Origin of the sequence: Glutamicibacter protophormiae (genome assembly GCF_014647495.1) — a bacterium.
GTDB lineage: Bacteria > Actinomycetota > Actinomycetes > Actinomycetales > Micrococcaceae > Glutamicibacter > Glutamicibacter protophormiae.
Genome location: NZ_BMPH01000002.1, coordinates 285,892 through 397,933 on the forward strand (window position 1 = coordinate 285,892; position 112,042 = coordinate 397,933).

111 protein-coding genes and 1 riboswitch (2 of these 112 running past the window's edge) are annotated in these 112,042 nt (G+C 62.3%); of the genes, 60 read left to right on the top strand and 51 right to left on the bottom strand.

The genetic code is table 11. From position 1 onward, the window contains the following. Window positions 1–693: the final stretch of a long-chain-fatty-acid--CoA ligase gene (locus tag IEY43_RS03705; RefSeq protein WP_188947256.1), read on the top strand. 996 nt of this gene lie to the left of the window's left edge; the window shows 693 of its 1,689 coding nt (coding positions 997–1,689); its start codon lies beyond the left edge, outside the window; it ends in the stop codon at window positions 691–693. 88 nt (window positions 694–781) lie between these two features. On the opposite strand, the gene IEY43_RS03710 is transcribed toward IEY43_RS03705, so the two are convergent. The 7 genes from IEY43_RS03710 to IEY43_RS03740 form a co-directional block, all read right to left on the bottom strand. Beyond that, window positions 782–1,252, bottom strand: coding sequence for a hypothetical protein (locus IEY43_RS03710; protein WP_188947257.1), 471 nt, complete (start codon window positions 1,250–1,252; stop codon window positions 782–784). Then, entirely contained in the window at window positions 1,206–1,511 is a 306-nt protein-coding gene (locus IEY43_RS03715; RefSeq protein ID WP_188947258.1) for a hypothetical protein, read from the bottom strand. The genes IEY43_RS03710 and IEY43_RS03715 overlap by 47 nt, the downstream gene beginning before the upstream one ends. A gap of 105 nt (window positions 1,512–1,616) precedes the next feature. Continuing rightward, entirely contained in the window at window positions 1,617–3,245 is a 1,629-nt protein-coding gene (locus IEY43_RS03720) for a dipeptide ABC transporter ATP-binding protein (protein ID WP_188947259.1), read from the bottom strand. Further along, entirely contained in the window at window positions 3,242–4,039 is a 798-nt protein-coding gene (locus IEY43_RS03725) for an ABC transporter permease (RefSeq protein WP_188947260.1), read from the bottom strand. The genes IEY43_RS03720 and IEY43_RS03725 overlap by 4 nt, the downstream gene beginning before the upstream one ends. Further along, entirely contained in the window at window positions 4,036–4,968 is a 933-nt protein-coding gene (locus IEY43_RS03730) for an ABC transporter permease (RefSeq protein WP_188947261.1), read from the bottom strand. Before IEY43_RS03730 ends, IEY43_RS03725 begins: the two co-directional genes overlap by 4 nt. A 7-nt stretch (window positions 4,969–4,975) precedes the next feature. Then, the gene (locus IEY43_RS03735) at window positions 4,976–6,637 is read right to left on the bottom strand and encodes an ABC transporter substrate-binding protein (RefSeq protein ID WP_188947262.1); all 1,662 of its coding nucleotides are present in this window, start codon (window positions 6,635–6,637) and stop codon (window positions 4,976–4,978) included. 148 nt (window positions 6,638–6,785) lie between these two features. Next, a complete protein-coding gene (locus tag IEY43_RS03740; RefSeq protein WP_188947263.1) occupies window positions 6,786–7,394 on the bottom strand; it encodes an NAD(P)-dependent oxidoreductase in 609 nt (202 codons plus the stop codon). Between the two features lie 85 nt (window positions 7,395–7,479). On the opposite strand from IEY43_RS03740, the gene IEY43_RS03745 reads away from it, so the two are divergent. Next, window positions 7,480–7,863, top strand: a complete 384-nt coding sequence (locus IEY43_RS03745; protein ID WP_188947264.1) for a winged helix-turn-helix transcriptional regulator — start codon at window positions 7,480–7,482, stop codon at window positions 7,861–7,863. Between the two features lie 113 nt (window positions 7,864–7,976). On the opposite strand, the gene IEY43_RS03750 is transcribed toward IEY43_RS03745, so the two are convergent. Then, window positions 7,977–8,477, bottom strand: coding sequence for a hypothetical protein (locus IEY43_RS03750; protein WP_188947265.1), 501 nt, complete (start codon window positions 8,475–8,477; stop codon window positions 7,977–7,979). Beyond that, window positions 8,477–9,154 (bottom strand): hypothetical protein, encoded by a 678-nt coding sequence (locus IEY43_RS03755; protein ID WP_188947266.1) that lies wholly within the window; start codon window positions 9,152–9,154, stop codon window positions 8,477–8,479. The genes IEY43_RS03750 and IEY43_RS03755 overlap by 1 nt, the downstream gene beginning before the upstream one ends. Before the next feature lie 676 nt (window positions 9,155–9,830). On the opposite strand from IEY43_RS03755, the gene IEY43_RS03760 reads away from it, so the two are divergent. The 4 genes from IEY43_RS03760 to IEY43_RS03775 all read left to right on the top strand — a co-directional run bounded on the left by IEY43_RS03760 (window position 9,831) and on the right by IEY43_RS03775 (window position 12,857). After that, a complete protein-coding gene (locus IEY43_RS03760; RefSeq protein WP_188947267.1) occupies window positions 9,831–9,968 on the top strand; it encodes a hypothetical protein in 138 nt (45 codons plus the stop codon). A gap of 210 nt (window positions 9,969–10,178) precedes the next feature. Continuing rightward, on the top strand, window positions 10,179–10,340 hold the full coding sequence (locus IEY43_RS03765; protein WP_188947268.1) for a winged helix-turn-helix transcriptional regulator: 162 nt from the start codon (window positions 10,179–10,181) through the stop codon (window positions 10,338–10,340). 142 nt (window positions 10,341–10,482) lie between these two features. Then, window positions 10,483–11,523, top strand: coding sequence for an MBL fold metallo-hydrolase (locus tag IEY43_RS03770; protein WP_188947269.1), 1,041 nt, complete (start codon window positions 10,483–10,485; stop codon window positions 11,521–11,523). Continuing rightward, window positions 11,520–12,857: an MFS transporter gene (locus tag IEY43_RS03775; protein WP_188947270.1), complete on the top strand. Its 1,338-nt coding sequence runs from the start codon at window positions 11,520–11,522 to the stop codon at window positions 12,855–12,857. The genes IEY43_RS03770 and IEY43_RS03775 overlap by 4 nt, the downstream gene beginning before the upstream one ends. 27 nt (window positions 12,858–12,884) lie before the next feature. Here the strand turns inward: IEY43_RS03775 and IEY43_RS03780 are convergent, their stop codons facing one another. From IEY43_RS03780 to IEY43_RS03790, 3 genes are read right to left on the bottom strand one after another with little or no spacing between them, the layout of a single operon-like run. Then, a complete protein-coding gene (locus IEY43_RS03780) occupies window positions 12,885–13,814 on the bottom strand; it encodes a LysR substrate-binding domain-containing protein (protein ID WP_188947271.1) in 930 nt (309 codons plus the stop codon). Between the two features lies 1 nt (window position 13,815). Continuing rightward, on the bottom strand, window positions 13,816–14,145 hold the full coding sequence (locus IEY43_RS03785) for a DUF202 domain-containing protein (RefSeq protein WP_188947272.1): 330 nt from the start codon (window positions 14,143–14,145) through the stop codon (window positions 13,816–13,818). Window positions 14,146–14,149: 4 nt separating this feature from the next. Continuing rightward, entirely contained in the window at window positions 14,150–14,527 is a 378-nt protein-coding gene (locus IEY43_RS03790) for a YidH family protein (RefSeq protein ID WP_188947273.1), read from the bottom strand. A gap of 316 nt (window positions 14,528–14,843) precedes the next feature. Here IEY43_RS03790 and IEY43_RS03795 point away from each other — a divergent pair, with 316 nt between their 5' ends. Beyond that, on the top strand, window positions 14,844–15,980 hold the full coding sequence (locus tag IEY43_RS03795) for an acyl-CoA dehydrogenase family protein (RefSeq protein ID WP_188947274.1): 1,137 nt from the start codon (window positions 14,844–14,846) through the stop codon (window positions 15,978–15,980). A gap of 18 nt (window positions 15,981–15,998) precedes the next feature. On the opposite strand, the gene IEY43_RS03800 is transcribed toward IEY43_RS03795, so the two are convergent. After that, on the bottom strand, window positions 15,999–16,706 hold the full coding sequence (locus IEY43_RS03800; RefSeq protein WP_188947275.1) for an NUDIX hydrolase: 708 nt from the start codon (window positions 16,704–16,706) through the stop codon (window positions 15,999–16,001). A 198-nt stretch (window positions 16,707–16,904) separates the two neighbouring features. Here IEY43_RS03800 and IEY43_RS03805 point away from each other — a divergent pair, with 198 nt between their 5' ends. Beyond that, window positions 16,905–17,309, top strand: coding sequence for a VOC family protein (locus tag IEY43_RS03805; RefSeq protein ID WP_188947276.1), 405 nt, complete (start codon window positions 16,905–16,907; stop codon window positions 17,307–17,309). Between the two features lie 7 nt (window positions 17,310–17,316). On the opposite strand, the gene IEY43_RS03810 is transcribed toward IEY43_RS03805, so the two are convergent. Further along, complete coding sequence (locus IEY43_RS03810; RefSeq protein WP_188947277.1) at window positions 17,317–18,348, bottom strand: YeiH family protein; 1,032 nt, start codon at window positions 18,346–18,348, stop codon at window positions 17,317–17,319. A gap of 71 nt (window positions 18,349–18,419) precedes the next feature. Here IEY43_RS03810 and IEY43_RS03815 point away from each other — a divergent pair, with 71 nt between their 5' ends. Beyond that, window positions 18,420–19,343: a LysR substrate-binding domain-containing protein gene (locus IEY43_RS03815; RefSeq protein ID WP_188947278.1), complete on the top strand. Its 924-nt coding sequence runs from the start codon at window positions 18,420–18,422 to the stop codon at window positions 19,341–19,343. Window positions 19,344–19,582: 239 nt separating this feature from the next. Beyond that, window positions 19,583–20,965: an MFS transporter gene (locus IEY43_RS03820; protein ID WP_308425036.1), complete on the top strand. Its 1,383-nt coding sequence runs from the start codon at window positions 19,583–19,585 to the stop codon at window positions 20,963–20,965. A 97-nt stretch (window positions 20,966–21,062) separates the two neighbouring features. Here IEY43_RS03820 and IEY43_RS03825 read toward each other — a convergent pair whose 3' ends face one another. Then, a complete protein-coding gene (locus tag IEY43_RS03825) occupies window positions 21,063–21,995 on the bottom strand; it encodes a LysR family transcriptional regulator (RefSeq protein WP_188947280.1) in 933 nt (310 codons plus the stop codon). A gap of 146 nt (window positions 21,996–22,141) precedes the next feature. On the opposite strand from IEY43_RS03825, the gene mmsB reads away from it, so the two are divergent. Together mmsB and IEY43_RS03835 are read left to right on the top strand one after the other, a co-directional pair. Beyond that, a complete protein-coding gene (gene mmsB / locus IEY43_RS03830; protein WP_188947281.1) occupies window positions 22,142–23,071 on the top strand; it encodes a 3-hydroxyisobutyrate dehydrogenase in 930 nt (309 codons plus the stop codon). Continuing rightward, the gene (locus IEY43_RS03835) at window positions 23,058–23,816 is read left to right on the top strand and encodes a 3-hydroxybutyrate dehydrogenase (protein ID WP_188947282.1); all 759 of its coding nucleotides are present in this window, start codon (window positions 23,058–23,060) and stop codon (window positions 23,814–23,816) included. Before mmsB ends, IEY43_RS03835 begins: the two co-directional genes overlap by 14 nt. 86 nt (window positions 23,817–23,902) lie before the next feature. Here the strand turns inward: IEY43_RS03835 and IEY43_RS03840 are convergent, their stop codons facing one another. Then, window positions 23,903–25,222: an MFS transporter gene (locus IEY43_RS03840; protein WP_374189844.1), complete on the bottom strand. Its 1,320-nt coding sequence runs from the start codon at window positions 25,220–25,222 to the stop codon at window positions 23,903–23,905. 173 nt (window positions 25,223–25,395) lie between these two features. Between IEY43_RS03840 and IEY43_RS03845 the strand changes: the two genes are divergently transcribed. Genes IEY43_RS03845 through IEY43_RS03860 form a run of 4 tightly spaced genes read left to right on the top strand, consistent with a single transcriptional unit; the run spans window position 25,396 to window position 29,392 of the window. Further along, a complete protein-coding gene (locus tag IEY43_RS03845; RefSeq protein WP_188947284.1) occupies window positions 25,396–26,268 on the top strand; it encodes a shikimate dehydrogenase in 873 nt (290 codons plus the stop codon). Then, entirely contained in the window at window positions 26,268–28,118 is a 1,851-nt protein-coding gene (locus IEY43_RS03850) for a bifunctional sugar phosphate isomerase/epimerase/4-hydroxyphenylpyruvate dioxygenase family protein (RefSeq protein WP_188947285.1), read from the top strand. Before IEY43_RS03845 ends, IEY43_RS03850 begins: the two co-directional genes overlap by 1 nt. An 18-nt stretch (window positions 28,119–28,136) precedes the next feature. Beyond that, window positions 28,137–28,907: an IclR family transcriptional regulator domain-containing protein gene (locus tag IEY43_RS03855; RefSeq protein WP_188947286.1), complete on the top strand. Its 771-nt coding sequence runs from the start codon at window positions 28,137–28,139 to the stop codon at window positions 28,905–28,907. A gap of 41 nt (window positions 28,908–28,948) precedes the next feature. After that, window positions 28,949–29,392, top strand: a complete 444-nt coding sequence (locus IEY43_RS03860) for a hotdog fold thioesterase (protein ID WP_229777257.1) — start codon at window positions 28,949–28,951, stop codon at window positions 29,390–29,392. A 131-nt stretch (window positions 29,393–29,523) separates the two neighbouring features. Here the strand turns inward: IEY43_RS03860 and IEY43_RS03865 are convergent, their stop codons facing one another. From IEY43_RS03865 to IEY43_RS03875, 3 genes are all read right to left on the bottom strand, one after another. Further along, window positions 29,524–30,492 carry an intradiol ring-cleavage dioxygenase gene (locus tag IEY43_RS03865; protein WP_188947287.1) on the bottom strand — a complete coding sequence of 323 codons (969 nt, stop codon included), beginning with the start codon at window positions 30,490–30,492 and terminating at the stop codon, window positions 29,524–29,526. Between the two features lie 113 nt (window positions 30,493–30,605). Then, window positions 30,606–31,847 (bottom strand): aminotransferase-like domain-containing protein, encoded by a 1,242-nt coding sequence (locus tag IEY43_RS03870; protein WP_188947288.1) that lies wholly within the window; start codon window positions 31,845–31,847, stop codon window positions 30,606–30,608. Between the two features lie 155 nt (window positions 31,848–32,002). Then, window positions 32,003–32,401: a helix-turn-helix domain-containing protein gene (locus tag IEY43_RS03875; protein ID WP_188947289.1), complete on the bottom strand. Its 399-nt coding sequence runs from the start codon at window positions 32,399–32,401 to the stop codon at window positions 32,003–32,005. A 381-nt stretch (window positions 32,402–32,782) separates the two neighbouring features. Between IEY43_RS03875 and IEY43_RS03880 the strand changes: the two genes are divergently transcribed. The 3 genes from IEY43_RS03880 to IEY43_RS03890 all read left to right on the top strand — a co-directional run bounded on the left by IEY43_RS03880 (window position 32,783) and on the right by IEY43_RS03890 (window position 35,085). Continuing rightward, window positions 32,783–33,964 (top strand): NAD(P)-dependent malic enzyme, encoded by a 1,182-nt coding sequence (locus IEY43_RS03880; protein ID WP_188947290.1) that lies wholly within the window; start codon window positions 32,783–32,785, stop codon window positions 33,962–33,964. A gap of 231 nt (window positions 33,965–34,195) precedes the next feature. Then, a complete protein-coding gene (locus IEY43_RS03885; protein ID WP_188947291.1) occupies window positions 34,196–34,681 on the top strand; it encodes a hypothetical protein in 486 nt (161 codons plus the stop codon). Further along, entirely contained in the window at window positions 34,678–35,085 is a 408-nt protein-coding gene (locus IEY43_RS03890) for a DUF4262 domain-containing protein (RefSeq protein WP_188947292.1), read from the top strand. The genes IEY43_RS03885 and IEY43_RS03890 overlap by 4 nt, the downstream gene beginning before the upstream one ends. Before the next feature lie 155 nt (window positions 35,086–35,240). Here IEY43_RS03890 and IEY43_RS03895 read toward each other — a convergent pair whose 3' ends face one another. Together IEY43_RS03895 and IEY43_RS03900 are read right to left on the bottom strand one after the other, a co-directional pair. Beyond that, window positions 35,241–36,008 (bottom strand): 2-keto-4-pentenoate hydratase, encoded by a 768-nt coding sequence (locus IEY43_RS03895; protein ID WP_188947293.1) that lies wholly within the window; start codon window positions 36,006–36,008, stop codon window positions 35,241–35,243. Between the two features lie 307 nt (window positions 36,009–36,315). Continuing rightward, window positions 36,316–37,803 (bottom strand): amino acid permease, encoded by a 1,488-nt coding sequence (locus IEY43_RS03900; RefSeq protein WP_188947294.1) that lies wholly within the window; start codon window positions 37,801–37,803, stop codon window positions 36,316–36,318. Window positions 37,804–38,005: 202 nt separating this feature from the next. On the opposite strand from IEY43_RS03900, the gene IEY43_RS03905 reads away from it, so the two are divergent. Then, complete coding sequence (locus IEY43_RS03905) at window positions 38,006–38,851, top strand: HpcH/HpaI aldolase/citrate lyase family protein (protein ID WP_188947295.1); 846 nt, start codon at window positions 38,006–38,008, stop codon at window positions 38,849–38,851. A 166-nt stretch (window positions 38,852–39,017) separates the two neighbouring features. On the opposite strand, the gene IEY43_RS03910 is transcribed toward IEY43_RS03905, so the two are convergent. Then, on the bottom strand, window positions 39,018–40,526 hold the full coding sequence (locus IEY43_RS03910) for an alanine/glycine:cation symporter family protein (protein ID WP_188947296.1): 1,509 nt from the start codon (window positions 40,524–40,526) through the stop codon (window positions 39,018–39,020). A gap of 423 nt (window positions 40,527–40,949) precedes the next feature. Then, the gene (locus IEY43_RS03915; RefSeq protein ID WP_188947297.1) at window positions 40,950–41,810 is read right to left on the bottom strand and encodes a fumarylacetoacetate hydrolase family protein; all 861 of its coding nucleotides are present in this window, start codon (window positions 41,808–41,810) and stop codon (window positions 40,950–40,952) included. A 214-nt stretch (window positions 41,811–42,024) separates the two neighbouring features. On the opposite strand from IEY43_RS03915, the gene IEY43_RS03920 reads away from it, so the two are divergent. The 6 genes from IEY43_RS03920 to IEY43_RS03945 all read left to right on the top strand — a co-directional run bounded on the left by IEY43_RS03920 (window position 42,025) and on the right by IEY43_RS03945 (window position 46,677). Continuing rightward, a complete protein-coding gene (locus tag IEY43_RS03920) occupies window positions 42,025–42,666 on the top strand; it encodes an ABC transporter permease (RefSeq protein ID WP_188947298.1) in 642 nt (213 codons plus the stop codon). Next, a complete protein-coding gene (locus IEY43_RS03925; protein ID WP_188947299.1) occupies window positions 42,659–43,924 on the top strand; it encodes an ABC transporter ATP-binding protein in 1,266 nt (421 codons plus the stop codon). Before IEY43_RS03920 ends, IEY43_RS03925 begins: the two co-directional genes overlap by 8 nt. Then, window positions 43,921–44,649, top strand: a complete 729-nt coding sequence (locus IEY43_RS03930) for an ABC transporter permease (protein WP_188947300.1) — start codon at window positions 43,921–43,923, stop codon at window positions 44,647–44,649. Before IEY43_RS03925 ends, IEY43_RS03930 begins: the two co-directional genes overlap by 4 nt. Beyond that, window positions 44,646–45,623 (top strand): glycine betaine ABC transporter substrate-binding protein, encoded by a 978-nt coding sequence (locus IEY43_RS03935; protein WP_229777258.1) that lies wholly within the window; start codon window positions 44,646–44,648, stop codon window positions 45,621–45,623. Before IEY43_RS03930 ends, IEY43_RS03935 begins: the two co-directional genes overlap by 4 nt. A gap of 82 nt (window positions 45,624–45,705) precedes the next feature. After that, entirely contained in the window at window positions 45,706–46,077 is a 372-nt protein-coding gene (locus IEY43_RS03940) for a hypothetical protein (protein WP_188947301.1), read from the top strand. Between the two features lie 42 nt (window positions 46,078–46,119). After that, window positions 46,120–46,677 (top strand): YceI family protein, encoded by a 558-nt coding sequence (locus tag IEY43_RS03945; protein WP_229777259.1) that lies wholly within the window; start codon window positions 46,120–46,122, stop codon window positions 46,675–46,677. A 120-nt stretch (window positions 46,678–46,797) separates the two neighbouring features. Here IEY43_RS03945 and IEY43_RS03950 read toward each other — a convergent pair whose 3' ends face one another. From IEY43_RS03950 to IEY43_RS03970, 5 genes are all read right to left on the bottom strand, one after another. Beyond that, window positions 46,798–47,235: a DUF4190 domain-containing protein gene (locus IEY43_RS03950; protein ID WP_188947303.1), complete on the bottom strand. Its 438-nt coding sequence runs from the start codon at window positions 47,233–47,235 to the stop codon at window positions 46,798–46,800. 117 nt (window positions 47,236–47,352) lie between these two features. After that, window positions 47,353–48,522, bottom strand: a complete 1,170-nt coding sequence (locus IEY43_RS03955) for an MFS transporter (protein WP_229777260.1) — start codon at window positions 48,520–48,522, stop codon at window positions 47,353–47,355. A gap of 145 nt (window positions 48,523–48,667) precedes the next feature. Next, complete coding sequence (locus IEY43_RS03960; RefSeq protein WP_188947304.1) at window positions 48,668–49,300, bottom strand: LutC/YkgG family protein; 633 nt, start codon at window positions 49,298–49,300, stop codon at window positions 48,668–48,670. Further along, window positions 49,297–50,748, bottom strand: a complete 1,452-nt coding sequence (locus IEY43_RS03965; protein ID WP_229777273.1) for a LutB/LldF family L-lactate oxidation iron-sulfur protein — start codon at window positions 50,746–50,748, stop codon at window positions 49,297–49,299. The genes IEY43_RS03960 and IEY43_RS03965 overlap by 4 nt, the downstream gene beginning before the upstream one ends. Before the next feature lie 17 nt (window positions 50,749–50,765). After that, a complete protein-coding gene (locus tag IEY43_RS03970) occupies window positions 50,766–51,530 on the bottom strand; it encodes a (Fe-S)-binding protein (RefSeq protein WP_188947306.1) in 765 nt (254 codons plus the stop codon). Between the two features lie 146 nt (window positions 51,531–51,676). Here IEY43_RS03970 and IEY43_RS03975 point away from each other — a divergent pair, with 146 nt between their 5' ends. Next, window positions 51,677–53,353, top strand: coding sequence for an L-lactate permease (locus IEY43_RS03975; protein ID WP_188947307.1), 1,677 nt, complete (start codon window positions 51,677–51,679; stop codon window positions 53,351–53,353). Between the two features lie 28 nt (window positions 53,354–53,381). Next, window positions 53,382–54,089, top strand: a complete 708-nt coding sequence (locus IEY43_RS03980) for a FadR/GntR family transcriptional regulator (RefSeq protein ID WP_188947308.1) — start codon at window positions 53,382–53,384, stop codon at window positions 54,087–54,089. 174 nt (window positions 54,090–54,263) lie between these two features. On the opposite strand, the gene IEY43_RS03985 is transcribed toward IEY43_RS03980, so the two are convergent. The 6 genes from IEY43_RS03985 to IEY43_RS04010 all read right to left on the bottom strand — a co-directional run bounded on the left by IEY43_RS03985 (window position 54,264) and on the right by IEY43_RS04010 (window position 64,733). Beyond that, on the bottom strand, window positions 54,264–55,418 hold the full coding sequence (locus tag IEY43_RS03985; RefSeq protein WP_188947309.1) for a hypothetical protein: 1,155 nt from the start codon (window positions 55,416–55,418) through the stop codon (window positions 54,264–54,266). A 40-nt stretch (window positions 55,419–55,458) separates the two neighbouring features. Next, window positions 55,459–58,656: a type I restriction endonuclease subunit R gene (locus tag IEY43_RS03990; RefSeq protein ID WP_188947310.1), complete on the bottom strand. Its 3,198-nt coding sequence runs from the start codon at window positions 58,654–58,656 to the stop codon at window positions 55,459–55,461. 48 nt (window positions 58,657–58,704) lie between these two features. After that, complete coding sequence (locus IEY43_RS03995) at window positions 58,705–59,814, bottom strand: PDDEXK nuclease domain-containing protein (RefSeq protein WP_188947311.1); 1,110 nt, start codon at window positions 59,812–59,814, stop codon at window positions 58,705–58,707. A gap of 73 nt (window positions 59,815–59,887) precedes the next feature. After that, window positions 59,888–61,081 carry a restriction endonuclease subunit S gene (locus IEY43_RS04000; RefSeq protein WP_188947312.1) on the bottom strand — a complete coding sequence of 398 codons (1,194 nt, stop codon included), beginning with the start codon at window positions 61,079–61,081 and terminating at the stop codon, window positions 59,888–59,890. Further along, window positions 61,078–62,649: a class I SAM-dependent DNA methyltransferase gene (locus IEY43_RS04005; protein WP_188947385.1), complete on the bottom strand. Its 1,572-nt coding sequence runs from the start codon at window positions 62,647–62,649 to the stop codon at window positions 61,078–61,080. Before IEY43_RS04005 ends, IEY43_RS04000 begins: the two co-directional genes overlap by 4 nt. A gap of 44 nt (window positions 62,650–62,693) precedes the next feature. After that, complete coding sequence (locus tag IEY43_RS04010; protein ID WP_188947313.1) at window positions 62,694–64,733, bottom strand: hypothetical protein; 2,040 nt, start codon at window positions 64,731–64,733, stop codon at window positions 62,694–62,696. Between the two features lie 223 nt (window positions 64,734–64,956). Here IEY43_RS04010 and IEY43_RS04015 point away from each other — a divergent pair, with 223 nt between their 5' ends. From IEY43_RS04015 to IEY43_RS04035, 5 genes are all read left to right on the top strand, one after another. Next, complete coding sequence (locus tag IEY43_RS04015; protein ID WP_188947314.1) at window positions 64,957–65,436, top strand: hypothetical protein; 480 nt, start codon at window positions 64,957–64,959, stop codon at window positions 65,434–65,436. Next, the gene (locus tag IEY43_RS04020) at window positions 65,433–66,068 is read left to right on the top strand and encodes an Rv1352/Rv1906c domain-containing protein (RefSeq protein ID WP_188947315.1); all 636 of its coding nucleotides are present in this window, start codon (window positions 65,433–65,435) and stop codon (window positions 66,066–66,068) included. The genes IEY43_RS04015 and IEY43_RS04020 overlap by 4 nt, the downstream gene beginning before the upstream one ends. Before the next feature lie 51 nt (window positions 66,069–66,119). Continuing rightward, window positions 66,120–66,896: a TM2 domain-containing protein gene (locus IEY43_RS04025; protein WP_188947316.1), complete on the top strand. Its 777-nt coding sequence runs from the start codon at window positions 66,120–66,122 to the stop codon at window positions 66,894–66,896. Between the two features lie 402 nt (window positions 66,897–67,298). Next, window positions 67,299–68,969, top strand: coding sequence for an amidohydrolase (locus tag IEY43_RS04030; RefSeq protein ID WP_188947317.1), 1,671 nt, complete (start codon window positions 67,299–67,301; stop codon window positions 68,967–68,969). Window positions 68,970–69,081: 112 nt separating this feature from the next. Beyond that, on the top strand, window positions 69,082–70,257 hold the full coding sequence (locus IEY43_RS04035) for an MFS transporter (protein ID WP_188947318.1): 1,176 nt from the start codon (window positions 69,082–69,084) through the stop codon (window positions 70,255–70,257). A gap of 204 nt (window positions 70,258–70,461) precedes the next feature. Here the strand turns inward: IEY43_RS04035 and IEY43_RS04040 are convergent, their stop codons facing one another. Further along, window positions 70,462–71,013 carry an OsmC family protein gene (locus IEY43_RS04040; protein WP_188947319.1) on the bottom strand — a complete coding sequence of 184 codons (552 nt, stop codon included), beginning with the start codon at window positions 71,011–71,013 and terminating at the stop codon, window positions 70,462–70,464. A gap of 31 nt (window positions 71,014–71,044) precedes the next feature. Further along, window positions 71,045–71,166, bottom strand: a riboswitch (SAM riboswitch). A gap of 149 nt (window positions 71,167–71,315) precedes the next feature. On the opposite strand from IEY43_RS04040, the gene IEY43_RS04045 reads away from it, so the two are divergent. Continuing rightward, window positions 71,316–74,540, top strand: a complete 3,225-nt coding sequence (locus tag IEY43_RS04045; protein WP_188947320.1) for a DEAD/DEAH box helicase — start codon at window positions 71,316–71,318, stop codon at window positions 74,538–74,540. Window positions 74,541–74,631: 91 nt separating this feature from the next. Here the strand turns inward: IEY43_RS04045 and IEY43_RS04050 are convergent, their stop codons facing one another. After that, entirely contained in the window at window positions 74,632–75,075 is a 444-nt protein-coding gene (locus tag IEY43_RS04050) for a MarR family winged helix-turn-helix transcriptional regulator (protein WP_188947321.1), read from the bottom strand. Window positions 75,076–75,333: 258 nt separating this feature from the next. Here IEY43_RS04050 and IEY43_RS04055 point away from each other — a divergent pair, with 258 nt between their 5' ends. From IEY43_RS04055 to IEY43_RS04105, 11 genes are all read left to right on the top strand, one after another. After that, window positions 75,334–76,245, top strand: coding sequence for an N-acetylglucosamine kinase (locus IEY43_RS04055; RefSeq protein ID WP_188947322.1), 912 nt, complete (start codon window positions 75,334–75,336; stop codon window positions 76,243–76,245). Between the two features lie 98 nt (window positions 76,246–76,343). Continuing rightward, complete coding sequence (locus tag IEY43_RS04060; protein ID WP_188947323.1) at window positions 76,344–76,661, top strand: bifunctional 3-phenylpropionate/cinnamic acid dioxygenase ferredoxin subunit; 318 nt, start codon at window positions 76,344–76,346, stop codon at window positions 76,659–76,661. Continuing rightward, window positions 76,662–77,804 carry an NAD(P)/FAD-dependent oxidoreductase gene (locus tag IEY43_RS04065; RefSeq protein ID WP_188947324.1) on the top strand — a complete coding sequence of 381 codons (1,143 nt, stop codon included), beginning with the start codon at window positions 76,662–76,664 and terminating at the stop codon, window positions 77,802–77,804. It abuts the gene before it with no gap. Next, the gene (locus tag IEY43_RS04070; protein ID WP_188947325.1) at window positions 77,801–79,057 is read left to right on the top strand and encodes an MFS transporter; all 1,257 of its coding nucleotides are present in this window, start codon (window positions 77,801–77,803) and stop codon (window positions 79,055–79,057) included. The genes IEY43_RS04065 and IEY43_RS04070 overlap by 4 nt, the downstream gene beginning before the upstream one ends. A 2-nt stretch (window positions 79,058–79,059) precedes the next feature. Further along, entirely contained in the window at window positions 79,060–79,560 is a 501-nt protein-coding gene (locus tag IEY43_RS04075) for a DedA family protein (protein WP_188947326.1), read from the top strand. A 67-nt stretch (window positions 79,561–79,627) separates the two neighbouring features. Beyond that, entirely contained in the window at window positions 79,628–80,116 is a 489-nt protein-coding gene (locus IEY43_RS04080; RefSeq protein WP_188947327.1) for an Lrp/AsnC family transcriptional regulator, read from the top strand. 206 nt (window positions 80,117–80,322) lie between these two features. Further along, a complete protein-coding gene (locus tag IEY43_RS04085; protein ID WP_188947328.1) occupies window positions 80,323–80,556 on the top strand; it encodes a hypothetical protein in 234 nt (77 codons plus the stop codon). Between the two features lie 350 nt (window positions 80,557–80,906). Beyond that, window positions 80,907–82,208 carry a TrkH family potassium uptake protein gene (locus tag IEY43_RS04090; protein ID WP_229777274.1) on the top strand — a complete coding sequence of 434 codons (1,302 nt, stop codon included), beginning with the start codon at window positions 80,907–80,909 and terminating at the stop codon, window positions 82,206–82,208. Beyond that, complete coding sequence (locus IEY43_RS04095) at window positions 82,201–82,899, top strand: potassium channel family protein (protein ID WP_229777261.1); 699 nt, start codon at window positions 82,201–82,203, stop codon at window positions 82,897–82,899. Before IEY43_RS04090 ends, IEY43_RS04095 begins: the two co-directional genes overlap by 8 nt. Before the next feature lie 202 nt (window positions 82,900–83,101). After that, on the top strand, window positions 83,102–83,530 hold the full coding sequence (locus IEY43_RS04100; RefSeq protein WP_188947330.1) for a hypothetical protein: 429 nt from the start codon (window positions 83,102–83,104) through the stop codon (window positions 83,528–83,530). A gap of 169 nt (window positions 83,531–83,699) precedes the next feature. Further along, window positions 83,700–83,888: a hypothetical protein gene (locus IEY43_RS04105; RefSeq protein ID WP_188947331.1), complete on the top strand. Its 189-nt coding sequence runs from the start codon at window positions 83,700–83,702 to the stop codon at window positions 83,886–83,888. On the opposite strand, the gene IEY43_RS04110 is transcribed toward IEY43_RS04105, so the two are convergent. Further along, complete coding sequence (locus IEY43_RS04110) at window positions 83,885–84,124, bottom strand: LapA family protein (RefSeq protein ID WP_188947332.1); 240 nt, start codon at window positions 84,122–84,124, stop codon at window positions 83,885–83,887. The two genes, IEY43_RS04105 and IEY43_RS04110, sit on opposite strands and share 4 nt — an antisense overlap. Beyond that, window positions 84,124–84,774, bottom strand: a complete 651-nt coding sequence (locus IEY43_RS04115) for a TetR/AcrR family transcriptional regulator (protein WP_188947333.1) — start codon at window positions 84,772–84,774, stop codon at window positions 84,124–84,126. The genes IEY43_RS04110 and IEY43_RS04115 overlap by 1 nt, the downstream gene beginning before the upstream one ends. A 108-nt stretch (window positions 84,775–84,882) precedes the next feature. Here IEY43_RS04115 and IEY43_RS04120 point away from each other — a divergent pair, with 108 nt between their 5' ends. The 5 genes from IEY43_RS04120 (at window position 84,883) to IEY43_RS04140 (ending at window position 90,569) form a co-directional block, all read left to right on the top strand. Beyond that, the gene (locus IEY43_RS04120) at window positions 84,883–86,316 is read left to right on the top strand and encodes a flavin monoamine oxidase family protein (protein ID WP_188947334.1); all 1,434 of its coding nucleotides are present in this window, start codon (window positions 84,883–84,885) and stop codon (window positions 86,314–86,316) included. Between the two features lie 4 nt (window positions 86,317–86,320). Further along, on the top strand, window positions 86,321–87,193 hold the full coding sequence (locus IEY43_RS04125) for a universal stress protein (RefSeq protein ID WP_188947335.1): 873 nt from the start codon (window positions 86,321–86,323) through the stop codon (window positions 87,191–87,193). 156 nt (window positions 87,194–87,349) lie between these two features. After that, complete coding sequence (locus IEY43_RS04130; RefSeq protein ID WP_229777262.1) at window positions 87,350–88,864, top strand: APC family permease; 1,515 nt, start codon at window positions 87,350–87,352, stop codon at window positions 88,862–88,864. A 74-nt stretch (window positions 88,865–88,938) separates the two neighbouring features. Beyond that, a complete protein-coding gene (locus IEY43_RS04135; RefSeq protein ID WP_047120911.1) occupies window positions 88,939–89,346 on the top strand; it encodes an arsenate-mycothiol transferase ArsC in 408 nt (135 codons plus the stop codon). A gap of 62 nt (window positions 89,347–89,408) precedes the next feature. Next, complete coding sequence (locus IEY43_RS04140) at window positions 89,409–90,569, top strand: MFS transporter (protein WP_268240051.1); 1,161 nt, start codon at window positions 89,409–89,411, stop codon at window positions 90,567–90,569. A 41-nt stretch (window positions 90,570–90,610) separates the two neighbouring features. On the opposite strand, the gene IEY43_RS04145 is transcribed toward IEY43_RS04140, so the two are convergent. Further along, window positions 90,611–91,099: an Lrp/AsnC family transcriptional regulator gene (locus IEY43_RS04145; RefSeq protein ID WP_188947337.1), complete on the bottom strand. Its 489-nt coding sequence runs from the start codon at window positions 91,097–91,099 to the stop codon at window positions 90,611–90,613. A gap of 225 nt (window positions 91,100–91,324) precedes the next feature. On the opposite strand from IEY43_RS04145, the gene IEY43_RS04150 reads away from it, so the two are divergent. Next, entirely contained in the window at window positions 91,325–91,525 is a 201-nt protein-coding gene (locus IEY43_RS04150; RefSeq protein WP_053798763.1) for a helix-turn-helix domain-containing protein, read from the top strand. Window positions 91,526–91,572: 47 nt separating this feature from the next. Here the strand turns inward: IEY43_RS04150 and IEY43_RS04155 are convergent, their stop codons facing one another. Then, the gene (locus tag IEY43_RS04155) at window positions 91,573–92,361 is read right to left on the bottom strand and encodes a MerR family transcriptional regulator (protein ID WP_188947338.1); all 789 of its coding nucleotides are present in this window, start codon (window positions 92,359–92,361) and stop codon (window positions 91,573–91,575) included. 463 nt (window positions 92,362–92,824) lie between these two features. Here IEY43_RS04155 and IEY43_RS04160 point away from each other — a divergent pair, with 463 nt between their 5' ends. Next, window positions 92,825–93,655, top strand: a complete 831-nt coding sequence (locus IEY43_RS04160; RefSeq protein ID WP_188947339.1) for a hypothetical protein — start codon at window positions 92,825–92,827, stop codon at window positions 93,653–93,655. A gap of 58 nt (window positions 93,656–93,713) precedes the next feature. On the opposite strand, the gene mhpA is transcribed toward IEY43_RS04160, so the two are convergent. Together mhpA and IEY43_RS04170 are read right to left on the bottom strand one after the other, a co-directional pair. After that, the gene (mhpA, locus tag IEY43_RS04165; protein ID WP_188947340.1) at window positions 93,714–95,447 is read right to left on the bottom strand and encodes a bifunctional 3-(3-hydroxy-phenyl)propionate/3-hydroxycinnamic acid hydroxylase MhpA; all 1,734 of its coding nucleotides are present in this window, start codon (window positions 95,445–95,447) and stop codon (window positions 93,714–93,716) included. Window positions 95,448–95,588: 141 nt separating this feature from the next. Further along, window positions 95,589–96,287, bottom strand: coding sequence for a helix-turn-helix domain-containing protein (locus IEY43_RS04170; RefSeq protein ID WP_229777263.1), 699 nt, complete (start codon window positions 96,285–96,287; stop codon window positions 95,589–95,591). Between the two features lie 152 nt (window positions 96,288–96,439). Here IEY43_RS04170 and IEY43_RS04175 point away from each other — a divergent pair, with 152 nt between their 5' ends. Continuing rightward, entirely contained in the window at window positions 96,440–96,790 is a 351-nt protein-coding gene (locus IEY43_RS04175) for a cupin domain-containing protein (RefSeq protein WP_188947342.1), read from the top strand. A 97-nt stretch (window positions 96,791–96,887) separates the two neighbouring features. Here the strand turns inward: IEY43_RS04175 and dmpG are convergent, their stop codons facing one another. From dmpG to IEY43_RS04215, 8 genes are all read right to left on the bottom strand, one after another. Then, window positions 96,888–97,916: a 4-hydroxy-2-oxovalerate aldolase gene (gene dmpG / locus IEY43_RS04180; RefSeq protein ID WP_188947343.1), complete on the bottom strand. Its 1,029-nt coding sequence runs from the start codon at window positions 97,914–97,916 to the stop codon at window positions 96,888–96,890. A gap of 39 nt (window positions 97,917–97,955) precedes the next feature. Next, complete coding sequence (locus IEY43_RS04185; protein WP_188947344.1) at window positions 97,956–98,888, bottom strand: acetaldehyde dehydrogenase (acetylating); 933 nt, start codon at window positions 98,886–98,888, stop codon at window positions 97,956–97,958. 82 nt (window positions 98,889–98,970) lie between these two features. Beyond that, the gene (locus IEY43_RS04190) at window positions 98,971–99,813 is read right to left on the bottom strand and encodes a 2-keto-4-pentenoate hydratase (RefSeq protein WP_188947345.1); all 843 of its coding nucleotides are present in this window, start codon (window positions 99,811–99,813) and stop codon (window positions 98,971–98,973) included. Further along, window positions 99,813–100,751 (bottom strand): 3-carboxyethylcatechol 2,3-dioxygenase, encoded by a 939-nt coding sequence (locus IEY43_RS04195; RefSeq protein ID WP_188947346.1) that lies wholly within the window; start codon window positions 100,749–100,751, stop codon window positions 99,813–99,815. Before IEY43_RS04195 ends, IEY43_RS04190 begins: the two co-directional genes overlap by 1 nt. A 253-nt stretch (window positions 100,752–101,004) precedes the next feature. Continuing rightward, a complete protein-coding gene (locus IEY43_RS04200) occupies window positions 101,005–101,859 on the bottom strand; it encodes an alpha/beta fold hydrolase (RefSeq protein ID WP_188947347.1) in 855 nt (284 codons plus the stop codon). Window positions 101,860–101,995: 136 nt separating this feature from the next. Then, window positions 101,996–102,445: a PaaI family thioesterase gene (locus IEY43_RS04205; protein ID WP_188947348.1), complete on the bottom strand. Its 450-nt coding sequence runs from the start codon at window positions 102,443–102,445 to the stop codon at window positions 101,996–101,998. A 197-nt stretch (window positions 102,446–102,642) separates the two neighbouring features. Continuing rightward, window positions 102,643–103,941 carry an MFS transporter gene (locus IEY43_RS04210; RefSeq protein ID WP_229777264.1) on the bottom strand — a complete coding sequence of 433 codons (1,299 nt, stop codon included), beginning with the start codon at window positions 103,939–103,941 and terminating at the stop codon, window positions 102,643–102,645. Window positions 103,942–104,161: 220 nt separating this feature from the next. Further along, window positions 104,162–104,971 carry an SDR family NAD(P)-dependent oxidoreductase gene (locus IEY43_RS04215; protein WP_188947350.1) on the bottom strand — a complete coding sequence of 270 codons (810 nt, stop codon included), beginning with the start codon at window positions 104,969–104,971 and terminating at the stop codon, window positions 104,162–104,164. A gap of 212 nt (window positions 104,972–105,183) precedes the next feature. On the opposite strand from IEY43_RS04215, the gene IEY43_RS04220 reads away from it, so the two are divergent. Genes IEY43_RS04220 through IEY43_RS04250 form a run of 7 tightly spaced genes read left to right on the top strand, consistent with a single transcriptional unit; the run spans window position 105,184 to window position 111,599 of the window. Next, window positions 105,184–106,536 carry an aromatic ring-hydroxylating oxygenase subunit alpha gene (locus IEY43_RS04220; RefSeq protein WP_188947351.1) on the top strand — a complete coding sequence of 451 codons (1,353 nt, stop codon included), beginning with the start codon at window positions 105,184–105,186 and terminating at the stop codon, window positions 106,534–106,536. Next, on the top strand, window positions 106,533–106,883 hold the full coding sequence (locus IEY43_RS04225; protein ID WP_188947352.1) for a non-heme iron oxygenase ferredoxin subunit: 351 nt from the start codon (window positions 106,533–106,535) through the stop codon (window positions 106,881–106,883). Before IEY43_RS04220 ends, IEY43_RS04225 begins: the two co-directional genes overlap by 4 nt. Window positions 106,884–106,892: 9 nt before the next feature. Next, entirely contained in the window at window positions 106,893–108,107 is a 1,215-nt protein-coding gene (locus tag IEY43_RS04230; RefSeq protein ID WP_188947353.1) for an NAD(P)/FAD-dependent oxidoreductase, read from the top strand. A 12-nt stretch (window positions 108,108–108,119) separates the two neighbouring features. Next, on the top strand, window positions 108,120–108,656 hold the full coding sequence (locus IEY43_RS04235; RefSeq protein ID WP_188947354.1) for an aromatic-ring-hydroxylating dioxygenase subunit beta: 537 nt from the start codon (window positions 108,120–108,122) through the stop codon (window positions 108,654–108,656). Window positions 108,657–108,695: 39 nt separating this feature from the next. Continuing rightward, window positions 108,696–109,550 (top strand): 3-(cis-5,6-dihydroxycyclohexa-1,3-dien-1-yl)propanoate dehydrogenase, encoded by an 855-nt coding sequence (gene hcaB / locus IEY43_RS04240; RefSeq protein WP_188947355.1) that lies wholly within the window; start codon window positions 108,696–108,698, stop codon window positions 109,548–109,550. Continuing rightward, entirely contained in the window at window positions 109,547–111,121 is a 1,575-nt protein-coding gene (locus IEY43_RS04245) for an acyl-CoA synthetase (RefSeq protein ID WP_188947356.1), read from the top strand. Before hcaB ends, IEY43_RS04245 begins: the two co-directional genes overlap by 4 nt. Before the next feature lie 7 nt (window positions 111,122–111,128). Continuing rightward, the gene (locus tag IEY43_RS04250; protein WP_188947357.1) at window positions 111,129–111,599 is read left to right on the top strand and encodes a hypothetical protein; all 471 of its coding nucleotides are present in this window, start codon (window positions 111,129–111,131) and stop codon (window positions 111,597–111,599) included. Between the two features lie 115 nt (window positions 111,600–111,714). Here IEY43_RS04250 and IEY43_RS04255 read toward each other — a convergent pair whose 3' ends face one another. Then, window positions 111,715–112,042 carry the 3' portion of an IclR family transcriptional regulator gene (locus IEY43_RS04255; RefSeq protein ID WP_188947358.1) on the bottom strand. The gene runs 464 nt beyond the window's last position, so only the last 328 of its 792 coding nucleotides appear in the window; its start codon lies off the right edge, out of view; the stop codon is at window positions 111,715–111,717.

Sequence of the window (112,042 nt, forward strand, 5' to 3'; positions counted from 1 at the left end):
TCCGGCGCGATGAACCTCCCGGACCACGTGGTGGAGCTGTGGGAATCGATGTCCGGCGGCCTGCTGGTCGAGGGCTACGGAATGACCGAGTCCTCGCCGGTGGCCATGGGCAACCCGTTCCACCCAAGCCGTCATGCAGGCACCATCGGGGTGCCGTTCCCTTCCACCTTGATGAAGGTTGTCGACGTGGACGACCCGAGCCGTGAAGTGGCTCAGGGCGAGCCCGGCGAGCTGCTGATCAAGGGGCCGCAGGTCTTCCGGGGCTACTGGAACAATCCGGAGGAAACCGCGAAAACCCTGACCGCGGACGGCTGGCTGCACACCGGCGACGTGGTCGCCGTGGACGAGGCGGGCTTCGCCACAATGGTGGACCGCGCCAAGGAACTGATCATCACCGGCGGTTTCAACGTGTCGCCGACCGAGGTTGAAATCGCGCTGCGCCAGCATGCGGACGTCGCCGACGCCGCCGCCTTCGGAAAGCCGCTGGCCCGCGGTGGCGAGATGGTGGTTGCCGCCGTCCAGCTGGAAGAGGGCGCGGCCCTGGACGAGGACGCGCTGCGCGAGCACTGCCGTGAGCTGCTGGCCGCCTACAAGGTTCCCAAGCGCATCCTCGCCATCGACGAGATGCCACGCTCGATGCTGGGCAAGATCCTGCGCAAGCAGGTCAAGGACGGCCTGGTCGATTCCATCTGATGCAAGCCCATCGAGGGGATAGCCAGCAGCCGCAACCCGGCGGCCCTGCCGCGCTATCCCTCCAGCAACCGCAGGCTGGTTTGGCAGCTCAGCGCTTACGGATCTTGACCTTGAAGTATTCTTCGGCCCACTGCTCGCTCTCCAGCTGGCTGTCATCGCCATCCAGCCAGCTGTGGATCAGCTGGACCAGCCGTTGTGCCGATCTTACGGTGCACACGCGATGCAGGCCAGGTCGGGAGTAGTTCCACCACTCGAAGGTGAATTCCTGACCGGACTCCCAGTAGGTTTGCACGAATTCCGGGTGCTCCACTCCCGGCCGGGGCTTGGCAATGGTCAGGAACGGGGTTCGCAGGTGGGGCAATCGATTGATCCAATAGCCCAAGTGCTCGGCGGTGATGCTGTCCCAGCGGTATGAGGAAGAACTGATGTCCAACCCTCGATAGATCGTCGTTCCATCAGCGCTGGTGGAGGTGTGCATGGTTGTTTCGATCCGAGCGCTTGAGGCAGGGTATTCAGCAGATGAGGCTTTCCGGAGCAATGTGCGCAACGAATTCAGCATGTGGAATATGGCTCCTTGTCAGCTCGCTGAGCTGTTCTTCGATGTCGTCAATCCAATCTCGGTGGATTTCGGGGGTGTATCCGGGCTCGGAATGGGCATGCACGCTAAGCTGTGGCGCGGTGCCCTGCATCCAGACTCCCACATGGTCATCCAGGTCGGAACGCTGCACCAAATCGATCAGGCGTCTTGCGACCTCCAGCTGTTCCTGATCTGTGCGCAGGGCCGTGACGCAGAATTTGATTGCGATTGGATCGTTCATCGTTCGATCTCCTTTCCTGATTGGCCAAAGCCAAGCAGCTAGAACTCATGTCTCTCCTATGGCTCGCTCTACATGCCGCCGCGCAGGTGGGCGGCCGGAAACCCGCTAGCGAAGCCGCGGCATCGCCGAGAGCAGTGACTTGGTGTACTCATGCTGCGGGTCCCCGAAGATCTGCGCGGTATCTGCCTGCTCCACGATCCGCCCCCGGGTCATCACCGCGACTCGGTCGCTCATGTGTTCGATGACCGACAGGTCGTGGGAAATGAACAGGTAGCTGGTTCCCGTTTCCTGCTGGATGCGGTCCAGCAGGTCAAGCACCGTCGCCTGGATCGACACGTCCAAGGCGGACACCGGCTCGTCGAGCACCAGCACCGCGGGCTGGGGAGCCAACGCCCGGGCGATGGCCAGGCGCTGGCGCTGGCCTCCGGACAGCTCGCGCGGGTTGCGCGAGGCGAGTGCGGGATCAAGTTCCACCTGCTCCAGCAGCTGCGCCACCTCGTCGCGGTATCCGCCGGCCGCGCGCTTGGACTTGCCTTTGCTCAGCGCGTCGGCGAGCAGCTGGCCAGCCGTGTAGCGGGGGTCGAAGGAACCCAGCGGGTTCTGGTAGATCGCGCCCATGGCGCGGCGCAGTTCCCGGCGCTGGGACTCCTTGCGCGGGGCGAACTCCTGGCCCAGCAGCTGGACCTGCCCGGAGTCGGGTTTCTGCAGTCCCAGCACGATGCGTGCGGTGGTGGTTTTCCCGGACCCGGATTCTCCGACGAGACCCAGCGTGGTGCCGCTGGGCAGTTCGAAGGACACCGAGTCCACGGCCCGGCGGCCGCCGAAGGACATGGACAGATTCTGCGCGCGCAGTGCCGGCGCCGAGTCTGCGGCATCGGCCGCCACGGCCGTGGGCGCGGCAGGCGCCGGGGAAGCGGAAAGCGGGACAAAACGCGGGACGCCGGAGGGAACTGCCCGCAGCAGCGTGCGGGTGTACTCGTGCTGCGGATCTTCCAGCACGCCGGCGGCGGGCCCGTGCTCCACGATCTTCCCGCGGCGCATCACAGCGATCTCGTCGGCCAGGTTCGCGACCTGGGCCAGGTCGTGGCTGATCATCAGCACCGCGCGGCCCTGCTCCTTCAGCTGGCGCAGCTGCTGCAGCACCAGGGCGGTCAGCTTCGAATCCAGCGCGGTGGTCGCCTCGTCGGCGATGACCACCTGCGGGTCGCCGATCAGCGCCTGGGCGATCAACGCGCGCTGGCGCATGCCTCCGGACAGTTCGGTGGAGCGCTGCCGCGCCCGCAGTTCGGGATCCGGCAGGTGCACCCGCTTCAAGGCGTCGATGACCCGGGCGCGGCGCTCGGCACGGGAGTAGGAGCCGTGGACCTTCAACGCGTCGCCGATTTCCCGGCCCACCGGGCGCAGCGGGTCCAGCGCCATCAGCGCATCCTGCAGGATCATGGACACGGCATTGCCGCGGATGCCCTGCCACTGGCGGTCGCGCAGCGCCAGGCCGTCGCGGCCGCAGACCTGCAGCGTGTCAGCGGTGACGGTGCCGCCGGACAGTCCCAGCAGGCTGCGCGCGGTCACGGATTTGCCGGACCCTGATTCGCCGACCAGCGCCAGGGCGCGGCCCGGGGACAGGGTGAAGGAGACGTCCTGCACCGCGACGGTGCAGCCGAAGCTGACCGAGAGGTTGGAGACGGTGATCAGCGGTGCTCGCTCCTGCCCGGAGGACTGGGATTCGATGCTCATATGGTTCTGGCCTTTCCGCCCAGAGCCCGGCCGATCAGCGTGGCCCCGGCGGCCACGACCACGATGGCCAGGCCCGGGAACAGGCTCATCCACCAGGCCAAATGCAGGTAGGTGCGCCCGGCCGAAAGCATGGCGCCCCATTCGGGCGCAGGCGGGGGAGTGCCCAGGCCCAGGAAGGACAGCGCCGCGGCCCAGATGACCGCCTGTCCCACCCCCAGGGTGACCAGGGCGAGCAGCGGCTTGAGCGCGTTGGGCACCAGGTGGTTGCGGACTTTCAGCCAGGTGCCGCGGCCCAGCACGGTGGCCGCTTCCAGCATTTCGGAATTCTTCAGCGTGCGGATCTGGCTGCGCACCAGGCGCGCGTAGCCCGGCGCGGTGGACAGGCCCACCGCGATGATGGCAGGTCCCACGCCGGGTCCGGTGAACGCGATGATCAGCAGCGCGAGCAGCAGCGAGGGGATGGAATACAGTGCTTCGAGCACCCGCAGGATGATGCCGTCCAGCCAGCGCGGCGCCATGGCGGCCAGGGTGCCCAGCACGATGGCCAGCCCCATGCCCACCGCGGTGGCGGCCAGGCCGATGAACAGCGAATCGCCGGCACCGTGGATGACGCGGGTGTAGATGTCCCGCCCGGATTCATCGGTGCCGAATACGTGGCCGGCGCCCGGCGCCTGAAACGCCTGGGCGGGGTTGATGGCCAGCGGGTCGCCCGGGGTGATCAGCGCCGGAGCTAGGGCGGTCAGCGCCCAGAAGGCGATGAACAGCCACGCAAGGATCTTTGACAGCCGGCTCATGAGGCGGCTCCCGCCGGGTCGATGGCGCGCTGTACGGCGTCGGTCAGCGCCATGACCAGGATGTAGACCAGCGCGGAGAACAACGCCAGGCCGGTGACCATGGGGATGTCGCGGGCCAGCACCGCGGAGAGCAACGAGCGTCCCAGCCCGGGGCGGGCGAAGATCACCTCGACCACCACCGCGCCGGAGAGAAGGGAAGAGAACGCCCAGCCGGTCAGGTTCAGCGCCGGCAGCGAGGCATGCCGCAGGCCGTGGCGCCAGAAGACCGCCAGCCGGCTTTCGCCGCGGGCCCGGGCCGCCAGAGCGAACTGGCTGGACATGGCAGTGGCCAGCGAATCGCGCATGAGCTGGGTGAGGAAGCCGGCCAGCGGCAGCGCCAGGGTCAGCACCGGCAGCACCAGCCCGGCCGCGGTGCCGTTGTCCACCGCGGGCAGCCAGCCCAGGGCGGAGGAGAAGACCATGATCAGCACCGCGCCAAGCCAGAAGTGCGGGACGGCGGCAGCCACGATCTCCACCATGCCGCCCAGCCAGGCACCGAAGCGGTTGGCCCGCATGGCCAGCGCGGCGAAGAGCAGCGCCAGTGCCCAGGCAGCGGCCAGCGCCAGCAGGGCCAGGATGATGGTCTTGGGCAGCACCTCGGCCATCACGTCGGTCACCGGGCGCTTGAGCGCGTAGGAGGTGCCGAAGTCCAGCCGCGCCAGCTTGCCCAGGAACATCAGGTACTGCACGGCCGCCGGCTGGTCCAGACCGAATTCGGCGCGGGCGGCGGCCAGCGCCTGCGCCGAGGCCTGGGAGCCGGGCCCGCCCATGATGGCCTCGGCGGGGTCGCCGGGGATCAGCCGGATGCCGATGAAGATGGCGGTGGCCACCAGCCACAGAACCACCAGCGCCCCGCCGAGCTTCCGGGCGGCCCAGCCGAGTGTTCCCATGGGCGGGTTACTTGGCCAGGAACACGTCGGTGTAGATCGGGGAGGACACCGAGGTGGTGGCGCCCATGCCCTTGACCTGCGCACCGTACAGGAAGTGGTTCTGCTGGTCGTACAGCGGCAGCACGTAGTAGCCTTCCAGCACGATCTTCTGCGCCTGCGCGTAGAGCTGGGCGCGCTGCGCCTCGTCGTCGGTCTGCTCGGCCTCGGTCAGCAGCTTGTCCAGTGCCGGGTTCTTGACCTGGGCGTTGTTGGCGAAGTAGCCCGATGGCGCGGGAACCGTGGAATCGGAGTGGTAGAGGATGCGCAGCACGGACGGGCCGACCTTGGTGTACGGGGCGGAGACCAGGTCGTAGTCGTGCTCGGCCAGAGCGCCGTACCAGCTGGACAAGTCCAGCAGCTCGATCTTCACCTCGAAGCCCACAGCCTTCGCGGAGGCCTGGAACTGCTCGAACAGCGACTGCTCGGCCGGAACCGACTGGTTGGTGGACACCGGGAAGGTGACGGACAGGCGCTTGCCGTCCTTGGCGCGGTAGCCGTCCGCGTCGCGCTCGGTCCAGCCGGCCTGGTCCAGCAGGGAGTTGGCCTTGGCCGGATCGGCGGTGAACAGAGCTTCATCGGAGATCCCCAGCGGTTCCACGCTGGAGAGCAGCGAGTAGCTGCGCTTGGCGGTGTCGAAGAATAGCGAGGTGATGCCGGCATTGACGTCCACCGAGCGGATGAACGCCTCGCGCACCTTGGCGTCGTTGAACGGGGCCTTGGAACTGTTCAGTTCCAGGCGGTTGGAGGCTCCCGGGCGCGGGGCGTCCAGGTGGCCCAGGGTGCCGCCCTGCGCGGCGGAGGCGATGGTGTCCGGCTGGGCGTTGTCGATCACGTCGACCTCGCCGGAGGCCAGCGCCGCGTAGCGGGTGGCGGCTTCGGGGATGAAGCGCCAGGTGATGCCGTCCAGGTAGGCGGTGGGCTGCGTGCGGGAAGGATCGGCCACCGGCGGCACGTAGTTCTCGTTGCGCACCAGGTTCACCGCCTGCTGGTGTTCCCAGGACTGCACCTTGAACGGCCCGGTGCCTACCGGGGCGGCGCAGTTGGTGGCCTGGTCGCGCTCCAGCGCGGCGGGCGACTGGATGGCGGTCCACGGCATGGACAGCGATTCGAGCAGCGCGTTGTCCGGGGCGGAGAGCTTCAGCTCGGCGGTGCGCTCGTCGAGGACCTTGACCTGGTCCACCTTGCCCACGGCCAGGTAGCCGGTGGAGGAGGCGGTGTTCGGATCCTGCAGGTGCTCGATGTTGGCCTTGATGGCCTGCGCGGTCAGCTCGCTGCCGTCGGTGAAGGTGATGCCCTCGCGCAGGGTGATGGTACGGGTCAGCCCGTCCTCGGAAACCTCGGTGGATTCGGCCAGCCACGGGATGATCTTGCCTTCGGAGTCCTTGGTGAACAGGGACTCCAGGTACTGGCTGGCGACCAGGGCCTGCGGGTAGTTTCCGCCGACATGCGGATCCAGGCAGCTTGGCTCCGCGTCGCCGGAGGCGTAGACCAGGGTGCCGCCGGATACCGGGGTGGCGTCCTGCGCGGACCCGGTGCCCGAGGACGAAGAGCATCCGGCCAGGACGATGGACGCGATGCCGAAGGCCGCGGCGCTGGAGAGCAGGCGGCGGGCGCGCTGGTTTCTTTGCATGGGCTGAAACTTACCTCATTGGATGGATGGGAGATGACCATCTACCAGCCTAGCCACCCGGGCCTTGCGGCGACACTCTTGGTGCCGGGCGAAGCGGCCATTGCGAGCCAGTTCACACCCCGGGGCGGCGTGCGGGCGGAGCCGCGACCTACTTTTCGCTGGCCACGGTCATGCGGCGGTTCGCATGCACCGGGGTCTCGATCTCGTCCAGGATCGCCACGGCGAAATCCTGGGTGGAGACGAAGCCGCCGGCCGGCGAATCGGTGCCCAGCGTGTAGCTGCCGGTGCGGACGCCCGGGGCGATGACCGGGGCAGGGGCGGCGACGGTCCAGGTGATGCCGGAGACCGAGGTGAACATGTCGTACACCTCGCCGCAGGTGCGCGCCTCCGCCTTGTACTCTTCCGGGAAGCCCTCGGTGTCGAGCAGGCGCACGCCGTCGACCTCGGTTGCGCCGGCGCCGCCGACGACGAGCAGCCGGGCGTCGGTGAGGGTCTCGGTGATCTCCTCGAAGGCGTCCAGGTACTCCTGGTGGTCCCCGCCGGTGCGCGACGGCGGCACGGCGATGACGACCACGTCGTTGGCCTTGCCCAGCTGGCGGTAGGCGGCGATGTCGCCGAGGTCCGCGGCCACGGCGGCGGCCCCGTCCACCTCCTTGCCCGAGCGGGTGACTGCGGTGAGTTCGTGGCCGCGGGAAGCCGCCTCGGCGATGATCTGGCTGCCGACCATGCCGGTGGCTCCGTAGACTGCAATCTTCATGGAGGTCCATGCCTTTCGTTGAAGGTGAATTCAGCTCAATGGTATCTTTTGGATACTGGACACTACAACGAAACTAGGTTTCCCTATGGAAAGCGACCGGGATTTCAACGTGTTTGTGCAGGGCTGCCCCTCGCGTGAAATCATGCAGCGACTGGGCGACAAGTGGACCCCGCTGGTGCTGCTGGCGCTCGCCGGCGGGCCGCTACGTTTCTCCGCGTTACGTCAGCGCATCGGCGCGGTGACCCCCAAGGTGCTCACCAGCACGCTGCGCACCCTCGAGCGCGACGGCCTGCTGCTGCGCACCGTCACCGCCCAGGTCCCGGTGCGCGTGGACTACGAACTGAGCGAGGTGGGCCGCAGCCTGCTGGGTCCCCTGGAGGCCATCCGGCTCTGGTCCGAGGAGCACGTGCCCGGCGTGCTGCGCGCCCGCGGCGAGTTTGACCGCAGGTCAGAGCCAAGCGAAAGCTGACAGTGGCCAGAGACGCAGGTTATTTCTATACTTTTGAGAAGTGCGACGTGCAACAGGATTATTCCAATGAAAAATAGTAAAAAAGAATTGTAATTGCGTAAAATATTGTGTACTTAAATGTCATTTCTTTGAGGTGGATCGTTTAATTTACGTAAATCTCTTCTCTCTTTTAGGTATGAAATAAAATTCCTTGTCATGGCCTTGGCGCGCGCAAATTTTCCAAATCTTTCAACTGTGGAGTCAATTGTGACAATCCATTCCATGTTGCTAGTGTCTAGGTAGCGAATGCCCCAAATGTATTGTGACTTCTGAATCGAAGAAACTTTCAATTTATCGAAGGGGTAACTTGCTCCAGGGGCAACCTCATTTACACGCAGTTCAGTGCCAATTTTTCGCAGGTCTATGACCTCCACGTTTCTAATTGGTTCGGGCAAGTAGTTCGTGACCACGGCTTCATTATCTTTGCTGACTGAAAATAAAACACTATTTCCTGCGCGAATTATGGCCTTATGCCTGTTGTGGAAAAATTTATAAATCATTGTCGCGGAATTTGCTATAGATACGAAAAGGGCAATCCACGCAACTATGGAACCAGGATCTAAATCGGCGAACATTATCGAGTTTGACCGTATGCTAATGCGAGGGAAATTTTCGAAACATTTACGGAAGCGACAGTTTCTGAATCAAGTAAGATCAGCAAACCGTCAATAATATGAAAAGATCGATTCAGCCGTTTCTTGCGAGCCCTTCTCTTCTTGATTGTGTGGCATGCTTGGATGCTTTCGGCAATGGTGGAGCAGTAATATTTAATAGAATTGCCAGATAGCATGTTTTCATCAATGATTAGGTCACTTTTTGTTCGCCGGATCATCTTTCGAGAGTATCGAGGATACTTATGTGTTTGAATTTTCTTAATATTAAAAATCCCGACCAATCGATCTTGCTCTTCAAGCCAAGCAAGATAGCCCCCTCGACTGAAATCAAGGTATGCGAGAAATCGTTTTGCTGAGACGCGGGGTGGAATTCCAAAAGCCTGGCTGAACAAGTTTGTGAGATCTTCAGAGTGTTCCTCAATGTTGCTCGCTAAAAATGCAAAATATTTTTGCAATTCTTCTTCGTTTTTGAGCTCATTTCCAAGGGCAGATGAGACGGAACTTCCATGGCGAATTTGTTCGACCATGTTCCTTGCGTCACGAAGAGTAGCGAGACTGGACCTGATTGGTTCGGACGCATTGAGACCTTCATAACTCCTGTTGCTGTGGTCATCTTTTTCTTCTGCTAATTCCGTCATTTTGAGCTCAACTCCCTTAGAGGACAATAGGGTGTGATGATCGTTCTGCTTGTGCGTTTAGAACATGAAACACCAAAATCGTATTTTTGTCTATAAGCGTGATTGATGCTGAGGGCTCATTTGGTTGAGAACATTACGGCTCATTGCGAGCATGAGGAAGGTTGAGGCCTGAGGCATGTGTCGAACTTGAACTGAGATCACAAGGATGATGTATTGAATCATGCAGGGGCGCCGTTTTTTAGAAATGGAAATTTACTCTTGAGTTTTAGTGGCGCTTAAAGCGGTTTTTCGACTCTTTGCATGTTGGCATTGTGTATAACCAAGTATGCCAGACCACCGACTACCGACAGGTAACTGACCATCGCTTTGGAATGATTGTCGCTGGGGTCTATTCAGTGCGGGTGTGCAGGCTGCGGAGCGGAGTGCCTAGCGAGGGATAAGGTGATCGAATGCGGTTCAAGATCCGATTTGTGTCGGCCTTCGACGTCCAATTGATTAATTGTGCTTGGACTATGGCTTTGACCGTCGGACCGTCAAGGATGCTGAATTTGAGCCGGCCGTAGGCCGCTTCAATAACGTCCCATAGATCAGTGGCTGGGGATACGAGCACTTTCGTGTCAGCGTTTGCTGGGGTGCTGAGCAGCCACCCGACGGAATGTGTTTCAGAGGTGAGTTCGTGCATGATCTCGTTCGGGATATCGCACATGGCCACCGGCGCCTGCTGGGAGTCGAAGTCGAGCGCGACTTGGCCGAGAAGCACCCGATCTTTCGCGGTTGCCGTCAGGACGGCAAGATCGATGTTGGTGTTGACTGAGCCGAGATGTTCAACGAGGTCACGGGTAGGCCATTACTCTCCACGTTGTTCAATGCAATGGTGCCGGATGCGGTACTTAATTTACTTATGATCCGATCGCATCTTTTTTGGCGTGCCGAAACACCAATTCTTGGTAAGGGGATCACCTACACAGGGCTGCTAGACCATCAAAACAGCATTTATGTCGATTCTTGAACTGCAAAACATGGCATGTTACAGGTTCCGGTGCGCGTGGACTACGAACTGAGCGAGGTGGGCCGCAGCCTGCTGGGCCCCCTGGAGGCCATCCGGCTCTGGTCCGAGGAGCACGTGCCGGGCGTGCTGCGCGCCCGCGACGAGTTCGACCGCACCCGGGACGGCGCCGCGCTGTAGGCCTGGATCGCCGTCATTCCGGGCCTGCGGCCCACTTCATAAGTAAAACTATGGTTGTTCGTAGATAAAAACAGTTTTACGAATGTAAGCGCCCTCACGATGATTGAAGAGTCAGCAGCCAGTTCGTGAAAGGGCGAATCCCGTGTCCGAAAATCTCACCCCCCACGTCGTTACCCTGGGCACCGCAGGCGGTCCGCGTTGGTGGACCGGCGAGAACGCCGGACGCCGCTCCGGCATCGCCACCGCGGTGGTCGTGGGTACGGCGGTGTATTTGGTCGACGCGGGAACCGGAGTGGGCAACCAGTTGATGAAGGCGGGGTTCACCCCCGGGGACCTGCGCGGCATCTTCCTCACCCACCTGCATTCGGACCACACCATCGACCTGGCCTCGCTGTCGATCTTCGGTCTGTTCACCATGGCGCGCGACAAGCAGCCGGTGCAGATCATCGGTCCCGGCGACCGCGGCGAGCTCCCCCCAGTCTCGCCGCGGGCCGTCGTAGCCCCCGAGCCGCTGTTCCCGGACAACCCCACCCCGGGCACCGCGTCGATGTTCGCCTCGCTGATGCAGGCCTACGCCACGGACCTGAACGACCGCGTGATCGACGCCCTGCGACCCTCGCCGCTGGACTATTTCCAGGCCAGCGACATTCGGATTCCGGCCGCCGGGGGATACCACCCGAACCAGAACCCGACCCCGCAGGACTTCGAGCCCTTCGAGATCTACCGGGACGAGCTGGTCACGGTGACCGCCACGCTGGTCAAGCATCCGCCGATCGCCCCGGCCTTCGCCTTCCGCTTCGACACCGCGCAGGGCTCGGTGACCATCTCCGGGGACACCGCGCCCTGCGAGAACCTGGTGCGGCTGGCCCGCGGCACCGACCTGCTGCTGCACGAAGCCATCGACTTCGACTGGGTGCAGCGCGCCTACGGCTCGCTGGGCACCGAGGAAGCCGAAGCCTCCATGGACCACCACCGCCGGTCCCACACCTCGGCGCTGCAGGCGATCGACCTCGCCGAACGCGCCGGCGCGGCCGCCCTCGCGCTGCACCACCTGGTTCCCGGAACCACCCCGGATTCGGTCTGGCATGCACACGCCGACGCCTTCTCCGGAAGATTCCTCGTCCCCAACGACCTGGACGTCATCTCCTTCGCCCGCACGACCTCTGAAATGGCAGTAGCATGAGTAACACTGTGAAGCACGAGCACGACCCGGGCCTGCAAGTTCCAAGCCTCTCGTCGCCCCAAATGCGGCGCATCCTGGCTTCGAGCTTCCTGGGCAGCGCCATCGAATTCTACGATTTCATCCTCTACGCCACCGCGGCGTCGCTGGTCTTCAACAAGATCTTCTTCACCAACCTCACCCCGGGCGTCGCGATCTTCGCCTCCTTCGCCACTCTGGCGGTGGGCTACCTGGCCCGCCCGCTGGGCGGCATCGTCTTCGGCCACTTCGGCGACAAGATGGGCCGCAAGGGCGTGCTGATCACCTCGATGGCCATGATGGGCGGCGCCTCGACCCTCATCGGCCTGCTGCCTCCCACAGCGCAGGTGGGCATGCTCGCCCCCATCGCGCTGATCGTCCTGCGTGTGGTGCAGGGCCTGGCCGTGGGCGGGGAATGGGGCGGAGCGATGCTCATGGCCCTGGAACACGCCCCGAAGGAGCGCCGCGGCTTCGCGGCCAGCTTCGCGAACATGGGCGGCCCGGCCGGCGCGGTCATGGCAACCCTGGCCGTCTCCGCGGTCTCGCTGCTGCCCGACGACCAGTTCCTGGCCTGGGGCTGGCGCATTCCGTTCATCCTGAGCATCGCGCTGGTCGGCATCGGCCTGGTCATCCGCCTGAAGGTCACCGAATCCCCGCTGTTCCTGTCCCTGGAGCAGAAGGCCGAGGAGCGCAAGACCCCGATCCGCGAGGTGCTCACCCGCTACCCGAAGTCCGTCATCCGCGGCACCCTGGTGGGCATGAGCTCCTACACCGTGCAGGGACTGATGACCGTCTGGGCCATCTCCTTCGTGGTGGACGACCTGGGCATGGACCGCACCAGCGTGCTGAACATCAAGGCCATCGGCGCCGCGCTGACCGTGGTGGGCATCTGGTTCGCCGCCCGCTACTCGGACAAGTACGGCCGCCGCCCGGTGATGATGGTCGGCATCCTGGCCGGCGCGCTGCTGGCCCTGCCGATCATGTTCATGCTGGAGCTGGGGCAGCTATGGCTGTTCGCCATCGCGCTGTTCATTGCCAACGGCATCGTCCAGGCCTGCATCTTCGGCCCCTTCGGCGCGTTCACCGCCGAGCTGTTCCCGACCCGCATCCGCTACACCGGAGCTTCGCTGGTCTACCAGCTCTCCTCCACCGTCGGCGCCGGCTTCACCCCGATGATCGTGGCCGGCCTGGTGCTGGTGGCCGGAGGCAAGCTGTGGCTGGTCGGCGTGGTCTGGGCCGCGACATTCATCATCGCCGCGCTGGCCATGCGCGGCATGAAGGAAGGCAAGGACGCCGACCTCGAAGCGCAGGACCTCTAGGTCCGCCGATCCATGGTGCCGGGCCGTTCAGGAATTCTCCTGGGCGGCCCGGCTGTCGCGTTCGGCGCCGACTTCCTCGCAGAAATCCAGGAACGCGCGCAGCCGAAGGCTGGGGCGCTTGGTTGCGGTGTAGGCCACGCAGATGTCGCTGTAGCCCACCGGTCCGTCGATCTCCAGCACCGCCAGCGGCAGCCCATCGTAGCTCAGGTCCACCGGAGGGCGCTGTACCAGCACGGTGTAGCCCAACCCGCGGGCCACCATGCCGCGCACCGCCTCGAAGCTCTGGGAGCTCCAGCGGATCTTCGGGTCAAGCCCCGACATCCGCAGGTTCACCAGCTGGTTGTCGCGCACCGTGGGCAAGTCCAGGGAAACGAAATCGTCCTCGGCCAGTTCCTCCAGTTTCACCGCACCGCGCTCGGCGAAGCGATGCGAGGCGGCGACCAGCACATAGGGGCGCCCGGACATCACCACCCGGTGCTCCACGTCATCCAGCAGGTGCCGGGTGTGGGTCAGCACCACATCCAGATGCCCCTGCAGCATGCGCCGCTGCAGTTCCGCAGCGTCGCCCTCGATGATTTTCACCTGCAGCCCAGGGTTCGGGGCGGTGAACCGTTCGCAGATCACCGGGATCCAGAAGGCCGCCAGCGAGGAATAACAGCCGATGACCAGCGGCCCGGCGAGCGCCGACTGGCGTTCCCTGATCTGCCCCTGGATTTCCTCGGCATGGCGCACCAGCGCCCGGGCGTCGTGGAGGAACTCGATGCCCACAGCGGTGAGCACCACGCCGCGGGCCCGGCTGCGCACCAGCAGCTGGCTGCCCACCACGCGTTCCAGATCCGCCATGGACTGGCTCATCGCGGCCTGCGAGATATGGCAGGCCGCGGCCGCCGCGGACAGCGAACCGGCCTCGGCGACCGCGACGAAGTACTGCAACTGGCGCAACGTGTAGTTGATCATCTCAGAGACCCACCGCCACCAGCACGATGGCGCTGCCGCCCAGGGCGAGCATCGCGCCGGTCATGACCAGCACCGCCGCCACGTCGGCATGGATGCGTTCGTTTTTCACGCCGTGCGCCATCCGCGAATAGCGGCGGCGCTGCGAAAGGTAGATGCCTCCGGCGGTGCAGACGGCGATGCCCACCAGGACCAGCACCCCGGTGCCGTAGTGCGGGGCCCAGCGCAGGAACACCCCGCAGACCACCAGGAAGGAGACGAGCGTGCGGGCCCAGGCCATGACGGTGCGCTCGGGCTGCAAGCCCGGGTCGGTGAGCGGGAACTGCTCCTTCATTCCGCTACCTTCCCAGCAGGACCATGGCGATCGCCGCCACGGCTCCGGCGATCGCACCCAGGCTGAGCAGCGGCACGATCGCAGGCAGCGGCAGCGGCTTCCCGGTGCGCATGCTGCGTTCGACCCGGACCCAGCGCACGCCGGCGCCCAGTGCGATGAGCATGCCCACCCCGATTACGAAAAAAGCCAGAACGGTGCGCACCGGCCCCGGGAACGCCCCGGCGGTGAACGCCTCCAGGGCGATGCCTCCGGCCAGGAATGCCAGTGAGGTGCGGATCCAGGCCAGAAAGGTGCGTTCGTTGGCCAGCGTGAATCGCGGATCGGGCTCGCTGCCTTCGGGCAGCAGCGTCCGGGCGAGTTTGCTGCGGTCATTCTGGGTCATGGGCATCCTTGCGCGCGGCGGCCTCCGCCCGGAAAACGCCGGTGCTGGCCGCGGAAAATCTTCAGATCCGACCCCGTGCCGGCACTGGCCGCCGCGGGGTTTACTGCTCTTCCAAGACTACGTCCAAAACCCCCTCGAAATCTTGTTTGCGACGGCCTGCCGGGCCGTGGAATTCCGCGGAATTCCCGTGTGTTCGGCGGTGCGCGAAACCGTGGGTGCCAGCCCGCGCCAAGGACCTGAATCGGTGTAGTGTGAGTCACATATGTAGCGGTCAGGCGTCCACACCAATGACGCCTGCTTGAGTCAGGAGCCAAACATGCTCGAACTTACTGAAGACCAGAAGGCGCTCGCGGAAATGGTCCGCGATTTTGCCACCACCCGGATCGCCCCGAATGCACTGGACTGGGATGAGCGCCAGCATTTCCCCGTCGATGTGCTGGCCGAAGCAGGCCAACTGGGCATGGGCGGAATCTACGCCGGCGAGGAGTTCGGCGGCTCGGCGCTGACCCGCAGCGACGCGATCCTGGTGTTCGAGGAACTGGCCAAGGCCTGCCCGACGATTTCAGCGTACATTTCCATCCACAACATGGTGGTGTGGATGATCGACCACTTCGGCACCCCGGAGCAACGCGCCCAGTGGCTGCCCGCGATGACCGCGATGCAGAATCTGGGTTCCTATTGCCTGACCGAACCCGGGATCGGTTCGGACGCCGCGGCGCTGACCACGCGCGCGCGCCGGGACGGTGACGAGTACGTGCTCAGCGGGGTCAAGCAGTTCATTTCGGGCGCCGGCACCTCGGCGCTCTACATCGTCATGGCGCGCACCGAGGACACCGGAGCACGCGGCATCAGCGCCTTCCTGGTTCCGGGGGACAGCCAAGGGCTGAGTTTCGGCCCGAACGAGAAGAAGATGGGCTGGAAGGCGCAGCCCACCCGGCAGGTCATCATGGACGGGGTGCGCATCCCGGCGGGCAACCTGCTCGGCGCCGAAGGCCAGGGATTCTCCATGGCGATGCAGGCGCTGAACGGCGGACGGCTTAATATCGCTGCCTGCTCGCTGGGCGGCGGGCAACATGCGTTGGAGCAGTCCGCGGCATACCTCAAGGAACGCCAGGCTTTCGGAGGGCCGCTGACCCGCCAGGAGGCGCTGGTCTTCAAGCTGGCCGAGATGGACATGGGGCTGGAAGCCGCCAGGTCGCTGCTGCGCAGGGCCGCCGCCGCGCTGGATGCGAAGGCGCCTGACCGGGTCAGGCTGTGCGCCATGGCCAAGAAGGTCGCCACGGATGCCGGTTTCGAGGCGGCGAACAGCGCCATCCAGCTGCATGGCGGCTACGGCTACCTCAGCGACTACGGGCTGGAGAAGATCGTGCGTGACCTGCGGGTGCACCAGATCCTGGAAGGCACCAACGAGATCATGTCGCTGATCGTGGGCCGCGGCCTGGTCGACAAGTAGCCTCCGGGCGCCCGCGGCTCAGTCTTGCCGCGGGCGCAGCTCGGCATCAAGCACCGGCGTGGACGTATTGGTGTCCTTCCCGGTGGGATGCACCGGGATGATCTCCCGGTCGAAACTCCCCAGCGCCGCGATGGAGCCCAGCTCCATGGCGTCCAGCAGGGTGCGCTGGGTGGGGCGCATCATCTTGATTTCCTTGCGTTCCAAGGCCGCGAACAGGGCTTCGGGGTGGATCCAGTTGGAGATCACCGCCTCGGTGGTCTGGTGGCGCGGCTCCTGGTCCTCGCGCAGCACCGCGGTGTAGAAATAGGTGTCGAAGCGCTTGGGGTAGCCTACCGGGGTGACCCAGTTCGCCCAGGGGCGCAACTGTTCGGGATCAAGCAGCAACCCGGTTTCCTCGAACACCTCACGGCGGGCGGCGGCCAGCATTTCCCCGGCCCGGAAGGGCGCCTGCTGCTCACCCTCGTCCCAAACGGTGGAGTGCTTCCAGCGCTGAGCCTGCTCGGCCAGAAGCCGTGCATCGATCGCACCGGTGCGCACCAGCTCCGTGTCCTGCGCGTCGACCCGGCCGCCGGGGTACACGACCATGCCCGCGGCGAAGTCCATGGTGCTGACCCGGTGCTGGATGAACACCTCGAACCCGATGTCCGCTGCACGCAGCAGCAGCACGCTGGCGGCGCGGCGGATGGGAACCTCTACGGCAGGATCGAAAAAGGACTTCGTCGTCATGAACCCCAGTATGTCCTGTATCGGCCGTGACGAGCCAACGGCACGGACTTTCATGCGTCATCAAGCCCTGCTATCGCAACAGGGGCTCTTGCCAGCAAGGGGCGGCCTGCATAGAGTGTGACGCACGCCATCGCGCCGTCAGGGCCGGCAATGCCTGGCGTCATCGCAGCCTGCCGTCGATTGAAAGAGGGAAAGCCCATGAAGGGTCCCCAGCTGTATGTCCTTTTCCCCGGAACTGCACGGGATGCCTTGAACTTCTATGCAGGGGTCTTCGGCGGCGAGCTGGCCCTGTATTCCTATGCGGAGTTCAACCGGAGCGACGGGCCACCGACGGCGATTGCCCATGGAATGCTCAACGGGGAAGTGACGCTGGGTGCGGCCGATGCAGCGCCGGGCGAGAACCCGGTGCAGATCCAGGGCGCCATGCTCTCCTTGCTGGGCGCGGCGGAACCACCCGTGCTGCACGGGTGGTTCGAGGCGCTGGCCGACGGGGGACAAGTGGTTGACCCGCTGGCCGCCAAGCCGTGGGGCGCTACCGACGGCCAGGTCCTCGACCGCTTCGGGCTGACCTGGCTGATCGGATACGAGCACCCCGCGGACTGAGCGGGGACTACTGCGGCGGGAAGACGAGGGTTCCGAGTATCGAAACTACCGTGATGACCACCGTGGCCAGCAGGCCCAGGAGCAGCGACTTGCCTCCGGATTTCACGATGCTGCGCAGGTGGACTCCGAGCCCCAACGCGAACATGGCGGCCGACAGCATCAGGGTCTGCAGCAGTTGCGCGCCATCCAAGGCCCAGGCTGGAACCGTTCCGATGGTGCGCAGGAGCATTGCCGCAATGAACCCGAGGACGAACAGTGGCACCAATGGAGGATTCTTGCCGCCGGACACCGCGTGGCGGCGGCGCATGAACATGCCCACACCTGCGATGACCGGCGCCAGCAGCACGACGCGGGCAAGTTTGACGGTCACCGCCACTTCGAGGGCCGCGGCGCCGACCGAGCCACCGGCAGCGACCACCTGGGCGACCTCATGGGTCGAGGCTCCCACCAGCATGCCGATGCTGCGCTCATCCATTCCCAGCAGGGCGCCGAGGGCGGGTATGGCGGGGATCATGAGGGTTCCGAAGAGCACTACTAGTCCGACGGCGGTGGCCACCTGGTTTTGCTTGGCCCGCACAACATTTTCCGCCCCGGCCACCGCGGCGGCGCCGCAAATGGAGAAGCCGGCTGCGATCAGCATCCGCTGGGGCAGGTCCAGTCCCATCCGCGAGCCCATCCACAAGGTGGCGAAAAAGGTCACTCCCACCGATAGGAAAACCACCAGCAGCACTCCGGGGCCCAGGCCTAGGATCGTGCCCAGCGACAGCTGCAGCCCGAGCAGGACGATACCCAGCCGCAGCAGTTTCTTGCCCGACACCGCGATGCCCGGTTCCAGGGCTGCGTGGACCGGATCGATGTTCCGCCACAGGGCTCCGAGCACGATGGCCAGCAGCAGTGCGCTGACCCCGTCGAAGAATTGACTGATGAGCATGCACAGCGCCCCGGCCAGCAGGCAGACCGCTACGCCGGGCAGCGCGGTGCGTAGTGACGGGGGAGCCGATGACGGGGAAGGTGTCTGGATCTGATCTGTGGGTTGCATGTTTTCAGTCTTCTCCCGTCACGGTTTCGGCGGTATTCGTCCCTCGGCTATGAGAGGCATATGCTCTTGATATGGATCAGGACCCGTCATCATTGAACAGCATTGCGCACTGGATCCAGTTCTCCTCGCTGTCGCTGCTGGTCGGCATCGCGGACCACGGCAGCCTCAGCGCCGGGGCCCGGGCTGCGGGCATCGCCCAGCCGAATGCCTCGCGCGCCCTGAAAACCCTTGAACGCCGGCTCGGCTACCAGCTGGTGGACCGCAAGACCACCGGGTCGACGCTCACCGCCGAGGGTGTGCTCACGGTCCAGTGGGCCCGGGAAGTGCTTGAATGCCTGCAGACCTTCGCCGCCGGAGCGCGGTCGCTGGCGGATCCGGGCCAAAGCGAACTGGACTTCGCGGCCAGCATGACCGTGGCGGAGTATCTGGCGCCCAGCTGGATCGGCGCGCTGCATCGCAAGATGCCGTCGGTGAAGCCGCGGATGCGGATCATGAACTCGCAGGACGTGATCCGCAGCGTCCGGGACGGCGAGCTGGAATTCGGGTTCGTCGAGACGCCGCACATCCCCATGGGACTCAGGAGCCAGCAGGTCTACAGCGATGAAATGCTGGTTGTCACCGCACCGGACCACCCCTGGGCGCAGCGCGGCCACGCGCTGACCCTCCAGGAACTGCAGAGCACCGCACTGATCGAGCGCGAAGCAGGCTCCGGAACCCGCGCCTTCCTCGACTACATTTCCCATGCCGACCGGCCCAAGCCCCTGGCCGAGTTCAACAGCAACGCCACCATCTGCCAGTGCGCCGCTGCCGGCATGGGGCCGGCGGTGCTCAGCCAGCTGGCCGTGGAAAGCCAATTGAAGCTCGGGGCGCTGGTGGAGATCCCCTTCGACGGCCCGGCCCTGGTCCGCGAGCTGCGGGCGATCTGGTCGGTGGACCACGTGCCTGGAGCCGCCGAACAGGCGCTGCTGGAGATCGCCGCGGACTCCGCTTCCTAGGCCTGGAAGCGGATCTCGACCACCGGCATTTCGGTCGGCAGGGGCTACCGCGCACCGTCTTTCCCCGTGCCGGGCAGGGTGCGCTCTGTGACGGCAAGTGTGCAAAGATGCACGCTCGGTGTGCGCAATCCGAGCCTCTGGCGAGCCGATTAAGTCTTTCAAAGAACTGTGACCTGCGACATACTCGGGTGCTACGGGACGGGTCCAATGGGGGACCTGCGGCATCGGAAGGATTGGCAGTGGCATCGGAAATTTCTGATAAAACCGAACGCAAGGGGCTGCGGCGGGTTGTCGCGGCATCGATGGCAGGCACCATCGTCGAGTGGTACGAGTTCTTCCTCTACGCGACTGCCGCCACCTTGGTGTTCAACAAGGTCTTCTTCCCGGCCTCGGGCAATGACCTGGACAATATCATCAAGGCCTTCCTCACCTATGCGGTGGGCTTCATCGCCCGGCCCATCGGCGGTATCGTCTTCGGCCACTTCGGCGACAAGTACGGTCGCAAGCACTTGCTCCAGGTGGCCATCATCCTGGTCGGCGTGACCACCTTCCTCATGGGCTGCCTGCCCACCTACGACATGATCGGCTACGCCGCGCCGATCCTGCTGATCGTCCTGCGCTTCCTGCAGGGTTTCGCTGTCGGCGGCGAATGGGGCGGCGCGGTGCTGCTGGTGGCCGAGCACGCGCCGAACCGCGAACGCGGATTCTGGGCTTCCTGGCCGCAGGCCGCGGTGCCGATCGGCAACCTGCTGGCAACCATTGTGCTGCTGTTGCTCTCCTTCACCCTCAGCAACGAGGCGTTCCTCGCATGGGGCTGGCGCGTAGGCTTCTGGCTCTCGGTCGTGATCGTGGGCGTCGGCTACTACATCCGCACCAAGGTCTCCGACGCGCCGATCTTCCACGAGGCCAAGGCCGAAATGGAAGCCAACGCCGCGGCAGGCTACGGCGTGGCCGAAGTGTTCAAGCGCTACCCGCGCGGGGTGTTCACCGCCATGGGCCTGCGCTTCGCGGAAAACATCCTGTATTACATGGTGGTCACCTTCTCCATCACCTACATGAGCGTGCAGCTTCAGATGCAGACCTCCAGCATCCTTACCCTGATGCTGCTGGCCCACGTCTTCCATGCCATCGTGGTTCCGCTCGTTGGGCGCTTCACCGACTCCCTGGGCCGCCGCCCGGTCTACGCCGCCGGCGCCGGACTGATGATCGTCTGGGCGGTGGTCGCCTTTCCGATGTTCAACACCCGCAACGACGCAATCATCCTGCTGGCCATCGTGGCCGGGCTGGCCGTGCACGCGCTGATGTACGCGGGGCAACCGGCCATCATGGCGGAAATGTTCCCCACCCGCATGCGCTACTCCGGGGTGTCGCTGGGCTACCAGGTCACCTCCATCGTCGCCGGGTCGATGGCGCCGATCATCGCAACGGCCCTGCTGCGGGCAACCGGAAGCTGGGTGCCGGTGGCGGGGTACATCGTCTTCGCCGCGCTGGTGACGCTGGTGGCCGTCTACTTCCTGCGTGAATCCAAGGGCGTGGATCTCGGCGACATCGACGAGCAGGACCGCATCAGCAGCGGCCTGTCCACCGCAGCGCCGGATGCCGAAAGCAAGCTGACGCGCTAGCCATCAGGTCAGCTTGGCCCGCGCGCCGTTTCCCGCACCGGGGAGCGGCGCGCGGGCCGTTAAGCTGTGCTGGTCCGGCCCTGCCGCAGGTGTCCCGTCATGAGTGGGCCGCGGAGGGCGCCGGTGTGAAAGGCGCCAGATGCCATTGGCTGCCCTCGGCGGCCTCGTGCAGCGCCGTGGCAGTCAGCTGCACCGCCGGATTGCGCAGCGCTTCCTCGCGCCCGACCAGCCAGTATTCGGATTCGTAGGTGAACTGGTCGTGGAGCACCGGCACCAGCGCCTCGTAGTGCCTGCTGAGAAAGGTCGGCAGCAGGCCGATGCCGCCATGGCCCATGGTCGCCGAATACTGCACCGCGATGCTGTTGGAGGAGATGGCCCGGCGCATGGCCGGCAGCCCGCTGGTCGCATCGTCGAGCTTGTCGACGGTCAACGCGGTGTCGATGTAGTAGTTCAGCGCATGGTCGCGCAGGTCCTCCAGTTTCCCGGGGGTGCCGTGCAAGTCCAGGTACCTTTTAGTGGCGTAGAGCCGCAGCTCGTATTTCAGCAGCAGGTGGGAGACCGCGCGGCGCACCTGGGGCTGGCCGATGACGATTTCCAGGTCCATTCCGGTGCGGCCCTGGCGTGCCCGCGTGGTTTCCGAGACCAGGTCGAACACCAATTGCGGGTGGCTCTCCTGCAGCTTCGCGAGGGTCGGCGCAGCCAAGTGGGCGCTGAAGGCATCAGGTGCGGCGACGCGCACATGGCCGGCCACCTGCCCCGGCTCGTCGGCGGCGCCGATGGTGGCAACCGCCCGTTCGATCGCCTCGGCCGAGGCCATTGCGCGCCGGCCCAGCTCGGTCAGTTCCCATCCCTGCGCCGAGCGGGCCAGCAGCCGTCCGCCCATGGCCTGCTGCAGGGAAGCGATGCGCCGGGAAATCGTCGAGTGGTTCACCCCGAGCACGTTGGCGGCCGCCGTGTACCGGCCCAGGCGGGCGACGGTGAGGAAGGCGATCAGGGACTCCAGGTGGTGGTAATCGATGGGACGCTGCATGCACCCAGTGTGCGCCAGCGCACAGCAGTGTTGCAATTTTCCCAGGTCTTTGTGCATTGAGGAAGTGATCTGGCGCACCTACGCTGGCCGTATCCGGGTTTCCCCGAGGTAGCGAACACCTGTCGGCGCATGGAAGGAACAGCACAATGAGCGTATATGCATGGATCGGACTGGGGAACATGGGTGGACCCATGTCGGCGAACCTGGTCGCCGCCGGGCACGAGGTGCGCGGAGTCGACCTGAACGAGCAGGCCCGCGCCGCGGCGGCGGGTGCGGGCGTGCACCTTGCCGACTCCGTAGCCCAGGCGCTGGCGGGGGCGGATGCGGTGATTACCATGCTGCCCAAGGGCCAGCATGTCCGCGCGGTCTACGAGGGTCCCGAGGGCATCTGGGCCCATGCCACCGAATCGATGATGCTGCTGGACTGCTCCACAGTGGACATCGAGACCTCCCGCTACATCCACGAGCAATCAGCGGCCCGCGGGCTGAAGTTCGTCGATGCCCCGGTTTCCGGCGGCATCTCGGGAGCGGCGGCCGGCAGCTTGGCCATCATGCTCGGCGGGGCGCCGGAACTCATGGAGCGGGCCGGTGAACTGGTGGCGCCGATGTCCGCGCGCGCCATCGTCGCCGGCGGTCCATCCATGGGCATTGCGGCGAAGATCTGCAACAACATGATGCTGTTCATAGACCTCATGGCCAGCGCCGAGGGGTCGCAGCTGGCCGAGAAGCTGGGACTGGATCCACAGGTGTTCTGGGAGATCGTGTCGGTATCCTCCGGCCGCTCGTGGGCGCAGCAGACGTGGTACCCGGTGCCCGGCATCGTCGACACCGCCGCTGCGAACAACAACTTCGAGGCTACTTTCCGCGTGGACCTGGCGCGCAAGGACGTGGGGCTGGCACTGGACGCGGGAACCATGTCCGGCATCTGTCTTCCCGCCGCACAGCTGGTCAGCAAGCACTTCGACGAGCTGATCTCGGAAGGGCTGGAAGACAAGGACTGCTCGCTGATCGTCAAGAACCTGGTGCCCGGCGGGCAGGTGCGCGGTTACGGGGCGGCAGAGCATGCCAACCGGTGACGCGAGGCGCAGCGTGCGCCGGGCGGTAGTCACCGGCGGCGCGGGAGGCATCGGGCTGGCCTGCGCCCGCGAACTCTCCGCGCGGGGGATCCACGTCGTGGTAGCGGACCTGGACGAGCAGGCGGCGCGGAACGCGGCGGACGAGGTCGGCGGGGAAGCCTGGGTGGTGGACCTGTCGGATACCGCCGGGTTGGAGGGGTTGTCCCTGGAAGCCGACATCCTTGTCAACAACGCCGGGGTGCAGCGGGTGGGGCCGATCCACGAATACCAACCCGAGCAATGGCGCTTGATCCACCGGTTGATGCTCGAAGCCCCGTTCCTGCTGATCCGCGCGGCGCTGCCGGGCATGTACGAGCGGAGGTTCGGGCGCATCATCAATATTTCTTCGGCCCATGGCCTGCGCGCCAGCGCCTTCAAGAGCGCCTACGTGTCGGCCAAGCACGGGCTGGAGGGCCTGTCGAAGGTGGCCGCGCTGGAAGGCGCGGAGCATGGGGTGACGAGCAACTGCATCAATCCCGGGTATGTGCGCACCCCGCTGGTCGAGGCGCAGATCGCCGACCAGGCGCGGGTCCACGGCATCGCCGAGTCTGAGGTGATGGAAAAAATCATGCTGACCGACATGGCGGTCAAGCGGCTCATCGAGCCGGAGGAAGTCGCGTCGCTGGCAGGATGGCTTGCCGGGGATGACGCTGGGATGGCCACCGGCGCCAGCTACGCCATCGACGGCGGCTGGACGGCGCAATAGCTCTCCGGCATTCCACAGGGCAAACAGCGGGCAGGCGCAGGGAATGGATTTCCCGGCGTCTACCCGCTGTCGTTCGTCAGCAGTATTTAAGCCTTCACCACGTGGTGTCCCAGCTGGCTGGTCGGCACGCGGTAGGTTTCCCGCGCGGTCAGCGCCGAAATCGAGGCGATCAGCGCGATGGCCGCGGTGAACAGGCTGATCTGGACCCAGCCTCCGGGCTGCAGCCCGCCCAGGGCGGCCACGATGGACGGGGCGAAGCCCGCCATCAGGAAGCCCAGCTGGGTGCCGATGGCCAGGCCGGAGAAGCGTACCTGGGAAGAGAACATCTCGGCGTAGAAGCTCGGCCACACGGCGTTGGCCGCGGCGTAGGCGCAGGAGAAGACCAGCAGCGAGAGCCCGAACTGCAGCAGCGTGTTGCTGGTTTCCATGGAGCGCAGGTAGAAGGGCATGACCGCCGCGGAAGCCAGGGCCCCGTAGATGAAGACCGGCTTGCGGCCGATCCGGTCGGCCAGCATGCCGAAGAACGGCTGGGTGAGCAGTGCGCCGATATTGCCTGCAACGACCAGCCACAGGGTGATGGACTCGTCCATGTTGCCGATGGTCTTGCCGTAGGAGATGGCCAGGGTTCCGTACACGGTGGACACCGCGGCGATGAATGCGCACAGCACCACGCGCAGCACGTCCTTCCAGTGGAAGCGCAGCAGCACGGCCAGCGGCAGCTTGGCGATCTCGTTGTTCTTCTTGGCCTTCTCGAATTCCGGGGTCTCGTGCAGCGAACGGCGGATGAAGAAGGTCACCACCACCACCACGGCCGACAGCCAGAACGGGATGCGCCAGCCGATGCCGAACTTGATCTCGTCCGGCAGCGCCACCACGGGAATGAAGATCATTGCCGCCAGGATCTGGCCGCCCTGGGTGCCGGTCAGGGTCCAGGAGGTGAAGAAGCTGCGGCGGTGGTCCGGGGCGTGCTCCAGGGACATCGAGGAGGCGCCGGCCTGCTCGCCGGCGGCGGACAGGCCCTGCATCAGGCGGGCGATCACCAGCAGGATCGGGGCCAGCCAGCCGACCTGGTCGAAGGTGGGCAGGCAGCCGATGGCGAAGGTCGAGGCGCCCATGAGCACCAGGGTGAACATCAAGACCTTCTGGCGGCCGATCCGGTCGCCGAAGTGGCCCAGGATGATCGCGCCGATGGGGCGCGCGATGTAGGCGAAACCGAAGGTCGCCAGGGACATGACCGCGGCGTTGGCGTCGGCGTCGGGGAAGAAGATGTGCGGGAAGATCAGGGCTGCGGCGGAGCCGAAGATGAAGAAGTCGTAGTATTCGACGGCGCTGCCCATGAAGCTGGCCAGCGCGGCCTTGACCGGCGTGCGCTGTCCGCTTCCGTGCTCTTCAGATGCCGACGGCATGGGTGTCGTGGTCATCGGGTTACTCCCTTGGTGCGTGGTGATGTTCTGGCCCGATTCCGTAAAATGTGCGCTATGCGACCACTTGTTCGGAATGTGTTCATTGGTTTAGAGTAGATGTAAATCACAGACGAAGCAATACCTGTTGCGTCGATGACTGAATGCGAGGACCTGCGATGAGTACCACTGCCGAATCCTATTTGGTGGGTTTGATCGGCGACGGGGTCATGCCGTCGCTGACTCCCGGGATGCATGAACGGGAGGCCGATGTGCAAGGCCTGCGCTACCTGTACCGCCCGATCGACCTCGCCGTGCTGGGACGCCCGGGCAGCGATGTCGGAGCTCTATTAAAGGCCGGAGCGCAGCTTGGTTTCAATGCCTTCAACATCACCCATCCGTGCAAGCAGCTGGTCCTGGAGCACCTCGACGAGATCACGGAAAATGCCCGGGACATCGGCGCGGTGAACACCGTGGTCATCCGCGAGGGAAAGTTCCACGGCTACAACACCGATGCCTCCGGATTCGGCCGCGGATTTGCCGAGGGGCTGCCCGGAGCGAACCAGCAAAGGGTCCTGCAGCTGGGGGCCGGCGGCGCCGGGTCCGCAGTGGCCTACGCGCTGCTGGCTTCGGGGACCGAGCAGCTCTTCCTGGTGGACCCGGACGCGCAGCGCGCCGGGCAGCGCGCCGCGGAGCTGAACCGGCTCTTCCCGCACGCCGAGATCACCGCGGCCTCCCCGGAACAGGTGCCCGGGCTGCTGCCCTCCGTGGACGGGCTGCTGAACGCCACCCCCATCGGCATGCACCACCACCCCGGCCTGCCGCTGGAACTGGAGGGGCTTGAATCCCGCCACTGGGTGGCTGACTGCATCTACCGTCCGGTCGACACCGAATTGATCTGCGCCGCCCGGGCCCGCGGCTGCCGTGTGCTGGACGGCGGGCACATGGCGGTGGGCCAGGCAGTGGACGCCTTCGAGATCTTCACCGGCATCAAGCCCGATGCCGCGCGCATGCGCGCGCACCTGCTGGAGATGCTGGAGGCGGGACGGTAATGCGCACTTCCATCGCCACCGTGTGCCTCTCGGGGACCCTGGAGGAAAAGATGCTCGCCTGCGCCAAGGCAGGATTCGACGGCATCGAGATCTTCGAGCAGGACCTCATGGTCAGCCCGATGTCCCCGGAGGAAGTCCGGGCGCTGGCCGCGCGCCTGGGGCTCACCCTGGACCTGTTCCAGCCCTTCCGGGATTTCGAAGGCGTGGATCCCGAGCTGTTGCAGGCGAATCTGCACCGCGCGGAGGCGAAGTTCAAGCTCATGGCGCGCCTGGGCATGGACCTCATGCTGCTGTGCTCCAACGTCGGCACCGCCACCGTCAACGACGACGAGCTGTTCGTCGCCCAGATCCGCCAGCTCGCGGACCTGGCCGCCGGCTACGGGGTGCGCATCGCCTACGAGGCGCTGGCCTGGGGCAAATACGTTGACACCTACCAGCATTCCTGGGACATCGTCCGCCGGGTGGACCGGCAGAACGTGGGCATCTGCCTGGACAGCTTCCACATCCTCTCGCGCGGGGACGACCCGGAAGCCATCGCGCAGATCCCGGGGGAAAAGATCTTCTTCGTGCAGCTGGCCGACGCCCCGGTGCTGTCCATGGACATCCTGTCCTGGTCGCGCCACTACCGGGTGTTCCCGGGGCAGGGAGGTTTCAAGCTGGATCAGTTCCTCGGCGCCATTGCCCGCTCGGGCTACGCCGGCATCATTTCCCTGGAGATCTTCAACGACGTCTTCCGCCAGTCGAATGTCGAACGCACCGCGGTGGACGGGCTGCGCTCGCTGAACCTGCTGCAGTCCCAGACCGCGCAGCTGCTGGCCGCGCAGGGGACCGGCTCCGGGCTCGACCTGCAGGCGCTGCCCGGCGGGCAGCAGCCCCGCGGCTTCGACTTCACCGAAATCCGCACCGAGGATCCCGAGCCGGTGGCGCGGCTGCTGGCCCAGCTGGGCTTCGAGTTCCGCGGCCAGCATCGCCGCAAGCCGGTGCAGCTGTTCAGCGCCGGAGGGGCCAGGATCATCATCAACGCGCAGCGCAGCCGCGGGGTCACCGCCGCGGTGTCCGGCTTCGGGGTGCAGGTCCCGGACCCCGGTGTCGCCGGCGAGCGCGCGCTGCGGCTGCTGGCCCGCCCGGTCCCGCGCCAGCACCTGCGCAACGAAGCGGACCTGCCCGGGTTCAACGCCCCGGACAACACGGAGGTCTTCTTCGCCCCCGCCGGGCGCGGCAGCGGCTGGGAGGCGGAATTCGGGGTGCAGGAGGCCGGCGCCCCGGAACATTTCCCCGAGCTGATCGAATGCATCGACCACCTGAACCTCGCCCAGCCCTGGCAGTCCTTCGACGAGTCGGTGCTCTTCTACACCAGCGTGCTGAACCTTCAGGCGCTGCCGGGCACCGAGGTGCCCAGCCCCATGGGGCTGGTCCGCTCCCAGGTGCTGGCCACCGGGGACTGCGCGGTCCGGCTGGCGCTGAACATCGTGCCGCACGGGCTGGAAGAGGCCATCGACCGGAACCACGAATACCCCGAGCACATTGCGGTGCGCACTTCGGACATCATCGCCCTGGCCCGCAACGCGGTGGCCAGGGGCATGGAGTTCCTGCACATCCCGGCCAACTACTACGAGGACCTCGCCGCGCGCTTCGACCTGGACGCCCAGCTGCTGGATACGCTCCAGGAGCTGAACCTGCTCTACGACAGGGACGAGCACGGCCAGTTCCTGCATTTCTACACCGAGACCATTGGAAACATGTTCTTTGAAGTAGTTGAGCGCCGCGATGGTTACGATGGGTACGGGGCGCCCAATGCCCCGATCCGGCTGGCGGCGCAATTCGAACGCAACCGCTGGAACAGACACTAGCCACGGGGAGAATCGACTGTGACGCAGCGGCCGGACTACTTTGTTAAATCCACGGAGAAGACCCTGGCCGTCCTGCTCGCCTTCAACGGCGGAAATCCCGAGATGACCGTCAGCCAGGTCGCCGCCGCCACCGAACAGACCCGGGCCTCCGCGCGGCGCTTCCTGCTGACCCTGACCGACCTCGGCTACCTGGAAGCCAATGGCGCGAACTTCCGCCTGACCCCGCGCGTGCTGGACCTGGGCGCCTCCTATCTCTCCGGGATGACGCTGCCCAAGGCCGCCACCCTGCACCTGGAATCCCTGGCCCGGGAGCTGGGGGAAAGCGCCGCCTTGTGCGTGCTGGAAGGCCAGGACATCCTGTACATCGAGCGGGTCTCCTCGCCGCGGCTGTATTCGATGAACGTGTCCATCGGCAACCGGCTGCCGGCCTGGGTGACCTCCATGGGCCGCGTGCTGATCGCGGAGCTGGGCGCCGCGGAACAGGAGGCCTTCCTGGCGCAGATCGACCTGCAGCGCTACACCGAGCACACCGTGGCGAGCTTGGAGGACCTGCGCGCCGAGCTGGCCCGGGTGAAGGAACAGGGCTGGTCGCTGGTGAACCAGGAGCTGGACGAGGGCCTGCGCGGGCTGGCCGTGCCGGTGTACCGGGGAGACCAGCTGCTGGGCGCGCTGAACATCTCCGTGCAGCGCGGCCGCGCCGACCGGCAGAGCATCACCGAGCAGCTGGTGCCGCGCCTGCGCCGGGCCGCGCAGGACATCGCCGACGACTTCGGCGGCCGGCTGGCTTAATACGCCGCCGCGTTGCGCCGCCACGGCGTAGGCTGTCCTGCATGGACACGGAAAAACAGGCCATGGCGCCGCATGAGCACCCCGCCTTCGTCAACGACAAGTCGGCTAGGTGGCTGGGAGTCGAGGTGCTGCGCGCCGACTACGGCGACGTGGTGATTCGGATGCGGCTGCGCGACGACATGCTCAACGGCTACGGCATCGCGCAGGGCGGGATGATCGTCGCCTTCGCGGACGTCGCCTTCGCCCTGGCCTGCAACGACCCCCACGGCGACGGGAGCACCGTCACCGTGGCCTCGGGTGTGGACGTGAACTTCATGAATCCGGGATTCTCCGGCGACGCCATCACCGCCACCGGCACGCTGGTGGGCCATGCCGGGCGCAGCGGGCTGTTCGACATCGAGGTCACCCGCGACAACGAGGACGGCAGCACCACGCACCTGATCCACATGCGCGGGCGTTCGCGCACGATCCCCAACCGCCGCTAGGCCCGAGCGACTAGCCGCCCACCCGGGTGCTCGACGGGGCCCTGCACGGCCCAACTGCCGCGCAGGACAGCGCCGGTGATTTGGGTGGGCCCACCGTGCCGCTGCACCCCGCGTCAGGGCGGCCCCGGCCGCTACGAACCGGCCGGTGCCGAAGCAGCCGGGGCGTTGCCCGGCAGCTGCCCATCGGGCAGTGCCGGCGCGTGGTCGGATGGCATGCCTCCCGGGGCGTTTCCGCGGCCCGGGGTCCCGCCACCGGTAGCCTCGGTGTTCGTATCCACATTGACCGTGAGGCTGACAGTGTAGCCGGCGCTGGCGTCCCCGGTGACGGTCGCCAGCTGAGCGGCCCCCGAATCATCGCCGAAGACATTGTCCGAGGACAGGCTCACCCCCTGCAGATTCTTCACCGACTGCTCGTAGCCGGTGGTGGCGTACGCCGCGGCGCAGGCCTCCTGCGGCATGGCGACCTGCGAGGTGGCGATCGCAGTGGTGTGGTCGGTTATCGAAGCGGTGTCCGGATACACCTCGAAGTGGATGTGCGGCCAGCGCCCGGCATAGCATGCAGGGAAGATGCTGGTGTAGCGCACCAGGCCGTCGGCGCCGGCCACCTGGACCCCGCGCAGGTAGTTCTCATCTTCCAGGCCGCTGGAGTACATGGAGTATTCCCCGGACTGGTCGCAGTGCCACACGTACACTGCCACACCCTCGAAAGGACGCCCGTTGTTGGCAATGTCCACGATCTTCAGCTCCAGGGTCATCGGGATGCCCTCGGCCGTTGTCGTGCTGGTGCCGAAGCTGGAGCGGATGTCGCTGCGGACGATGCCGCTTTGCTCCAGCACATCCGGCCCGTTGGACCCGTCACCCGGGTACGGGCCGGCGGTCTCGTCCGGGATCTCCGCAGCGGTGGACGACGAGGGGGCGCCCTGGGTGCCGGCGGGGGAACAAGCGGCCAGGGCGAACGCGAGCGTGCCCACTCCCATCCCCGCCAAGACCTTGCGTCGCTCGATCAAGGTGCCGACGTCGAAGGGCAGCCCCTGGTCCTCAAGATCTTCATCGGGCCGCGGCAGTAGTCGGTGTCCGAACCAGCGTGGTGGGGGATTCATAGCGCGCTCCTTGAGCCAGGTGAAATGGGGTGATTGCTATGTTCACTACCGTAGACACGCGGATCATGGCCCACCACAGGAGGCACTGTGGGTTTTCTGGGAAGGGCTTGCGGCTAGCTCCCGTTGGAGGCGATGGCCTGCTCCAGCAGCAGGCAGAGCCGGCGCACGCCCTCCCCAATGGTTTCCTCGTCCACCGAGCAGAACGCCAGGCGCAGCTTGTTGCTGGCCTCGCCGGAGGGGCTGAACGCCGCCCCGGGAATGAAGATGACCCCGGCCTTCACGCCCTGCTGCAGCAGCGCGTAGGTGTCGATGCCCTCGGGCAGCGTCAGCCAGATGAAGAAGCCGCCCTCCGGATGCGTGTGGGTGATCCCTGCCGGCAGGTGTTGCGCCAGCGCCGCGAGCATCGCGTCGCGGCGTGAACGGTACAGGTTGTTGTACTTGGTGATCTGGCCCTTCCAATCGTGCTCTTCCAGATAGGCGCTGATGATCATCTGGTTCAGCGTCGGCGGGCACAGCGCCACCGCCTCGCCGGCCAGGTAGAAACGGCGGAACAGGTTCGTGGGCACCGCCGCCCAGCCGATGCGCAGGCCCGGGGCGAAGATCTTGGAGAAGGAGCCCATGTAGATGACGTTCTGCGGGTCCAGGCTGCGCAGCGTCGGAGCCGGGTCGCCCTCGTAGCGCAGCATGCCGTACGGGTTGTCCTCGAGGATCAGGATTCCGGCCTCACGGCAGATCTCGACGATTTCACCGCGGCGTTCGGCGGCCAGCGTGATGCCCGAGGGGTTGTTGAAATTCGGAATGGTGTAGAGGAACTTGATGCGCTCGCCGGCGGCCCGCAGTTCGCGGATGCGGGCGCGCAGCGCGTCGGGGATCAACCCGTTCTCGTCAGTGCCTACCGGCCGGGCAAGAACCTGGTAGGCCTCGAAGGTGTTCAGCGCGCCGACATAGGTGGGATCCTCGCACAATACGGTGTCGCCCGGGTCGCAGAAGACCTTGCAGGCCATGTCTTGGGCGGACTGGGAACCGTTGGTGACCACTACGTCCTCGATGCCCACGTTCGTGATGCCTTCCGCGGCCATCACCTCGATGATCTGCGCGCGCAGCTCGGGGGTTCCCAGCCCGGAGCCGTACTGCAATGCCACCGGCCCCTGCTCGACGATGATGCGCCGGGCCAGCTCGCCGACCTTCTGAAGCGGCAGCAGCTGCAGATAGGGGTTTCCACCGGCTAGCGAAACCAGCGAGGGATCCAGAGACAGCTCGAACACGTCGCGGACCGCCGACTGCTTGATGCCTGCGGCACGCTGGGAAAAGAGTGCTTCCTGCACTTCCTGGATGGAACGCTGATCGGTTGACATGGGTCCTCCTGGATCCGCCCGCCCCGCGGTAGCGGGACTACGGCACCTGCGACTTTCAGTGGCGCAGAAAAGTTTTCAAATAGAATACTTTGGTATTCCAACAGGAAAACAGGTGCTTGGCAAGATCCCAGGCGTCGAAAACCGTGATTTCCCTGCTAGTCCCCTTTGGGCGACGGGTTCTCCCGGGAGTCCAGCCACGCCTGAATGGCGCTGGGGCGGATGCGGCGATGCGTGCCGCGGTACTCCACCGGAATGATCCCGGAGTCCGCGAGCTTGCGCAAATAGCTGTTGGAGATCCCCGCCATCTGGGCCGCCTGGGAGGTATTCAGCAGCAGTTCTGCCGTGCCGATGGTGACCGAGTCGCCGGCGGCGAAGCGGGAGAGCACCTCAATCAGCGCATCGTGCGCATCCTTCGGGATCTGCAATGCGGTGCCGTTGACGAAGACGGTGGTGTCGCCGGATTCAGCCAGCGCGCGGCGGAGGCGTTCGGTAGTTTTTTCGTCAAGTGCCTCGAAAGTGCGAACCTTGCCCAGCGCGGAAGTCGGAGTTGCCATGTGTCTCATTTTGCCTGAGAATTGCGCCCTCCGCACCGTTGGCGGCCGAGTCCGTCCAATGACCGATTATGAAACTTTATGACGGTGATGCGACGAACGGGGGTTGTCCCACGACCAGCGGTTACCGTATGGTGGAAATTGTAGGTCTAAAGAAAGTACTGACCAACCATCATCCGGCACACCGTGAGGGAATGCTTCGCCTTACCAGGCTGCTCCGCTCGGGGAACTGTGTACATGGATGCTTGATACCTGCCTTAACTGAGCAGCCTCAAGATCTATTGCGGTCGGATGAATGGTCATGCGCGTTCCTACGCTATTCCACAAGCTTCGTGGGTACTGCGTTTTCGTCATTCAGAACTTTCTTGAAAGTAGAGCTATTCAATGTCTGTTGAATCCACTAAAGACCTGTCCACCATCACCGATGCCGAAATCTTCGACTCCCACCTTGGCGGCAAGCTGACCGTCCAGTCCAAGATGCCGCTGGCTTCCAAGCGCGATCTGTCCATCGCCTACACCCCGGGTGTCGCCAAGGTATCCCAGGCCATTGCCGATGATCCAGCCAAGCACGCCACCCACACCTGGGCCTCCCGACTGGTCGCCGTGGTCTCCGACGGCACCGCTGTGTTGGGCCTGGGCGACATCGGCGCCGCAGCGTCGCTTCCGGTCATGGAAGGCAAATGCGCGCTGTTCAAGGAATTCGGCGGCCTGGATTCGATCCCACTGGTGCTGAACACCAAGGACGTCGACGAAATCGTCGACACCATCGTCCGCCTGCAGCCGAGCTTCGGTGCGGTGAACCTGGAAGATATCTCCGCACCGCGCTGCTTCGAGATCGAGCGCCGACTGATCGAGGAACTCGACGTTCCGGTCATGCACGATGACCAGCACGGCACCGCCGTGGTGGTGCTGGCGGCCCTGATCGGCGCAGCGCGCCAGGTCAAGCGTGACATCAGCTCCTTGAAGGTCGTCGTTTCGGGTGCCGGTTCGGCTGGTGTGGCCGTGACCAACCTGCTGCTGTCGGCCGGCGTTGCCGACGTCATCGTGCTCGACTCGCGCGGCACCATCCACCGCGAGCGCAACGATCTGAACCAGTTCAAGGCCGATCTGGCCGCTCGCACCAACCGCGACGACGTGATGGGCGGACTGGCCGAGGCGCTGGACGGGGCTGATGTCGTTGTCGGGCTGTCCTCCTCGACCTTCCCGGAGGAAGCTCTGGCCAAGATGAACAAGGACGCAATCATCTTCGCCCTGTCCAACCCGACCCCGGAGGTCATGCCGGATGTCGCCGCCAAGTACGCGGCAGTGGTCGCCACCGGACGCAGCGACTTCCCGAACCAGATCAACAACGTGCTCGCCTTCCCAGGCATCTTCCGCGGTGCGCTGGATTCGGGTGCGAAGAAGATCACCGAGGAAATGAAGGTCGCCGCAGCCCACGCGATCGCCGAACTGACCGGTGATGACCTGGCTGCCGACTACATCATTCCGTCGGCACTGGATGACCGGGTGATGCCGGCAGTTGCCGCAGCGGTTGGCGCCGCGGCCAAGGCCTCGAACGCACTCTAAAGATTCCCCTGCGAGGGAGCTCATAGGCGGCAGTTGGAGAGCTGCCGCCACAGGAAATCGCCGTTCCGAATCAATTGATTCGGGGCGGCGATTTCTGTTGCCAGCGAGCTTATCTGGAACTAGCGGAGCCGGCCGTAGCAGTTGTCCACACTTCGCGGGTAGCAGAGCCTTTCCTTCCGACTGGTGGGAACACTGGGATTATCTCGGTTCACTACCCAGGGAGGACACTTCATGAAAACGCTTGGCGGGAACTTCAGCTTCCTGAGCAGCACGCCCGAAGAAGATTTCATGCACAGGATCGAAAGGGAACTCGAGGATGTGGGATTCGCCGTGCTGGTGTTCATACCGGATGATCGCCAGATCTTCGCCGCATTCTCACTAGGACTCACAGGCTATGGGCATCCGGAACTCGCCGTCTTCGCAACCTGCGAAGATTCGGCTCGCTGTTTCCTGCTCCACCTGATTGAGCAGGTGCTCTGCCATGCCAAGGCCTTCAAGGAGGGTGTCACGTCCACGGCGTTCTACCCTTCGCTGGAAGTCATCGACCTCACGGACCCTTTGGCCGGACTGCGCATCTACGACGAACTGCTCGACGAGGAAGACGTGCAGGTGTTCGGTGTCCGTCCAAAGAAGAACTTCGCCGGCGCACCTTCCAGCTGCGTTTCGGCCGCTGAGCAAGAAGGGGAAACGACATGTGCGACATGTGCGACGGAATGAGCAGGAAACAGGTTAATGCCAAAACGAATCGCCACATCCAGGAATACGGCAGATCCATCGTCTACGTCGAATCTGCTGCCGTCAGCGAAGCCTACGGCTACACGGTCGGGCTGACAAAGATCGGTCATCCGGAGTTTTTGCTCCGGGGCATGGGGCCGGAAGACACGCTGCAGATGCTCAACGGATTTTCCGAAAGCGTGCTGACACGCGGTGAGAAGTTCGGGCAGGGGCACACCGCCAACTGGAAAGACGGACGGATCCTGTTCTTCAGCGCGGTCTCCGGCCCTCTCCACCTCCTGATTCCGGCCGCATACTCGCGATACGCGCACCGGACCCGGCTACTGGAGATCAGCTTCGTCGGGGAAGATGTTCCGTTCAGCGTGCTGGCCGCGCGGAAGAACTGACCTGCTCGCGGACCCCGTCAAGGCCCAGATCGTGTGAGGCTCTTGGGAGAAGTCGAAGCCGCCGAGCAAACCCACAGACCGATGCGATACGGCACCGTGTGTCCGGCCGGGCGCCACGCTTGCCGGCGCAGCGCTGGCCGGACTGTCGCATCGGATCAGCGGAATGCGGCGTGCACGGTGCCCAGCCCGGTGATCTGGGCTGCAGCCGTGGCAGCGTCTCCCAGCGGAACCGGCACATTCATGGAACCGCTGAGCACGATATCACCCGGTTTCAGCCCCGAACCCTGGGATGCAAGATGGCGGGCCAGCCATGCCACGGATTCGAGCGGGTTACCCAGAACGGAATCGGTGGAGCCAGGGTGCTTTGCCTCGCCGACGGTAAGCAGGCTTGTCGCGTCGGCGATATCGGCAGGCAGCCCGACCGGTTTACCTACCACGGCTGCGGACGCATTCGTGTTGTCGGCAATGAGCATCGGCAGGCTTGCCGCACCGCCGCTCCAGCGGCTGTCGATGATTTCCAACGCCGGTGCCACGGATTCGGTGGCCGTGATGATGTCCTGGATTGAGGCGGCGGGGTCATCAAGCGGTGACCCGATGATGAACGCGATTTCCGCTTCCGCCATCGGGTTGCTGAGCTGTCGTGTATCGATGAAACCACCGGAGGGTGCCAGCGTGCTTTCCAAGAGATATCCGTGGACCGGGGTGTCGTAATTGTACGAAGCGCGGACAGGTGCGGCGGTCAAGCCGATCTTGTAGCCCGCGAGCCGTTCTCCCTCGGCTAGTGCAAGTTCGCGGCCCAGGGCGGCGATTTCGAAGGCGAGGCCGAGATCCAGGGGTTCTATCCCGGCACTTGCCAGTGGCGTACCGTGGCGCATTGCGTGGCGCAGGCTTCGGGCGACGGCATGAACGTTTGACGCTTCCATATCTTCCTTCGGTAGTACGAAAAATTCGCGTCCAGGTCCGTTGGCAGGCTGTCGAATCATTCGTCGGGGCACTATGGCGACCGTTGGGTTTACGGGTCCGGCGAGGCGTCTTCGTCGGGATTTTCCGAGCTCTAATAAGATCATGACAAATCGCATAGTGGAAAATAAATTTCATTACACGAAAACTTGTCATATTTCGCGGAGCGGCTAATGGTCTTGCCGGGAATCGTCTGATGGTGAAGAAGCGAGAAGGGCCGTCGGGAACCTTGGTTCCCGACGGCCCTTCAGGCTGTATATGAACGTGTGCCTAGCGCACCTTGCGTGAACCCGCGGCAGCCAGATAGGCGGCGGCTTCGCGCTTCTCCTGCGCGATGCGCTCCTCGTGGTCCCGGCGCAGCTGCTGGTGCTTCGGATTCTTGCGCAGCAACAGGTAGCCCAGGCCAACCAGCGCAAACCAAATCGGGGTGGCGTACATGCCCATCAGGGTGTCAGGATCCTGGGTGAAGGCCCACAAGAGAAAGACGAAGAACGCCAGCACCACCCACGGCATGAACGTACCGCCGGGGACCTTGAAGATCGACTCGTCGTGGGCCTGCGGACGGCGCCTGCGGTAGACGATGTAACTGATCAGGATGATGCTCCAGACAAAGATGAAGCACAACGAGGAAATCGTGGTGACAATGGTGAAACCCTTGGACTCTCCCAGTCCGAAAACCAAAAGGACGATGGCGCTGAGTAGCACCACACCGGAGAGGAACAAAGCATTGCGCGGCACCTGGCGGCGGGTCAGCTTGGAGAACGCCTTGGGAGCATTGCCGTCGGTGGACAGGCCGAAAACCATGCGGGAGGTTGAATAGATGCCTGAATTCGCCGAGGACATGGCCGAGGTCAGCACAACCATGTTCACGATGTGTGCGGCGGCGCCCAGACCGGCCAGGGAGAACAGCATCACGAACGGGGAATTATCCGCGTCGAATCGGTCCCAGGGAACTACGGACATCAACACCGCGAGCGAGCCGACATAGAACAGCAGCACGCGGACGGGAATGGCATTGACCGCCCGGGGCAAATTATGCTCGGGGTTCTTGGTTTCCGCCGCCGCGGTGCCCACCAGTTCGATGCCCACGAAGGCGAAGACGGCGATCTGGAAGCCCATGATGAAGCCCATGAGCCCACCGCCGAAGAAGCCCCCGCCGACGTTGAACAGGTTCAGGAACGAAGCCCGGGCGCCGTCGTGCTCGAAGCCGGTGAACACCATGACCAGGCCGATCACGATCAGCAGCACGATGGCCGCGATCTTGATCAGGGCGAACCAGAATTCGGTTTCGCCGAAGCCGCGCACCGAAGGCAGATTCAGCGCAATCAGTGCCGCGATGACAACCAGCGCCGGAATCCAGGTCGGGATCAGCGGCAGCCAGAAGGTCACGTAGACCGAGGCAATCACGATTACGTCGGCCACGCCGGTAACGATCCAGCAGAACCAGTAGGTCCAGCCGGTGAAGAACGCGGCCCAGGGACCGAGGATGTCTCCGGCGAAGTCGGAGAAGTTGCGGTAGCTGCTGCGGCTGAGCAGCAGCTCGCCCATGGCCCGCATGACGAAGTACAACATGAAGCCGATGACCATGTAGACGAGGATGACCGACGGGCCGGCGACCGAGATGGTCTTGCCCGAGCCCATGAATAGGCCGGTGCCGATGGCACCGCCGATGGCAAGCAACTGGATATGTCGATTGGACAGGGCTCGTTGGAGCTCCGGTCCGTTTTCGCTGGCAGTATCCGTGGATTCGTGCGCCACGTTGTGCCCCTTTCGTGCATCGCCCGAGGGGCGCCGATCGTACTGGTGCGAGCTCGGACGAGCCCAGTGAGTGACATTACAGCATTCGAATCTCGTTCAATAGTCGAATTTCCGCGGAGGATGCAATTCAAGAGGTGGGAATAGAGTTAATTGTGTTCGAGCTCATTAGTGCCGATCAAGGGTCAATGAGTAGTCTTGGAGCATGGCATTTCGAAATCGTCGAGCAGCGGCTCTCCCGGCAAAGTTGTCCCGATCCTGGCTATTGGTTAATGCGGCCAAGGACGAAGATTTTGGTCCGGCCCTGGCCTCGGAAGCGGACTCAGTCATCTTCGACATGGAAGCTGCGGTGCCTGATGACAAGAAGGCGGAAGCCCGCGACAAGGTGGTCCACGCGCTGTCCAACGGCATGACCGCTTGGGTCCGCGTGAACGGCATCGATACCGACTACTGGTCGGATGACTTGGCGGCACTGTCGGCAACCCCGGGGCTGCGCGGCGTCATGCTCGCCATGACGGAAAAGCCCGAGCAGGTCACCTACACGGCAATGCGACTGCGTGCTGGCACCCCGGTGCTGGCGCTGATCGAATCCGCCGTAGGCATCGAAAATGCCACTGCCATCGCTTCAGCCCCCGGCACCTTCCGCCTGGCCTTCGGCGTGAACGACTTCCGCAAGGACACCGGCGTCTCCGACGACCCACTGGCGTTGGCCTACGCCCGCGGCAAACTCGTTGTGGCATCCCGCGTGGGCAAGCTGCCCGGTGCCATTGACGGCCCGCCGCCTGCCGGCGCGGACGGCACGAAGGTCACCGAGGAAACCCTGGTGACCGCATCGATGGGCATGACCGGAAAGCTGTCGTTGTCGCGTGACCACGTCGACGGCATCAATGCAGGGCTGGCCCCGAGCGAAGACGAGTTGTCATGGGCCATGGAGCTGCTCGAAGCCCACGCCGCCGGAGCTTCGGTGGGCGATGGGTCCTACCTGCCGCGTCTGGCTCGCGCCCAGAAGATCGCAGATCTGGCCGATTCCTACGGCTTGTGGAACGCCTAGGTTTCACCACGATTCATGATTCGCATCCCGTCCGGTGGCATACCGGGCGGGATGCTTTTTACCCTGCGGCGCACCGGCTTCGCCCGTGGTGGGCATCGAAAGGCAAAAGCAGTGCCCTCCAGATCCGCGGATCTGGAGGGCACTGCTTTTGCCTAGGTGAACTGGACTAGCGAATCGGATCCGGTTCCTGGACTTCGCCACCACGCTTGTGCGAGGATCCGATGACGTCGCCGGCCTTCCATTCGGCCCAGCCCTTGCGGCCTGCCATGAAGTCCTCGATCTGGGCCTTGTCGGCTTCCAGCTTCGGGTCGTTCTTCAGGTACCACTTGGTTTCGCGGGCAATCAGGCCGGACATGATCAGCAGGCCGATCAAGTTCGGCAGGGCCATCAGGCCGTTCATCATGTCGGAGAAGTTCCAAACTGCGGTCAGCTCGGTGGTGCAGCCAACGAACACGATCAGCGAGAAGACCACGCGGAACGGCATGACCGCGCCGCGGCCGATGAGGCGCTCGATATTGCGCTCACCGTAGTACGACCAGCCCAAGATGGTGGAGAAGGCGAACATCACCAATCCGAGGGTGACGATCCAGTGGCCCCACTGGCCCGGCAAGCCGTAGGTGAATGCCTGACCGGTCATCAGGGCAGCGGAGAGCTGCTCGCCGGTTTCCGGATCGATCTGGTTCCAGGCGCCGGTGGTGATGATCACCAGGCCGGTGCAGGTCACCACGATGATGGTGTCGATGAAGGTCTGGGTCATGGAGACCAGGCCCTGGCGAACCGGGTGGGTGGTCTGTGCTGCGGCTGCCGCGATAGCGGCCGAGCCCATGCCCGACTCGTTCGAGAAGATACCGCGGGCCACACCGAACTGCACGGCGATGATAATTGCCGATCCGGCGAAGCCGCCGACTGCCGAGGTGCCGGTGAAGGCATCGGTGAAGATCTGTGCGAAGGCGGCAGGGATATCTGCCACGTTGGCGATCAGGATGTACAGCGCTGCGGCCACGTAGAAGATGATCATGACCGGAACGAATCCAGCGGTGACCTTACCGATGGACTTGATGCCGCCGACCAGCACGGCCATGGCCAGCACGGTCAATACGAGACCGGTCACCCACGGTGCCACATTGAAGGAGTTCTCCATGTTGGCGGCAATCGAGTTGCCCTGCGTCATGTTGCCGATGCCGAAGCAGGCCAAGGTCGCGGCAATGGCGAAGAACAGTGCCAGGAACTTGCCCAGTGGGCCCTTGATGCCGCGTTCCAGGTAGTACTGGGGGCCGCCGGACTTCTCGCCGGCAGTATCGGTACCGCGGTAGCGGACGCCGAGGAATGCTTCCGAGTACTTCGAGGCCATGCCGAGCAGACCGGTAACCCACATCCAGAACAGGGCGCCGGGACCGCCGATGCCGATGGCCGTGGCGACGCCAACGATGTTGCCGGTACCGACGGTTGCAGCCAGCGCCGTGGTGAGCGCCTGGAACTGCGAGATGTCGCCTTCAGCGCCAGGGTCCTTGCGCTTGAGCAGGCCGAGGCGCAGGGACGCAGCCAACTTGATGAACTGCAGACCGCCAAGGCGGATGGTCAGGTATAAGCCGGTACCCAGCAAAAGCGGGATGAGGACAAACGGGCCCCAAATTACCGAGGAGATGTCACCGAGTGTGGTGGCCAAGGCATCCATAGAAAAAGTTCCTTCGTGCGAGTGAAGAGTGTGCAGTCCGTTGATGTAGACGGATTTGTTGCTGTGACACACTTTATAGGAAGCTGAGACGGATGTCACAAATGGTAATTCAGGCCGGTGTTCGCCAGCGACAGACCTTGTCAGGTGGCGGTCTGGCCGGCGGTGGCAACGGCGGAAATTCGGGGAATTCAACCGAATTATTGACGTACCGGAGGGCTGAATTTACCCGGATTCCGATTCTTCTGCGGTGGGAATAGGATCCCAGTGCAGAAAATACCGGTCCAGTAGTTTGCGCCGTGTGCGGGGGAATTTTCGATGAACGGCAGAAATTGGCGGGTTTATGTCGAAAATTCTTCGCCGGGGACGTTTTCGCTCCCGCACTCGGTGTGATGAGTGCGGGAGCGAATATGTCCGTGCAGCGCCCTATGCCGGGTTGGCTGACTTGAAAGTTACCCGGGACGTGCCCAGACCCTCGATGCTGGTCTCCAGAACGTCTCCGGCCTTGAGCCATGGGTGGCGGTTGTGCTCATTGCGGCGGGCCAAGGCAACGCCCGCAGGGGTGCCGGTGAGAATAACATCGCCGGGCTGAAGCTCATTCATGGTGGACAGGTAGGCAACCAGGTCTGCGGCGGAGAAGATCAGGTCATCGATGGTGCTGTCCTGGACGGTTTCGCCGTTGACGACGCTGGTGATCCGTGCGTCGGGCTTGAGCTCGTCCGCGGTGACCAGCCACGGGCCCAGCGGCGTGGTTTTGTCCCAGACCTTCCCCTGGAGCCATTCCGAGGTCCGGCCCTGGTAGCCGCGCAAGGAGACATCGCTGCTGACCGCGTATCCCGCAATGTGCTCCGCGGCCTGCTCGACGGAGATGCGGCGGCCGGACTTGCCGATGATGATCGCCAGCTCCGCCTCATAGTCCAAGCGGTGGTCTTCGGGCGGCACCTCGATATCGTCATTCGCGCCGCACAGGGTGGAAGCGAACTTGGCGAAGACAGACGGGTACTCTGGGAGCTCCTTGCCTACCTCCGCGGCGTGCGCCTTGTAATTGAGCCCGATGCAGTACACCTTGCTGGGGTTGGGGATGACCGGGGCATAGACGGCCTCGCCCTCGGCGATCGAATCACCGACCAGCGCTCTGGCCAGGACTTCCTGCCGGGTGGCATCGTTCAAGCGCAGGAAGCGCTGCACAGTATCCAGATTTTCCAGGTAGTACACCCGGTCGTCCTCGATGACTGCTGCGGTCGTATGGCCGGGGTCGCTGGCCAGGCGCAAGGTAGCTAGTTTCATGTACCTATCGAACTACATTTCACGCGACGGCGCACCCGAAAAACAGATATTCGAATCAAGATAGGTCTCATTGAATACAACCTAGTCAAATGCTGGATAGGAGAATCCCAACTAGTTTCGTCCGTGAAGCGTGGCTAAAATGGATAGAAACTGAGGCTAGCTCAGCTCTTGGTTGCATGACTTGATACGAAACTAAAGTGAAGTAGGTTTTAATGTGGGAGATTTTATTGGCGAGCGCTCTCGTCAAATACTGTTCGCCTCCTGGCAGCACTTCTCGCTTGTGGTGCAGTGCCTGATCCTGGCGACAATTATCGCCGTCTTGATCGCCGTCCTGGTGTATCGGAACAAAGCACTGGCTGGAATTGCCAACGGAGTCAGCGCCATTGGCCTGACGGTTCCGTCCTTTGCGCTCATCGGTCTGTTGATCGTGCCCTTCGGCTTCGGTGTGACGCCGGCCGTCATCGTGGTGACATTCTTCGCCGCACTGCCCATCCTGCGCAACGCCATCGTGGGCCTGAACAATATCGAGCCGACCATCGTCGAATCCGCGCGCGGGATCGGCATGAGCCGGCTGAAGACGCTCGTATCCGTTGAAATCCCCATCGCCTGGCCGGTCATCCTCACAGGCGTGCGTATCTCCGCCCAGATGGTGATGGGCGTTGCAGCAGTCGTTTCATACGCGCTGGGCCCCGGGCTCGGCGGATTCATCTTCTCCGGACTGTCGCGGCTTGGCGGCGCCAACGCGCTCGAGTCGGTGATCGTCGGCGTCGTCGGCGTTGTCATCCTGGCACTCATTCTTGACCTGATCCTGCTCGGCATCGGCCGACTGACTACCCCGCGAGGTATCCGTGTCTGATTCAAAAATTTCCTCATCGGCTGCATCGGAGAACACCGTCTCCGGGGCCTCAATCATGCTCCAAGAAGTCACCAAGACCTACCCTGGGCAGAAGAAGTCGGCCGTGGGAGGCCTGACCCTTGAGATCCCTGCCGGCTCCATCGTCATGTTCGTCGGCCCCTCGGGGTGCGGCAAGACCACGACCTTGAAGATGATCAATCGGCTGATCGAGCCGACCAGCGGGCAGATCGTCATCAACGGTGAAGACGTCACGACGATGAACGGCGACGAGCTGCGCCGCCGCATCGGCTACGTCATCCAGGCCGGCGGCCTGTTCCCGCACATGACCGTTGCGTCCAACATCGCCATGGTTCCCAAGATGCTCGGCTGGGACAAGGCCAAGATCAACGCCCGCGTGGATGAGCTGCTGGAACTGGTTTCGCTGGATCCAGAGCTGTACCGCGACCGCTTCCCCAAGGAGCTCTCTGGCGGGCAGCAGCAGCGTGTGGGCGTGGCCCGTGCGCTGGCCGCTGATCCTCCGGTGCTGCTCATGGACGAGCCCTTCGGCGCGGTCGACCCGATTACCCGCCAGCGTCTGCAGGACGAATTGCTGAACATCCAATCCGAGGTGCAGAAGACCATTGTCTGCGTGACCCACGACTTCGACGAAGCGGTGAAGCTGGGGGACTGGATCGCCATCTTCAACGAGGGCGCCCAGCTGGAGCAGTACGATTCGCCCGAACGCATCTTGGCCAATCCCGCCAGCGAATTCGTAGAGAACTTCATCGGCTCCGGTGCCGGGCTGAAACAGCTCACGCTGACCCGCGTGAACGAGGTGGATCTGGTCGACGCCATCACTACCACCCCGGGTAAGCGCGCGTCGGATGTGCTCTCGCAGTTGCAGGGCTCAGGCCGCAAGATCGCCGTGGTGCTCGACTCCAGGGGCCGTCCGCTGCGCCGCATGGACCGCCGCCAGCTTTCCCGTGCGGAGATCATCGAAGGCACCTACGACCCCGATCTGCCGGTGGTCGGCGAGCAGGCCACGCTGAATGACGCCCTGGACACCATGCTGGTGGCCAGCGCCGAATACGCGCTGGTTACCGGACGCCGCGACGTCTTCACCGGCATTATCACCGTGCAGACGGTGATGGAGGCGATCGCCGCCGCGAACTCCTCCATGGACGATCACCACGAGGCCCCCGTGGGGCTTAACTCGGGGGCCATCAATGTGGTGGATATCGAGTCCGAACCCGCGGAGTCTGGTGGTGAGCCGGCATGAGCAAAGAGACCAAGGGGCTGATTTATCAGCTGGTGGCGATTGCCGCGGCATTCGCGGCGCTGGTTATCTGGCTGGTGACCGCGGATCTGACCGACACCGAACGCCAGACCCTGGATCCGGGAACCATCTGGAAGTATACGCAGGAGCACCTGCAGATCACGCTGGTCTCCGCGGTGATCGTGCTGCTCATCGCCATTCCTCTGGGCATCTTGCTGACCCGTCCGTCCCTGCGCAAGGCGGCTCCGGCCGTCCGCGCGGTCGCGAACTTCGGCCAGGCCGCGCCGGCTATCGGCGTGATTGTGCTGTTGGCGTTCTGGCTGGGATTCGGCCCGAAGACGGCAGTGGTCTCGCTGGTGATCTATGCGATCCTGCCGGTGCTGTCCAACACCATCGTGGGCCTGCAGCAGGTCGATGAGCGTCTGGTGGAAGCCGGACGCGGCATCGGCATGAGCCAGATGGCAGTGCTGTTCAAGGTCGAGTTGCCGCTGGCCGTGCCCGTGATGCTGTCCGGAATCCGCACCGCCCTGGTGCTGCTGGTCGGCACCGCAACGTTGGCGACGTTCATCAACGGCGGCGGCTTGGGCATCCTGATCACCACCGGCGTGAACCTGAACCTGAATGTCGTGCTGATTGCCGGCTCGTTGATGGTGGCGCTGCTGGCGCTGACCGTCGACTGGATAGGCCGACTGGTTGAACAGCTGGCACGACCGAAGGGACTTTCGTGAAACGAACATCGAAACTCATTGCATTGTCCTTTGCGGCGCTGATCGGGCTGACCGGTTGCGGGCTCAGCCCGTCCACCGGCACAGTGCCGGCATCGGCTCCGGGAAGCATCCAACCCCTCCCGGACCTGCCGGAGACTGCCAAGGCCACCGTCACCTCGAAGTCCTTCACTGAGCAGTTGCTGCTGGGCAAGATCACCGTCATCGCCCTGGAAACCGCGGGGTTCGACGTCACGGACCTGACCAACGTGCCGGGATCGCAGCCGGCCCGCCAGCTGCTGCTGTCCGGAGATGCCAGCGCGTTATGGGAATACACCGGTACCGCATGGCTGACCTACCTGGGCCACGAAGAACCGGTTACGGGTGAACAGGCACAGTGGCAGGCGGTGCATGACGAGGACGTCTCCAACAACATCGTGTGGGGCGAACCGGCGCCGCTGAACAACACCTACGCGCTGGCCATGAACCGGAAGAACGCGGACCGCCTGGGCGTCACCAAGTTGTCGCAGCTCAAGGAGCTGGACAAGGAGGAGCTGACGTTCTGTGTTGATCCGGAGTTCAACTCCCGTCGCGATGGCTTGACCCCGATGCTCGAGCACTACGGCATCGACCGCGGCAAGGGCGTTTCGGAAGACAACATCGGCCTGTATGACGTCGGTGCGATTTACCAGGCCACGGCCGATGGGGCCTGCAATTTCGGCGAGGTCTTCACCACCGACGGCCGTATCAAGGCGCTGGACCTGACCGTGCTGGAAGACGACTTGGACTACTTCCCAAGCTACAACGCCGCCCCGGCGTTCAATGGTGAGTTCATCCGCGAATTCCCGCAGGCGATGGACGTCATGGAGCAGATTGCTCCGCTGCTGACCGACGAAGCCCTGATGGACATGAACTACCAGGTCGACGTCGTCGGGCGAGAGCCCTCGGACGTCGCCTTTGAATGGATGGTCGACCAGGGGCTGGTGACCACGCCGTAGGGTCGGACCGCAAACAACGCACAGGAGGTGTGTTCCGGGAACAATACGTTCCCGGAACACACCTCCTGTGCATTAAGCCTCGATGATGTTCGAGGCGGCTGCATTGTGGATATCAGACTTGGTCTCGGGTTCCAAGTTCTCCATCAACCTCGTCTGCGGTTTCGGTGGCCGCGGCGGTGGTAGTGGACTCCTCCTGCCAAATTTCTTCAAGGTCGGCAGCGAGGTCAGCTTCTTGTTCCGCGAAAGCGGATTCCTGATTCTCGGTACTCATGAGGCCAGTCTATCCGTGATTCTCGCTGTGGCGACCCGGATGGTGAAGAAAAAATTTGAAGATAAAAATACTAGTCAAAAACCTTTTTTAGGATTGGGTGTCGAAGTTTGGCAATTTTTCATCCGCAAATGGTTGACGGTTCAACTTGATTGGTGCAATACTGATATCAACGAAACAAATTGAAGCATCAACTAATACTGTCGATGCTGAAGAGAGGACATGACCATGACTGCTGCAGTAACTTCGCCATTGACCGCTGGTACCTGGAACCTGGACGCTTCGCACTCCGAGGTGGGCTTCTCGGTTCGCCACGCCGGCATCTCCAAGGTCCGCGGCAGCTTCACTGAATTCGATGCAACCCTGACCACCGGCGAGAGCCTGGCGGATTCCTCGGTTGAGGCAACCATTCAGATCGCTTCGGTCTCCACCAAGGACGCCAACCGCGACGGCCACCTGAAGAGCGCCGACTTCTTCGACGCCGAGCAGTTCCCGACCATGACCTTCAAGTCGACCGGCGTCAAGGGCGATGCGGACGAGTTCGTGCTCGTCGGCGACCTGACCATCCGCGGGATCACCAAGCAGGTCGAGCTGGAAACCGAGCTGGGCGGCCAGGCTGTGGATGCCTTCGGCGCCACCCGCGTAGGTTTCTTCGCCTCGACCACCATCTCCCGCAAGGAGTTCGGCATCACTTGGAATGCCGCGCTGGAAGCCGGCGGCGTGCTGGTCAGCGACAAGGTCAAGATCGAGATCGACGCCTCGTTCGTCCTGCCAACCGCAGAATAGATTTCCCGACAACCGCCTTGGGGAAGGCGGGCAGAGGGCCGATACCGGCACAACCTCCGAACCGTACTGAATACGGGTCGGAGGTTTTGTCGTTAATGCCGCTGCGCTCGCTGGGTTGGATCAATATCCAAGAGTGGCGGCGGGAATCGCAATGACGGCGATGATGACGAACACGAAATACAAGAAAAGCAGTGCTCCCAGGATGGTGCCGATCCATCCGGTGACCTTGCCGACGGTGGCCGAGGTGTTGAACTCGCGCTCGGCCTTGTTGCCCTTCACGATGGCGATCGGACCCAAGACCAGCCCCACGACAAACATGGAAAGAATGCCCAGGATCATGGAGGTCTGGGCCAGCTGCGCACCTTCCGGGGGTGCCATGGGATATCCGTAGCCCGGTTGGTTGCCGTACTGCTGCTGGCCGCCGAACTGCTGCTGGTTCTGGCCCTGGTATTGCGGAGCCTGGTACTGCGGCGGCTGGTAGGCAGAATTCGGCTGCGACGAATTCTGGTTGCCACCCGTGGAATAAGGGTTGTTGGGTTCGTTATTTGGCGTGGTCATCTGGCCGCGGCCTTTCCTCAAAGCGTTTGATAAGTCTATTGAACCAAGAAATTCTGCCGGCGCACCGTACTGACTCGGGGAACGATGGAACGACCCGGAAAACTTCATCACGCATAGCTAAGCGGGATTCGCCGTCCTCCATCGAGCATGCGCCAGTGTGGCGACGACGGCCAGCACAATGCCCAGCCAGAATCCGTAGCCGAAAATCTGTGCGTAGTCGGCGTTGGCCGCAAGGCCGGCCGTCAGGTAGGTCAGCGTGGAGGCGCCGAAGAACAGGGAGAAGACAAACAGCGAGACGGTTGTCGCCCTGGCCTCGGGCGCGATGTCGGTGGCCCAGCCCTGCATTGACGAATGCATGATGGCATTGGCCGCGCCGAGGAAGAACGCGGTGAACGTGAAGGACGCGGGGGAGGGGGAGAACGCCGAGGGGGCGAAGCTCAGGAACAGCACCGCCCCGCCAATGCCGATCAGCCAGGTGCGTGAGAAGCGCGCAACCAGGCGCCGCATCAGCCGGGCGCCGAGGATTACTCCCAGTGCGAAGCCGCAGCCGAGTACGCCGGACAGCCCGACGCCGACCCCGGACTGCTGCAGGGCCGGAACGATGTAGGTCAGCAACCCCATCAACAGCGCGCCTTCAACGAAAACGATTGCATACAGCATCAAGTTGGCTGGCCGCACCGCGGCGCGCAGCTTCATGGCGGCATGCCCGCGGGCCGGCTCTCGCACCCCGCGCAGCGAGACGAGGGCTGCTACTGCGCCCAGGGCGGGAAGGATGAAGACCACCCGCCAATCGAGATAGGCCGCGAGCAGCCCTGCGGCCAAGGTCGCCAGCGTGGTGCCCAGCGATGAGTAGATCTGCAGGTCGGACAGGCCGCGGGCGCGATCGATCCCTTTGCGTGTATCGCCGAGCAGGGTCAGCAGCGTGGGGTACATGGCGCCGAACATCAGCCCGGTGAAGGATCGGGCCAGAAGCAGCGGCAGGTAGTCGGTGAACAGCACGCTGGCCACCGAGCCGAGCATGGCGCCAACCAGCGAGCAGCGCAGCACCATGAGCCTGCCGAACTTGTCGCTGACCAGCCCCCAGAAGGGCTGGCCCACCGCGTAGAGCAAGGCGTAGGCGGCAATCAGCTCAACGGCCTGGGTGAAGGAGAGCGAGGTTCCGGCCGAGAGCATGAGCAGCATCGGGGCGGTGCCGTAGCGGTCGAAGAAGGACAGGAACCCGATGAATCGCAGGGCGGCATCCGGAAGTCCGCGCGGGGCTGCGCCCTGTGTGTCCGCTTCGCCCACGTGAGTGTCCTCCGTTGTCCTGTGCCCGGTGCCGGGAAATGCTCCCCGTCCATCAAAACAGAAAGCCGCCGGGCATAAAAAATTCGCAGCCGGTTCCCTGGAGGTTAGGAGGGGGAACCGGCTGCGATGGTTCTCGGTGCCCGGGCTACAGGCCGCGGACCAGCAGCACGTCCAGCACGCGCGGGCCGTGCACGCCTTCGACGCGCTCGAGCTCGATGTCGCTGGTGGCCGAAGGGCCGGAAATCCAGGTCAGCGGTCGGGTGACGGTTAAGCGCGGCATGGCCTCGGGCAGCAGCTGCACGATCGTGGATACCGGAACGATGCACACGTGGTGATCGGGAACCAGCGAGATGGCGCGGCGGCCCTGGTCCGGCTCGCCGTCCAGGATGATGGTCCCGGATTCGGCGATGGACACCGCCGAGGAGGTCACCACGGCGCTGGTCTCATCCAGCTCGGCAACGCTCAGCCGGGCGCCGGGGGCGTCGATGCGGCGGACGATGCCCTTCGGCAGCGATGACAGCCACCCGGTGTCCAACCCGTGTGGGTAGACCACGGAGGATGCCTGGCCCAGCTTGGCGGCCACGAACTCCGGGATCTGCACGGCGTCGACGACCTCCACTCCGGCCTTGTAGTCGACCAAGCGGTCGACGAGCATCTCGATGAGCTGCTCCTCGGTCATGTCCGAGCTGGTGCGGTATTCGCGCGGGACTTCTTCGGCGGCAGGGGCGTCGGCCAGGGCCGAACGGATGCGTCCGAGGATTTCTTCTTTGGCGCTCACTTGGATTCCTTCTCGTCGCTCCACCAGTCGCGGAAGGACTTGTTCGGCGGGGCCGGGATGTCGCGGGACTGGGTCCAGCCGGCGGCGATGCCCGGAAGCTTCTTGATCTTCTTGCTCTTGCCTGCGGCCAGGCGGCCCAGCGGCAGCGCCTTTTCCAGCAGGCCGAGGTTCTTGCCCTTGCCCAGCGCCCAGGAACCGCCCTTCATGAGCAGGTCCATCTGGGTCGGGATCTTGTGCTTGCCGCGGTTGGCGTCCACGTCGTCCCCGCGCAGGTGCACCAGGATTTCGGGGATGTTGATCTTGACCGGGCAGGCCTCGTAGCAGGCGCCGCACAGCGAGGAGGCGTACGGCAGCGAGCCGTTGTCCTCGGCCTCGATGCCGGTCATCAGCGGCGAGAGGATCGCACCAATCGGGCCCGGGTAGGTCGAGCCGTAGGCGTGGCCGCCGGTGCGCTCGTAGACCGGGCAGACGTTCATGCAGGCCGAGCAGCGGATGCAGTTCAGCGCGGAGCGACCGAACTTGTCGGCCAGCACGCGCGAACGCCCGTTGTCCAGCAGCACGATGTGCACATTCTGCGGTCCGTCGTCTTCGCTCACGCCGGTCCACAGCGAGGTGTACGGGTTCATCCGCTCGCCGGTGGAGGAGCGCGGCAGCAGCTGCATGAACACCTCGATGTCCTCCCACTTCGGGAGGACCTTCTCGATGCCCATGACGGTGATCAGGGTTTCGGGAAGGGTCAGGCACATGCGGCCGTTGCCCTCGGACTCCACGACACCCAGGGTGCCGGTGTCAGCCAGCGCGAAGTTCGCTCCGGAAATGGCGACCTTGGCGGCCAGGAACTTCTTGCGCAGGTGCTTGCGGGCCGCCTCGGCCAGCTTGGCAGGCTCGTCGGTCAGGTTCGGATCCACGACCGGCATTTCCTTCAGGAAGATGTCGCGCACCTCGGTGCGGTTCTTGTGGATGGCCGGGACCAGGATGTGGCTTGGCTTGTCGTGGCCCAGCTGGACGATCAGCTCGGCCAAGTCGGTTTCGAAGGCTTCGATGCCCTGGGTTTCCAGGTGCTCGTTCAAGCCGATTTCCTGGGTCGCCATGGACTTGACCTTGACGACCTCGGTGGAGCCGGTTTCCTTGACGAGGTCGGTGACGATCTTGTTCGCCTCCTGCGCGTCGCGGGCCCAGTGGACGACGCCGCCGCGGGCGGTGAAGTTCTTCTCGAACTCCAGTAGGCGCTCTTCGAGGTTGATCATCGAGGAGTTCTTGATGGCGCTGCCGGCGTCGCGCAGCTGCTCCCAGTCGGGCAGTTCGCCGACCACGCGCAGGCGTTTGTCGCGGATCGTGTGCGTTGCATGGCGCAGGTTCTTGCGCATCTGGGTGTTGCCCAGTTCGCGGTGCGCGGCCTGGGGGAATGGCTCCTGCTCGAACAGGTTGCCCTGTCCCGGGGCCGGCATGCCGAGGAATACCTGGCTCACAGTTTTACCGTCTCTTCCATGGTGCTGGCCAGGATGTCGGCCAGGTGCAGGGTCTTGGGCTTGGCTCCGGTGCGGGACAGGCCACCGCCGATGTGCATCAGGCAGGAGGCGTCGCCGCCCGAGCAGGCCGAAGCGCCGGTGGAACAGATGTTCTTCACCTTGTCCTCGAGCATGGCGGAGGAAACGTCGGCGTTCTTGATGGAGAAGGTGCCGCCGAAGCCGCAGCACTGGTCGGCTTCCGGCAGCTCGTTCACGGTGATGCCGCCGACGGTCTTGAGCAGGTCGAGCTGGCGGTCGCCGAGCTGCAGCGAGCGCATGCCGTGGCAGGACGGGTGGTAGGTGATGGTTTCGGGGAAGTAGCTGCCCAGCTGCTTCGCGGCATCGGTGATTCCCAGGACGTCGACCAGCAGCTGCGACAGTTCGTAGGTGCGCTGGCCCACCGCTACTGCGCGTTCCTTCAGCTCCGGCTTGCCCAAGCGCTCGGCGAGGTAGGGGTGCTGGTGCTTGACCGAAGCGACGCAGGAGCCCGACGGCGCGACTGCAACGTCGTAGTCGTCCGTGTCGAAGGCGTTGATATGGTTTTCAACCACTGGCAGGGCTTCGGGCATGTATCCGGAGTTCATGTGCATTTGCCCACAGCAGGCCTGGGCCTTGGGGAAAATGACCTCATGGCCCAAGCGTTCCAGAATTTTCACTGTGGACTTGGCTGTTTCGGGGTACATGGCATCGACGATGCATGTGGCAAAGAGAGCGATCCGCATACTAAATAACTCTTTCGAAGTGTGGTCTGACCATACTATGCGCGAACCTTCTCGATAGTCAAGACTTGTTGTGATGGCTCTCACCTCGTACACTTAGTGGTCGGACCACGTATGGTCAGACCATCACAAGTAAGGACGCCCACACCGTGTTTACCCCAACAACGGACCCCATAGCTGGCAGTGTTGCCATCTCTGCGCTGGTCGCGCTCGTTCCGCTGCTCACCTTTTTCATCCTCCTTGCCGTCATTAAGACCAAGGCCCACGTGGCCGGTCTCGGCTCCTTGGCAGTTGCGATCCTCGTCGCCATCTTCGGCTGGAACATGCCGGTGGGCATGGCGCTGAATTCAGGCGTCATGGGCATGGTGTTCGGCGCCTTCCCGATTGTCTGGATCGTCGTCATGGCGATCTTCCTCTACCAGGTCACCGTGGTCTCCGGCCGCTTCGAGGACCTGCGCCGCGTCTTCGACGTGATCGGCGGCGGCGATGTCCGCATCCAGGCCGTGCTGATCGCCTTCTGCTTCGGCGGACTGCTCGAAGCGCTGGCCGGTTTCGGCGCACCGGTGGCCATCACCGCGACCATGCTGCTGGCCCTGGGCCTGTCCCCGCTACGCGCCGCCTGCGCCGTGCTGATCGCCAACACCGCCCCGGTCGCCTTCGGCGCCGTGGCCATCCCGATCACCACCGCCGGTGCGCTGACCGGTATCCCGTCGGCTGAGATCGGCGCCGTGGTGGGCCACCAGTCGCCAATCCTGGCGCTCTTCGTGCCATCCATCCTGGTCCTGGTCATCGACGGCTGGCGCGGCATGCGCCAGACCCTGCCGGCTACCTTGTCCATCGGCTTCTCCTTCGCCGTGGCCCAGTGGCTGTGCGCCACCTACTTCTCCTACGAGCTGACCGACATCGTCGCCTCGCTGGTCGGCCTGGCCGCCGCTGTGATCCTGCTTCGCTTCTGGACCCCGAAGGGCGCCGACGAGGCCCGCGGCCGCATCCTGACCGCCGAAGCCGCCGCACTGCCGATCGAGCACGGCAAGAAGCTGAACCCTTCCAACACCTGGATGGCGCTGTTCCCCTACCTGCTGGTCATCCTGATCTTCGGCGTGGCCAAGCTCTGGAAGCTGGGTGTGGACATTCCCGCATGGCTTGCCGGCACCGACATCAAGTTCGGCTGGCCGGGACTGCACGGCGCTGTGGTCGACGCCAACGGCGAGGCAGTGTCCTCCACCATCTACAACTTCTCCTGGCTGTCCTCCCCGGGCACCCTGCTGCTGATCACCGGCACCATCGTGGCGCTGGTCTATTCGATGAACGACGGCGGCGGCAAGTACAAGATGACCTTCGCCCGCGGCATGGCCGAGGTCTGGCACACCGTCTACAACATGCGCTACGCCGCACTGACCATCCTGTCGGTGCTGGGCTTGGCCTACGTGATGAACCTGTCCGGCCAGACCATCACCGTGGGCACCTGGCTTGCCGGCACCGGCGCGTTCTTCGCCTTCCTGTCGCCGATCCTCGGCTGGATCGGCACCGCAGTGACCGGTTCGGATACCTCGGCCAACGCGCTGTTCGCCAAGCTGCAGCAGACCGCCGGCATGAACGCCGGCATCGATCCGACCCTGCTGGTTGCCGCCAATACTTCCGGCGGCGTGGTCGGCAAGCTGATTTCCCCGCAGAACCTTGCCATCGCCGCCACCGCGGTGAAGATGGAGGGCCAGGAATCGGTCATCCTGAAGAAGGTCGCCGGGTGGTCCGTGGGCATGCTGCTGGTGCTGTGCGTGCTGGTTTACCTGCAGTCCACCCCGGTGTTGTCCTGGATGCTGCCGTAGCCTGAATCCGGGCTAAAATTGGGTCTTGATGTCAGTAAATCCAGCTCCACGTGCTTACCAGGTAGTTCTCACCGCAATTGAGAACGACCTGCGGTCAGGAGTTCTCACGCTGGGAGACCAGCTCCCTGGCGAGAGGGCCTTGGCCGAAAAGCACGGAATCTCCCGCGCTTCGGTGCGTGACGCGATCCGCATCCTCGACGTGATGGGGATCGTGCGCACATCCACCGGTTCGGGTCCGAACTCCGGTGCGGTGATCATCTCCGAGCCCTCAGCCGGAATCTCCCAGGCACTGCGCTTGCATGTGGCGGCCAAGGGGATCAATGTCCGTGAGATCGTGGAATCGCGAATCCTGCTGGAAACCTGGGCCGCGCAGATGCAGCCGCGCGATACCGTGTACGCGCAGCAGGTTCTGGACCGCACCGCGGTGCTGATCATGCGCATGGACGACCCGCAGCTCTCGCGCGACGAGTTCCACCGCATCGACGCGGAGTTCCACGTGCTGCTGGCCTCCACGGCCGGCAATGCGGTGGTCGAGTCCATGATGGAGTCGCTGCGCAACTCGATCAGCGACTACGTGGCCGCTTCGATCCCGGATGACGAGTCCTGGCAGCCGATCGTGCGGACGCTGCGTCGCCAGCACAAGGCGATCCACCACGCGTTCGCCACGGACCAGCGCGAGCGCGCGGCCCAGCTGCTCGAGGAGCACATCACCTGGTTCTACTCGCAGACCCACTAGCAATTCCAACGCCGAGAGCCTCGATCCATGCTGGATCGAGGCTCTCGGTTTTGTTTTGCCCAGTGAATTGCACGGAAATCCATAAATGATTTGACCGTCAGTGGCCTTCGCGTATGACGCTCGTCGATGGGCGCATGAATCCATTCATGCAGCCCAAGGATACTGAGATCAACGCTATTGGGACTTCCTCGATCTCTTGTTTTCAAGAATGGACTGCACCCAGTCTTCGGGCATCAGTGTTTCGGGATGGGCAACAACAGCATAGGGCGTTTCACAATTGCGGCAGACCCATTCGGCCCCGGGGCCTATGGGCAGTACGCATCCCATAATGACGAAATTGTCATCGTCGAAAATTGCCGGATCTCCCCACAACGCACGGCGGGGATTGCCTTCACCGCATTCAGGACACCGTGGAGCCGCAGAAAGCACTTTTTGAAGCCGCTTCTTTGTCGGTCCATGCACCAAAGCATGGCAATCTTGGCACAGCAGTCCAGTCTCATCAACGTGATCCTGTATGTCCCATTTTCTCAAGCCGTCGTGCGGATGGAAGAAATGCACGGACGTCTCGGAACCAACGTCGCGGCCGCATCCATCACATAACGGAACATCTTCGTAGTCCCGCTGGAGCATGGCAAGCGCATGAACCGCGTCGTTGGAGTGCGGATCTGAACCATTTAAGCACTGGCCTGCGCTGATGACCAGCTGCTGCGGTTCCTTGACGAGCTTGTGCAGGGACTTCAAGACGCGCTTGCCGGTCGAGAGACTCAAGGCCTTAGAAGAACGTGGGAGCCCGGAATCAATCATCGATTCAAGGTCGTAGAGACAGATCGGATCGGATAAGACCCCGAGCGGCTCGACGTACACTTTTTCTTCGGTGACACTCGTGACGGTCTCCATGGCCGCTACCAACGGGGGAGTAGTTCCCAGCACGGTGAGCAGGAGCGAGCCTTCGGGCACGTCTTCTCCCAGATTCCATTCTCTGGTGCTGACATCTCCCTTGGCCAGAGAGATCGCTGCCTCAACTGCCGCATCGGCGCCTTCCCAGCAGTAGTACATGCCCTGTCCCGGAGCCATGGACTTTGGAAGGTAAACCTCCTTGCGGGAATAGCGCCCGACTGGTGCCGGCATATCTGACAAGTCTCCACTACCCTCTTCTGGCACTATGAATCCCTCTTGCTCCTGGATCAAGCTGATGAGCTGTTGCCGAGACATTGCCCGCATCCTCGAATCCGTAAAACCGGGAAAATGCTTGGTGAAAATCTCCATCAGCGATTCACGATCGAGCTCGCTGTATTCCGGATGGAATTCAAGCTGATACCGCTCTGGCATGTACATAGGTCCTCCGGTAGGTCGTGTTGCGTGGGTGTTTCTAGGCGATGTGCCGTTGGGCCATGGATTCCATCTGCTCGATCACGAGTTTGATGGCGGTAGGCTGCTTGTCCGGCGGATAGCCGTTGAGGATCAGTAGTCGCTTCACCGAGGAGCGGAGCTTGGCTCGGACATCTTCTCGGACTGTCCAGTCGGTGCGGACGTCCCTGCGCATGATCTTCACCAATTGGCGGGCAATTTCTGCCAGCATGTCCGGACCTTGCTCGTGGACGGCGGCCTCGTTGAGAGCCACCGCGTCGTAGAAGGCCATTTCGTCTTGATCCATGGGCGGATTGAACTTCTTGCCTCGGTTGGATTCCTCGGCAACTTCCTTGGCCAGCTCTACCAGCTCGGCGATGACCTCGGCGGAGGTGAGCTGCTGGTTCGTATACTTGTTCATCAGCTCGGTGATGCGCTCCGAGAATGCCCGTTGGCGAATCGTATTGTTCCGTGTGGACTTTGCCACCTCGGAAGCGACCAATTTGCGCAGCGCTTCGATGGCCAGCTGCGGGTTGCGGGCCTTTTGTGTCTTGGCGATGAACTCCGGGGTGAGGTCATTGAGCGATGGCTTGGGCATGCCGGCGGCTTCGTAGATGTCCAAGACCTGGCCGGTGGAATCCGTAGCCGTGGCAATGAGCTGGGCGAGCTGGCGCTGGACGTCCTCGGGAACCGGCAAGCCTCTTGCTTGGCGGTCCTGCGCATCGAACTTGCCCATCCAGACACGGATTTCCTCGTAAACCTGGATCTCCGGCCGCAGCTCTTCGAGTTTTCCGGAGCCACTGCACAGGGCCCATGCGCGGGCCAGCTGACCGGCCGTGGCACGATACTGGACTGCCAGGGGAAGGACTCCGTCCTCTGCGCCGGCATTGCCTTCCGTCTCCGGGCTTCGCAGGTAGTTCACCGCACCCGTCACGGCGTTGAGGAATGCCTTGGGACCGGGCTTTCCCAGCACCGATCGCCAATTATATCCGGCCAAGAGGGTGCGCACCTGTTCGACGAGCTCACGGGCCAAGGCTGCCGCTTCGTCGATGTTTTTTCCGACCGGCTTGTTCTTCTGGTCATCTGCCGTGTATTCGGCCAGGGCCTTGGCGAGGTTCTCTGCCAGTGGAGCGTAGGCGACCAAAAGTCCGTCGGTCTTGCCGCGGAAGGTGCGGTTCACGCGTGCCAGAGTTTGCATGAGCAGCGCGCCCTTGAGCGGACGGTCAAGATACAGGGTGTGCAGCGGCGGAGCGTCGAATCCAGTGAGCATCATGTCCTTGACTATCACTAGTTCCAGCTCATCGGCGGGATCCTTGAGGCGTTCCTTGATCACGTTGTTTTCCGAGTCGCGACGCACGTGATCCGAGATCGGCGGGGCGTCCGAAGCGCTGCCCGAATACACGACCTTGATCTTGCCAGTGGACAGCTCCTCCGAGTGCCAGTCCGGACGCAACTTGGTAATTGCGGAATAGAGATTGGCACAGATCTCACGTGTGGCCCCGACAATCATGGCCTTGCCATAGGTTGGAATGCCTTCGGTATCTGCGATAAACGGGGCCACGGTGTCGCGGCGTTTCTCCCAGTGGGTGATCAGATCCTGGGCGAGCTCCGCCAAACGCTCCGGGGCGCCATAGACGGCGTTGACTACTGCCACCGATTGCTCGATGCGGGCACGCTCGGTGTCATCCAGACCTACCGTGGCTTCATCTGCGGCATTGTCCAAGTCATCCGGGGTCATGCCGTCCGCAAACTGAACCTTGATCAGGCGGGGCTCGAAGTACACAGGAACGGTAGCGCCGTCCTCGACTGCACGAGACAGGTCGTAGACGTCGATGTAGTCACCGAAGACATCGCGGGTATTTCGGTCCTCGAAGGAAATCGGAGTACCGGTAAAGGCGATGAGAGTTGCGTTGGGCAGGGCATCGCGCAAGTGCCGCGCGTAACCGTCCAGATCGTCATAGTGGCTTCGGTGGGCCTCATCCACGATGACAATGATGTTCTTCCGGTCCGAGAGCAGCGGGTGCTCCAGGCCTGCGTCCTTCTCATCCTTGGTGCGGCCAAACTTCTGCAAGGTGGTGAAGTATATTCCGCCGGTGACCCTGCCTGAGAGTTCTTCGCGCAGTTCAGCACGGCGGCGGATCTGCTTGGGTGTATCAGGTAGCAACAGCGAACGGGCAAAACCCGAGTACAGTTGGCCGTCCAGTTCATTGCGGTCGGTGATCACCACGACAGTGGGATTCTTCAGCGCGGGATGGCGCATGACGCGGTTGGTGTAGAGCTCCATTTCCATGGACTTGCCCGAACCCTGGGTGTGCCAGACAACGCCGGCCTTGCCGTTGGTGCGCACGGCGTCAATGGTCGAACCGACCGCCTTGGTGACGGCGAAATACTGGTGCGGCTTGGCGATGCGTTTGAGCAGGCCTTCCGCCCCGGCATCAAATGCCGTAAACGACTGCAGCAGCTGAAGGAATCGGGTCGGGTTATACAGCCCGGCAATTGCCGTCTCAATCGGCAGTACCGCATCGCCCTCAATGACTTGGCCGGCGGGGACGGGAACACCGTCATCATCAACGTTCCACGGGGAGAAGTGGTTCAGCGGGGTGAACGGGGTGCCGTATTTGGCATCCAGACCGTCGGAAGCAAAGGTGAAGACACAGAAACGGAACGCCATCGGGAATTCGCGCAAGTAGGTCTGAAGCTGGGCATGCGCGGCGGCGACATCCGCGCTCTTGGATCCGGCCCGTTTCAGTTCCATGATGCTCACCGGCATGCCGTTGCAGTACAGGACAATATCAAAGCGGCGATTGTAGTCGCCTTGAACCAGAGTGACCTGGCTGACCGCGAGCCAGTCATTGTCCGTCTCCTCGGTGCCAAGCAGCCGCAACGTGGGATTCTGCTCGGTGCCATCCGGATCCAGAAAAGTCAGGCGATAGCCCTCCACGAACATCTTGTGCATGCGGTGGTTTTCCGTAATGGCATCCTGGGATGCCGGGGCTACAATCTCTGCATAGGCCTGCTGCAGGTACTGTTCCGGGATGCCGGGATTCAGCCTGCGCAGCGCGGCGAGCAAGCGCGGACGGATCAGCAGCTCATCCCAGGAATCGCGTTCACCGGTGCCGGGCGCGATGTCCTGGCCGTGGGCGGGCTTCCAGCCGTCGCCGAGCCACTCTAGGACGAGTCCCTCTAGGTCTGCTTCGGAGAAGCTGGTGTTCATGGTCATGGAGCTAGATCCTTTTCTCGAAGCGAAGAGTCATAGGTTTTGTGGTTCTCACCAGGAATGGTCGTCTTTGTTCAGTTCAGCATCTGCAAGTTCTGCTTCCAGCTCGACGATGCTCGGCAGGCTGCGGGAAACATCTTCTGGAAGCGAGTCTTTCAGCTCGGTGGCCCATTCGGCCACGCTGATAGGCGAACTGAAACCGCGCAGTGCATACTCGGCCACGACCGAGTTCTTGGTCTTGCACAGCAACAGGCCAATCGTGGGTTCATCCCCGGGTTGGGCAAACAAGTCATCCACAGCGCTCATGTACATGCCCAGCTGTCCGAGGTGGCCGGGTTCGAACTTCGTCGCTTTCAGCTCGACGACAACGAAACGGCGAAGGATGAAGTTGTAGAAGATCAGATCCGGGAAGAATTCGTCTCCGGTCACATCCAATCTTAGTTGCCGGCCAACGAACGCGAATCCTCGTCCGAGCTCCAGAAGGAACCTTTCGACCTGGTGCATCAGTTGGTCTTCAAGTTCCCGTTCATTGTGGGACTCGGTCATCTCCAGGAAATCGAAGACATAGGGGTCCTTCGCGGCATTATGGACAAAGGCCGAAGTCGGGGAAGGCAGCGTTGCCTCGAAATCGGAGACTGCCTGACCGGAGCGCTCGTGCAGGCGGGTCTCGATCTGGCGCACGAGGTGGTTGCGGGACCACCCTTCCGAAAGCGCCATTGCCGCGAACCAATTGCGTGTGGATTCGTCGTCAAGTTTCTCCAATAAGGCGATGTGGAGGTACCACGGCAATTGTGCAAGCGGCGCTTGCACAATTGCCGTGGCTGACCGGGTAGCGGCGAAGGAGCGCATATATTTCAGGTTTCGAGGCGAGAAGCCCTTGATTCCTGGAAAGCGCTCGCGAAGGTCGGTGGAGAGCCGGTCCATGACCTTGGAGCCCCAGCCCTGCTCCGACTGGCGATCGAGGATGTCGTGCCCAACGTGCCAGTAGGTGACGACCAACTCCTGATTGACAGCCTGCTGTGCATGCCGCTGTCCTTGCGCTACATGATTACTAAACGAGTCAAGGAGCGTCGGGTACCAAGAGGAAAGGCCAGCAATAGTCGGTGTATTGGAAATCCGCACAACATCATTGGAAATAAGCGCATCATTTTTCGAATTCATGCCACTGACCTTTCCCTTGTGAAAATACCACTAACTAGAATTTATCCGGTTACAGTGACGAAATGGCTCCCAGTTACACCACAGAACCAACTAGCGTCTCGGCGTCCTTGAGTTGGAGTTTGCCCGACATGAGTTGGGGGAGGAGTGCGTCGCGAGTTGCTGCGAGTGCTCGATTCTCTGCTGCCAAAGCAACACGAGACCTATACAGATCTTCCGTGGTACTTTCGAAGTAATTGATAGCTTCTATATCTGGGATCAGAACATTGTTTTCTTCCAAGTCCTTTTTATTGAGATGGATTACTGTAGTTCCTGTTTTGTAATTCTCAATAGTGGCGAGAGGGCGCTTAAGCGACTCACGAACAAAAGCTGACTTCCCAAGTTTGCTGGTGACTCGACAAACGCGTTGATTAAGTAGACCCGGCTCGCCGAGCCAGCTTGTCGCCCGGAACTCGGCGTCCATTCCAACCACGACATCGCCGGCGTGCACAAGTGTCTCTTTCGACCGAGACTCGGTGGTCCATACTTGCGAGGTAAACGTCTTGAGATCTCGAATTCTGATTAGAGGGCGCCCAGTTCCCGGTTCTGCAAATTTGTCCCCTTTGAAGGCTTCGCCGAACTGCACGTCGAAGACCTCAAGGAATGGCTTCACTTTCGAAACGGATCCCTGAATCGCTGCTTCGAATTGTAGATGAATGTAGGTATCTATATTGTTTGCAAACTTGGTGTTGAATGCGATCTTGTCGTCAAGCGCACCGAGTACATCCGCGATGGCTCGCTGCTTTGTGATCGTTGGCATAAAGATTTTTGCAGTATTCAGGTCTCTCACTGGCAACTGCGGCTGGGCACTTCCGGAGACTAAAGATTCTACCTGTGCGCCGAAAAATTCTGATCGCAGGAAATAATAAAGATAGCGTGCATCGAGGAAGCGACTGTCTGCTCTGACTAAGAGCATCCCTGAATTTATTCGGATGTTGTCGTACGGTACGGTTTCATCATAAAGTGCACAATTACCAACAGTACCTCGAGTCGTCAAGACTATGTCGCCACGCTTTAGTTTGCCGGCACGAAGGATAGAATCCTTGGCGCCTGATATGAACGACGTCTCTTCGAAGAGAAACCCAGACTTCGTCACATTGCGAGCGCTGAGGAACAAACAGTCCCCGTTTGTAGTGAAGTCAGTACCATTCGGGTAGTGTTTTCCCCGGTCTCCATCGATGAGTTGGAGTGGTGCATCGGCAATCAATAACTTTTGGCAGTTACGGATCATGAAACCCTCCCAAGTTGCTTGCGCGCAATCCCTGTTAACCGCTCTGATTCCTCGAACTGCTCAAACAGTTCTTTCTTGAGCCGTGCGATCTTCTCCTCGATCGGTTCGCCGTCGTCTTCGACTTCTGGTGTACCCACATAACGGCCTGGGGTGAGCGCGTAGTCGGCATCTCTGATTTCCATCAGGGTAGCGGAGTAGCAAAAGCCTGCTTTGTCGGCGTACTCCTTGCTTTCGGCCGATGAAGTACCACGCCACGCATGGAAGGTGTCAGCAATCTTGGCAATGTCTTCATCGCTCAGTGCGCGTTCGGCACGGTCAATCATGTGGCCGAGGTTGCGGGCATCGATAAAGAGAACCTGACCGGTACGGTCAGTAGCACCTTGGGAGCCAGTAGTCTTGTCCTTGGCAAAGAACCACGTGCACACGGGGATTCCGGTGGAACGGAAGAGCTGGGTCGGCAGCGCGACCATGCAGGAAACCAGATCCGCCTCCACTAACTGGGCGCGGATGTCACCTTCTCCACCGGAGTTCGAGGACATGGAGCCGTTGGCCATGACCACACCAGCTGTGCCACCTGGAGCCAGCTTGGAAATGATGTGCTGGATCCACGCATAGTTGGCGTTGTTTGCCGGTGGAACGCCGAAGCGCCAGCGCGGATCGGACTCATTGCGCGCCCAGTCCTTGATGTTGAACGGTGGGTTAGCCATGATGTAGTCGGCCTGCATGTCCGGGTGCTGGTCGCGGGCGAAGGTGTCTCCCCAGCGCGGAGCCAGGTTCGCATTGAGCCCGTGGATAGCCAGGTTCATCTTGGCCATACGCCAGGTGCGCTCGTTCAGCTCCTGACCGTAGACGGAGATCGCAGTGCGGTCTGCGTTGTGAGCGTCCAAGAATTTTTCGGTCTGCACGAACATGCCGCCCGAGCCACAGGCAGGGTCGTAGACGCGTCCGCTGGTCGGTTCGAGTACCTCCACAAGCACGCGGACTACACCAGCCGGGGTGTAGAACTCTCCGCCGCGCTTGCCCTCAGCCCGCGCGAACTTCTCCAGGAAGTATTCGTAGACTTCGCCAAGAAGATCTCGTGCGCGTCCCGAACCTTGGCCGGTGAATCGGGCAGTATTGAACAGGTCGATCAATTCACCCAAGCGGCGCTGGTCTACCGAATCGCGGTTGAAGATTCTTGGCAGGGTACCTGCAAGGGTGGCGTTGGCACCCATGATTGCGTCCATTGAGGCATCGATGAGTTCGCCAATGTTCTTCGGTGCTGCACCATCGATTGCGGGAAGGCCCTTGGCGTTTTCTGCCAGGTAGTTCCAGCGGGCATTCTCCGGAACCCAGAAGACGCCGCGTCCGGTGTACTCATCGACATCGTCAATGAGCATGGCAATCTGGTCTTCGCTCATGCCGTCTTCTGCCAGCTCGGCGGCCAGCTGGTCGCGGCGCTCGGCGAAGGCATCGGAAACGTACTTCAGGAAGACCAGTCCAAGGATCACGTCCTTGTACTGCGAGGCATCCATGGAACCACGCAGCTTGTCTGCCGCTCTCCAGAGCGTGTCTTTGAGTTCCTTCATGGTGCTTGGCGCAGCTTCAGCCGCCGCCTTTTTTGTTCGTGCCACTAGGGCCGTCCTTCCGTACAGATACTTGGATTAATTATCTCAGCTTCACCGGACAATAAGGTGCTGATCAGCTGTTCTGAGATGATGTCTAGTTGGCCAATGCGCTGGGCTGCGGCAAGGCGTTCTTCTTCAATTATTCGCAGCGAGCTTTCCAGGGGAGCAACCATGTCCTGAGGAAGTCTGCGGATATCCCACCGCCGCCAATTCGAATGCTGTGCGTCGTTGATGTCCTTCACCAATACCTCGGCCATGATTCCAGAACTCTCTTGGGAATCGATTCTGAGAATCCTTACCGGGTAATTCACCGCGTGCGATCCTTGATGATCCACCACTGCGGTGGGCTTGCCATGAGCAGTGAAGACGACATCGCCGGCTTTTGTGAGGACCGCTTGGTCATATGCCTGGGCTAGATCGAAGTAGGATACGACGCTCGTGGGCAGCCCCTCCCTCAGATCCGCAGCGTTCCATACCTTGATGCCTTCGCTTGGTACGGAATCCAACGCTTGGCTCGTGAAGCGCGTCCCTGAAATGAGTCGGATAGTGCCTTGGCTGACCAAGTCTCCCAGCGGAGTTGCTCCTTTCCGATGGTCCCTGGATGGTAGCTCATCGATATTTCGTGGTCGAAGCTCGATTTTCAGTTCTGGCCTGTCCTTGGCCGACGAATTCAGGTGATCAAGCGCCAGCTCCAGCTGCACCTGCCGCTTGGCCAGAGATGAAGAATCCACGGCAGCCGACGCGTTCGTATTCCTTTTGCCGGGAATCAGGCTTCCCGTAGAGGCAACGACGACGCTGGCACGCGCCCATTGGGCAAACCTGAACGCATGGGATCGCAAAGCATCATCACCGATGAGGCTTGCACCGATGTCCGTGGCGAAGTCGTCAATGACTTGCTCATCCAGTTCAAGGTCGCTGAGGTTCGACAGCATGATCCGACGTTCCGCCAGCGGGAGGCCCTTGGCCTCCGGCCCGATGACCCACAATGCCATGGCAGTCCGTGGTTTGTAGAGCAGATGGCCTTGGGGGAGCCGCGCAGCCGCTCGAACCCGCCCCATACGCAGGATTGAGCCACGGATGCTGGCTGACTTCTTGGAAGGCATGGCATCGATCAATACGTCTGCGGGCGCAATGACGACGGCCCCTTGCGCTGGACCAAGTTCCAGAACCAAGTCATCGATTTCATGCAAGATCGTTTCTGGATCAGTCGTTGGCATCCCAGGCGAAGGGAACTGTGCCACATGGACTACCTGCTGGTTACCGGGACGAGTTTTGACCAGGCTCAGGGACTCGTTCGCGGAAGCAAGCATCTTGAGCCGGCGCAAGGCCATGCGGACTTCTGGGCTTGGGCTTCCGGTAACTGCCGGTTGCTGGATAACTGCCGCGGCAGATTCATCCAGTGATCGTGCCAGTTCGTGAATCAGGTCGCTGCCGGCGTGGGTAGCTTCATGGAAATACATTTCAACGCCCGATAATTCAAGAGCGCAACGGGCTACCAACTGGCGTGCCTGAGCTGAAATGGCGGTGCGGCTTATTGCGGTCTCAGTGGCGCGAAATCGATCGGACACCAGTGATTGAAGGGCCGGCAGCGCCCCGTATGAAGCATCGACAAGCTTGTCGACATATGCCGCCAGGAACTCCAAATGGTCCGATGCTGCTTCAAGTTCCGAATAGAGGAACTCATCATCCGGATCAATCCCATCTGCCGCGTCAAGCAGGTCTTCGGAGCCCAAGCCCTTGAACGGCCGATCCCAGAGCTGTCTGAGAACAAGCAGCGCGCTGACCGAATGAAAATTGTCGCGTGCAATGTTTGAAAACGCCGCGGCGTCTGCATCAAACTCCGGATTGTTGCCCCGTCCGGTGGCCTTAAACCAGGAAACGATTTCTGCCGCATCAAAAAAATCTTGGGAACCAACGGTCCGCGCCGGTTCGGGAAATGGGGTTTCGGTCCCACGGCTGCGAGAGCGCCATACGGTGACCACCGGTCGTTGCACCTGGGCGAGGCGCGCAATGTCTGACAGCGACAGCAATTCCTGCACCTGCATAGAGACCTCCTCGGGAACGGGCGAACGATGTGACTCAAGCCTAATGGAAATGCGTAGATTAGGAGAAAGAAATCGTGATAACCCCTATTATCAGTCATTCACTTATTGTTTGACACTTGATCGAAGGATGCTGGTTCCACGACGACGGAACAGCATCCGACCCCTTCGAGGCAGGCAATCGCTCACCGTCCAGCTCATCAAGTTCTCGCCCCAGGAGGCCACCGTGGAAACACAGATACAGGGACCTATCGTCCCGCCGGAAATGCTGAGGAAGCGTCGCAAGAAGTCTTGGATCGCCCCTGCTGCCGGAGGCCTCGTGGCCGGCACCGTCCTGGGATTGGTGATCGGGGTATCGGTCGCTGGCGGTGGTCTGGGTGGTTCGGCACTGACACAGAAAGCCATCGACCAAGCGGTGGAAACCTGTGCGATGGAGGCCGAGGGCTACACCGTCATGGAGGACGGCACAGCCGTGGAGCTGGATACCAAGGGGACGGACCTTTACGACGACGGGACCCGGGACTATGCGGCCTATGCCTGCATGCTCGACGAGCTGGGTGTCCCGGAAATCACCCAGCAGAAAATCGAACGCACCAGGGCGCTGGACGGGACCCAAATCGACAGCTGGGACGATCTGCAGGCCAGCTGGTCCTATCACCCGGATACCGGAATCAACGTACTGATCGAAGGAGCGAAGGAAAAATGAGCACGCTCAAGCCACTGCAACCCGTGCCGGCCGACCAGCCGGAAACTCCAAAGGCCAAGAAGAAGCGCTGGGGGCTCATCCTGGGTTCGGCCTCGGCGATTGCGGCTCTGGGAGGTGGAGTGTTCTGGGGGATGAACATCCCTGATCCCAAGGAATCGGAAGAGTACATCGCTCTCTCGGACACCACCACGGCAGTGTTTGCCGAGCGCGACAAGCTCAGCTCCGAGTTGAATGAGCTGAAATCCGGGCTTGCCGAACGCGAGGGGGAACTGGAGCAGCAGGGCAAGGATCTGGACGCACGCTCCACGAAGTTGGACGAACGCGACGAGAAGCTTGCCGGCGCGGAAGCCGCCGTGGCGGCCCGCGAGAAGGCTGTCGGCAAGATCGAGGTTGAGCAGGAAGAAAACTCGGTCAGCGACGGCATCTGGACAGTTGGAACGGATATCAAGGCGGGTACTTATCGCGCCAAGGAAGCCGTAGGCAGCAATTGCTACTGGGCTGTCTTGAAATCTGGGACCAATGGTGACGACATCGTCAACAACGGAATCCCTGGTGGTGGCAGGCCAACTGTCACCGTGCGCAAAGGCCAGGACTTCGAATCCGTACGCTGCGGCACCTGGGTCAAGCAGTAGCGCTCTGCGCACAACAATCTTTCCCGATCATCACATAGCTAAGGAATCATCATGAGCTACACCACCATGCAGCCCGCGCCGATGGCGCAGTACCCCGTCCCGCAGGCCCCGCAGAAGTCCTTCCTGGCAACCTGGCTGTTGTCGCTCCTGCTGGGCGTGCTGGGTGTTGACCGCTTCTACCTGGGCAAGGTGGGCACCGGCCTGCTGAAGCTGTTTACGCTTGGCGGGTTCGGCATCTGGGCGCTGATCGACCTGATCATCATCCTCAGCGGCGGCATGACGGACAAGTACCGCCGTCCGCTGGAAGGCTACGCCAAGCACAAGTTGCTGGCATGGATCATCAGCATTGTTGTTGTGGTCATCGGCGGCATCAGCGGCGTCAACAACGCCAGTTCGGCAGTCACCGACCAGGGCTTCGATTCCCCGTCGGTGCAGCAGCCTGCTGCCGTTGAACCTCCGGCCATCGACGAGCCGCAGGCCGAAGAGCAGGAAGAACCCGCAGCCAAGGAAGAGAAGGCTGAAGCCTCCTGGCAGGAAGTCATCACCCTTGATGGCAAGAGCGACAAGTCCAGCAAGGTCTTCGAGCTCACCGGGGCCGAAGCCCGCATGACCTACAGCTTCAAGGGCGGAGAAGACATGTCGCTGGGTGCCATCTATCTGCTGACCGAAGGCACCGACCTGATGAAGGACGGCGGCATCCCGGAGGTCATGATCGACGGTCCGGTGAAGGAAGAGACCGCGCTGCACAAGTCGGCCGGCGCCTACTTCCTGGACGTGAACGCAGCGAACTTCGACGGGTGGAGCATCACCATCGAGGAAAAGCGCTAACCACAGGTTTCGTGGTGCACCGTTTGGGGCGGTGAACCACGGGAATGCGCCCGAGCGGGCTCTCTACATGGGGAAGAGAGCCCGCTCGGGTTTTTAAGCGCTAGTCCGACGACGATATTGGGCTACACGTTTGCTGCTTGACAGCATAGTAGTTGCACACCTCGCCGAAGAATCTGCGACCAGATTATTGACTCAGCGTTTCCATCCGGGCTGTCGCTGCTTGCAGACCTTAAAGCGTTCTTCTTGGAGGAGTGCGCGCATTGGCAATCGAGTCAGCACCCAGAGACAACAAAAAAGAGATTGCAAACGAAAGAATGATCTGGATCACGTTTCGGTTGGTAGTGAAGGCATATTCGTCGTGTCATCAGTAACCACCCGAACTTTCCCTCGAAAGGTTTGCAGATGACTCTCCATGCCGATTTGGTACTGCGTAACGGTACTATCCATACGATTGCTGGAAATGAACCACTGGTCTCAGCCATTGCAATTTCAGATGGAAAGCTCATTGCCGTAGGCGAAGCCGCTGAAGCACTGGTTGAAACTGCGAACGAAGTTATTGACCTCGACGGTGCAGCCGTAATGCCCGGCCTGATGGATGTGCACAACCACCACATGATGGCTGGTCAAATGGATCTCTTCGAATTGAACGCCAACCCGACAATGGGACTAGGAGAGCTTCTCAAGGAAATCGAAAAGTGGTCACACACACTTGGGCCTGACACATGGGTTCTTGGCGGAAGCTGGGGATCGGGGCTGCTCAACGAGTTGAATACTCCTGAAGCTCTTGCCCGATTCGATGCGGCAACCGGCGGACGCCCCGCCCTCATCAAGGACGACTCGAAGCATAATCGCTGGGCCAACTCCCGTGCGATGGAGCTTGCCGGTATTGACGCACAAACACCAAATCCCGAGGGCGGTGAGATCATGCGGGATAAGGATGGTGTGCCTACCGGTGTCCTTATCGAAGCCGGCGGCATGCATTTGGAGAAAGTGCGTGAAGAACTAAACCCCACCCCTACGAAGGATTTGGCGCGAGCAGCCGAACGGGGAATCCAGATTCTGCACTCATACGGGATTACTGGCTTCCAGGATGCTGCTGCTTCCCTGCAGCTGATGCGTGCCCTCAAGCAGCTCGACGAAGATGAAAAGCTCAAAGCATGGGTCGTATCGAGCATGCAGGCCAATGACTTTATTTTCGGTACGCATCCGCTAGGTGAAGGGATCATCGCTGAAAGGGAGCTAACCAGGAGCGCGCATCACTTCCCGGACTTCATCAAGATCTTCCTTGACGGCGTTCCACCAGCGGGAACGGGTGCGTTCATCGAACCGTATCTTGCCGGCGCGGGATTCCCCGATTGCCATTGCGGCACGACCACCATGGCACCTGACGAACTCGAATTCTGGCTCATGAGCACCGCAAAACGCGGCATTTCGGCCAAGATCCATTGCACGGGAGACGCTTCAGTCCGGCTAGTTCTGGATACCGTGCAAAAGATCCGCGAAGAAGGGCTAAATGAGCCTAAGTACCACATCGCGCACGGACAATTTATTCATCCTGACGATATCGCTCGCTTCGCCGAACTTGACGTCACTGCGGATATTTCCCCTTCATTGTGGTTCCCAGGAGTCATTCCAGAGGCAATGACCAAGGTGCTTCCTGCAGACAAAGCCAGCCAAATGCATCCCAACAAGACGCTTCTAAGCAAGGGTGCTCGAATCGCGGGAGGGTCCGACTGGCCTGTTAGCGTCTCACCGAACGCTTGGGAAGGGATCTACGGTCTTATCACTCGTCAGGATCCAACTGGAGAATTCCCTGGAACGCTCTGGGCCGAGGAAGCCATCACCCTTGACGAAGCCCTGAGGATCTATACCATCAATTGCGCTACGGCCATGGGGCTTGAAAACGTCACCGGGTCACTTGAAGTCGGAAAGTCAGCAGACTTCGTGATTCTTTCGAATGATCCGTATTCCGTTAACATTTCTGAGCTCCCTACGATTACGGCGGTTCAAACCTGGTTTGCAGGTGCCAAGGTGTTCGAACGATCCGACGAATTGCTGCAGGCGACAAGGTAGCACGCTACCAGCGTTCGTTTTCGCCCGGTAGCGCCGAATTAGTTGCCTACCAGGCATCATCATCCAATCGTCTACACGCTGCTCGTGCGTGTCACTCCTTGAAAGAAATCCAATGACAACAGCTCTCGGTTCTGTGCGCCCAAAAACCGGAAACGAACGCGGAACATACATATATATTGGGGTCTACAGCGCCGTTCTATACATGGTTTTGCTCATCGCTCCGGTCATCACCTCGAAGCTAGTAGAACAGTTCGGGCTCAGCGCAACACAAGTTGGCGGCCTGCTTTCCCTTGAACTTGGGGCTTTCAGCCTCGCGACGGTTCCCGCGTATCTGTGGTTGCGCAGAGTCAATCTAGTGACTGCTACTCAGGTTTTCACGATAATTGCAGTTCTCGGAAATATCATCTCAGGCTTGGTCGACAGCTATGTCCTTTTGGTCATCTGCAGAGTGATAACCTCCCTCGCTGCTGGCTCAATTACCGTGATTATCCTCGGTTTGAGCGGAAAAGCCGCTAACCCCGGACGAGCGTACGGTCTGTTTGTTGCCGCACAACTTGTCATGGGCGCCGTGATTCTTGCACTATTCCCAAGCATTTTTGCCACGCTCAATGTTTCAGCCATTTATTGGACGATGGCCGGACTAGCCGCCCTGTGCATTCCTGCTGCCAAACAGATTAACCCAGATGCGTTGCGTGCCTCCTCGGAGACGAAAGCTGTCGCCTCGACGGCACAAACCCGACAATTTCCGCTATTTCTTGCTGTTCTTGGGTTGGCCGCAGTGTTCTTCTTCTACGTAGGGCTGAGTAGCGTTTGGTCGTTCATGGGTCAGATTGCGGCTAATGCAAATTTGGATCTCGGCACCACCAGTTTGATCCTGTCGTTGGCAACGTTGCCAGGGATCGCATCATCCGTATTGGCAACGTGGCTCGGAGACAGTCCTTGGAGACGGGCGTTCCTCATTGGCGGTTATTTGGCAATGACTGCGTCAATTGCGCTCCTTTTCGGACTGACCGGAGCACTGCAGTTCGCCTTGGCAGCTGTCGTTTTCAAGTTCGCGTGGACATTCATCCTTCCGTACTTGCTCACTTCAATCTCGGATCTAGATTCCAACGGTCAGCTCATGAACTCTACGAACTTGATGATTGGCAGCGGCTTCGCGTTAGGACCGGCGCTTGGCGGGGTACTCATTGAATCGAGCGGAGGATTTGACGCGTTGCTGTGGACTGCCTGCGCGGGCGTCGTGATCTCCATGATTTTTGCTGTCAGCATTCAACGTCGGAAGGTCTGAGGCTTCGTAAAGAGCTACCCCGTCAGTTCCGGAGGATAACGGTGCGAGGTTTAACCAAAGTGGTCAGTACCAACGCAAACAGCGTTGATTCTGACCACTTTGGCTATCCGGGGGAGTTCATTCGACCGGGTCTGCGAGCCGTATTGCATTCTGTCCGTGTCATATCGTGCACTCAACCCTCAACCCGGGAGGCCGGACTAGGTTTTAGTTGGCGGAGTTCACAGTGACCGCAGTGCTCACCGGCACCGGGTTGGCGAACAGGTCCAGAACCGGGCAGTGGGCGTCGACTGCCTGGCGCAGTTCGTCGTAGCGCTCAGCGGTTTCCGGGCCGGTGATCTGCACATCGAGATCCACCGAGGTGAAGCCGGGGCGGATCGACTTGTCGATGCCGAACAGGCCGCGCACGTCCAGGTTTCCGTTGGCCACGATCTTCACGTCGTCGACCTGGATGTTCAGTTGCTCTGCATAGAGGCGGTAGACAACCACTTGGCAGGAGATCAATGCGGCCAGCGCGTACTCGACTGGGCTCGCGGCCAGGTCGTCGCCGCCCAGGGCCGCAGGCTCGTCCACGGTGAAGGTGTGCTTTCCGGAGATGATGTTGCTGGCTACCGAACCGAAACCCTCGCCCTGGACGGTGAAAGTCAGCTTGGCGCTGTCCGGGGCGGTGGAGATGCGTTCGCCCCAGCCGGTGCCGGCCTGCTGCAAGCGGGCGGAGCGGTCTTCGGCAATGGAAATGGTGGAAGCTGCGGTAGACATGAGGAATTGATCCCCTTTCTGGCGCAAGGGGCGCCATCGCTTACGAACTTGTCTTTCAGGTCCGTCGAATCATCACCTGGAGCACCCCGCACAATGACGCGAATAGGGTTGCCGTCCAACCAGCCAGGGCTTGTGTGATTGGAACTCGTGATTCAGTAGTTACTTTTCTACCGGGTTTCTCCGGTGTTGGTAAATAGCAGTCTTCATGTTTCGTCACAGGGCAAACTGTCTGTCGCACCGATAGAATTGGGACTGAATTCCGCGCAGGCTTAGCGCGGCCGCCCACCCGAGAAGTTGCGTGTATGGATTACCAGCTAACACCCGTTGCCGCTCAGACACTAGTGACCGAGGAAGAATACGCCGCAGGTTGGGCTATCGCCAACGAGGGACAGGTGTCCATCCACGACCGGAAGCAGACCCCGGGAATGTCCGCCGTATTCGGCTGGGTGAATAATGCGTTCGTCGTGGTCCAGTTGTCGATCCAGGGTACGAATATCAGCTTCAGCAGTCGCTGCGATGCCCACGAAGGGGAATACTCCTGCGAGCATGTTGCCGCTCTGCTCGTCGAGGCAACCCAGATCGACGGTGGGGGCTTCAGAGTTACGGATGCAGTGAGGCCACAAGATACCTGGAAGATGCCGCAGGTCGCGCAGTGGGAACGAACCCTGAAGCGGCTGCTCCCGCACGTTCCTGAGAGCAGTGAGTTCGAAGACGAGCTTGAAGAAGAGCCCTTGGGCCTCATCCTGAAGGTCGTTGCGGCCACCCGTTTTGGCAGGCCAAGCGTGCATCTCAATGCACGGCCCGCACGCAGGGGAGCGCGCAGCCCATGGGTGCAGACCGGGGTGTCATGGCGCAAACTGCCTTTCGACGACCGCTTCGCCAAGGAACAGCGCCGCGCGGCCAACGAACTGGTCATGCTCAATGAGCGCGCACAACACGACCTGTACGGACATGTTTGGGATGCCACCGACTGGATCACCCTGAATAACCTTCCCGGCAAGGATCTGCGTGAAGCCTTCGAACGGATCAGGGAATCCGGGATCCACCTTGTTAACGGGAATGCCAGCAACCGCGCCGACGTGGCTCTAACCGATCTGGCCGGGTCCGCTTTCCTGGACCTGCGGCGCAGCGAGAGCGGCTTGACAGTTGAGGGCGTCATCCGTGGGCCGAACGGCGAAACCGAGCATGTCCTGGCGTTGGGAAACCCTCCAACGCTGGTGGCCTACGCCGATAAACCCCTGGACAAAACCAAGGATCTTTCCATTGCCCCGCTGGACGAAGCCGTCGGCCAAGAGCTTAAGGATCTCATCAGCTCCGGTGCCATGGTGGTTCCGGCTGAAGACATTCAAGACTTCGAAGCCCGATTCCTGAATTCTCTCCGGCAGGTAGCGCCGGTGCGCAGCCAGGATGACAGTTACGAGGTGCCACAACCTGCGCGACCGGTCCTCCAGGTTCAGTTGGAACAAACCGAATCCGGTCTGGCTCTGCGTTTCACGTGGAACTATCCACCCAAGTCACCGCGCCAAAAATTGGTTGAACGGGAAATCATTAACTCGGTTCAGGACAAGCTCGGAGGCGACGAGCCGCTGGGCAAGGCCACCAAAAATGGCGTGTTCCCTGCACAGGAGCTCACCAAGGACCAGGCTATCGAGTTCGTGATGTACCTTCTCCCGCTGCTGGAAGAACATCCGGACATCCAGATTCGCGGCAACGAAAGCCTGCCGAACTACACCCTGAATTCTGAACCTGCCACGGTAAGCATCGAAGCGGGGGAAAGTGCCGGGGACTGGTTCGACCTGTCGGTTGAGGTGTCCATCAACGGACTGAAGGTGCCTTTCGCTGAGTTGCTTTCTGCGCTGACCATGGGCGACGAATACCTGGTCCTCGAAGACACGACGGTGATTCCCATCGATGGACAGGAATTCCACCAACTGCGTCAGCTCGTGCAAGAAGCCGGTGAACTGGGCACCGTCTCCGGCAACAGCATCCGAATCCACCGGTTGAGCATCGACTGGTGGCAGGAACTGGTGGACCTGGGCATTATCGAAGCCCAGGAAAACCGATGGCTCCAGACCATGTCGGAACTGACTAACGGGGACCAGCTTGAGAAGATCAACCTCCCCGAATCGTTCACGGCTCAGCTGCGTCCCTACCAGGAACAGGGTGCCGCCTGGCTGAACTTCCTGCGTACGCATTCGTTGGGTGGGGTCTTGGCGGATGACATGGGCCTGGGCAAAACCGTGCAGCTGCTGGCCGGACTGGAACAGGCTCGCACTGAGGATCCCGAGCAGAAGTTCCTGGTGATCGCTCCGACCTCGGTCGTCGGAAACTGGGTCAACGAAGCCACGCGGTTCACCCCGCAGATGCGGGTGCAGTCCATTACCTCGACTGCAAAGAAGACGGGGCTGAGCATCTTGGAGCAGATCGGCGATGCCCAGCTGGTCGTTACCAGCTACGCCATCTTCCGGCTGTCATTCGAAGAATTCGAGGAAGCCGGGTTCTCGGTGCTGATTCTCGACGAGGCACAGCAGCTGAAGAACCACACCTCCAAGGGATATAAGCAGGCGCGCCAGCTCTCGGTTCCATGCAAGCTGGTGGTGACCGGTACCCCGATGGAAAACAACCTGATGGAGTTGTGGGCACTGGTCTCGCTGGCTGCACCAGGTCTGCTCGGTGGCCAGAAGGCGTTCAAGGACAACTACCAGAAGCAGATTTCGGACGGCGACTCCGAGCGCCTTCAACGGCTGAAGAAGCGGCTCCGTCCGTTCGTCCTGCGCCGTACCAAGGAACAAGTGGTCCCCGAACTCCCGGCCAAGACCGAGCAGGTCCTGGAAGTCGAATTGGAGCCTGGGCACCGCAAGGCCTATGACCGCCGCTTCCAGCGAGTGCGCCAGGAAATCCTGGGACTGGTGGATGACGTGGATTCCAACCGTTTCAAGATCCTGCAGTCGTTGACCCTGCTCCGGCAGTTGGCGCTGGATCCTTCGCTGGTGGACGAGGGCAATGCACCCAGCGCCAAGCTGGAAATGCTGCGCGAGCTCATGGCGGACGCGGTCGCAGAAGGGCACAAGATCTTGGTCTTCAGCCAGTTCACCAGCTTCCTGGGCAAGGCGAGGGACATTGCGGCGGAACTCGGAATCGAGCATGGCTATCTGGATGGCGCCACCAGCGCTCCAAAGCGCAAGGAAATGATCGATGGGTTCACCGACGGGCAGTTCCCGGTCTTCTTCATTTCGTTGAAGTCCGGCGGCTTCGGCATCAACTTGACCACCGCCGACTACTGCATCTTGCTTGATCCGTGGTGGAATCCGGCGGCCGAAGCGCAGGCTATCGACCGTGCGCACCGCATCGGCCAGACCAGGCCGGTGTATGTATACCGGCTGGTTGCCAAGGACACCATTGAATCCAAGGTGTTGGCCCTGCAAGCCAAGAAGACCCAACTGTTCAACGACGTGCTGGGCGAGCAGACGGATACGGCGCAGTCATCGGTGCTGAGCGCGGATGACTTCCTGGCGTTGATGCAATAGCACGGCTTCCTGCCGCAAAAGTGAGAAGCGGATTTCTGAACAAAAAATTTGATCAGAAATCCGCCTCCTGCATATTCAAGGTATGAAAGACCTACACGATGTCGTCGAAGGTCGAGTTGAGCCGGTGCATGAGATGGCCGAAGGCCTCCAGGTCGTCGTGGTCCCAGTCGCTGAGGTGGTTGCGCAATTGCTGGCGCAGCATGTCTCCGCTGGAACGCCATTTCTCGCGGGCCTCGTCGGTGGCGGAGACCAGCTGGGCCCGACCGTCCTGCGGATCTGGAGTGCGGGAGACCAGCCCGATGGACTGCAGATGCTGAACCAACCGTGACACGGTCGCCTTGTCGAGTCGAAGTTTTTCGGCGAGCACACCCTGCTGCTGGGCGTCTTCGCGGATTACGACTGCAAGAAGTCGATATCCCTGATCCTGCAGTTCAGGATGGATGATTTTGGCACGGCGAACCAGCATCTGGCGCGCACGAAACAACAAGGCGGTGAATTCGTCTTCCACCTTTTGCATCAACTGTTCTTCTTGCATGCTTTCTATTCTAAGATTTTTGACGGTGCCATGGCGTGATTGGGCGCAATTTGGTCAAAGGAATTAATTGTGCATCAATCATGAATTGCATTTGGCGGATCTGGATCATTCACCTTTTGCCGGTTTCCGCTCAGAACCATTGATTACGGGGACCTTGGCTGTGCGGGAAAACCATGCGGGATCGCGGCGGCATGTTTCGAAGACTCGTCCTGCTAGGTGGGCATAGCCTATGAAAGACGACAGGGAGTGCGAAGAAAAATGTTCCACACGCGACTGGTTATCGACGGCGGACAAACCGAAACAAAGCTGCGGATTATCCGCCAGGGAGAAGTCTCGGAATTGCGCTTGCCCGGTGTCCAGACGCATCTGCCGGTTCTGCCCCAGCTGGCGGCCGCCATCGGGCACGCGGCAAATATCAGCGCGGCCGGGTTCGATGTCGTTTCCATCGGCACCACCGGCCTGACCAAGGCCGAACAGGACGCCGGGGAGCTCATGGCGATGCTGGAACCAGGAGTGGCATCGGGTCTCAATCTGGCTCATGACTCGGTGTCAAGTTACCTCGGGGCATTGGGTGACCGGCCAGGGGCAGTGGTTGCCGCGGGTACCGGCGTAGTCACCCTCGCCGTAGGAGCCCGCACCACAGCCCGCGTGGACGGCTGGGGCAACATCATGGGGGATTCCGGCAGCGCCTACTGGATGGGGCAGCAGGCGCTGTCCGCGGTGATGCGCGCCCACGACGGCCGCGGACCGCAGACGGCCCTGGGCATCGCCGTCAGGGACCGCTGGCCGGATCTCGAAGAAGCCTACATCCAGCTCCAGGCCGACCCGAACCGGATTGCGGTGGTGGCCTCCTTCGGCAAGGAGGTTTCCCTGCGCGCAGGGGGCGATCCCGTCGCAGCCAGGATCTGCGAGCTCGCGGGCAGGGAACTGGCCCATTCGGCGGCCACCGCATTGCGCCGAACCGGACAGGAGGCCTCGCACCCCGCCGTGGCCTGTCTTGGCGGTGTGTTTGCCGGCGCGCAGGTCCGCGCGGCTTTCATCGCCGAGCTTGCGTTGCAGGTCCCCGGCGCGCGGCTGGCCGAACCTGCCGGCGAGGGGCTGGACGGCATCGCCATGATGGCCGGACTGCCGGAAAACCACCCGCTGAGGGCCATGATTTCTTCCATCTGAGCCACTCAGCCGGTTCGGGGGTGACCCTACTAATATGTGCATCGCCTCATGGAGTGACAAGATAGGTTCAGAACTATTTGCGCACCAAAGGAGTCACCGTGAGTTACCGTGTCGGTCCAGCAGACCAGTTGCCAGAAGGCGAAGCATTGCTGGTAGAGGCAAAAGACAGTGGAGCCGTCGAGGACATCGCGGTGTTCCACGCCGAAGACGGTAACTTCTATGCGCTGCAGGACGAATGCACCCACGAGGTGGCATCGTTGTCCGAAGGCTGGATCGACGGCTGCGAAGTCGAGTGCCCGCTGCACTCCTCCAGCTTCGATCTGCGCACCGGCAAGGTGCTGTGCATGCCAGCCACCAAGGACGCCCGCACCTACAAGGTCAGCGTGGTGGACGGCAACCTGGAACTCGACATCTAGATGTCCTCCGTCCACATCATCGGGGCAGGGGTCGCCGGCTACACCCTGGCCCGCGAGCTGGTCAGCCGGAACTACGCCGGGAGCATCAGCATCAGCGACGCCCAGGGCCTGCCCTACGACCGCCCGCCGCTGAGCAAGTCCCTGCAGGTCGAACCCTTCGCACCGGTCTCCTGGTACCGCGAGCACCGCATCAACCTGGTCCAGGAGGAGATCACCCAGCTGCCGCTGCCGACCGCCGACGACGACTGGGTGGTCCTTGCCACCGGCACCATCCCGCGCACCCTGGATATCCCCGGCGCCGAATTCGCGCGCAGCCTGCACACCGCGGCCGACGCCCGGCACCTGGCCCGCGCCCTGGAAGACGGCATGTTCGGCCAGCGCGTGCTGATCATCGGGGCCGGCCTGGTCGGCGCCGAATTCGCCTCCACAGCCCGGATGCTCGGCGCCCAGGTCACCCTGGTCTCCAGTTCCAACGCCCCGCTGGCCCACGTGCTGGGAGAAGACCTGGCCGAGCAGCTGCATGCGGAGCACCGCACCCACGGCATCACCACGATCACCGGCGCGGTCACCGAACTGGGCCCCGGCTACGCGATCGTCTCCGGGACGCGCCATGAAGCGGACCTCATCGTCGCGGCCATCGGCGTCGAGCCGGACACCGCGCTCGCCGAACGCTCGGGCCTGGACGTGGAGAACGGAATCCTGGTCGACGCCGGCCAGCGGTCGACAAGCCACCGCCAGGTGCTGGCCGCGGGCGACGCCGCCCGCGAAGCCGGGCAGGCCCGTGCGGTGCACTGGGAAGCCGCCATGGAAGACGCGGCCATCGCCGCCTCCACCATCCTCGGCACCCCGGCGCCTGCGCGTTCGATCCCGTGGTTCTGGTCCGACCGCCACGACACCCACGTGGAAACCGTGGGCGATTTCTCCAAGGTCGCCAGCGTCGTGAAGCGGCACAACCGCCGCGGCAAGATCCAGACGGTGTTCGGGCTGGACGAGTCCGGCGCGCTGGTTGCGGCCTCCATGATCGACGGGGGACTGATGTCCAAGGCGGTGCGGAAGCTGATGGCCCGCGGTATCACCCCCGGCATTGAACAGCTAGAGGACCCGCAGATCGGTCCCCGCGAGTTAGGACGACCCGCCCCATGAGCGCTGGAGCACCCGGGAGCATTCCAGCAGCACTGCAGGTTCCCACCCGGCGCGTAGGCGCCGGGTGGATCACCGCCCTGGTAATCGTGCACATCGGCATCAACGTCGGCTTCTTCGCACCCATCCAGGTGCTGCTGGGCCTGCATGCCCAGCAATTGGACGCCAGCCAGAAGAACGCGATCCTCTCGCTGGTCACCGGCGTGGGCGCGGCCGTCTCCCTGGTGGCCAACCCGCTGTTCGGCGCCTTGAGCGACCGCAGCACCTCGCGGTTCGGCCGACGCATCCCGTGGGTCTTCTTCGGCACCATCGCCGGAGCGCTGGCGCTGCTGCTGATGTCCACCGCGCAGACCGTGAGTCTGCTGGTGCTCGGCTGGGCGCTGATGCAGGCGGCGGGCAATGCCGCGCTGGCCGCGATCTTCGCCGCCATCCCGGACAAGGTTCCGGTGGAGCAGCGCGGCATGGTGGGCGGCCTGGTGGCCCTGGGCCAGACCTGCGGATCCCTGATCGGCGCGGTCATTGGCATGTATGCCGCCCAGGACCTCGTCTTCGGGTACGCCATCGTCGCGGTGGCCGTGGCGCTGTGCTCCATCCCGTACGTCATGATGCGCCAGGACGTTCCGCTGCCCAAGGGAGCGTTGCCGGCGCTGAAGGCCGGTGAATTCCTCAAGAGCTTCTGGATCAACCCGGTTAAGCACAAGGACTTCGGATGGGCCTGGCTGACCCGCTTCATGCTGTACCTGGGCTGCCAGCTGTGCCTGGTGTACCTCTTGTTCTTCCTGCAGGACGAACTGGGGCATCCGGATCCCGCCCAAGGCGTGCTGGTGCTGACGGCGATCTATGCATTCTGCGTGATCTTCTCTTCGGTGATCTCCGGAAAGCTTTCCGACCGCGACGGAAAGCGCAAGAAATTCGTGATCACCTCCTCGGTCATCGTGGCAGCGGCGGCCGGAGTGCTCGCCATTGCTTCGAGCTTCACCACAGCGATTATCGCCGCGGTGCTGCTGGGCATAGGGTTCGGCGCGTATCTGGCGGTGGACTTCGCCCTGCTGACCCAGGTGCTGCCCAACGCCGATTCGCGGGGCAAGGACCTGGGCATGATCAACATCGCCAATTCGCTGCCGCAGGTGGTAGCGCCGCTGGTGGCCTGGCTGTCGGTGACCTGGTTCGGCGGCTACCCGACGCTGTTCCTCATTTCTGCCGTGATCAGCCTGGTCGGAGCCGCGCTGGTCCGCCGGATCAAGAGCGTTCCGTAACCATGTCCGAAACCATCGCGTGGCTCATGGACGGCGCACCGTATGCCATCACCTTCGTGTTCTTCTTCTGCCTGGCGTTCGCCCGCGGCAACGCCACGTATTGGATGGGGCGAGGTATCGCCAAGGGCGTGGAACATACGAGGTTTGAACGCCACCTTCATGGCCCGGTCTACCTGCGCGCGCAGCGATTCATCGCCCGCTGGGGCATGCTGGCGGTTCCGCTGAGCTTCCTGACGGTGGGCATCCAGTCAGCGGTCAATGCCTCGGCCGGCGTCAGCCGCATGCCGGTGCGCCGCTACCTGCCGGCCGTCGCGGTGGGAGCCATCGCCTGGGCGCTGCTCTACACCACCATCGGCATGGCGGTGTTCTACGCATGGCTGGCGCTGGACTGGCCATGGCTCGTCGGCGGGGCGCTGGTGATCGCGATGGCGGCAGCAGTGATCATCCGGATGCGCAAACGCCGCACCGCGCACGACTCCCCTCAGGACATCCCGCCGCACTAGTCCCGGCACTTGTCCTCCGCAAGACCAATAGAAGCACCACGAATCGTTGAAAGCAGGTGTGCAATCGATGCTCAATGGAACCAACGCTTCGGGCGGCCCCACGGCGCAGCTCGATGATCTGGACCGCAAGCTGCTGGAGCTGCTCTCCAAGAACTCCCGCCGGACCAACAACTCATTGGCCGAAGAACTGGGCATCGCGGCATCGACCTGCCTGGCCCGGCTTAACGCCTTGCGCGACTCCGGGGTGATCTCGCGGTTCACCATCGAAGTGGATCCGCAGGTGCTCGGCAGGGAACTGGAAGCCTTGATCTTCGTGCGCATCCGTCCCGGCGCCCGCCACCTGATGGCGAATTTCGCTACGCAGATGCGGGACAAGCCCGGGGTGCGCCAGCTCTTCTTCCTGGGCGGCGCCGACGACTTCGTGCTGCATGTAGCCGTGCGCAATTCCTCGGACGTGCGCCAGTTCGTGCTGGACAACCTGTCGGCCAACCCTGCTGTGGCAACCACGCAGACATCACTCGTCTTCGAACACAGCCACGGAACCGGCGAGTTCTAGCGGCTTCGCGGCGGCGGAACAGGGCGTTAAATACGCGCCGAATCGATACCCCAATTCATTTATTCGAATAAATCTGCTAAAGTTGTTGTTCTTCTCTACAAGAGGAAGAAACGTTCGGCAAGTTCGAAGCGAACACAGCTCAATGCTGACGTAGCCGGGTGAGGAATCCTCGGCTTGAAGATAAGGGGGTCGAGAAGACAATGAACATGGAAGCCACAATGCTCACTGCCCTGGTCACCCTGGTGGTGCTGGCAGTCGTTACAGTCGTCATGGTGCGCAAATACAATCGCAACCATCACACGGAGATTCGCCAGGGTCTGCTCAAGCAGGCTCATCACTATGGCATCACATCACCGGATGACATGACCAACAATGAACTGACGTTGCAGATCCGTGCAGCCAAGCGTGCCCGCAAGCAGCGGAACATCAAGACCGCATAGTAGCTGCGGAATACACACCGACTGAAAAGCGGAGGCAGAAACCTGCCTCCGCTTTACTCGTGCCCTGGCGAAACGAATGTGTCCGAGGGGCGCCGGGAACGGGGAATGCGCGTGCACCGGGGTCGTCCCGGCCGTATCTCTGCTGGTCAACCGCTCGGCAACGGGGAACAGCAGCGCGAAAAATTGCCCCCCTTGGCAAGCAGGTGAAGCAGGAGTACTGTTTTCCATTCGTAAGGCTGTTCTACACCATGTAGACGGCAGGCGCTACGAATTTGGATTCTATGAGCAAAATCCAGCGGAAACATCGTTTTCATGTTTCCGGATCAACCGTGGTGGCGCGGCCAGCCCGCATGGTGGCTACCGGATTCGCCATCACCATCCTGGCTGGCGGACTGCTTCTCGCTTCCCCGCTTTCCTCCGCCACAGGCCAATGGACTCCATTTATTGATGCGGTATTCACCGCAACCTCCGCAGTGTGCGTCACCGGCCTCGCAGTGCTGGATACCGCGACGCACTTCAGCGTTTTCGGGAAGATCGTCATCATCGCGCTGATCCAGGCCGGGGGTCTGGGCATCATGCTCATCGCCTCCCTGATCTCGCTGAGCATTCTGGGAAAACTCAGTCTTCGCGCCAAGATCACCGCACAAACTGAAGCCAAGGCGGTCGAGGGCCCGAACGTAAAGAATGCGGCCCTGTCCATCGTGAAGGTGACCTTCGTGATCGAGGGTGCCATTGCGCTGCTGCTGGCTGCGCGGTTCATTTTCGGATACGGCTATTCGCTCGGGCAAGGCCTGGCCTACGGCGGATTCCATGCTATCTCGGCTTTCAATAATGCGGGTTTCGCACTCTTTTCCGACAACTTGATGGGGTTTGCCGCCGATCCGTGGATCTGTCTTCCCCTTGCCGCAGCGATCATCCTTGGCGGGCTGGGTTTCCCTGTGATCCTGCAGATCCGCCGATACGCGAGGAATCGGCTTAAATGGTCCATGAACACGAAGATCGTGCTGGCGGGCACGGTCGCGCTGCTGTTGCTCGGCACCGTGTTCATCACCGCGATGGAGTGGAGGAACCCGGACACCTTGGGACCCATGGCGATGCAGGATAAGCTCTTGGCCGGCTTCTTCCAATCCGTGCAGACGCGAACCGCGGGGTTCAACTCCATCAATATCGGGGATATGCATTCGGCCACCTGGTTGGGCATGGACTTGCTCATGTTTATCGGTGCAGGCCCGGCGGGCACCGGCGGCGGTATCAAGATCACGACCTTCGCCGTCCTGTTCTTCATCATCCTCACAGAATTGCGCGGGGAAGCCGCCGTGAACATCTTCGGCAAGCGGCTGCCTCGTTCGGTGCATCGCCAGGCGATTACGGTGGCGCTGGTCGCTGTGGCTGCGGTATTCACGGGGACCATGGCACTGCTGGTGATCACGGAATTCAGCCTCGACGAATGCCTGTTCGAAGCAACATCGGCCTTCGCAACGGTGGGACTTTCGACCGGCATTACACCCAAGCTGCCCGCGACAGGCGAAGCGGTGCTGATTGCACTGATGTATCTGGGACGCGTCGGAGTCCTCTCGCTGGGGTCAGCGCTCGCACTGCGCGACAAGAAAGCAGTATTCGAACTTCCAAAGGAAAGGCCAGCAATTGGTTAACTTCTCCGGCGGCCGCGGTGCGGCCAAGAAAATCGCCCATGCCAACTCCGTGGCGGTGATCGGCCTGGGCCGTTTCGGAGCCTCGCTGGCACTTGAGCTGATGAGCTCGGGCACCAGCGTGCTGGGAATCGACCTGGATGAAGACATCGTCCAGTCCCTCAACGGCGAACTCACCCAGGTGGTCAGGGCGGACGCAACCAAGCGCGAGGCGCTTGAACAGCTTTCGCTCAACGAATTCGACCGCGTGGTGGTAGCCATCGGAAACCATCTCCAGGCATCGATCCTGACCTGTTCCAAGTTGTTGAGCATGGGGATTCCCCATGTGTGGGCGAAGGCGCTGGATGACCAGCACGGCTTGATCCTTGAGCAGCTCGGCGTCCATCACATCATCTACCCGGAAAAGGACATGGGCCGCAGGGTGGCCCACCTGGTGCGCGGATCGATGATGGACTACCTGGAGATCGATCGTGGATTCGCCATGGTGAAAATGACGACTCCGAAGGTGCTGCAGGGGCTGAAGCTCGGTGACAGCAACTTGCGTAAGCACTACGGCGTGACGGTGGCGGCCCGGACCAACGACGAGGGCCGGTGGCAGCACGCCGATGCCCAGACGGTGCTCAAGGCCGGAGACCGCATCCTGGTGCTCGGCCCGATTGCTGATACCGAGACCTTCGGCCAGTTGCCGGACTGATCGGGTTCTCGGCAGCAGTCTCGCACCGGCCCAGACGATCAGCCAGATGTGGCGCCAGCGCGTTTAACGCTGAAATCGTGCCGTTTGCATCACAGGGCCATGTGTGTTTGTGAACAAATAGACAGGTATTTAACAGGTGGGGAAAATTCGTGGGGTTTACTGGAAGTACGGTGTTTGAATCTATTTAGGAGCGCGGTTACGCATGGGCACGATCCCACTTGGCGAAGATATTCTGTTGGCACGACATGGCTCGAACATTGTCAAGCTTCGCCAGGACCGCAAACACCGCTCGACCGTCGCCTACCTGCGCGGCGGAGAGATCGACACCGCCTCGAATGTCTTGATGGCAACCCAGGAAGTGGCACCGGCCGTCTCACAGGCCACATTCGAGCAGGCCCAGCCTGCGGCAGAGCAGCCGGCAACGCCAGCGGCAAGCATCAGCGCCGGCGCAGCCCGCTACCTGAACAATGAGAGTGCCATCAGCCGTGACGAAGTCCGTTCACTGGCCAAGATCTCGCTGGGCTTCAGCGCGATCATGGGCACCGTCTTCGGCGGCCTGCTGCTGGCCCTGTACAAGGTCGGCGGCCCCGAAGCCTTCGATTCCATCGCGACGATGACCACGATGCAGTAAGCACAAATCTTTCACCGTTTGAAGCAGGGCCCTTCCGGGGCCCTGCTTCTGCATTTAATCGCGCTGTCTTCCCGCACTTCCGATCCGCAGTCGACCTGCCCTTGTCAAGTCTCGTATTTCTGCGACCCAAGGAATAGGATTGCCGCAACGCGAGGGATGGGAGTGCATCATGCGCTTTGTTTTGGAAGTCAATTTCGACACCGAGAATATGCAGCTCAAGCCGTTGGAGGAGTTGCAGAAGATTCTGCGTGATTGGTCCAACAAGATCACCATGTATCCGCTCGTCCCCGGCGCGCAGGAAGACGTCTTCGACTCCGACAACGAGGAAGTCGGGGAGTGGGCGATCCTGGACGACTAGTCCCCGCGCTTGGAGAATCTTCCGATCACATAACCTGCCGCCAGGGTGATGAGCAGGACCGCCCACAACGGAGCCGAGGTGTGGAACAGGAAGAACTCGACGCGCACGATATTCAGGTTCTGCAACATGAACACCAGTGCCACGATGACCAGAGCCATCGAAGCCCACTGCCTGCCGGTGATCCGAGCCAGCCAGGACTTCTGCTGCGGTCCCTTGGCGTCAGGGGTTTGATCCATTATTTACTCCCTGCCGCCAGCAGGCCTGCAACCATGGCGTGCAGGCCGCGCTGGAAGGAATCGTCGCTGGTGTTCAGCCCGGTGGCGCGTTGATCCGAGACGGCCTGGGTGAAGTTCGGGGTGGCGTCCTTGTGGTCCCGCGCGTCGAAGATGTCGTGCGGCGCCGCGGTATCCATGGCAGAGCCGAAAATGAACGATTCAAGTGCCACGATGGTGGGGATGATCGCCTCGGCCTTCAGCCCGTTGTCGCGCAGCGCCTCGGCGACCCGTTCATACATCTTCAAGGTGCGCGGGGAATCCGAGACCGGGAGCACGGCGATGACGGGGACCAGCGGAATGTGCTGGGCGAAGACGTTCCGGTAGCTCGTGGCCCATTCAATCAGCGCCTCGGAAATCTCCAGCGTATCGAACACCGTGGTGTCCACGTCGGTCATCACCAGCTCCTGGACCCACTGCAGCAGGTCGTGCTTGGAAGACACGTGGTTGTACAGGGCCGAGGCCGCGACGCCCAATGACTTGGCCAGGCGCTGCATCGTCAGTGCCTCGTAGCCGTCCGCGGACGCCAGCTCCAGCGCGTGGCTGGCGATGCGTTCCCGGTTGAGCACGGCTCTGCGCGGTCGGCCCGCGCGCCGAGGCGCCTCTTCGCTCATCAATGATCCCCTAGCTGACGTGGGTTACTTCACAAGATCGTGTTCGTACCCTATGCTATAGGAAAGATAAATGAACCAAATTCATTTTATTGTTCAAGGAGAGCAGTTATGAAACATCTCGAACGCGATGTCGTTGTCATTGGTGCCGGTCCTTCCGGCTTGACCGCCGCCTACGAGCTGGTCAAGGCAGGCAAGTCCGTCGCCGTGCTCGAAGCCCGCGACCGCGTCGGCGGCCGTACCTGGACCGACACCATGGACGGCGCCACCATCGAGATCGGCGGCCAGTGGATCAGCCCGGACCAGACCGGCCTGTACTCCCTGATCGAGGAGCTCGGCATCGAGACCTTCGAGCGCTACAAGCAGGGCAAGAGCGTCTACCGCACCGAGGCCGGCGAAGCCATCATCTACGAAGGCGAAGACTTCCCGGTCGGCGAAGCCACCGTGGCCGAGATGAACAAGCTCATCAAGATCATGAACGAGCTGGCCGCCGGCATGAACCCGGACAAGCCGTGGGATCACCCGCAGGCCGAGGAACTGGACAAGATCTCCTTCCACCACTTCCTGCGCGAGAACTCCTCCGACGAGGTAGCCTGCAACAACATCGGCCTGTTCATCGCAGGCGGCATGCTGACCAAGCCTGCCCACACCTTCTCCGCGCTGCAGGCAGTGCTCATGGCCTCCTCCGCAGGCTCCTTCGACAACCTGGTCGACGAAGACTTCATCCTTGACCGCCGCATGAAGACCTCCATGCAGGGTGTGTCCATCGCCGTGGCCGGCCGCCTGCCGGAAGACACCCTGTTCCTGGAGAACCCGGTGCTCAAGCTCGAATGGTCCGAGGACGGCGTGGTTGCCCACGGCGCCGACGTGACCGTGAAGGCCAAGAAGGTCGTGCTGGCTGTTCCGCCGAACCTGTACAACCGCATCAGCTACTTCCCGCCGCTGCCTCGCTGGCAGCACGTCACCCACCAGCACCAGTCCATGGGCCTGGTCATCAAGGTGCACGCGGTCTACGACACCCCGTTCTGGCGTGAAGAGGGCCTGTCCGGCACCTGCTTCGGCCCGAACCACCTGGTCCAGGAAATCTACGACAACACCTTCGACGGCGAATCCACCGGCACCCTGGTCGGCTTCATCTCGGATCTGGAAGCCGACAAGATCTGGGCCATGGACACCGACGCCGAGCGCAAGGAAGCCATCCTGAAGGCCATGGCCGAGTTCCTGGGCGAGAAGACCCTGGATCCGAAGGTCTTCTACCTCTCCGACTTCGGTTCCGAGGAGTGGACCCGCGGCGCCTACGCCACCAGCTACGACCTGGGCGGCCTGTACCGCTTCGGCCCGAGCCAGAACGAGAACGTCGGCCCGATCTACTTCTCCTCCTCGGACTTGGCCGGCGAAGGCTACCAGCACGTTGACGGCGCAGTCCGCATGGGCCGCCGCAACGCAGCCCGCATTCTCGCGGAACTCGACGGAACCGCCTACGACGAGTCCTACGACGGAGTGGCTACCCTGACCGCGCCGTCCGACTCGCAGGTCACCGTCTAAGACGATGAAACTGCTCGTAGGTTACACCGCCGATGAACGCGGCGCGGAGGCCATTGAATTGGCCAGCGCAGTGGTGGCCGGAACGAAGGATGCATTCGTGCAGATTGCCATCGTTCTTCCGGCCACCGCACCCTTCACCGCCATCTACCCGGGCGGAGACCATGGTTATGAAACCATCCTCTCCGCCCAGGTGGATCGGTGGGCCGCCGAAGCGCTGGCGCTGGTTCCCGAGGGAATCGGCGCCAGCGTCGTGGCGCGCTCCGTGTCGTCCATCGCTGAAGGGCTGATCGAACTCGGCGAAGAGTTCGAAGCCCACGGAATCGTGCTCGGAGGGCGCAAGCGCCATCTGGGCGGCTTCTTCATGCCCGGGGCCATCGCCAATGCCCTGCTGCACTCCTCGCCGCTGCCGGTCTTCATGACCTCACCGGCCTCGCTGGAGAACCTGCGCGAAGCAGGCGGGCAGATCACCCGGCTGACCGCCTTCGTCGGAGACCGCCCCGGCGCCGAGGAAATCATCTCCCTGGCCGCCCGCGTCGCCAACGCCCGCAACATCAAGCTGCGTGTGGCGAATTTCGTGGCCCACGCCGACGTGTCCGAAGGTTCCGCCGGAATCGACGACCACGTGCGCGGGATCCGCGAATACCTCGATGAACTGGTGAAGGAACTGGGCATCGAGGCGAGCGTCGAGGTCATCGCCAGCGGCAGCATCGACACTGCGATCAACGAGCTGTCCTGGCAGCCCGGAGACCTGGCCCTGCTCGGCTCGGCCCGCCTGGCGGCGCATCGCCGCCTGTTCATCGGCCCGAAGGCCCATCGCATCCTCGGCCACCTCAACGTCCCCATGGGCGTCATTCCCCACTTGCCATCTACACGGTAGAAAGCCGATCAAAAATTCGTATCCCTTGGATCCTCTCCAAAACGCACTCACCGTCGACCGCCCTGCCGCACACCTGACACAGCGTCCAGGGCGGCGCGCACTGCCGCGGCTCAACGGTGAGCACACTCCCAAAGGTTTTTGACAATGTCACAAGAAATGAGGCGGGATAGCCTTCCCGAAACGAACGATTCGGGACTTCATGAAAAAGGTCTGTCCAAGGGCACCGTCGGTGTCCTGGGCCTGATCGTCATCGGCATCTCCTGCATTGCCCCGGCGTACACCTTGACCGCCGGGCTCGGCGCGACCGTCGCCGAGGTGGGCACCAGCCTTCCGGCCATCCTGATCGCCGGATTCATCCCCATGCTTCTCGTTGCCCTCGGCTACCGGGAACTGAACAACGCCATGCCCGACTCGGGCACCTCCTTCACCTGGGCGACCCGCGCCTTCGGGCCCATGATCGGCTGGATGGGCGGCTGGGGCCTGATCGCCGCCACGGTGATCGTGCTCTCCAACCTGGCCGCGGTGGCGGTGGACTTCTTCTACATCCTCATCGCCCAGCTCACCGGCCAGGAATGGATCGCGGACCTGACCAAGAACCTGTGGATCAACATCCCGACCACACTGGTCTTCATCGCCATCGCCGCCTACATCTCGTACCGCGGCATGAACGCCACCAAGGTCTTCCAATACGTGCTGGTGGGCTTCCAAGTCGGTGTGTTGCTGCTGTTCGCGATCATGGCGTTCACGGCCGATGCGCCGTTCGACCGCACCCCAATCACCTGGGACATGTTCAACCCTGCGGGCGTGGAATCCTTCACCGCCTTCGCCGCTGGCATCTCGTTGTCCATCTTCGTGTTCTGGGGCTGGGACGTCACCCTGACCATGAACGAGGAAACCACCGACCCGAACAAGGTCCCGGGCCGCGGCGCCACCTGGACGGTGTTGATCATCATCGCGCTGTACCTGGCCGTCGCCACCGCTGTGTTGTACTTCGCCGGCGTCGGAACTACCGGCCTGGGCGCCGGCAACCCGGACAACCAGGAATCCATCTTCGCGGTGCTGGCCGGACCGGTCATGGGCCCGCTGGCCATCTTGATGTCGCTGGCCATCATGTCCTCCTCCGCAGCTTCGCTGCAGTCGACCATGGTCTCCCCGGCGCGCACCATCCTGGCCATGGGCTACTACAAGGCGCTGCCGAGCAGCTTCGCCAAGATCTCTCCGCGCTACATGTCGCCGTCGGTGGCCACCGTGGTCTCCGCGGCCGCAGCCGCTGCATTCTATGTGGTCACCCGGTTGCTGTCGGAAAACGCCCTGTGGGACACCATCACCGCCCTCGGGTTGATGATCTGCTTCTACTACGGACTGACCGCGCTGGCCTGCGTCTGGTACTTCCGCGGCGAGCTGTTCGCCAACGCCCGGAACTTCTTCTTCAAGTTCCTGGCTCCACTGGTGGGCGGCATCATCCTGCTGGTGATGTTCTTCGTCACCGCTGTCGATTCCATGAAACCCGACTACGGTTCGGGTTCGAACATCGGCGGCGTCGGCATGGTCTTCATCCTCGGTGTCGGCGTGCTGCTGCTGGGCGTGCTGGTCATGCTCTACAGCCGTGTCCGCCACCCGGCGTTCTTCAAGGGCGAGACGATCAAGACCGGCAAGAACCTGATCCTCTGAGATTCCCGGCACCCCGGCGTCACTGTTGAACATTGAACCACCCAAAGCACGCTTTGGGTGGTTCAATTGTTTTCATGACTACACCTTCGGTTCTCTTCATTTGCTCACGTAATGCCGGCAAGTCGCAGATGGCCGCGGCACTGATGGATTACGTGTCAGACGGCAAGGTCACCAGCTATTCGGCCGGCACCAACCCCGGTGCCTCGATCAACCACGAAGCGGTCGCCTCGCTGGCCGAGTGCGGCGCGGACATGGCCCAGGGTGAACCCAAGCCCATCGATCCGTCGCTGGCCGCCTCGGTGGACCGGGTGGTCATCCTCGGCACCGACGCCAATCCGAGCTTCGATCCGCAGGTGAAGACCGAACGCTGGGTCACCTACGAGCCGAGCGAGGACGGCATCACCGGTGCCGAACGAATGAACATGATCCGCGATGAAATCGCCGACCGGGTGCGCAGCCTTTTCCACGAGTTGGAGAAGTAGGCATCGCACTTTCCACGACCGCACGCCGCACCACCTCATGGTGGCTTCCCGGCATCTGCCTGATCCTCACCGGCTGGTGCGCCAACCAGTATGTTTCCCTGATCAGCTGGTACCAGCAGCAACGGCTGCTGAGCGAATTCGAAGCCATGCTGGTCATGGGCAGCTATCTGCTGGGCATGATTCCTGCGCTGATGTTCGGCGGCCCGCTGGCTGACCGCTTCGGGCGAAAGCCTTTCACCCTGGCTGCATTGGCTTTCTCGATCCTCGGATCCGTGGCGCTGATGGGCGGCTGGTACACCGAAGCGGGCTTGTACCTCGGACGCGTCTTCACCGGGCTGGGTATGGGGCTTGCCATGGTGGCAGTCACCAGCTGGGTCAAGCTGATCAGCCCCGGGCCGGCAGGCGCCACCCGGGCCGCGCTGTGCACCTCGGCCGGCTTCGCCATCGGCCCGGCGATCTCGGGGGCGATTGTCGGAGCCAGCCAAAGCCCGGAACTCGCCTACGCTGTCCACGCGGTCGCCACGCTGGCCTGGTTGCTGCTGATGCTCACCGCCAAGGAGGAACAGCCAGCGGTCCTGCGCCAGGTGGATCCGGCGGATGCTGCCCCTGCCGCGCACCAGATGCGGACCAGCGCGGCGAACATGAAGCGGTTCACCCGGCTGGTGCTGCCCGCAGCCCCCTGGGTCTTCGGGATGGCAGCCACGGGGTTCGCGGTGGTCCCCGCCCTGACCGCTGAACCGGGCCAATCCAGCCTGCTGTATTCCACGATCGCTGTGGTGGTCACGATGGGCATGGGCGCAGCAATCCAGCCGCTGATCCGCCGTTTCAACGATGTCAGCCGGGTCGGCCTGCTGCTCTGGGGGCTGGGCGTCGCCTTGACGGGCCTGTTGCTGATGCTGGTGGTTTCGCTGACCGGATCCGAAGCCGTGGGCATGGCGGCATCGGTCGTGTCGGGCGCCGCGAACGGAATCCTGCTGGTCGCGGGTCTGAGCCAGGTGCTGGATCTGGCAGGTCCCGCGGATCTGGGCAAGCTGACCGGACGGTTCTACATGTGCTGCTTCATCGGCTTCACGTTCCCCACGCTGTTTGCCCTGTGGCGGCCGATGGCCCATCCGGCACTGTTCATCGGGCTGCTCGCCATCTGCTGCGTCGCCTCCATGATCCAGGTATTCAGGGCCCGGAAATACCTGCCCGGGCGAACCCCTGAACATGTGACAGACTAACGGCCAGGCACGAGGTGCCTGGCCGTTGGGAAGATGCGGGCTTAGTGCTTTTCGCCGCTGAGCTTGCGCAGCAGCTCCGTGGTGCGGAACGGAATGACGTCGCGCAGGATCATCGACGTCGAGGTGCGGGTGATGCCCGGGCAGAGGCGAATTTCCTCGCTGACCCGGTACAAGTCATCGGGATCCGTGGCAGCCACCCGGATCAGCAGGTCGGTGTCGCCGGCAGGTGCCACGCACTCTAGGACTTCGGGAATTTGCCGCAGGCCCGCGATGGCCTCGTTCAGACGCGCTTGGTCAAGCTCTGCACTGACGAAGGCGCTGACGCCGCGGCCCATGGCCGCCGGGAGAATACGAGCCGTATTCGGACGCAGGGCGCCGGAGTTCGCCAACCGCTCCAAACGCGACTGCACGGTGCCCCGGGCCAGTCCGAGCTGCTGGGCGAGCATCATGATGGGAACACGCGGATCAGCGTCGAGGGCCAGAAGGATACGTCGGTCGGTTTCGTCGAGCTGATACGTATCCGAATTCATGTGTGGTCTCCTATGACGGCGTATTCGTGAAGATCGCGAGTGCTACAAATAGATTTTAGTCAAAATGACCAGTATCTCCCAAGCGTGTTGCACGGACTGACCGGTTTGTTGCATGCGCGGTGCTCGCAGGGACAGCAACGGCATAAATTGTGGCGTAGGGAACACGTTATGCACAGGTTGCGTCGAATCAGATCTAACTGCAGCAAATGACAGTAATCTGATGCCATGAGGTTCTTGCGATTAGAAGACGTTGCCGAGGAGCTTAACGTCAAGCTTCCGCAGATCCGCGCGTTGATCAAGAGCGGAGAGCTGCCGGCCATCCAAATCGGGGGCAGGGGCGTGTGGCGCGTGGAACGAGAAAAGCTGGAGGAATACATCCAGACTCGCTACGCCCAGGCGCGCGAGGAAATCGACAGGGAATCCTAGCGGGCGCTCCGGCCTGCTCTGCGGGCGCATGCCGAAGCGCCTGATTGCTAGTGCTCCACTTCGTTCATGAACGAATGCAGGGCATCACGGACGAACTGCGCGTGCCCTTGGTAGTTCTTGGCGAAGCGTTCATCGGCGACGTACATGTCGGCAAGCCCCAGCACATAAGTGCGCAACTGCGCTGGGTCGCCGGACGCTGCCGGGGTGCCAGGGATGGACTCCAGCCATTGCACGTGCCGGGAAGCCAGCAGGCGCGCAGCGCCGCTGTCGGCGGCGATTCCGCTTGCGCCAGCTTGTGCCCACGCGTGGTTCAGTTCCTTGACCTGCTCCATCATGTCGGCTCGCTCGACTCCGCTCTTCGAGCGCCACCATTGGTCGGAGCGCTCGTAGGCTTCCGAGCCCCACCGGGCGACGACTTCTTCCTTGTATTGCTCGTTGAAGCCTTCGAAGGCCGAATCGAGATTCATGGTTTCCCCTTTTGATAGTGCGTTGATGCTGTGGCGCAGGGCCTTGATCTGCCGGTCTATGTTTTCCCGCTGACGGTTCAGGTCGTTGACGTGGATTTCCAGCGCCTGGATCTGATCTGTTTTCGAATCGAGCACCTCGGCGATGGTGTCCAGTCGCAGGCCAAGTTGGCGCAGCAGCAGGATCCGTTGCAAGCGGACCAGCTCGAGCTGGCCGTAGTGCCGGTAGCCGTTGCCAGCTACGAATGCCGGACGAAGCAGGCCGATGTGGTCGTAGTGCCTCAGGGTCCTGCTGGTCACCCCGGTCGACTTGGCCACTTCGGAGATGCTGTAACTAGTGCCCGGGTGTTTCCCTTGGCTAATCCTGTCCATGTGAACACGCTATAGGTTGACGTTGCGTCAAGGTCAAAATCGGCTGCGATGGTGCCGCACGGGTGATGTTGGCAAAGTGACGGGTCGATGCAAGGGGAATGTGGTGCTGATTGATCAGATTGATCAATTAGGATTGCTTGTGTTGCACACTCTGACTGGTTTGTAGTTGAATATATGTAGTTGAAGTCGTCAAGGGCTACCGCCAAGAACGGCTTTCACCAGCAAGTTCCAGACCAAAGTCATCTGCAATCTTGTTTGTGCTTCGACCACCCGTATCGAGCCATGGTGAAGAGAATTCGCGAGCGGCTCGTAGGTATTTCACCATTGAGGGAATGCCTACGAGCCACTCGTCTGTCGTGTCCGGGGGATCTGGAGCATCGCGAAACGCGGCCCCGAAGCCGAGCAGGTTGCCACGCGCTCTGGAAGAATGAGCCCAGAGGAACACCGGGGACTCGAAGGAGCAATGTTGAGATCAACCGCAGGCATTTGGCAGAACTGGTGGATGCAGCTGGTGGCCGGGCTGCTGATCGTGGCGTTCGCCGTGCTGCCGTGGTTGTGGATTGGCTACGAGGACCAGGCGATCCTTCCCTACACTTCGAACGACGCGCTTGGACTGCTGCTCGTCTTTTCCGTGGCGACGCTGCTCAGTGCCTTCTTCGCCCGCAGGGTCGGGCGGGGTGGTACTAAATTCGCCGTGGTAACGGATGTCGGTGTGGTGCTCGGATTCATTGCACTGGCATTCCAAGCAACGTACGTACTCGAGCCGGGGTTATTCGACGGTGATATCTCCGCTGACTCGGTGCGCCACCTGTATTTCCTGGGCACACTGTTTGTGGTGTTCCAGATACTGTACTTCCTGATCGTCAAGCTCCTGCTTATTGCCGCAACCCCGTTGGTTGCGCTGATCGCAGTAGGCATCAGCTACTGGCTGCAGGTCGTGGCATCTTTGGTTTCCGGTGCGCAGTCCTACACTCAATATTTTTGGTATGCCGGGCCGGCAGTCCTCGGGCTTGTGCTGGGCGTCCTGGGATTCCTGAAGGCAGCCAATCTGCTGATCTGGATTCTGTCGCTCGTGATCCAGTGGATCACGCCCGCGCTTTTCGAAAGTGCTGCAGCGCTCGGCCAAGGCGAGGAGCGTGGCATCGGGAACATTTTCAGCACGCTCGTGAGCGGCACCTCGAAAGCCGTGGCCAAACTGGAATGGCAGGGCCCGGTGCTGGTCAGCCTCGCCACGGCGATGCTGACCAGCGTGATCTTGCTAGTCGTCCGAAAAATCCGCGGACAACGGTACTAGATGCGGAACGGGGCGGGAACTTGATGGATTCCCTCCCATGCTGAGGGGTCCATGCTGCTCAGATACCGATGGAGTTTCCTGCTGGTTGAGGCGCCGAGGTCCGCGCATCGATGAAGGTCATTGACTCGAGCACTGCCGCGATGGTCTTCGGCCCGTCCTGATTTAGGCATGCTCCGGCGACGAAGCGGTCAGGACGCAAGAGGAGCATCGGTGTCGGGCGGTCGTCAAACCATTTCTTCAACCGTCCGGTGACATCCGAGAGAACCAGGGTTTCCTCGTGCATGTCGCGCTGGGCCCACGCATACTGGGTGTCGGGAACGATGGCCACCAAGCGCGCTTGCAGCTCCGTGAGCTGCGCAATCGTTTCGGCTGGCAACACATCGTGCGGGTCGTTGCCCAAGACCATGAGGGTCCACCATTTGCCGATGGCATCATCGAGCCGGACGGTTCCGAGCTCCTCGGTGTGCACCAGCGGCTGAATGAACTGCACGCCGACGGGGGACGCTTTGGTGTTCGCGGTGGCCACCGGGATCAGCTTCCCGGAGAGCACACCTGCCGCGCGCCCGCTCTGGAAGGACGTAGGGTCGGCCAGGACACCCTTGGTGTATCGTGGCATCGGCTTGAAGCGCATGTCCGCGAAGTAGCTCTTGACCGAAGGGAAGAAATTCAGGATCTTAGACGCTGAATCGCGTGCCGCGACGCCCAGCGGATTCGTGATCTTGATGATTTTTCCGAAGGTCAGCGACAGATCCACCATGGCCTTGGCGTGATCCATCCGCTCGTCGGTGTAGGTGTCCAGGATATTGTCCCGGGCCATGCCCCGGAGCACCGAGGACAGCTTCCATCCGAGATTGGTGGCGTCGCGCATGCCGGAATTCCAGCCCTGCCCCATCCATACCGGCATCAAATGCGCTGCGTCTCCGGCGATCAGCTGGCGGCCCTGCCGGAAAGAGCCTGCGACGCGTGCGTGGTGAGTGAATACCCGGCGGCGGATGAAATCGAGCTTCGCCGGATCCGGAACGTGGTTGGCCAGCATCTGGTTGACGAACTTCGGGTCGGTGGCCAGTTCCTCAGGCTCGTTGTCGTGCAGCATGAACTCCCAGCGGCGGACCGCGTGAGGCAGGCCGATGGACACATACGGTCGCTTGGGATCGGCGCCGAGGAATACGTTCGGTGTTCCCAGTGGATCGTTGTTGACGTCAACGACGAGCCATCTGGTCGATGGCGATTTGCCGTCGAAGCTGACACCCAGGCGCTTGCGCGTCGGCGATTTCCCTCCTTCGCAACCGACCAAGTATTGAGCCTCGAAGTGATGCTCCGAGGTGCCGCCCTCCCCGTCGGGGACAGTTACCTGAGCGATGACAGAGCTTTCGGTTTCTTCGATCCGGTCGGCGCTGTGACCGAAGAGCACCTGAACCGAGGGGAAACGGGACAAGCCCTTGAGCAACACCTTGTCTACCTCCGGCTGGATAAAGCCGTGCTTGCGCTCCCAGCCGAACTCGTCGGTGCGCGGGTTATTGATGAGGATGCTCTTGCCACGGCCATTGACCAGACGCATGATGTGCTGTGGCGTGGTGTGCGGACGAACCTCGTCAACAAGGCCGACCGTCTGGATGGTGCGCAGCGACTCATCGTCCAAGCCCACCCCGCGCGGATAGTCGATCAGGGAATCCCGGGCCTCCAGCACGGTCACCGAGTGGCCGTACATTCCCAGGATATTGGCCAGCATCAGTCCGGTGGGGCCGGCCCCGACGATGATGACGTCACTGTGGTTGCTGGTGCTTTGATCCATAGGGTCCTCGCAATGTGTGTAAATAACGCTCGCGCATGATCTTTATTTGCACGCTCTTGGTTTCCATGACACCAGCGGCTCAAGTAGCGGGTCAAGAGGGTGTTCCGCACCACAGCACGAAGGGGTGCGGCGCTGGAGCGCTCAGCCGTTCACATGGTTGGCGATGTGCTGGGCGACCTCCTGGAGAATACGGACCGAAGCGAGGTCTTCCTGTCGAACCGTGATGACGTTCAGGCACGCTGCCGAATGCTGTAGCTCCAGCGGGATCGGCACGGCCAACCCATGCATGTTGGGTTCGACCTCGCCGAAAGTCTGGGCGTACCCGGCAGCGCGAACCTGGCGGATGCGCTCGGGCTCAAACTCGCTGGCCGTCCCGGCAGCTTGCAGGGCCAGACCCGCCGCACCTCGGGATATGGGGTGACGCGATCCTTCGGCAAACATGACGTGGTAGCTGCCGCTGGGCGGAGAGACCACCGCCAGGGCCACCGCCATATCGCTTTCTCGAACCAGCAAGGACACCGTGGCGCCCAGCTCCGTGGCTGCCGAGCTCAGCAATGGCAGGGCAACACTTCGAAGATGCTGGTATCCGGCTCCCGCCAGCGCGAGCAGACCGGCTGCACCACGATACCGCCCGTCAGCTCCGCGGTGCAGCAGATGCGCGTCGCACAACGTATTGAGTACGCGGTAGGCGACGGTTCGATGCACTCCGGCCGCCAAGGCAACATCGGTGATCGCCAGTCCATCGGATGCCTGGGCCACCAGGCGAAGCACCAGCAGTCCGCGGGCCAGTGTTTGCGAACCGGCGGTGCGTGATGCTGTGTCAGATTTTTGTTCGGTCACGCATTGAGCATGACATATTCTGGTGCTTGCCGGGGCGGATGAAGGCCCCGGGGACAGATGACGCAGGCGCCCTTGCATGCGAAGAGGCTAGAGTTCTTTGACAAGAGCGGGGAGCATTGAATGTGACCCCTGGCGGCTGAAAGGAACTATTCATGGACGAAAAGCCATCCGTGTCCGAGGAATCAACGCTGATTGCCCAATCCCTGCGGGACTATGAAGAACGAAATCCGATCAAGGAAGGCCGGTACGCGGCCAAGCGCATCTTCTCCGGTGCGAAGGCGCAGATTACGGAAATCGCGTTCGATGCCGATGTGGAGCTGAAGGAGCATACGGCGCGGACGCCGATTCTCGTGCAGGTCATCGACGGGGAAGTGGATTTCACCGTGGGCGGGACCAAAACGCCCCTGGGCGTCGGCGGCTGCATTTTCGTCGAGGCAAACGTCATCCACGCGGTTTACGCCGCCGCGCCGGCGCGCATTACGGTGACGTTCCTGAGCAGCTGACAAGCCGACCGGCGGTCCGCTTCAGCGGCGGAAAAAGACATCGCCACGCGGGTTCTCCTGTTCCCAGGAGAACCCGCGCGGCGATGCCAAAGCGGTATTACTTTGCTGCGGCCAGCTGCACCGCGACGTCCACGATCATGTCTTCCTGGCCACCGACGTATCCGGCCTTGCCGACTTCCTCAAGGATGCGGTACGCCGGGACGCCGTAGCGTTCCGCAGCGCGCTCCGCGTGAATCAGGAACGAGGAATACACGCCCGCGTAGCCCTGCATGATGGACGCGCGGTCCATGATCGGCATACGGGTGATGAACGGCTTGACGATGTCCTCAGCCGCGCCCATCAGCCCCTGGATGTCCACTCCGGTCTTGATCTCCAGGCGGTCGAAGGCAGCGGCCAGGACCTCGGTGGGGGAATTGCCGGCGCCGGCACCCAACGCCATCAGCGTGCCGTCGATCTGCTTGGCTCCGGCTCGCACGGCGAAGACCGAGTTGGCGACGCCGAAGCTCATGTTCTGGTGGCCGTGGAAACCCACCTGAGCGTCCTGGCCCAGCTCGGCGACCAGCGCCGAGACGCGATCGGAGACATCGTCCAGGATCAGCGCACCGGCCGAATCCACTACGTACACGCACTGGCAGCCCGCATCGGCCATGATGCGCGCCTGCTTGGCCAGCTCCTCCGGGGAGACACGGTGCGAAAGCATGAGGAAGCCTACGGTTTCCATGCCGAGCTTGCGGGCATGCTGGAAGTGCTGGATCGAGACATCCGCCTCGGTGCAGTGGGTGGCGATGCGGGCCACGGAGGCTCCGGCGTCATAAGCCTGGTTCAGGTCGTGGATGGTGCCCAGGCCGGGAAGCATGAGCACGGCGATCTTCGCCTGCTTGGCCTCGTCGACGGCGGCCTTGATCAGGTCGAGCTCCGGGGTCAGCGAGAACCCGTAGTTGAAGGAAGAACCGCCCAGCCCGTCGCCGTGGGTGACCTCGATGACCTCCACACGCGAATCGTCCAGCGCGCGCACGACGCTGCGTACGTGCTCTTCGGTGAACTTATGGCTCATGGCGTGGGAGCCATCGCGCAGGGTGGTGTCGGTCAACCGGATATCGAAGGTGGTGTCCAGTGGTGCAGTCATGGTCTGATGTGTCCTTAGAAAAATGTGGGTGTGCGCAGCTTAGGCACCGGCGGCGGCGAGCGTCGCATCGATCTTCTCGGAGAGCAGATCGGCGGTGCGGGTCGCGGCGGCGGTGATGATGTCCAGGTTGCCTGCGTACTCGGGCAGGTAGTCGGCAGCGCCCTTGACCTGCACCCAGATGCCCACGCGGCCCTGCCCGCCCCAGTCCTCGCGGGCCGAATCGAACTGCGGTTCCAGACGCAGGGAGTATCCGGGAACGTAGTCCTGGATCTTGGCGGCGGCTTCGTCGATGGCTGCGCGGATGGCGTCCTGCGTGGCTCCCGGCTCGGCTGCTTCGGCTGGAATGGCGCAGTAGATGGTGTTGCGCATGATCATCGGCGGTTCCACCGGGTTGATGATGATGATGGCCTTGCCGCGCTTGGCTCCGCCGACGACTTCCAGCGCCTTGGCGGTGGTTTCGGTGAATTCGTCCACGTTGGCGCGGGTGCCCGGGCCGGCGGACTTCGAGGCGATCGAGGCGACGATTTCCGCATAGTCCACGGGAACCACGGAGGAAACGGCGGCCACGATCGGGGTGGTGGCCTGGCCGGCGCAGGTGATCATGTTGACGTTCATGGTGTCGGTCAGGTCATCGAGGTTCACCACGGGGGCCAGGTACGGGCCGACCGCTGCCGGGGTCAGGTCGATGGCGTGGATCCCTGCGGCCTTGTATTTCGGTGCGTTGGCAGCGTGGGCCTTGGCGCTGGTGCACTCGAAGACGAAGTCCGGCTTGTCTTCCCGGGCCAGCAGCCAGTCGACGCCTTCGGCCGAGACCGTGATGCCCAGGCGTTTGGCGCGGGCCAGTCCGTCGGAGGCGGGGTCAATGCCGATCATGTACTTGACCTCGACGTTCTTGGCGCGTCGCATGATCTTGAACATCAGGTCGGTGCCGATATTTCCGGAGCCGACAATCGCTGCGGTCTTTTTAGCCATGGGAGTTTTGTCCTTTGAAGATCTTCAAAAATGTATTGGAAGCGACAGGAGGTGCGGACGGCGCAACACTCCGGTCAGCGGATCAGCTAAAGCTGATGGTTAGGCTGCCCAGGTCCCCGAAATCAGCGGTGGCCGTGGAATCGGCAACCACCGGCATGGCGCCGGTGAAGGAACCGGGGAGGACCAGCTGGCCGGCTTCCAGGGCGACGCCTTGCTCGCCCAGGACATTGGCCAGCCACACCAGCGGGGCGATGGGGTCATCCATGACCGCCTTGCCCTTGCCGGACGCGACCTTGTGGCCGTCGATCAGCAGCGAGCATTCGACCTCGGCGAGGTTTTCAAGCTGCACATCCAGCGGAACAGTGCCCACGGCGATAGCCCCGCAGGACGCGTTGTCCGCCACGGTGTCCACCAGCTTGATGTCCCAGTCCTGGACTCGGGAGTCGATGATTTCGATGGCCGGATAGACCTGGTCGATCGCGGCGAGAGCCTGTTCACGGGTCACCCCGGGACCTTGCAGGGTCTCCTTCAGGGTGTAGCCGAATTCAGGCTCGACCTTGGGGGAGATGAACGAGGTTGACGGGATCACCGCGTCTTCGTTGAAGACCATGTCGGTGAAGAAGTAGCCGAAATCCGGGGAATCCACGCCGAGCTGCTGCTGCATGGCCAACGACGTCAGTCCGACCTTGCGTCCGGCTAGGACGCGGCCGGCGGCCTGGTGGTGCTTCAGCTGTGCTTCCTGGATCTGGTACGCGTCATCCAGGCTCATGTCCAGGACGCGATCGCGCAGCGGAGGAACCGGAACGCCGGTGCTGTCGGCATGCAGAAGTTCTGCTGCCAGTCGCTTCAGCAGTTCGTCGCGCGTTGCCTCATTCGAATGGTTGCTTGCCCAGTCCGCTGCGCCTGCTTGTGCCGCCTGCGTCATTACTTGATCACCGCCGTGGTTACGCCGAAGCCGGCGATGTATTCCTTGATTGGTTTGTAGAACTCGTAGGTGACCTCGTAGTCACCGCAGGCCTTGAGCGCGGAGTAGGCTGCGACCCAGGTGCGCACCTCGTGCGAGGAATGTCCGGCCTGCGCATCCATGTCATCGGCGTTGTAGGTGTCGAACGCCTCGACGTTGCCGGACTTGCAAACCTCCAGGAAGGTGCGGTCCCATTCCGGGTTCAGCTCCATGATGTCCGCCTCTCCCTTCGCGAAGGCGACAGCGGTGTCGATGGTGCGCTGCTGCCGTGCGGCCCGTGCTTCGGGAGTCGGGTGCCGGCCGTCGGTGAGGAACTGGCGCTGCTCTTCGGTCGCGGTGGCGATCTGCGGCACCGGAGGATCATGGGAGAGCCCGCCAGAGCCGATGAACAGCACCTTCTTGTCGGAGTTCTTGAAGAATTCGCCTACGGCCTGACCGAACTTGCGCACCCGGGAGACCTTGGTGAACGGCCGGGCCACGGAATTGATGAAGATCGGGATCATCGGCTTGTCGGAGAGGTTGCCGTACATGATTTCCATCGGCTGAACGGCACCGTGGTCGACTTCCATCTTGCGGGAAATCGCGGTGTCGATGTCCTGATCGATGACGAACTGGGCCAGCTCCTCCGAAATGCTCGTCGGAACGTTGATCGGGCCGTCCCAGGAATCGTAGTCGCCGGTTCCCAGGGCTTCGTAGCCGATGCAGAAGGGAGGCATCAGGTCGTAGAAGAAGCCGTTGTAGTGATCCGGTCCGAAGTTGATGATCAGATCCGGGTCGAAGTCCTTGACGAATGCCCGAGCCTGGTCGAACGCGGATTCGACGGCCGCTTTAACCTCGGCCGGTGGATTGGTATGCTCCAGCAACGGGCTGTGAGACATGCAAAGAAGTGCCTGAGGCATTGGGTGCTCCTTCAGATACGGAAGGGAAAATCGAATATCGACTAGTTTCTATTGCACTTGATCTGTGCGAAGTGTTCCAGCATGCGTTCCATCTGACGGTACGACGGGCACCGGGAATTCAGCGCAGCGGGGAGCAGCCGGAAGCGCGGCCGCCTCGGGTGAGACGAGCCGGCGACGTGGCCGAACCGTAAAAAGCAAAAGGACAAGCCGACAGGGCCAGTGGACCCGCCGGCTTGTCCGCAAACGGCTTGTGCTACTTGTGGCGGGCCAGGAAGCCTGCGACGACCTCGTTGAATTCGGCGGCCTTTTCCACCTGCGACCAGTGGCCGCACTGGTTGAAGATGTGGGCGTCCGCGGTCGGGATGGTGTTCAGCAGTTCCCAGGTGCGGGAGACTGGGATGACGACATCCTGCACGCCGTGGATCAGCAGGACCGGGATGTCCAGCTTGGCGAGCACCGCGAAGTCCAGGGGCAGTTCCGTGCGGTCGCGGTCGCGGGCAGCGACCACGTCAGCCAGCCGGTCGCTGGCGGTGTCGTTCAGGGCAGACTGGTAGCGCAGGGAGACCAGTTCATCGGTCACCAGGGACTTGTCCACGACGAACATCTCAAGGGTGTTGCGGATTCCATCTTCGGTCAGCACCGGGTTCGAGTGGCCCTTCAGCGCGCCGGTCAGCTTGGCCCCGCCGGTGCCCATCGAGATGATGCCGAGCAGGCGCTCGGGGTAGTCGATGGCGAATTGGAAGGCGAGCCATCCGCCCAGCGAGTTGCCCACGATCCAGGTCTTCTCGATGCCCAGGGCGTCCAGAGTGCGCACCGCATGGCGGACCCATTCCTTGATGCCGTAGGCGATGTTCTCGGGAGCGACGCTCTGGCCATAGCCCACGGAATCGATGGCGATGCAGCGGCCCTGCTTGGACAGCTCGGGCAGGTTCAGCCACCAGTTGGCCGCAGCGGTGACGCCGGTTCCCGATCCGTGCAGGAACAGGATGGGAGTACCTTCGCCGAGCTCATGGTAGTGGGTCAGCTCGCCGTCTGCAGTGTGGAGCCATTTGTCTTCGAGGCCGAAGAACTGATCCGTGGTGTACTCGGGAATGGTTACCGTAGTCATGTCGATACTCCTGGGACGTAGGGTGGTGCGGGAACCCGGCAATGGGGTCGCCGCGGAAGAAGGGAAGCTGCATCCAGCCTAGGAACTGGCGGGCTGGCGTGCCTCAGGGTGTTCCGTAGCATGGAACGAAGCAGGACTACTTACCTAGCTTGCGTTCCTTGAGGACGTAGGTGAATGTCGAATGCATCAGCGCCTTGCCGCTGTCATCTGCCACCGTAACCTCTGCGACGGCGACCGAGCCGCCGCCGCGCAAGATTTTCGCGGTAGCGACCGCGTACTCGGACTTCGAATTGGTCATGAAGTTCTGGTTCGACTGGACGGCCAGCGGGAACTGGCCGGATCCGGCGTAGGCGGCCATGGCGAGGAACGTCCCGGCAATGTCTGCGGCGCCGAACAGGGCTGCTGCCGAGTACATGCCGTTCGCCTGTGCGAGCGACTCCTTCAAATCCATGCGCAGCGAAATGGACTGGCCGTCGGCCTGATGGGCACGCAGTCCCAGCGTGCTCACAATGTCTTCGAACCCCAGCCGATCAAGAAACTTGTTCATGTAGGTCTGCAGTTCTTCGGCACTTGTTGGAATGGCCATGATGCTCCTGTCAATAACGGGTATGGAAGCTTAGTCGTTGTGGCTCACAGTACGGTGCGCCACGTGATACATCCACCGCGGGTTCCGCGCTGTGGAACACTGCGCCGGCTGAGGTTGGCGATGCTGGTGGCAGACAGCGGCAGCGCTCCGTGGTTATCCGGAGCGCTGCCGCTGTGGTCGATGCCCTGCGGGTGGGGCTACCGAGCTGCCGAGCTGTCGACTGAATCGACGGGGCGGGAAGCCGCGGAGTTGTTACGTCCGAGGGTTTCCTTGGATAGCAGCACCGAAACGCCTGCCAGGACGATCAAGATGATGAACCACACTGCGATGTTGCTGGTTCCCAGCCCGTTGTCCAGGCCCATCAGCCAAGTCGCCATGAGCGGCGCGGTGCCCGCACCGAGGACCGAACCAAGCTGGAACGTCAGGGAGACACCGGTGTAGCGGTCCTGGGTTTCGAACTTTTCGGCCAGGAAAGCGCCAATCGGGCCGTACATCGAAGCCTGGATGATCGGGTTGCCGACCATGAACGCCAGAGCGATCAGCCAGAAGCTGCCCGAGTTGAACAGCGCGAACATCGGGAACACCAGGGCGATGGAGATGCCGGCGCCGGCGAGCATGACCGGACGGCGTCCAAACCTGTCGGACAGCGCGGCGAAGAACGGGATCGCGAAGATGTGAACGAACGAGGAGGCGGTGAGCAGCATCAGGGCCTGCTGGCGGTCCACCGCACCGGTCTGAACGACGAAGGGAACCATGAAGATCGCAAGCAGCGCCTGCATAAACAGCGGACCGGCGCAAGCCAGGATGCCGTAGAGCGTGGACAACGGGTACTTGGTGAGCACGCGGACGATGGGAACACCGGTATGGACTTCTCCGGAGGCCTGAGCGGCCACGAAGTCCGGCGATTCGGTAACGCGGTAGCGCAGGTACAGGCCGATGATGACAAGCACCGCCGACAGCAGGAACGGAACGCGCCAGCCCCAGGTCATGAAGGCTTCTTCGGGAAGACCGGCAAACAGGCCCAGGACCAGGGTCGCAAGAACGGAACCGGTTGGGCCGCCGGTGACGGCGATGGAGGCGGCCCATCCGCGCTTGCCCTCGGAAACGTGCTCGGCCGCCATCAGCGTGGCACCGGCCCATTCGCCGCCCACGGCCAGGCCTTGGACTACACGCAACAGCACCAGAATGATCGGCGCCGCGATCCCGATGGTCGCGTAGGTGGGCATGAGGCCGATGACGACCGAGACGACGCCCATCATCATCAAGGTAATGAACAGCATGTTCTTGCGACCGAAGCGATCACCGAAGTGTCCGAAGAGCACGCCGCCGACGGGGCGGGCAATGTATCCGGCAAGCAGGATGACGAAGGACAAGACCATGCCCAAGGTCGGGTCCATGTCCTTGTCGAAGAAGAGATGGGGGAAGACCAGGCCGGCGGCCGAACCGTAAAGCAGGAAATCGTAGTATTCAACCGTTGACCCGAGGAAGCTCGACACGAGTGCGCGTCTTGATTCCTTGGGTGAGCTTGGCGGTTGGGTTTGTACGGAAGTGTGCTCCATTGCGAGCTCCCAGGAAGTCGTAGCGAGTAAAGTTGCCTGATGGGTGCCTGCCGCCATCACGCTTGGATCAGTGTGAGTTGCCTAACAGCAAGGAATCCATGCGGTGTTCCGCCACACGGAACGATTACGTTTTTCTTTTCCGCAATTCCGAGCCCGCCTAGCCCAGGCGCAAGGCGCCGTCCAGGCGAACTACTTCACCGTTCATCATCTGGTTTGATACCAGATCAACCACCAATTTCCCGTATTCCCCAGGATTTCCGAGCCGTTGCGGGAAGGGAACCGCATGCCCCAGCTCGGCCTTGGCTTCCTCCGGGAGCACATCCATGAACGGGGTGTCGAACACGCCCGGAGCCACACCCAGGACGCGGATTTGGTCGCGGGCCAGGTCCCGCGCCGCCGGTAGCACCATCGCGTTGACGCCACCCTTGGACGCCGCATAGGCCACCTGGCCTCGCTGGCCCTCGAACCCGGCGATGGAGCTGGTCAGCACGATGACTCCCCGCCCGAATCCTTCGAGGGGCTCCTGGCCTTGCAGGGCCTCAGCCGCGAGGCGCAGGACATTAAATGACCCGATCAGGTTGGTCTGGATCTGTTCGGTGAAGCTCTCAAGGTCATGGGCCCCATGGCGGTCGGCCGTCTTGCGGACAATGGCGCTGCCGGCGGCGTTGACCACGGCCCGCAGCCCCTGGGGAGCCTCGGCCGCCACGGCGAGCGCGGCTTTCAGCTGCCCGCTATCCAGCACGTCGACCTTGGCGTACCGGGCCGAGAGCTCGGCGGCGATGCGCTCGCCGGCTTGCTGGTTGCGCCCGGCGACGACGACTCGGGCGCCTGCCCCGGCGAACGCCTGGGCCGCCGCAGTGCCCAGCCCGGACGTCGCGCCGACGACCAGCACCCCGGCGTCTTGCCATTGGCCCGGTGACGCGGGACGGATCGAGCCGGACTGGTGATTGCTTGATTCAATGTTCATGAGGCTATCGTGGCTTTGCCCGCCCAGCCTTTCTCCGGGCTGTGCCGGTCTGCGGAACGCAGAATTGATGGGGGAGGCATCTTGACAGGAGGATGCGTGTTGTGGTTCGGAACACGGGGTGGTTTCCAAATCACATCCATGGCTGAATAATTCGTAAGCATCCGCCGCCCCGGCGGAGACTCCCTTAGTAGCACCGAGCAAGGACGGTTCAGATGAGCGACTGCACCTCTCACACCAGTGAAGCCAACGCCTCGATCGGCAGGATGAGCCGCCCCGAGGCATTTACGCAGAATATTGACGTTTCCACCCTCGTGGATTCCGACGGCGGCCTGATTGACCGGTCGATCTACACCGAAACCTCGATCTATGCGCAGGAACAGCGTCGAATTTTCGCGCGCAGCTGGCTGTTCTTGGCTCACACATCGCAGTTCAAGAAGCCCGGGGATTTCTTCACCACGTTCATGGGCGAAGATCCGATCATCGTCACCATGGACAAGACCAAGACGATTCGCGCCTACCTGAACTCGTGCCGCCACCGCGGCGTGCGCCTGTGCCGTGCGGATGCCGGTGCCACCAAGATGTTTACCTGCACCTACCACGGCTGGTCCTTTGACCTGGCCGGCGCGCTGCAGTCGGTGCCCAACGAGAAGGCCTACCCGGAAGACTTCGACAGGAAGCAGTGGGGCCTGATCGAGGTGCCGAACGTCCAGTCCTACAAGGGCCTGATTTTCGGCAACTGGGACAAGGACGCGCAGTCGCTGGAGGAGAACCTTGGCGACATGCGCTACTACATGGACGCGATGCTGGACCGCGACCCCGAAGGCACCGAGGTCATGGGCGGCGTCATGAAGTGGACCCTGGAAGGCAACTGGAAGCTGGCTGCCGAACAGTTCGCCACCGACTGGTACCACGTGAACATGTCCCACGCTTCGGCCCTGATGGTGCTCTCGCCGACAGGCCGCGGCCCCAAAGCGGAAATCGCAGCCACTCCCGGACGCCAGTTCGGCTCGGAGAACGGCCACGGCGCCGGATTCCCCACCCACCCGAAATCCCGATTCGATGCGCGTCCGGTGCATGAATACTACGACTACGAGGCACTGCGTGAGCGGCTGGGCGACGCAGCGGTGGAAGGTCCCATGACCACGGGCCACGCCACCGTGTTCCCGAACTTCTCCTACCTGCCGGTCAACGGATCCATCCGCGTCTGGCACCCCAAGGGGCCGGACAAGATGGAGGTCTGGGCCTGGGTCCTGGTCGACAAGTCCATGCCCGACGAGGTCAAGGACGCCCAGCGCCTCTACAACCTGAGGACCTTCGGGCCCTCGGGCATCTTCGAAGCCGACGACGGCGAGAACTGGAGCGAAATCCAGGCCATCTCCCACGGCTTCGTCACGAACAATGTCCCGCTGAACTTCCAAATGGGGATCGGTTCGGAACGCAATGACGGTACGTACCCGGGCCAGACCAGCGAGCTCTACTCAGACGCTGCCGGCCGCGCCTTCTACCGCCACTGGAGCAAGCAAATGAACACCCCCGCCTGGCACGAAAGGACTGAGCAGGCATGATCAATCCAATTAACATCGGCAGCATCGACGATATCGACGAGGGCGAAGCCAAGGTTATTCCGAGTGACGAAACCGGCACCGGAGAAGACATCGCGGTGTTCCATGCGGAAGACGGCAACTTCTACGCCCTGAACGACAACTGCACCCATGAGACGGCTTCCCTGGCCGACGGATGGATCGAAGGCACCGAGGTCGAGTGCCCGATCCATGCCGCCAAGTTCTGCCTGAAGAAGGGTACCGCCCTGTGCATGCCCGCCACCCAGGACGCGCGCACCCACAAGGTCGAGGTCTCCGGAAACGACCTGCTGCTCTACCCGAACGTACCGGCCGAGCCGGTTGAGGCGTAGGGGAGCACCATGGCACTTGCATCCGTAGTGATCGCCGGCGGCGGCATGGCCGGCTTCACCGCCGCCAAAAGCCTGCGCGCCAAGGGTTTTGCCGGGAAGCTGACCATTGTCGATCCCGAGGGCATCCCGTACGACCGTCCGCCGCTGAGCAAGGACTACCTGCTGGGCCACCGCGACGCAGAGCAGATCCAGCTCATCGACGCCGGCTGGTTCGCCGATCAGGACATCGAGGTCATCGAGTCCAAGGTTGTCGACCTGGATCCCGAGGCGCCGGCCGTCACGCTGGCCGACGGAACCGTGCTGCACGCGGACAAGGTCGTGCTGGCTACTGGCGGCACCGCCCGCCGGCTCCCCATTCCCGGCGGCCAGCTGCCGACGGTTCTGGAATTGCGCACCAAGCAGGACGCCGATCACCTGCGACAGGTGTTGCAGCCCGGAATCCGGTTGGCGATCATCGGAGCCGGCCTGATCGGCGCCGAGGTTGCCTCTTCTGCGCTGAGCTTCGGCGCCAGCGTGACCCTGATTGATCCGGTGGATCCGCCGCTGGTTCCTGCCGTGGGCGAGGTGCTGGCCCGCCGGCTGCATCAGATGCACGTGGCGAACGGCGTGAAGCTGGTGACCGGAATCCCCACGGAGATCTCCGTGGATGCGTCGGGACAGCATGCCATCACCCTGGCTGACGGCTCCTCGATCCTGGCCGACGTGGTGCTGGTGGGCATCGGCATCGTCGCCGACACCGCTCTGGCCGCCGCCTCGGGGCTGGATACTGACAACGGCATCCTGGTCGACGAATCGCAGCGCACCAGCCACCCGAACGTCTACGCGATCGGCGACACCGCCCGCACGCGTTTGTCGGACGGCACGCTGCTGCGCCGCGCGGAGCACTGGGAACATGCGATGAACACCGGTGAAACCGTTGCCGCGGCCTTGCTGGAGGCGCAGCTTCCGACCCACGGCGCCTCCTGGTTCTGGTCCGATCGCCACGGCGTCCATGTCGAGGGTGTCGGCTCGATGCTGGGCGACGGAACCTTGGTCACGCGCGAACTCGACGGGATTCCCGTGGCCGCATTCCGCGTGACGGATGAAGGCCTGCTGGCCGGCTGCGCCGCCATCGACGGGGGACTGCTGGTCCGCGCCGCACGCCGGATCATTGACAAGAACAAACCGGTCAACGTCGAGCAGCTGGCTGATCCGACGATCGACCTGAAGAAACTCGCACGCTAGGAGGAAATCGACATGACCGAAGAAGTAGTCGTCGACCAGTTGGTGGACGCCGAGCTGGCCTATAAGATCCAGCAGTTTTACTTCCGCGAAGCCGAGATGCTCGATGACGGGCATTTCGCTGACTGGTTGGAGATCTTCGAAGAAGACCTGTTCTACTTCGCACCGCTGCGCACGAACCGGCTGCGCCGTCAGGCGGCACTGTCTATCGGGCGGGAAGGCGAAGCAGCGTATTTCGACGAGACCAAGGAGTCGCTGGCCTGGCGCATCCGCCGCTACGACTCGGGAATGGCCTGGGCCGAAGATCCGCCCAGCCGCACCCGCCATCTGATCTCGAACGTGACCGCGCGCTGGGCTAGCCCCACCGAGCTGCGCGTGCGCAGCGCGTTCCTGGTGTACCGCAACCGTCTGCAGACCGAAACCGACATTTATTCGGGCGGCCGGACTGACATCATCAGGGTGCGCGAGGACGGAAGCTTCGGCGTCGCCCGTCGCGAGATCCTCTTCGACATCAACGTGCTGATGGCGAAGAACCTGAGCACGTTCTTCTAGACAACCCTACGATTCTCGCATCACGAGGAGTTACCACACATGAGCACCATTGCTGAAGCGGCCGGATGGCTGACCGGAGATGTTGCCCTGATTACCGGCGGCGGGTCCGGCATCGGGCGCGCCGTGGCCGAACGGTTCCTGGCCGAGGGCGCCAAGGTGGCGATCATCGGTCGCGATCAAGGCAAACTCGACGCGGTGCGGGAAGCCAGCGGGAAGCCGGAGTCGATGCTGGCCATCGCTGCGGACGTCCGCGATTCTGCTGCTCTGCATAAGGCCGTCCGGCAGACGGTGGAGCACTTCGGCAAGCTGGACATCCTGGTGCCCAACGCGGGGATCTGGGATTTCAACAGGTCGGTGACCAAGCTTAACGGAGAGCAGCTGGCGGCATCTTTTGACGAGCTGTTCTCCATCAACGTCAAGGGCTACCTGCTGACTGTGGAAGCGGCATGGCGTGAGCTGGTCGCCAGCGGTGGAAACATCGTGATGACGCTGTCCAATGCGTCGTTCTACACCGCGGGCGGCGGACCGGTTTACACGGCGAGCAAGTTCGCGGCACGCGGACTGGTGAACCAGTTCGCCTATGAACTGGCGCCCAAGGTCAGGGTCAACGGCGTGGCGGTGGGCGGCATGAATACCGACCTGCGCGGGCCTGAATCCATTGGATTGGCGGAGCGCTCCATCGGCGACTCGTTCGCGCGTTCCACCATCACGGGGAACAACCCGCTGATTCCGCTACATGATGCCTCGGTGGATCCTGTGGATTTCACCGGTTCGTACGTGCTGCTGGCCTCAAAGCGAAATTCCGGGAACATTACCGGTCAGATCATTAACGCCGATGGAGGCATTGGGATTCGAGGCTTTGGCGACAAGGCCGCAGGAGGAGACTCACTGTGAAAGACATTAATCTGAACGCTGCCGCGGGCGTTGCCCGCCAGGCGAAATTTTTTCCCGACGAGGAAGCGATCGTCTACGGTCAAAAGACTTGGACCTACGCCCAGCTGGAAGCCGATGTCAGATCGCTGGCGCAGACCCTGCTCAATGAGGGCACAAAGCCTGGGGACCGCGTTGCGTACCTGGGCCTGAACAGCTTCAGCTTCATCGAAACGATGCTGGCCAGCTGGTGGATTGGCGCGGTCTTCGAACCGCTGAATTTCCGCCTCGCGCCGCTGGAAGTCCGAGATCTCCTGCAACGTTCACGGCCGGTCCTGCTGCTGGTGGAACCCACCCACCAGAGCGTGATCGATCAGATTCCGGAGCTTGAAACAACGATCGGGCTGACCAAGCTGGTCATGATCGATACGGACGAAGAAGTGCCGGCCCCCGCCGGGCTTCCGCTTTATTATGCCCGCCTGAGCGAGACCAGAGCCGGCGAGTCGGAGATCTCTCTGGGCGCTCCGGTGGACAGCTTCGACGAAGATCTGGGCATCCTCATGTTCACTTCGGGAACCACTGGTATGCCCAAAGGCGTGCAGATTACCCACGGCAACATTTGGTGGAACTCGGTCAACGTCGATTCGCTGGTCGATACCCGCCGTGGCGACACTAACCTAGCTGTGGCTCCCCTGTTCCACATCGGCGGCCTGAACGCCCTAACTATCCGCAGCATCGTGCGCGGCGGGCGCACGGTGATCCGCCGCAACTTCGATCCTCGCCAGGTCCTGCTTGACATTGAGAAGTACTCGGTCAGCCAGGCATTCCTGGTTCCGGCGATGCTGGCCGCCATGCAACAGACAGAAGAGTTCGGACACGTAGATATCTCCTCGCTGCGAGCGCTGATTTGCGCCGGAGCTCCGGTGCCTCCGATTCTGCTGGCTCAGTACAAAGCCAAGGACGTGGACGTGCAACAGGCGTGGGGCCTGACCGAGACGTCGCCGTTCGCGACCTATCTTCCGCGGGAGCTGACCCACAAGAAGCCAGGATCCTGCGGTCTTCCGATGCCTTACACCGAGGTACGCATCGTCGACCCGGTGACCATGCAGGATGTGGAAAAGGACGGGCAGACCGGTGAAATGCTGGTTCGCGGTCCCAACGTGACGTCCGGTTACTGGGAGAACCCGGAAGCGACCTCCGGAGCATTCCACGAAGGCTGGTTCCGCTCCGGCGACATCGGGTACCGCGATAGCGATGGTTACCTCTACATTGTCGACCGGCTGAAGGACATGATCATTTCCGGGGGCGAAAACATCTATCCGGCGGAAGTCGAACGAGCGCTGTCCGGCTTCCCGGGACTCACAGATGTGGCCGTAGTGGGCGTTGAAGATGAAAAGTGGGGCGAACGCGTCGTTGCGGTGGTCAGTTGTAAGCCCGGGGTCAACCCTACAGTCGAGGAACTCCGGGATTACGCAGAGTCGCATCTGGCTCGTTTCAAGTTGCCCAAGGACCTCGTGATGACCACGGAAGTTCCGAGAAACGGAGCAGGTAAGCTGGATAAACTGGCCATTCGTTCCCTCGCGAGCCAAAGGTAGGCACATCATGCATGACCACGATTTTGACGAAATTGAACTTCTCAAATGGCCCAAACCGCTACCTGCGGCGTGGCGGCTAGAGGAAGCAGAACCTGCCGCAGATTTTGCACTGGCATTCAACGTCACCGAATCCGGCGAATCCCGCGGGTGCTGCCAATCCGTGTTGGCCGGTCGCAGCGAGCTCCGCGATGCCTACCCGGTATCGGCCCATGACCAGGTAATTTCCGTTTCGGATGATGCCGCGGCCGGAAGCATCCAGCTCGTGGCCGAGGAATTGATGCGTCGCGACCGTGAATGCCGCAGGTTGGTCATCGCCGCTGCCGAAGGCGACGTGCAGGAAATCGCCCGGGCCGAACAGGCTGGTTTTCGCTACGTGATTGACGTCGATCTCTGGGACCGATCGGTAAGCTTGCTCGTCGCGGAACCAATGTGGGTTCTGGAGGAGTCGCGCAATATTGATGTGGTCCCTACGACCTAGCGGGTACTTCAGGCGTGGACCGGGGCGCTTCCTGGTCATGGAAGAAGATGGCGGAGCCCAACGGTTCCGCCATCTTTTGCCGTTCTTCCGGATGTTTTATTGAATTCTTCGATGCCTACATGCCGCGGCTGACTGCGGCGCTCACCGCTGACGCGGCACGTGAAGCTTCATAGCAGACGCGTCGAAGCACGTTCATTTGGCTTTCGGGGTCGAACTTCCCGACCGGGCCGGACACAGAGAGGGCGGCAACCACCTGCCCCGAGGTGCTGAATACCGGGGCGGCAACACAGTTCAGACCCATCAGGATTTCTTCCCGGTCGAAGGCCAGATTATTGCGTTGGACCATAGCCAGTTCCCGGGCGAGCAGATCTGGGTCCGTGATGGTGTTCGCGGTCCACGCATGCATTTCCTCATCCATGGCGCGTGAAGCTGCACTAGGGTCG

Excerpts from the sequence above, each read along its gene's own strand:
- IEY43_RS03865 (WP_188947287.1), bottom strand. The coding sequence starts at position 30,492 with ATGAATCCCCCACCACGCTGGTTCGGACACCGACTACTGCCGCGGCCC.
- IEY43_RS03745 (WP_188947264.1), top strand. The coding sequence starts at position 7,480 with ATGGAAAGCGACCGGGATTTCAACGTGTTTGTGCAGGGCTGCCCCTCG.
- IEY43_RS03850 (WP_188947285.1), top strand. The coding sequence starts at position 26,268 with ATGCGCACTTCCATCGCCACCGTGTGCCTCTCGGGGACCCTGGAGGAA.
- IEY43_RS04030 (WP_188947317.1), top strand. The coding sequence starts at position 67,299 with ATGACTCTCCATGCCGATTTGGTACTGCGTAACGGTACTATCCATACG.
- IEY43_RS03985 (WP_188947309.1), bottom strand. The coding sequence starts at position 55,418 with ATGCCAGAGCGGTATCAGCTTGAATTCCATCCGGAATACAGCGAGCTC.
- IEY43_RS03785 (WP_188947272.1), bottom strand. The coding sequence starts at position 14,145 with ATGAAGGAGCAGTTCCCGCTCACCGACCCGGGCTTGCAGCCCGAGCGC.
- IEY43_RS03735 (WP_188947262.1), bottom strand. The coding sequence starts at position 6,637 with ATGCAAAGAAACCAGCGCGCCCGCCGCCTGCTCTCCAGCGCCGCGGCC.
- IEY43_RS03905 (WP_188947295.1), top strand. The coding sequence starts at position 38,006 with ATGGCATTTCGAAATCGTCGAGCAGCGGCTCTCCCGGCAAAGTTGTCC.
- IEY43_RS04020 (WP_188947315.1), top strand. The coding sequence starts at position 65,433 with ATGAGCACGCTCAAGCCACTGCAACCCGTGCCGGCCGACCAGCCGGAA.
- IEY43_RS04040 (WP_188947319.1), bottom strand. The coding sequence starts at position 71,013 with ATGTCTACCGCAGCTTCCACCATTTCCATTGCCGAAGACCGCTCCGCC.
- IEY43_RS03795 (WP_188947274.1), top strand. The coding sequence starts at position 14,844 with ATGCTCGAACTTACTGAAGACCAGAAGGCGCTCGCGGAAATGGTCCGC.
- IEY43_RS03730 (WP_188947261.1), bottom strand. The coding sequence starts at position 4,968 with ATGGGAACACTCGGCTGGGCCGCCCGGAAGCTCGGCGGGGCGCTGGTG.
- IEY43_RS03880 (WP_188947290.1), top strand. The coding sequence starts at position 32,783 with ATGTCTGTTGAATCCACTAAAGACCTGTCCACCATCACCGATGCCGAA.
- IEY43_RS04220 (WP_188947351.1), top strand. The coding sequence starts at position 105,184 with ATGAGCGACTGCACCTCTCACACCAGTGAAGCCAACGCCTCGATCGGC.
- IEY43_RS03725 (WP_188947260.1), bottom strand. The coding sequence starts at position 4,039 with ATGAGCCGGCTGTCAAAGATCCTTGCGTGGCTGTTCATCGCCTTCTGG.
- IEY43_RS03875 (WP_188947289.1), bottom strand. The coding sequence starts at position 32,401 with ATGGCAACTCCGACTTCCGCGCTGGGCAAGGTTCGCACTTTCGAGGCA.
- IEY43_RS03890 (WP_188947292.1), top strand. The coding sequence starts at position 34,678 with ATGAGCAGGAAACAGGTTAATGCCAAAACGAATCGCCACATCCAGGAA.
- IEY43_RS04010 (WP_188947313.1), bottom strand. The coding sequence starts at position 64,733 with ATGCAGGTGCAGGAATTGCTGTCGCTGTCAGACATTGCGCGCCTCGCC.
- dmpG (WP_188947343.1), bottom strand. The coding sequence starts at position 97,916 with ATGACTGCACCACTGGACACCACCTTCGATATCCGGTTGACCGACACC.
- IEY43_RS03800 (WP_188947275.1), bottom strand. The coding sequence starts at position 16,706 with ATGACGACGAAGTCCTTTTTCGATCCTGCCGTAGAGGTTCCCATCCGC.
- IEY43_RS04155 (WP_188947338.1), bottom strand. The coding sequence starts at position 92,361 with ATGGACAGGATTAGCCAAGGGAAACACCCGGGCACTAGTTACAGCATC.
- IEY43_RS03910 (WP_188947296.1), bottom strand. The coding sequence starts at position 40,526 with ATGGATGCCTTGGCCACCACACTCGGTGACATCTCCTCGGTAATTTGG.
- IEY43_RS03895 (WP_188947293.1), bottom strand. The coding sequence starts at position 36,008 with ATGGAAGCGTCAAACGTTCATGCCGTCGCCCGAAGCCTGCGCCACGCA.
- IEY43_RS04045 (WP_188947320.1), top strand. The coding sequence starts at position 71,316 with ATGGATTACCAGCTAACACCCGTTGCCGCTCAGACACTAGTGACCGAG.
- IEY43_RS04250 (WP_188947357.1), top strand. The coding sequence starts at position 111,129 with ATGCATGACCACGATTTTGACGAAATTGAACTTCTCAAATGGCCCAAA.
- IEY43_RS04130 (WP_229777262.1), top strand. The coding sequence starts at position 87,350 with ATGAGGCGGGATAGCCTTCCCGAAACGAACGATTCGGGACTTCATGAA.
- IEY43_RS04150 (WP_053798763.1), top strand. The coding sequence starts at position 91,325 with ATGAGGTTCTTGCGATTAGAAGACGTTGCCGAGGAGCTTAACGTCAAG.
- IEY43_RS04035 (WP_188947318.1), top strand. The coding sequence starts at position 69,082 with ATGACAACAGCTCTCGGTTCTGTGCGCCCAAAAACCGGAAACGAACGC.
- IEY43_RS03750 (WP_188947265.1), bottom strand. The coding sequence starts at position 8,477 with ATGTTCGCCGATTTAGATCCTGGTTCCATAGTTGCGTGGATTGCCCTT.
- IEY43_RS04145 (WP_188947337.1), bottom strand. The coding sequence starts at position 91,099 with ATGAATTCGGATACGTATCAGCTCGACGAAACCGACCGACGTATCCTT.
- IEY43_RS03860 (WP_229777257.1), top strand. The coding sequence starts at position 28,949 with ATGGACACGGAAAAACAGGCCATGGCGCCGCATGAGCACCCCGCCTTC.
- IEY43_RS04200 (WP_188947347.1), bottom strand. The coding sequence starts at position 101,859 with ATGACTACGGTAACCATTCCCGAGTACACCACGGATCAGTTCTTCGGC.
- IEY43_RS03710 (WP_188947257.1), bottom strand. The coding sequence starts at position 1,252 with ATGCTGAATTCGTTGCGCACATTGCTCCGGAAAGCCTCATCTGCTGAA.
- IEY43_RS03765 (WP_188947268.1), top strand. The coding sequence starts at position 10,179 with ATGTTACAGGTTCCGGTGCGCGTGGACTACGAACTGAGCGAGGTGGGC.
- IEY43_RS04215 (WP_188947350.1), bottom strand. The coding sequence starts at position 104,971 with ATGAACATTGAATCAAGCAATCACCAGTCCGGCTCGATCCGTCCCGCG.
- mhpA (WP_188947340.1), bottom strand. The coding sequence starts at position 95,447 with ATGGATCAAAGCACCAGCAACCACAGTGACGTCATCATCGTCGGGGCC.
- IEY43_RS04080 (WP_188947327.1), top strand. The coding sequence starts at position 79,628 with ATGCTCAATGGAACCAACGCTTCGGGCGGCCCCACGGCGCAGCTCGAT.
- IEY43_RS03775 (WP_188947270.1), top strand. The coding sequence starts at position 11,520 with ATGAGTAACACTGTGAAGCACGAGCACGACCCGGGCCTGCAAGTTCCA.
- IEY43_RS04090 (WP_229777274.1), top strand. The coding sequence starts at position 80,907 with ATGGTGGCTACCGGATTCGCCATCACCATCCTGGCTGGCGGACTGCTT.
- IEY43_RS03870 (WP_188947288.1), bottom strand. The coding sequence starts at position 31,847 with ATGTCAACCGATCAGCGTTCCATCCAGGAAGTGCAGGAAGCACTCTTT.
- IEY43_RS04235 (WP_188947354.1), top strand. The coding sequence starts at position 108,120 with ATGACCGAAGAAGTAGTCGTCGACCAGTTGGTGGACGCCGAGCTGGCC.
- IEY43_RS03965 (WP_229777273.1), bottom strand. The coding sequence starts at position 50,748 with ATGCCGGCCCCGGGACAGGGCAACCTGTTCGAGCAGGAGCCATTCCCC.
- IEY43_RS04065 (WP_188947324.1), top strand. The coding sequence starts at position 76,662 with ATGTCCTCCGTCCACATCATCGGGGCAGGGGTCGCCGGCTACACCCTG.
- IEY43_RS03790 (WP_188947273.1), bottom strand. The coding sequence starts at position 14,527 with ATGACCCAGAATGACCGCAGCAAACTCGCCCGGACGCTGCTGCCCGAA.
- IEY43_RS04105 (WP_188947331.1), top strand. The coding sequence starts at position 83,700 with ATGCGCTTTGTTTTGGAAGTCAATTTCGACACCGAGAATATGCAGCTC.
- IEY43_RS03970 (WP_188947306.1), bottom strand. The coding sequence starts at position 51,530 with ATGCGGATCGCTCTCTTTGCCACATGCATCGTCGATGCCATGTACCCC.
- IEY43_RS04005 (WP_188947385.1), bottom strand. The coding sequence starts at position 62,649 with ATGAAGGAACTCAAAGACACGCTCTGGAGAGCGGCAGACAAGCTGCGT.
- IEY43_RS03840 (WP_374189844.1), bottom strand. The coding sequence starts at position 25,222 with ATGCCGTCGGCATCTGAAGAGCACGGAAGCGGACAGCGCACGCCGGTC.
- IEY43_RS04135 (WP_047120911.1), top strand. The coding sequence starts at position 88,939 with ATGACTACACCTTCGGTTCTCTTCATTTGCTCACGTAATGCCGGCAAG.
- IEY43_RS03740 (WP_188947263.1), bottom strand. The coding sequence starts at position 7,394 with ATGAAGATTGCAGTCTACGGAGCCACCGGCATGGTCGGCAGCCAGATC.
- IEY43_RS04125 (WP_188947335.1), top strand. The coding sequence starts at position 86,321 with ATGAAACTGCTCGTAGGTTACACCGCCGATGAACGCGGCGCGGAGGCC.
- IEY43_RS04230 (WP_188947353.1), top strand. The coding sequence starts at position 106,893 with ATGGCACTTGCATCCGTAGTGATCGCCGGCGGCGGCATGGCCGGCTTC.
- hcaB (WP_188947355.1), top strand. The coding sequence starts at position 108,696 with ATGAGCACCATTGCTGAAGCGGCCGGATGGCTGACCGGAGATGTTGCC.
- IEY43_RS03990 (WP_188947310.1), bottom strand. The coding sequence starts at position 58,656 with ATGACCATGAACACCAGCTTCTCCGAAGCAGACCTAGAGGGACTCGTC.
- IEY43_RS04120 (WP_188947334.1), top strand. The coding sequence starts at position 84,883 with ATGAAACATCTCGAACGCGATGTCGTTGTCATTGGTGCCGGTCCTTCC.
- IEY43_RS03815 (WP_188947278.1), top strand. The coding sequence starts at position 18,420 with ATGGATCAGGACCCGTCATCATTGAACAGCATTGCGCACTGGATCCAG.
- IEY43_RS03930 (WP_188947300.1), top strand. The coding sequence starts at position 43,921 with ATGAGCAAAGAGACCAAGGGGCTGATTTATCAGCTGGTGGCGATTGCC.
- IEY43_RS03940 (WP_188947301.1), top strand. The coding sequence starts at position 45,706 with ATGATGTTCGAGGCGGCTGCATTGTGGATATCAGACTTGGTCTCGGGT.
- IEY43_RS03995 (WP_188947311.1), bottom strand. The coding sequence starts at position 59,814 with ATGAATTCGAAAAATGATGCGCTTATTTCCAATGATGTTGTGCGGATT.
- IEY43_RS03780 (WP_188947271.1), bottom strand. The coding sequence starts at position 13,814 with ATGATCAACTACACGTTGCGCCAGTTGCAGTACTTCGTCGCGGTCGCC.
- IEY43_RS03835 (WP_188947282.1), top strand. The coding sequence starts at position 23,058 with ATGCCAACCGGTGACGCGAGGCGCAGCGTGCGCCGGGCGGTAGTCACC.
- IEY43_RS04175 (WP_188947342.1), top strand. The coding sequence starts at position 96,440 with ATGGACGAAAAGCCATCCGTGTCCGAGGAATCAACGCTGATTGCCCAA.
- IEY43_RS03845 (WP_188947284.1), top strand. The coding sequence starts at position 25,396 with ATGAGTACCACTGCCGAATCCTATTTGGTGGGTTTGATCGGCGACGGG.
- IEY43_RS04160 (WP_188947339.1), top strand. The coding sequence starts at position 92,825 with ATGTTGAGATCAACCGCAGGCATTTGGCAGAACTGGTGGATGCAGCTG.
- IEY43_RS04195 (WP_188947346.1), bottom strand. The coding sequence starts at position 100,751 with ATGCCTCAGGCACTTCTTTGCATGTCTCACAGCCCGTTGCTGGAGCAT.
- IEY43_RS03715 (WP_188947258.1), bottom strand. The coding sequence starts at position 1,511 with ATGAACGATCCAATCGCAATCAAATTCTGCGTCACGGCCCTGCGCACA.
- IEY43_RS03810 (WP_188947277.1), bottom strand. The coding sequence starts at position 18,348 with ATGCAACCCACAGATCAGATCCAGACACCTTCCCCGTCATCGGCTCCC.
- IEY43_RS04025 (WP_188947316.1), top strand. The coding sequence starts at position 66,120 with ATGAGCTACACCACCATGCAGCCCGCGCCGATGGCGCAGTACCCCGTC.
- IEY43_RS04050 (WP_188947321.1), bottom strand. The coding sequence starts at position 75,075 with ATGCAAGAAGAACAGTTGATGCAAAAGGTGGAAGACGAATTCACCGCC.
- IEY43_RS04075 (WP_188947326.1), top strand. The coding sequence starts at position 79,060 with ATGTCCGAAACCATCGCGTGGCTCATGGACGGCGCACCGTATGCCATC.
- IEY43_RS04115 (WP_188947333.1), bottom strand. The coding sequence starts at position 84,774 with ATGAGCGAAGAGGCGCCTCGGCGCGCGGGCCGACCGCGCAGAGCCGTG.
- IEY43_RS04000 (WP_188947312.1), bottom strand. The coding sequence starts at position 61,081 with ATGATCCGTAACTGCCAAAAGTTATTGATTGCCGATGCACCACTCCAA.
- IEY43_RS04205 (WP_188947348.1), bottom strand. The coding sequence starts at position 102,445 with ATGGCCATTCCAACAAGTGCCGAAGAACTGCAGACCTACATGAACAAG.
- IEY43_RS03945 (WP_229777259.1), top strand. The coding sequence starts at position 46,120 with ATGACTGCTGCAGTAACTTCGCCATTGACCGCTGGTACCTGGAACCTG.
- IEY43_RS03950 (WP_188947303.1), bottom strand. The coding sequence starts at position 47,235 with ATGACCACGCCAAATAACGAACCCAACAACCCTTATTCCACGGGTGGC.
- IEY43_RS03720 (WP_188947259.1), bottom strand. The coding sequence starts at position 3,245 with ATGAGCATCGAATCCCAGTCCTCCGGGCAGGAGCGAGCACCGCTGATC.
- IEY43_RS04085 (WP_188947328.1), top strand. The coding sequence starts at position 80,323 with ATGGAAGCCACAATGCTCACTGCCCTGGTCACCCTGGTGGTGCTGGCA.
- IEY43_RS04110 (WP_188947332.1), bottom strand. The coding sequence starts at position 84,124 with ATGGATCAAACCCCTGACGCCAAGGGACCGCAGCAGAAGTCCTGGCTG.
- IEY43_RS03885 (WP_188947291.1), top strand. The coding sequence starts at position 34,196 with ATGAAAACGCTTGGCGGGAACTTCAGCTTCCTGAGCAGCACGCCCGAA.
- IEY43_RS04225 (WP_188947352.1), top strand. The coding sequence starts at position 106,533 with ATGATCAATCCAATTAACATCGGCAGCATCGACGATATCGACGAGGGC.
- IEY43_RS03805 (WP_188947276.1), top strand. The coding sequence starts at position 16,905 with ATGAAGGGTCCCCAGCTGTATGTCCTTTTCCCCGGAACTGCACGGGAT.
- IEY43_RS03980 (WP_188947308.1), top strand. The coding sequence starts at position 53,382 with ATGTCAGTAAATCCAGCTCCACGTGCTTACCAGGTAGTTCTCACCGCA.
- IEY43_RS03755 (WP_188947266.1), bottom strand. The coding sequence starts at position 9,154 with ATGACGGAATTAGCAGAAGAAAAAGATGACCACAGCAACAGGAGTTAT.
- IEY43_RS04190 (WP_188947345.1), bottom strand. The coding sequence starts at position 99,813 with ATGACGCAGGCGGCACAAGCAGGCGCAGCGGACTGGGCAAGCAACCAT.
- IEY43_RS03825 (WP_188947280.1), bottom strand. The coding sequence starts at position 21,995 with ATGCAGCGTCCCATCGATTACCACCACCTGGAGTCCCTGATCGCCTTC.
- IEY43_RS04055 (WP_188947322.1), top strand. The coding sequence starts at position 75,334 with ATGTTCCACACGCGACTGGTTATCGACGGCGGACAAACCGAAACAAAG.
- IEY43_RS03915 (WP_188947297.1), bottom strand. The coding sequence starts at position 41,810 with ATGAAACTAGCTACCTTGCGCCTGGCCAGCGACCCCGGCCATACGACC.
- IEY43_RS04185 (WP_188947344.1), bottom strand. The coding sequence starts at position 98,888 with ATGGCTAAAAAGACCGCAGCGATTGTCGGCTCCGGAAATATCGGCACC.
- IEY43_RS04070 (WP_188947325.1), top strand. The coding sequence starts at position 77,801 with ATGAGCGCTGGAGCACCCGGGAGCATTCCAGCAGCACTGCAGGTTCCC.
- IEY43_RS04100 (WP_188947330.1), top strand. The coding sequence starts at position 83,102 with ATGGGCACGATCCCACTTGGCGAAGATATTCTGTTGGCACGACATGGC.
- mmsB (WP_188947281.1), top strand. The coding sequence starts at position 22,142 with ATGAGCGTATATGCATGGATCGGACTGGGGAACATGGGTGGACCCATG.